Here is a 115,343-nt window from a genome sequence, read left to right on the forward strand (position 1 = left end):
AAGTGAAGTATTTTCATTTTTCCGCTAAACGATATGAGATTAAACCCAGTACTCGGTTGCATGTTATTTTTTCCTTGTAACGATTATTGTTTTAAATAGTACATACTACTTTGGTAGCATTTATACTGTGCGAATTGTTAAATTAACATTAACCATAGTCAGCAATTACTAAGCCAACAATTAATAAATAACAAATTCAGTAAGTTACAATTTTCGCTATTGATAATAATTTCGCTTTGCACTATTTAAGTAGCAGCGATGGGCGTTAACAGTGCAAAGATTTTTAAAGCTTTACTTGCTCTAGGTTTTAACTACTTGGTATTGTTACAAAAAAATTTGAGCGCACATTTATGCAAAAACCGCCATTAACGTATCAACAGCAATTACGTTATTCTCGCCACATTATGCTTGTACAACTTGATATAGATAGACAAGAAAAACTATGGCAATCTCATGCGCTTATAGTAGGTTTAGGTGGCTTAGGCTGCCCGGTTGCACAGTACTTAGCTGCCTCAGGTGTGGGAACATTAACGCTTGTAGATAACGATCTGGTCGATGCTACAAACTTGCAAAGGCAGGTGCTTTACAAACAAACAGATGTGGGAAGCTTAAAAACACACGCCGCTAAAGCGCAGTTAACTAGCTTAAATGATGAAATAGATATTCATACAATCGATGCATTTTTAGATGAGCAGTCAAAGCTTGACGAGCTATTAAGTAATATTGATATAGTCATTGATTGCTCTGATAACTTGCCTACACGTAATTTACTCAATAGCGCCTGTTATAAGGCTAAAATACCGCTAGTTTCAGGCTCTGCAATTAGAATGGAAGGCCAAGTTGCCTGCTTTACCATGAAACAACATAGCCATTGCTACGAGTGCTTATCACAGTTTTTTAATGAACAAACACAAAGCTGCTCTGAATCTGGCGTGCTCTCCCCTATTGTTGGGCTAATTGGCAGTATTCAGGCAACTGAGGCACTAAAAATACTTGCGGGTTTACCAAGCGGCTTAAGTGAACATTTATTGCTGGTGGATGGGCTCAGCATGGAGTTTAACCGCTTTAAAATTCCTAAAAATAGCCAGTGTCCCACCTGTAGTAAGTAACTCGTGTTTTAATTTTTTACTCTAGGTTATGAATAGCGGCGTAAAGTGTATCGCCCTCTTTGTAATTACTTTGATCCCATACTCTTGCTGAAAGTAAGCAATACAATGTTTGCCCATCAACATTAAGTGTAAGCTGCCAATTGCTATCAATCATTTCAGCATTAATAAGTATACAAACCAATATGTTACTATGCTCTGTGAGTATTGGTTTTATAGCACTAATTGATATTTGTTCGCTTTCAATAATTAGCTTGCCGCCCTGCTCAACTGCGCTTGGGGATACAAATAACTGCTGCTCACTTTGTTTTATTAGAAGGTGATAAACAGCGTATTTTTCATCAAATTTAATAATGCCATAATTAAGTAAGCTCAGTGGTGTTTGCTTATTATTAGCATAAATAGCCTTGGCAACTAACGCACTTGTTCCTTGGTTTATCACCTTACCTTTTTCAAGCTGAATTAGGGTATCGCAGCAAAACAGTAGCTCCTTTAATGAGTGGCTCACTATTATAAATTTAATATTAAATTTAGCTGCTAACTCACTTAATGTTGTTAGTGTTTTAAAACGAAGTGGCCAGTCGAGCGCACTAAACGGCTCATCTAAAATTATAAGTTTTTGACCTGCTAACATTGTGCGTGCAAACACCACTCGTTGACGCTCCCCGCCCGATAAACTTTGTACGTTGCGTTTAAGGAGTGGTTGTAACTCAAGAGCTGTAATCACTTCTTGCTCAGATATGTTAGTTTCCCTATTAGCGCAGTGCTTTTGAGTAAAAGCTAAATTGCCGGCAACATCTAAATGAGGAAATAACGGACAAGATTGCACTTGCAGTGTTACCCCGCGTTTATCACTAGGTAAATGATGCACAGGTTGATTATTAATATAAATACTTTGCTTGCCTTCAAGACCACTAATACAACGCAGCAATGTAGACTTACCTGATCCGGACGGACCAAAAACACCTGCAATATTAAACGACTCTAATTGCAAGTTTATATCTAAATCAAAGTTATTAAGTGCTTTAAATAGGGTTAATTTAATCATGTTATTGTTTAACCCCAACTATGCTTTTATTAAACTTAAATAACAGCACCAAACACGCAAATGAAATAGCCAATAAAATAAGAGAGAGCTGATGCGCAGCCGCATAATTTAACGATTCAACATGGTCGTACAAAGCAATTGAAACAACTTGTGTTTGCCCTTGAATATTACCGCCAATCATTAATACCAAACCAAATTCACCGAGTGTATGAGCAAACCCCAAGGCAAACGCACTACCAATACTAGGCTTTAGTAATGGTAAAATTAAATACACAAAACGCTTAAAATGACTAAGCCCAAGCGCTATTGCAGCCTCGTTATAGGTTTGATTTATTTGTTTAAAACCTGCAACCAAAGACTGCATTACAAACGGCAATGAATAAAAAAGAGAACCAATAACCACACCTTGAAAACTAAACGCAAGCTGGGTACCCGTTAACCAAAACCAAAACTGCCCAAAAGCATGCGTTGGCGAAAAAAGAACCAATAAGTAAAAACCTAATAAAGTGGGCGGTAATACTAAAGGCATAGCAATTAATGCCTCTAAAAAAGGTTTAAATTTACCTTTGTAGCCTGCTAATTTATAAGCAACCGGAATGCAGAAAACGAGTAGTAATATAGCGGTTATAAAGGCCAGTTTTATTGTTAACCACAGCGCAGTTAAATCACTTTGAAGCATTGCTGTCCTTTGATCTGTATCCTAATTTAATAAGCTTAAGTTGAGTGCTACTTGTCATTAAAAACTCCATAAGCTTTTTTGCACTCGCCATTTTTTTTGTCGATTTTATAATAACGCCTTGTTGGATAATATCGGGGTATTCACTCGCCTCTAGCACTTTATAATCTAAATACTTGGGGTTTTGTGTATTGCTATACGCAGCTTTTAACGTAGACACCGCCACCAGCCCAATTGACACATTGCCACTTTGAACAAACTGAAAGGCCTGCGTAATGTTATTACCGTATACGTAACTTATTGGCTTTTTAAAGTTAGCATTAGCATAAAACTGCGATGCCCGACCATAAGGTGAAAAACGAGGGTTAGCAATGGCTACTTTATCATTTACTTTATTAGCATTGGGCTGCCACAATGCAAGCTCACCTAATGCGTAGGTAACTAAGCTACTTTGACTAGCAAACCCTTGTTTTACTAATGCTTGCGGGCGGAGATCATCAGCTGATAAAAACACATCAAACGGCGCACCATGTACAATCTGAGAATATAAAATCCCGCTTGAAGCCGCTGATATTTTTACTTGTACGCCGGGTAAAGGAGATTCTTGCAGTAAAGTTTGTAAGACAGTTTTAAAGTTACTTGCTACTGCGACATGCAATGTTTCTTTTGCACTTAACGTGCTTGAGAACACGCAAAATACAAACAAAAAATAACCCAGCCATGTATTGTAAAGCTTTGACATTATAAGTATTGTTTTAAAAATAAAATGATTTAAGTAAGCAATATATATGAACGATGTTTGCAATGCACCCGGTTTATTACCAATAGAAACGGCAATTCAAAACATACTAAGCTCTATCAATGCAATTTCGCACAATGAAACCATCTCCATAATGCAAAGTGTTGGCCGGGTTTTAGCCAATGATGTTAAATCTAATATTAATGTGCCTGCTCACAATAACTCTGCTATGGATGGCTATGCTGTTTGTATTTCAGATAAAAGCTTAACCTATACTCAAGTAGGGAGCGTATTTGCAGGGCAAACATTTGAAGGCACACTCACTCCCGGACAGTGCGTAAGAATAATGACGGGAGCAGCCATTGCACCGGGTGCTAATGGCGTTGTAATGCAAGAAAACGCATCGGTTAATGGTGATCAAATCACATTTACTGCGCAGCCTGCCGTTGATGAAAATATTCGTTTTGCCGGTGAAGACATTGCAATAAATGACGTTATTTTAAATGCAGGCGATAAACTTAAAGCCGTTGATGTAGGCTTACTCGCCTCTTTAGGTATTGCCGACATAAATGTCACTCGCAAATTAAAAGTCGCCGTGTTTTCTACAGGTGATGAGCTAATTGAGCCTGGACAGCCCCTTAAAAAAGGCGCTATTTATGAAAGTAACCGTGCCGTAATAATTAGTGCATTACAGCAACAAAACGTAGATGTGCTTGATTTAGGTATCATCAGCGATGATAAAGCGCTCATTACTCAAGCTTTTTTAAGTGCAGATGAAAAAGCAGATGCTGTAATAAGTTCAGGTGGTGTATCGGTTGGTGAAGCTGACTTTACTAAAGAAGTATTAAATGAAATTGGTAATATCCATTTTTGGAAAATAGCCATGAAGCCAGGTAAACCCTTTGCTTTTGGTAAGTTACCCAACAGTTACTTTTTTGGCTTACCAGGTAACCCCGTATCAGCCGCAGTAACGTTTAATCAACTAGTAGAACCTGCACTACAAAAGCTCTCTGGACTTGGGCAAGTAGCCCCTAAAATGCGTTTTAATGCTATTACAACATCAGTTGTTAAAAAACGCCCTGGCAGAGCCGACTTTCAACGCGCTACAGCTTCAACAAATGAGCAAGGTGACTTGCTTGTAACGCCATTTAATAAACAAGGCTCAGGCGTACTTTCGTCACTCAGTAGAGCAAATTACTTAATTGTAGTACCCGCACAAAGCGGTAGCATTGCAAAAGGTGAAACGGTAAGTATTGAGTTTTTGTAAAAACACCTTTTCAATAAACGAAAAGCCCAACTAGTGTTGGGCTTTATGTTTATAAGTTATCTCTAAAAACTATTTAAAATAATGATTCGAAATCACCGTTAGAAAATAATACACCTGGGATGCCTCTCACAGCAGTAACTTCAGCAATTTTAGTATCACCAAAATATAGACCTCCACTGTAGTTACGACCTTTTTGTTTTACATCTAACCAGCGACCATTTTCACCTTTAGCAATAAGATTAAGGTTGCCACTTACATCTCTTATACGAAGATCTAAAGCTCTATTTTGTACACTCACAAAAATATCTGTTGAAGTAAGCTCTGATAAGTTTGCGGCTTCACCTACATAAGCAAATTTAAAATCACTTGCACCACTTAAAGGAAAATCTAGCTCGAAGGTAAATGCTAAATCGTCATTTTCTTCACCTATAAACGGTGAAGCTTCTACAGCCGTAATATGAAAATCTGTATTTTGAATACTGCTTTGGTAATTACCAACAAAATCAAACGTTGATAATGTGTTTGATACTTCACCAAATGAGTTTACAAAGCGCTCTAAACTTAGCGATAAATCACCATCAAGCTGACCCGCAGCTTTAGTTATAATGACATTAGAAGTTAACTGAGCAATTCCTGTCTCGGCATCTGGGTTTAACTCGTTAACTTCGTCAATTCCATCAAACTGTATCAGTAACTCGCTAACGTCAACGCTAAGTACCGTTGCACCATTTGTAATTGAAGCAGTCATTACGCCTTCAATTTTATCACCTAGTACGCCGCTCACACGAAATGTCGGAATAGATAAATCTATAGAAATAGGTAAATCATCATATGTACCGGTTATAGCCCAAGTATAAGGCGATTTACTATAGTCTATATCTAGATCTCGAAGTTTATATTGCCCTGCTGGTGTCGAATCGTCTGCTAATGGCGAATAATTAGTAATAACTTCGTTTAGTGAATTAATCAGTGCATCAAGCGTTTGTTGAGTATCTTCATCAAAAGCGCCCTCAAGCTCTTCAAATTTAGAATCAAGCTCATCTGAGTAACTTTTTTCTTGAAGCCTTGCAACACCTATAATATTACGAGTATCAACAAGTAATTCTCTTGAATCTAAACTTTGCGTAACTTGTGTTCGTACTTGCCAATTAGAGTAGGTAGTTACACTTGCTATCGTTTGTTTCACTTCACCGGCAACGTTTTGTAATAACGCATTACCTTGATCACTAAATAAATTATCAGTAACGTATTGCGCTGCCAACTCGCTATAATCCTGCCATGCTTGCTGATCTTCTTGCTTGGTAGCAAAGTCAGTAAATGCATTATCAACACTAAAGCTTGCATCTGTAGCACCCGCAATTATTGCAGCGTAAGTAAATGCATTAGTTACCATTTCAGCTTCAACACTTGCACTTAAATTACTGTGTGTTAGATGATAAAAAGGAGTTGCTGCTAAACTTGCTGCAACAGCACTATAGCCTTGATCAGAAATCACTTTACTAAGCGGCGATAAATAAACTGTATTTTGACCCGGTGCACTAAAAGCGCTCGCTTTGTAGTTTAAAGTGACAGCTGTTGGCTCTTGATAATCAATCAAACGGTTTTCGTTTAAATCGTTAATATCTCCACGAACCGTTCTACCACAACCTGTAAAACGAGGGCATGTTAAAGTGCTATCATCAGGAATAAATTCAAAGCTGTTAAAGGTAAGTGGATCTACACTAACGCTTGCGGTATTAATATTGTCTACAGCAATCGACTCTTGAACAACACCATCACTATTTATAACATTTAAAGTGCCTTGAGAAGGCTGCCAATTTGCAACATAAAAATTTACAGTGGAAGATGTTGAAGCAACAGTAACGGCAACACTTTGAGTATCTTCACTATCAGATGAAGACCCACCACAACCGGCTAATGCGATAGCAACCCCTAAAGGTAAAATTTGTTTTAGCATCTTCATTCCTTAAAACTTAATGTTCATATACCAATTCACATTTGCATAATAGGCTTTATCTAAATCTAAACTATCAGTTTGTAAATTAAGACCAAAATACTCGTTTTCTATACCAACCAAAAAAGCCTCACTTTTTGTTTCGTAACCAGCTTGGACTTTCCAATGGTCCCAAAAGTGAATACGCCCTTTTAATTGATTAAATGTGTCTTGATCGTAGCGTTTAATTGTTAGCTGAGTTGAAAAGCGCTCATTAATTCTATAATCAGCAAATGCTTGTAAACGCATTTCCATCTCTAAGTCATGTGATTGAGTGTTTCCATAAGCAGACGTTTGTAATGAAACCGTTGGTTGAGTAACAATATCGCCATTATCATCTTCTCTAAAAGGGATCTCTGTTGTTTGCCCTTTTACTGAACCACTATCGTCGTAATCTGTTTTATAAAGTAAATCTTTTACGCTAAACCCTACTTGAAGCTCATCGTTTACTTGCCAATCAGCAAAAATATCCAAACTGTAGCCTAAACCTTCTGGTTTTTGTGAGGGAGTAAATTCTTTAAATAAAATGTCTTTTGAAAAGTTGTAGTCTACGGTTACGGTCCCTTCAACTTCATCACTGTAAATTTGACCATTTACAGTTGCATCTTGAAAGTGAGAACTGGCAAAAATAGATAGTTTAGGTGTAATCGTTAATGCATTTTTGTCTAAAAATTTAAAGTCATACGATACAAAAACACCGTTAGAGGTTGCTTGTTTAGCATCTAAATAATAAGTGTAAAACCTATCTTCAAAAGCTAAATCGTTTTTTTCTGTATGAGTATATAGCGCAGTATCAGGATCAAAATTAAGTACGTAATCGTAACGACTTTGTAGGCCAACTTTAAAATTTCCGTAACCAACACCGACTTCAAATATATTGTAGGTAAATGCACTATCACCTGATTTAAGTGGCGCGTCAAAATCATCAACAAAAGATTGTACTGGTTGTGCTTCGGTATAAATTTCTGCGTCAAAGTGGGTAAAAATTTGAAATTGATTATCTGCGGATGCAAGAGGAGAAATAAGAGCTGTCGAAAATCCTAACAAGAGAATTTTTTTTTTCATAATAAAATCGCTTTCTATAAAAAAAGGGAAAAGCGCACAGCTTTTCCCTTTTATAGTTTTAAGTTACTTACTTGCGTCGATTAAATCAACATCTGTGTAAGGCACTACATCACCATCAATGTAAGTGATTGATACACCGTTAGTAACTTTAGTCGCAGTACCAAATGACATCATTTCGCCATTGTACATTGCCTTCACATCACCTGTGTAGCCTTCAGACTCCATACCAGTTAGAGATAAAGTGTAACCCATTGCTGTATCACCTTTAACCATAACATCTAATGTACTTTCGTCTTCATCACCACTGCTATCAACCATGCCCATAACTTTAAAGTCTAGGTCGCCAGACATACCTTCAAGGGTAACTGTACCCATGTCAGTCGCGTCATTAGCAGTTATATTTAACATACCCGCAAAACCAGACTCACCGTCCATAATTTCCACGTGGTTCCAGGTTTCAGTATTAACGATTTCCGCATCATCAACAGTGTCAGCATCTACTTCACCATCAAAAGTAAATATTAAACAAGAATCAATTTGAGTCTCGTCAATAGTACCGGCTGCAAAATCAACACAATCTGTAAGTGCGTTTGCTTGTGAATCTGCAGTCATTAACTCAACCGTAGCATCACCACCAACTAACGTAGCACCCCAAGCAACAACTAACTGCTCGCCTTGGTAAGATGCGGCAGCGCTGATCATTTCATCAGTTGTGTCATTTGTAAGAACTAGCGTTAAATCATCTAAACTATAATTGTAATCCCACTCAGGTTGGCGAGTAGAAGTGCCTTCACCTGAGTTACCCATATCAGCTAGCTCATCAATAACGTCTGCTAAAACATCAGCGGCATCAATAACTGCTTGACCACCAGTGTTAGTAAGTACAGTCATTGTTGAAAGCGACTCAGAAGTAGCTTTAACTGAAGTAAGTACTGCAAATTTAGCAACCGCTTCTTCAGCAGTAATTTGTAAATTATAAGCTGTTACAAATTGCTCATTTGCTAATTCGCCTTGAGCCTCAGCAGCTGTTTGCATTGCTACTAATGCATCTACCATTGCTTGAGCACCTTCGCCTTCAAGTTCTAAGTAGTCATTTGCAGCAGCAAGTGCTTGTGCAATAGCAATTTCTAGTGCATCAACCGCTGCCGCAAATTCTGAAGCAGCTTCAACAGCATTCATTGCAAGCTCTTGAGCTTCGGCTGCATTTTCAGCTGTATCTACCATTGCATCTTCAGCTGTAGCAAGTGCGCTTGTAGAAGTAGCTTCAGCCATATCTGCAGCAGTCTTTTTAACGTCAGCTACATCAGCAGTGTCTTCTGCTACTAACTTAGCAGCAGCAAGTTCAATATCAAAATCTTCAATTGCGGCATCAGCTTCAACAACTAATGCAGCAAGTGCAACATCATAGGCCACTGCATCAGTAACAGCTGTTAGCGCATCAGTATTTAGTGATGTTGCAGAGTCAAGAACTTGTTGATAATCAGAACTCTCTGCAACTAAAGCATTTGCTGCAGTTACATAACCTTGAGATTTAACATAAATAGAACCAGCTTTAACAGATAAGCCAGCTGTATCTGCTTCGTTTTTAAGAAGCGTAACGGCACTTACAAATGCTGCTGCGTTATCTGCAGTAAGCGCGTCGCCACCCATTGCTTGTACATCTTCAAGTGAGCTTTCAGCGCTATCAATATCCATTTCAAGAGCTGTAAGTGAAGTTTGAGAAGCTGTTATCTCTGCTGTTAAAGCAGCAGCTAAAGCAACGTAAAAATCTTCATCTACAGTACAACCTGAATCAGTACAGCCTATTACTTCTAATGCTTTTTTAACTTTTTCTGCAGCAACGGCAAGTCCAGCGTCTGTTGCTGCACCATTTTTAACTGCTTTATCTTTAGCTTCTTTTGCTTTTTTAGCAATATCAGCTGAGTTTGCGGCAAATGCAACAATTTCACCTGCGCTAGGCGCTGGAATTTTTGCAGCGTAAGCGGCTTCTAATGCAGCTTTAATATCGTCTTCACTACCTGTAGCAATCGCAACAAAAACATTTGAAGTGCTTGTCACAGCACTTTGTAACATTGTAGCAATTGCAGCAATACCTTCATCAGTGTTATTTTTGAACTGACCTGATTGAATGCCAGCTTTAATGCTGCTCATTACATCTGCAATTGAAGGCAAGCCTTGGATTGAAGATGAGAGCTGCGCAATAGCTAAAATACCTTCGCTTAGCTCTTCTTCACCGTCTACTTCACTTAAATCAACTGCGCCACCGTTAGATAAATCACCAATAATAGATGATAATAATAGTGCTGCATCAGGACCTAGTACTTGTATAACAGTATCAAGGCTTGCAGATGCAATTGCACTTTCATCAATAGAAGCACCAGATTCAATAAGAATACTTGCTACTAGTGTTGTTAAGAAAGTTGCATTAGCTTTATAAGAGCTATCAACATTTTCTTCACCAGCTATGCCACTTGCGCCCGATGTATCAGCTTCTACCGCAGGGATGTATTTTACTACAGATAGTTCTAAGTCTGTTTTGTACCATTCACCAAATTCAATTTTAGTGTCACCGTCGTTTACGTCATCAGCTTCTGGAGCTTCATCGTAATCACCACAACCTACATAAGCATCACAGCGTAAAAAGCTATCATCGCCTTCAGCAGATGTTTTTACTGTAATATATACAGGACCAGTAAAGTCACTTTCTAAATAAATGCTGTAACGACCGCTTTCATCGGTAACTACGTCAGGGTTTGAAGCTTGCTTACTTGCTTCTACAGCTGCATCAGCAGCATCTTGAGATAAGCCTTCTTCTGAAAATGTTTCAGCTTCTGCTGAAGCCGCAGAGCGAAAAGCAACAGGAACACTTTGGCCTGAGTCATCTAAAGTAGTAACTGAAACAACTGCACCTTTCATTGCGCCTTTAACTGCTTTACCGGTAACTTCAACACTAAATTGAGCTTCTCCAGTTGCTGAGAAAGATTCAACAGGTGGCACATAGGTGTTTCTATCGTTATCAGTACCACATGCTGTTAAGCCTAAAGTAAGTGCAACTGAAGCTGCAATAGGTGTAAATTTGATCATACGCTTTGCCATTTATTTCTCCTTGATAGCCTGGAATGAGTATCAAAATTAGTTTAGTTGATAATGATATGCATACGCTTTATGTTTACAAAAACAATAAACAAACACACATTCATAACCTTTGTTACTAGAACTTTAAAAATACCATTAAGCTATGTGGTTTTGCTACATATTTATACATTTTAAGTAAGTATTTTTGATTTAACTGGTACATAACTTCTTTGTCAGCACCTTTAGGATTCAAATACCTATGGGAACTCATAAAGAACCTACGTCCACTTAAACAATATATTCATATTATTAAACGAATATTACATTTAATTTAGTTTGTTAATAATATTCTTCAAGTAAATGCGGCAGATACACGAAAAAAAATGACACTTTAGCTTTTATTAGTAATAAAGGATTGGTTTTAGAAGATTTATGGATGGTGAAATATAAACAGTGCGTTTATATTTAGTATAATTACGGCTAAACAAGGCGCTTTATAATTGTACTTATATCTAACGATTTAGCTGCTAGATATAAGTAACCTAAGTTTAAAATGCAGTTACCCGGGAACTCTTACAACCCCTTCCATAAGTACACGAGCACTTCGGCTCATACTAGCTTTGGTAACTTGCCAATCTCCAGCTATTTTTTTAGCTTCTGCGCCTACTTTTAACGTGCCCGAGGGGTGACCAAAGTTAACTTCATTTAATGCACCGCCTCCAGCAGCTATATTTACAAGCGTACCTTCTATGGCAGCTGCCGTACCAATAGCAACTGCGGCTGTCCCCATCATGGCGTGGTGAAGCTTACCCATTGACATAGCGCGTACTAACAAATTAACACTGTTTGCCCTAATATACTTATTACTCGACGATGTATAGTCTGCGGGACCTGCAACAAATGCTACTTTAGGTGTATGTTGGCGCGCTTGTGCTTCGTTAATATTAGTAATTAACCCCATTTTTACTGCGCCATAGGCACGAATAGTTTCGAGCTTTTCAAGTGCTGCTGTATCGTTATTTATGTCACCTTGTAGCTCAGTGCCGGTATAGCCAATATCGCAAGCATTAATAAATACAGTAGGAATACCTGCGTTGATCATGGTGGCTTTTAAAGTACCAACACCCGGTACTTCTAAGTCATCCACTACATTGCCTGTTGGAAATAACGCGCCATCACCGTCGGCAGGGTCTAAAAACTCAAGCTTTACCTCGGCGGCAGCAAAGGTAACACCGTCGAGCTCAAAATCACCGGTTTCTTGTACTTCACCATTGGTCATAGGCACATGAACTAAAATACTTTTTTTAATATTAGCTTGCCACACACGTACAATAGCAACGCCGTTGTCGGGCACTGTATTTTTATCAACTAAGCCATTCGTTATTGCAAATGCGCCTACAGCCGAAGTTAAATTACCGCAGTTACCGCTCCAATCTACAAACGGCTTATCAATGGCAACTTGCCCGAATAAATAATCAACATCGTGGTTAGGTTGCTCACTTTTACTTAAAATAACTGTTTTACTTGTGCTTGATGTAGCACCGCCCATTCCATCGGTTTGTTTGCCGTATGGGTCAGGGCTACCTATAACACGTAGTAATAAATTATCGCGCGCCTCACCTGCCACTTGGGCAGGTTTTGGTAAATCGGTTAATTTAAAAAACACGCCTTTACTGGTGCCGCCACGCATGTAAGTTGCTGGTACTTTAATTTGTGGTTTAAACATAATGCACGCCCCTTATGCTGATTGCGTTGCTTCTAAAAAGTCTTGTGCAAAACGCTGTAATACACCGCCAGCAGCATAAATAGAAAGCTCCTCTTGCGTATCCAATCTGCATTTCATAGGTACCGTTAGTACCTCACCATTTTTACGCGTAATCACCAAATCAATGGTAGCGCCAGGTGTTGGCTCGCCTTTTACATCAAAGCTTTCGCTGCCATCAATGTTAAGCGTTTTGCGGGTAGTGCCTGGTTTAAATTCAAGCGGTAAAACACCCATACCAATTAAGTTAGTACGGTGTATGCGCTCAAAGCCTTCTGCGGCTATAACTTCAACGCCTGCAAGCCTTACACCTTTTGCAGCCCAATCGCGAGATGAGCCTTGGCCATAATCGGCACCCGCTACAATTATTAGCGGCTGTTTACGCTGCATATAAGCTTCAATTGCTTCCCACATACGGGTATTAGTACCTTGAGGCTCTAAACGCGCGTATGAACCTTGTTTAACTTCGCCGTTTTCATCAAGCACCATTTCGTTTAACAATTTAGGGTTTGCAAACGTGGCACGCTGCGCTGTTAAGTGATCGCCTCGGTGCGTTGCGTACGAGTTAAAGTCCTCTTCTGGGACATTCATTTTAGTTAAGTATTCACCTGCGGCACTGCTTGCCATAATTGCGTTTGATGGCGATAAATGATCCGTTGTAATATTATCGCCAAGTACAGCAAGAGCACGCATGCCGGTCATGGTTCGCTCACCTGCAAGGGCGCCTTCCCAGTATGGCGGGCGGCGAATATAAGTACTTTGCTCGCGCCACTCATAAAGTGGGTCGTTGTCTTCACCGTAATCTACGGTTAAATCAAACATAGGCTCGTATACTTTTTTAAATTGCTCTGGCTTTACACTTTGTTTTATTACTTCATCTATTTCTTCATCGCTTGGCCATAAGTCTTTTAGCGTTATATCATTGCCGTTTTGATCTTGCCCTAAACTATCTTTTTCAATATCAAAACGAATAGTGCCAGCAATAGCATAAGCCACAACTAATGGCGGTGACGCTAAAAACGCTTGCTTAGCATATGGGTGAATACGCCCATCAAAGTTACGATTGCCCGAAAGTACCGCTGTTGCGTATAAGTCACGATCTATCACTTCTTGTTGAATTACAGGGTCAAGCGCGCCGCTCATGCCGTTACAGGTAGTACATGCAAAACCCACAATACCAAAGCCAAGTTTTTCAAGTTCAGGGAGTAATTTTGCTTCTTCTAGGTATGATTGCACCGCTTTTGAACCCGGTGCTAATGACGTTTTAACCCAGGGTTTGCGCATTAAATCTTTTGCATTTGCGTTACGCGCAAGTAAGCCGGCAGCAATTACGTTGCGCGGATTACTGGTGTTAGTACAACTGGTAATAGCAGCAATAATACAGGCGCCATCTGGCATTAAGCCTTCCTCGTTTTCAACCTTGCCTGATATACCTTCTTTTGCTAAATCGCTCGTTGATACACGGCGATGGGGATTTGAAGGCCCAGCAATATTACGTCCAACGCTAGATAAATCAAAGGTCAAAACACGCTCATACTTTGCGATTTTTAAACTATCGCTCCAAAGGCCTGCCGTTTTAGCATAGTTTTCTACAAGCGCTATTTGCTCTTCATCACGCCCTGTTAAACGTAAATAATCTATTGTTTTATCGTCTATATAAAACATTGCCGCAGTTGCACCAAATTCTGGCGTCATGTTTGAAATAGTTGCTCTATCGCCAAGGGTTAGTGCATCGGCGCCTTCACCGTAAAATTCTAAATAGGTCGAAACCACACGCTGAGCGCGTAAAAATTCAGTAATGGCCAATACTATATCGGTTGCAGTAATGCCAGGCTGACGAGTGCCTGTAAGCTCAACACCTACTATATCAGGCAGGCGCATGTACGAGGCACGGCCAAGCATTACGCTCTCAGCTTCAAGCCCACCTACGCCCACTGCAATTACGCCAAGTGCATCCACATGCGGGGTGTGGCTGTCGGTACCTACTAAGGTATCGGGGAATGCAATGCCATCGCGGTTTTGAATAACAGGCGACATTTTTTCAAGGTTAATCTGATGCATAATGCCGTTACCAGGCGGAATAACATCAATATTTTTAAAGGCGGTTTTAGTCCAGTTTATAAAATGAAAACGGTCATCGTTGCGTCTATCTTCTATTGCACGGTTTTTTTCAAATGCTTCAGGATCAAAGCCTGCGTGCTCAACCGCTAATGAGTGATCAACAATTAGCTGTGTTGGCACAACCGGATTTACTTTTGCAGGATCCCCACCTTTTGCAGCAATGGCATCGCGCAGGCCTGCTAAATCAACTAATGCAGTTTGGCCTAAAATATCGTGGCACACCACGCGCGCCGGATACCACGGAAAATCTAAATCTTGCTTACGCTCAATAAGCTGATTAAGCGCATCGGTTAGCATATCTGGCTCACAGCGGCGCACTAAGTTTTCGGCAAGTACACGCGATGTGTAAGGCAATGTGGCATAAGCACCAGGCTTTATTGCATCAACGGCTTCTTGCGTGTCGTAGTAATCCACATTTGAGCCGGGCAATGGTTTTCGGTATTGGGTGTTATTAATTATGGTCATAATATCTGTTCGCTAATAGGTGACGGGAAATAAAAGGCAAGAAGTGAGCGTATTGCTCACCCTATACCAATCCGCTTAATTAAGTATTATTACGGATTGGTATTATGTGTAACTAATTAGCCTCTTGATTCAATTGGCGTGTAGCTACGTGCCTCTGGCCCTGTGTAATCAGCACTTGGGCGAATAATACGGTTATTAGCGCGCTGCTCTTTAACATGTGCAGTCCAGCCTGTAACACGGCTCATAACAAATATTGGCGTAAACAATTTGGTTGGAATATCCATAAAGTGATACGCCGATGCATGGAAAAAATCGGCATTACAAAACAGTTTTTTCTCGCGCCACATAACCTCTTCACAACGAACCGAAACCGGGTAAAGCACATCATCGCCCACCTCAGCCGCTAGTTTTTCAGAGAATTTTTTAATAATTACGTTACGCGGATCTGACTCGCGATAAATAGCGTGGCCAAAGCCCATTATTTTATCTTTACGCTCTAACATGCCCATAACTTCTTGCTCGGCGTGCTCTGCACTTGTAAAACCCTGAATCATATCCATAGCGGCTTCGTTTGCACCACCATGAAGTGGCCCACGTAGCGTGCCAATAGCGCCCGTTACACACGAATGAATATCAGAAAGCGTTGATGCACACACTCTCCCAGTAAATGTAGAGGCATTAAATTCATGCTCTGCGTATAAAATTAGCGACACATTCATTACTTGCGCAAAAAGCTCGCTCGGTGCTTTGTCGTGTAATAGGGTTAAAAAGTGCGCGCCCACTGAGCCGTCATCAGTTTGTGTTTCAATGCGTACGCCATCGTGTGTAAAGCGGTACCAGTAACAAATAATACTTGGGAAGAGCGCAACCATGCGGTCAATCGCATCGTTTGCTTGGCTAAAATCAAGTTCCATTTCTAGGTTACCCAGCATTGAGCAACCGGTACGCATAACATCCATTGGATGCGCGTCTTTAGGAATATTTTCAAGCACGGTTTTTAGTGCATCTGGCAGGCCGCGTAAGCTTTTTAATTTAGCTTTATACTCGGCTAGTTCATTGGCTGTTGGTAGTTCGCCGCGTGAAAGTAAAAAAGACACTTCTTCAAACTGTGCTTTTTCGGCAAGTTCGCTAATATCGTACCCACAATACGTTAAACCTGAGCCTGTTTGTCCTACTGTACATAATGCTGTTTGCCCTGCAACTTGCCCGCGTAAACCTGCTCCGCCTAATGCTTTATCTACCATGATCTTCTCCTATCTAAATTTGTGTGTGTTATCTATTTTAATAGTTATTATTTGTCAGATTTTGATGAAAAAAGGTTATCGAGTGTGTTTTCGTATGTGTGGTAATCTAAAAATTCGTAAAGCTCGGCGCGTGTTTGCATGTTCTCAATTTCGCTTTGCTGAGAGCCTTCATTTAAAATCGCAGAGTACACATTAAGCGCAGCTTTATTCATTGCTCTAAAGGCGCTAAGTGGATAAAGCACCATTTCTACACCTACTTCACTTAACTGCTCTTTGGTGTAAATAGGCGTTTGGCCAAACTCTGTAATATTAGCTAAAATTGGTACATTAATCGCCTTTGCAAATGCTTGGTAATCGGCAAGGTCGTGCACGGCTTCTGCAAAAATAGCATCAGCGCCCGCTTCAACACACGCAGCTGCGCGGTCAATCGCGGCGCTTAAACCCTCTTTTTGAAACGCATCGGTACGCGCCATAATGTAAAAATCACTATCGGTTTTTGCATCAACTGCGGCTTTAATGCGGTCAACCATTTCACCTTGGCTTACAATTTCTTTATTAGGGCGATGACCGCAACGCTTTTGTGCCACTTGGTCTTCAATATGAAAACCCGCTGCGCCTGCTTTGGTCATTTCTTTAACGGTACGAGCAATGTTAAACGCGCCGCCCCACCCTGTATCAGCATCTACAAGTAGTGGTAAATCGCTTGCACCGGTTATACGGCGAATATCTTCAAGTACATTATCAAGGCTGGTCATGCCTAAATCGGGCATACCGTAAGAGGCATTTGCCACACCTGCACCAGAGAGGTAAATTGCTTGGTGGCCCATTTTTTCAGCCATCATGGCTGTATAGGCATTAATAGTACCCACTACTTGTAATGGGCGGTTATTCGCAATGGCCTGTTTAAATTTTAATCCTGCTGACATTATTTTCTCCTCACTTTGAACGGTTGCTACATGGAGTAACTTATATTTTTAATCTTAAATTGTGACTGTTTTACTGCTCTGCTAACTTTCTCTTTAGCTTTTAGAAGTTTCTTTTTATGACTAAATCCAATCTGTATGTGTATGAGGTATATTTAACGCTAAGAAAATCGTTCTGTAACTAGGCAATAATTTTTATGTTTAGTGGTTCTAAATAAAAAATTCTTAACGACGTTATAGAGCGATTTATTCAGTTATATTGTTCGAATACTCATATTGATTGGCATACATTAAATTTGGTTTGAATATTGGCTTGCGATGCACTTATGTGTCGCTTCATCAACATTTCGGCGAGTTCACCATCATGGTTTTCTATCGCGTTAATAATGGCTAAATGCTCGTCAAACGCTTTAGATACACGCGGCCCCACCATACCCATTTGCACACGGTACATACGAATTAATTGATAAAGTTCGTTACATAACAAATGAATTAAATGAGCGTTTTTACTACCTTTGATGATGCGATAGTGAAAGTCTAAATCGCCTGCTTCTTGATAGTACGACTCGCCTTCTTTTACACGCTGAGTTTGCAAATGCTGATTAAGTAATTGCTTTAAGCCTTTAACTTCCTCGGGCTCCATATTGTCGGCAGCAAGCCTACAAGCCAACCCTTCAAGGGAGCTACGAACCTGATACACTTCAATTAAACGTTCTGCTGTAAGCGCCACTACACGGCAGCCTACATTGGCTTTACGCTCAACTAAATAACAGCTTTCTAAACGATTTAATGCTTCTCTTAGCGTGGCACGGCTTACGCCGTAACGCTTTGCAAGCTCCGGCTCTGATATTTTGCTGCCTTGCTCTATGCTGCCCTCTACTATTTCGCGGCGCATATCTACAAACACTTGATCAGATGCTGTAGTAATAGGTGTATCGTTTAAAAAAGTTTGCGTCATGGCTTCACAAATAAATTGTCGACAATTGATGGGTTAACTATGTGCTTAATAAAAAAACATGTCAACCCTTAGCTCTACCTAAATGAGTAAAAAACACACTTATTGTCGACACTGTTAATCTAAAGCCCTTTATAACTGCACTAAAAATGAACTAAAATCACAAAGTGTCGACATAGCATCAACAAACAAATTCAATATTTAACTCTGAAAAAACACTTTAAAAGTGCTAATATCACGCTTTATTTTTAATGTACGAGCCACCAGTGAACGCCAACACTTATATTCCTGAGCACTTTATTGACGACGTAAAAACCTATTTACCTGCGCACCTCAATTTAGACGACTCTATAAACGCGTGCCGTCGCCCTCTCAGAAAATCTATTCGTGTAAATACATTAAAAATTAGTGTTGCTGAATTTAAACACCGTGCAGAGCAAAAAAACTGGCAACTTACACCCATACCTTGGTGTAGTGAGGGTTTTTGGCTAGAACGCCCAAGCGATGAAGAGCAAAACCTAGCATTAGGCAATACCGACTTACATTTAAGCGGCGCTATGTACGTGCAAGAGGCAAGCTCAATGCTGCCGCCTATGGCACTAAAACAAAGTATTGAAAACTTAGATTTACAAGATGGTTACGTACTTGATATGGCATCAGCGCCTGGCTCTAAAACTTCGCAACTTGCCGCAATAATGAATAACCAAGGGGTACTTGTTGCCAACGAGCTTTCGTCATCACGCTTAAAAGTACTTAGCGCTACGCTTAAACGTATGGGGGTGGGTAACTGCGCGCTCTCACATTTTGATGGCGTCATATTTGGTAATTATATGTTTGAATGCTTTGATAGCATTTTACTTGATGCACCCTGCTCTGGCGAAGGTACCGTACGTAAAGACGCCGATGCCCTTAAAAACTGGTCTATTGAATCAAATATAGAAATTGCTCAAGTACAAAAAGACTTAATAAAAAGCGCATTTTACGCATTAAAGCCAGGCGGAACGCTTGTGTACTCAACCTGTACGCTCACCCCGCTTGAAAACCAAAATGTATGCAATTATTTGCTTAGCGAATTTGGCGACTACATTGAGCCGCAATCGCTAAGTGATTTATTTAAAGGGGCAGAAAAAGCCACAACCGCCGAGGGCTATTTACATGTGTGGCCGCAAACATTCGACAGTGAAGGTTTTTTATCGCTAAGTTTAAAAAACTTGCAAGCTGCAATAACCCAACCCAAAGCGTTAAAAAAGGTGCGTTTCCGTTTAACGAGTTTGATAAAAAACAAACCACTTCTTTTATGAGCGAGCTTAAAAAACAGTTTGGCTTAAAAGCGCTGCCAGGTAAGTTAATGCAGCGCGATAAAGAACTGTGGTTATTCCCTGACGGGTTTGAAGCCGTGCAAAATAAAATAAAATACGCACGCTTAGGCATACAAATAGGCATAATTCATAAAAATGGTGTAAGGCTGACTCACGAGTTTGCTACCGTGTTTGGTAATGAATGCAAAAGCAATACATATGCTTTAACAAACAAGCAAGCAAATGACTACTTTAATGGTAAAGATATACGGCTAGAAGACGTTACAAAAGCCAGCGGCGAAGTAGTACTAACCTTATGTGGCTGCCCGATAGGACTGGGTAAATGGCAAAAAAATAAGATTAAAAACTCTTTGCCACGCGACCTTGTGCAAAATACTCAGTTAATAAGCTGGGTATAAACAAAAGTATAAAGATGCGCATAATTAATCTAATGATTTGTTATCAAATGTAACCAAATGGCAAGATTAGTTATGCAATTCTGAGTGGCTTGACTAAACTTTTAAGTACTTTCTTCTTCTCCCTAGGAATTACGAAAGTGTATTTAGTTAGCGCAAGGCTCAACTAAGAGCCATTTGTAGCCCAGAGCTTATACAATGGCTCTGGGCGTTTTTCTATAGTACTTTCTATAAAACCTAGCGCTTACAATAATATAAATATCCATTGAACAGTTATTATTTAAGCTGAACTCCAGAAATAGACTTATCCTACCTTTATTTATTAACACCAAAATTTAAACTGGTAATAGAAACTTCAATATATTAGAAAGTACACTTTGATTTTACATAGCGACCAATTGGATATAGTATTATAACAGAGTAAAAAATTTAAAATTACAGTAAAGGATTAGTAATTACCTTGGCACTATTGTTTTAATAATCAAAGGACTAACTTTTGAATAGAAGATTTGAAGCACTTGATGCATTTAGAGGGATTTGTGCGATCTCTGTAGTGATTTTTCATATGCATTTTGTTAACTCAATAACCGAATTAGATTTTTTTAGAGGTAGCGCAGTATTCGTAGAGTTCTTTTTTATTTTAAGTGGTTTTGTATTAGCACATGGTTACGGCGATAAAAAAGATTTAAATTTTAGAAGTTTTATGAAAGCCCGATTCTTCCGTATCTACCCGTTACATATATTTATGCTAACAGTATTTATAATTTTAGAGCTAGGAAAATTATTTGCTTATAAGTTCGGAGATATTTCATTTAACAATCCACCTTTTACAAACGATACATCAATTAATGAAATTGTTCCTAACCTACTACTGATACATTCATGGACTTCTTTTACAGACCCTCTCAGTTTCAATTACCCTTCGTGGAGTATAAGTATTGAGTTTTACATTTATGCATTACTTTTTACTACTATAGCCTTTTTTAAAACTAGTAAAACTATTGTTTGGTTTTGCATCTCTGCTATCGCTTTTAGCTTAATATTTTTAAAATCAGACCTATTAGTAGAAAGTGTACTAAAAGGTTTATCTTGTTTTTTTGGTGGCACAGTAATTTATCTACTATTTAAAAAAATATCGTATTTTAGATTTCCTCTTACATTAGCCACTCTAATAGAGGTATTACTAATAATTCTGATAATTTTCGTTGTAAGCGTTAACTTTAAATACAAGTCATTAATTGCGCCTTTTTTGTTTCTTTTAACTGTATTATTTTTTGCATTTGAAGCTGGTTTAATATCAAAGTTATTAAAAATAAAAATATTTCAAACCACTGGTAAGTTATCTTATTCAATATATATGACTCATGCTGCAATATTGTTTATCTTTAACTCTATTGGAATAGTTTTACAAAAAATTACTGGTGAAAGCATAGCACCAATAATAAACTCACAACGCTCCCTTGATTTTGGTGGGCAGCTCATAAATAACACTCTGATATTAATTACGCTTTCAATAATCATCTACACATCAAAAATAACTTATAATAAGATTGAATTAAAAGGTCTTGCTTTAAACAAAAAACCAGAAAAACCATTTATCAAATTAACAGGTAGCACTTTGCGTTAATGAAAACAACAAGCCTTATAAATTTGGCAATTGTTGTTGACTAGCTATACGTAACCTACATTAAAAATGATAAACAATTATTATAAGATTGAGTGGTTTGATAGCATCAGTTAATACTTGCATAGGCGCTAATTTATATAAAACTCATTAACTTAAAATATAAACTCAACTTCTAGTTTACAATGTAAAAGTTTTAAAACTTTATAAAAACACAAATATACTCCACAAATGCTATAAAGCCCTATCCTATTCAATGACTTTAACATAAGTAACAGCTAGCTATGTGTTTGAGTAATTTATAAGTGGGAGCCGAGTGTGTAATTATATTAATTATTAAATAACGAACTGGTTAAACGTTTTGGGTTACCATAAAATAATTCAAGTGCTTTATCTTCGCCCAGTAATTCAGACACTATTTTTTTTGCTTTACTTAAAATTGGAGGTCTTCGTTTAACTGAGTGTGCGTCAGAGGCAACGTAACTCACTAAATTTTTCTGCAACATATCAAAGCTAATTGTTTTTGCACTCTCCCCCCATCCCCCTTCCAAGCTTGATGCTGTTAACTGAAACTCACACCCTAATTGATTTAATCGCTCAATATAAAAAGGGTTTGCTTGTATATCTCGGTTACGCTCTGGGTGAGGTATTATTACTTTTATATTTTGCTTTGCAAGCCAGTTAATAAATTTATCATAGCCCTGTGGAACATGTGAATGTGGTAGCTCCAATAATATACAATTAAATGAATCAATTTTGCCGATGAACGGGAGCTTATTTGATAAAACTAATGTCATTAGCTCAATATCAAGCCTTACTTCTGCAGCAACAGCAAGATTTATAGTAATACCATTTGCCAAAGCTTGCGCTTTTAAGTTCTCTAAATCGTTGTACAAATGGGTGGTAGAGTTATCAAAGCGTCCAATATGTATATGAGGAGTAGCTACCATATGAGTTATTCCATCAGCTTGAGCCATTTTTAAAAGAGCTAATGACTCTTTTATATCTTTAGCGCCATCATCTAGATTGGGCAAAATGTGTGAATGAATATCAAACATAAATTATTACCTACTAAGAATTTGATTGCTCTGGCTTTTGCGAATAATCATGATAATCGTAATAGCCATGACTGTGTTCATCTTTACGCTTATTCATGTCGACTTGATTAAGTACAATACCTGCAACATGCGCTTTAGATTCAAATAAACGTTCAACACCAGCTTTAATAAGTTTAATACGTGTAACATCTGATTTAACAACATAAATGACCGAATCAGCATTTTGTGCAACAACTAAAGCATCACTTACAGCTTGTGTAGGTGGAGTATCAATAACTATGTGGTCATATTTTTCTTTCAAAATATCAAGTACCTCACTAAATTGAGTACTCGATAAAAGCTCTAATGGATTTCCTGGAATTTGACCACTTGGCATAACAGCAACTCCCGATTGACCATCAATATGAACGCATTCCGGTAGTTGTTCAGTACCTACTATTAAATTACTTAGTCCAGGATGAAATACCGGAATATCAAATCGTTTTGCAATACTTGGTTTACGCAGATCAGCGTCAATTAACAAAACTTTGCCCATTTGCGCTAATGACATTGCTAAATTAGCAGAAGTAGTTGTCTTACCCTCACCAGGGGAGCTGGAAGTAATCGCAATTACTTTATGTTCACGATCGAGTTGAGTTAACAACAAACTTGTACGAAAAGTTCGCACTGACTCAGCAAACCTTCTAAAGTTATCATCAAGGTATGCATGAATAGGAAAATGGCTTTTCCTTGGTATTTTTACATATGGTAATAATCCAAGCATACGCTGAGCAAGCTTACTCTCAACGTCACTTTTAGTTTTAACGGTATCATTTAATGCATCAAAAACGAAACTCATTACTGCTGCAAACCCAAAGCTAACGACAAAGGCCAGAATAATAATAAGTTTCTTGTTAGGCTTTGAAGGACTATTAGGCGCATAAGCTTGATCGGTAAATCGTGCAGCGGCAGAACTAAAATCACTAGTTACTTCTGTTTCTTTAGAGCGAGACAAAAACGTGTTAAAGATATTTCTATTTGTTTCAACTTCACGTTTAAGCTGATTATATTGGGTTTCTTTGCGGGTAATCTCCTGATACTCAGCACGAATCTTAACTAAATCTCGCTCAAGCGCGCTAACAGTTCGCGTTATTCTATTAAGCTCTTTTTCAATACCTGTGATAAGACCTTTGATTTGCTTATTTAAGTTATCTTTCACCGTTTTAAGTTCAGCCTTTGCTGAAATTATTTTAGGGTGCTTCGGTCCATACACTTCACCTAATTCACTTAATTTTCTCTCAACTACAATAACGTCACGTTTAACGTTTTGTATAACCTGGTGAGAAGTGATTTCAGGCATACTGCCTAACAATTCTAAGTTATTATTCCCGTACTCACTTATTACACGATTGATACTTTGCAAATTATTTTGTTCATTACGTGCAACAATTAATTGCTGCGATATTTGCTCAAGCTCTTGTGTAGCAAGACCTGCAATACCTTCAATATCTACCAATTTTTGTTGCTCTCGATATGCTTGCAGGCGTACTTCAGAATCATCTAATTGGATGCGTAACTGAGACAATCGAGTATTCAGCCAACTACTAGCCTGTTGAGTGATGCCCATTTTAGCGCGCATTTGACTTTCTATGTAAACTTGTCCAACAGTGTTAGCCACGAGTGCTGCCAATTTAGGATCACTCGATTGAAAGCTTATTCTTACTAATTGCGTATTCCTAATTGGGGTTACATAAAGGCGAGATTTGAAAGCGCCTAATAAATTAAGCATTTCACGTTCAGATTGATCTTCTGGTGAATAAACAATGATTTCTTTTTTATTAAGAGAAGGTATATGTTCTTTCAGTTTATTTTTAACCATTGACTTTAACTGATTTAAAACAGAGGGCTTTCCTATAAAGTCGGGATGCGTTTTTAAGTCAAGTTTAGTAATTACTTCACGCGCAATACTGTCGGACTTCATTACCTCAAACTGTGTTAAATAATATTCTTTCTTGTTTGAATCTAAACCATATATTTCTTCAAAGCTCACAGCTTTGGCCTGCTCAGCCTCTATAAGTAAAGTTGCTGTAGCGATATATTTAGGTACTAACGTAAATGTCGCCATAATAGCAAGTAATGTAACTACGATAGAAAAAGCAAGAATTCGCCATTTAGCTCGCTTAATTACATTAAAATAGACGCCTAAATCAATAATATCTTCACTGTTTATTTTTTCATTTGTATGGTGCATTTACTACTGCCTTGTAAACTGCTTTAAAACAAGCGTTGTTCTATTTTTATGGTGTCGCCCGCTGCAATTTGGCTTTTTAAACTACCTTTATTTTGCTGCTGTTTAGTTTGTTCTTTAAAAATATAAATTTTGTCTATAGACGCACGTTCAGTTAACCCACCAGCAAGTGCAATAGCCTGATTTACCGTCATAGCAGGTTGATAAGGGTATGCACCTGGGTTTTTAACCTCTCCATGTATATAAAAAGGACGATATTCAATTACTTGAACATAAACATTAGGGTTGACTAAATAATCAGGGCGTAAACCATTAGCAATTACTTGCTCAACCTCTGAGGTGTTTAGACCTGAAAGTTTAACTTTACCCAAAAATGGATAGTTAACCTCTCCACTGTTACCTAACAATGCAGTGACCTCCAAGTCAGGTTGGCCAAATACTTTAATTTCTACTTTATCACCTGCACCTAAAACGTAGCTTTGCTCTGATTGAGCAAAACAAACACTACTAATTACTAATAGTGTAAATATAAAAATAAGCCTCATTAACTAGCCTTTAAAGCAAATGTAAAGTTAATACCAACAACTGTGCGATCAAACTCGATTTCATTTTGAGTAGAGTTTTTATCAATAAAGTCTACATAAGTAGAAACCATACCGAAACTATTTGTTACATAATTGAGACCTAAACGTAAACTTTTAGTTTTATCTTTACGACCAAAATCACCCGTGTATTTTTCATCAGTATAATTAAGGCTGGCGAGCGAACTCAGATAATCATTCCAATTATGAGTCCAATTAACACCATATAAACTTTCTTTGATGTAATCGCCTTGAACCACAGGATCTTTTGCTGCTCGACTCGTTAAAACTTGTAAAGTAGAGTAGCTTAATGGCTTCCAATTAACTTTAGCCTCCCAGCTTAAACCACTAAAGCTTTTACGCGCTGGGTTATCAAAGTCTTTATTTTGATAACCCAGCTTAAAAGAACCTGAAGTTAGTGCCGTAGCTTCCCACTGCATACCTGCTAACATTTTTATGTCATCAGAGTCACGAGATACTCCGCTAATTTCTAGCACGTCATAACGATAGTACTCTTGTTGAATTTCAATAAATACACGTGATAAAGCTTGTGTATTATAATAACCAGTAATGCCGATTGACGATTTATCGTAGTCACGATATTGAGATACTTCTCTAAAATTTAAATATTTTTTATTTAAATAAACAGCATCAAGAGCTATTTGAGCTTTTGAGCTTTGAGCTCCATACTCATAGCGAGCTGTAAAATTTTGTAATTTATATTTAACAAGTTCATCAACGGTATCTCCCAACCCTTCAGTTAAGCCGCGACCTCTAGATTCGTATAGCCAATCAGCATCTCCAGTTACATCTAAACGATGCTGGCTCGTAAACTCTCTATGAATAGCAGTACCAATATTTACTTGAGTATAATTATCGACTGTATCTTTATTATGTAAGGCACTACTCGTACCTAAGTCTAATTCGTAGCTATTAGGTCCATCTTCAATTAATGCTTTGACATTTGGTGTAATAGCCCAAACTAATCGTGACCCCTCTTCATCGGGAGTGCTGAAAAAATTACTATTACTACTGAGACCGGTTTTTAAGGTTGGAGTGATTTCTACTCCACTTTTTGTTATAAAACTACCTGCACTTAAATTACTTGCTGCGGCAGGGGCTACTATAGCTATACTAAGAAACGCACCTAATGAAGTAATTATTTTAGTATGCATTTGCATTTTTGAACCCTTTAAAAATTGTCATGAAAATGATTTGTACATCAAACCAAAGTGACCAATGTTTAATATAATGTAAATCAAATTCTACGCGTTTTTCCATCTTGTTCAAAGTATCAGTTTCACCGCGCCAACCATTTATTTGTGCCCATCCAGTTATCCCTGGCTTTGCTTTATGGCGTAACATATAGAACTCTACCTTTTTACGGTACTCTTCATTATGTGCTACTGCATGTGGCCGAGGCCCAACTATAGACATATCACCCTTTAATACATTAATAAACTGAGGCAACTCATCAAGACTTGTTCGACGTAAGAAACCACCTAAAGGAGTAATTCGTGAGTCATTTTTTGTAGCTTGAGTTACTACTGAACTATTTTCAGTAACGCTCATTGAGCGAAATTTCCATACTTTAATTTTACGACCATCAAGGCCATAGCGGTCTTGCTTGAAAATCACCGGACCTTTTGAAGTAAATTTTACTGCAAATGCAATAGCAATAAGGATTGGGGAAATCAACGCCAAAATAATTGAGGAGACAACTATATCCTCCGTGCGCTTAATAAACTCGCGAGCTCCGATAAAAGGCGATTCAAAGACGCTCAATGTATCAAGCTCACCAACATGTTCGATACGTGCATGTATCAGACTTGACACTAAAAAATCGGGAATTATATGGACATCAACGGTTGTATCGCCAAGTTGCAGCAAAATATCTGCTATGCGTTTGTCTGCTTTCATTGGTAATGCTATATATAGAACACCAATATTACCATTTCGAGCGGCAGTAACTGCATCTTGTATCCTACCGGCTACATCATGTTTGACTGAATTTTCGAATAATCGCTCTGGTTTTCGGTCGTCATAGAAGCCTAAAAATTTAAAACCTAGTTCATCATTTTTATTGATTTCGTTGTATAAATGAACAGCGGACTCAGTTGCACCTACAATCGCAACATTTCGTAAATTAATACCTAACCGTCTTCTATTTCTTTTGAATAGATACGTGGCAAGACGCCAGCCGTACATATATGCAACGCTGAGCAAAAACCACAACCCTAAACCAATACGAGAAAGCGAATCAGAAAATTTAAAAACAAAAGATATCAAAAGTAAAAAGGCAAATGAAATAAACAAAGCACCCCAAGCACACATGACCATTGTTCTAAATTTACCGGCCCGCCAAGATCTATAAGCAGATAATATTTCAGCACAATATAAAAAGCTTAATGCAACACTGAGAACTGCCACCATATAAATAGGAGTAAGCTCTAAGCTATAAAATAAAGCTGAACATTGAAAAGCCGTAAATAATGCAAAAATATCGAATAATCGGTAAAAGTTCGCATCAGAAGAACCTGTTGGTTTAAATGTCCTTGAAGATGTCATACTATTAATCCCTATAGTTATCTTACAGTGAAACACGCTTACTAAAAGCAATTTTAATAATATATTAATGTACAGGAAGGTTCAATAATATAATCCTTTATACCTTAAATATTAAGAATGAAAAATAAAACCTATAAATAAATATTGAAAACAAATAAATTTAAACAAAAATAAACAAGCTAAACCAATATAAACTCTTTAAATTAAAAACCCAACCTGACACTCAGCCTAAAAAACATATTAACTCCAGTAAAAATAGAATTAAAATAGCACTAAGCAGATGGAAAAGTTAAAAATATGGCTCCCTGCATGGATAATAAACTTTATATAAATAGACTATGTTATACGAATAAAAACCTAAACCCACGCATGCTTATCATTACTAGAAGTTAGTATCTCCCCGTTACAAAGCATTAGCTTTTATAGGAAAAATATAACCCCATTAAGATTCAGTTTTTTGATTTAATAAAATAATTTAAAAATCTAAATGGTAATAGAATTAAGGTACGTGGGCTTACTTTATAAATTCTATTTAACAAAACCTTATCTAAACCTTTACCAGTAATAAAGTGCTTTACCATTAAATAAGAAAATTGCTCCTCTAGCCTCGAGTAATTTGATTTAACTTTATTTTTTTCAATTGAATTTAATTCAAAAAAAGAATAAATTTTTCTATAAAATAAAGTTTCATAACCAATTCGCGTTGATGAAGCTAGTTTCCCCCAATCGAAAGAGTCGAAGAATATATTTACACCTCTCCCGCAATAAACCCCTTTATTAAAAGAAAAAACCACTTTACTAGAACTATGTGCAAGTTCGAGCCAAAGAAAATAGTCTTCCCCAGCACTTACTAAAGACTCATCAAAACGATGGTTTTTAAGCTTATCAAAGTTATAAACAACACTAGAGGTTTGGCTTATGTAATAGTTTAAAAATAGACTGAAGCAACTCTTCCCGGTTAACATTGCAAAATCATCTTCCAAATGAATATTATATTTACAGACAGCCTTATCTAGATCTTTAAAACAGCCTGTTTCGTTAAATAAGGAATGTTCAGAATCGAAACGACTATGATCAGAAAAATAAAAATCTACATCTTGAATAGATAGAGCTTTCATAGCATTTGAAATATGAAAGTCCATCCAACAATCGTCGGAGTCTAAAAAAGCTAAAAACTCTATATCCTGTCCATAAAGATAATCTAACGCTTTGTTTCTAGCAGCAGCTGGCCCCTGATTTTTTTGTAAAATTAATTTCAAAGTACAATTTTTAGGTAACTTTATCTCACTAATCTCAGACTTAGCGGAAATAGGAGATCCATCATCGACTATAGTTATTAGAAAATTTATCCCCTGAGCACTCTGTTTAAAAATTGAAGCAAGTGCATTCAATAAGAGCCCGCTCTTCTTTTGATAAAAAGGAATAACAACTCCGACATTAATGCTTTTCATAAAATATTCCGTTATAAATAAACTACATTATTAATTTATATGGCTCAGATTAAACTTTTAAATCGCAATATTCTGACAACTTACTAAGTGCCATATCTGCTTTTAAATTAAAAATTTTATCTTCACTTAATTGACCGCCATTTTTAGCTAGCTTCAACAGTTTTTCACCCGCATTCTCAATATAGTATTTATCAGTAAAACTTAGCATCTTTGCGAATTGTCGACTACGTTTGCCAGTACCTAATTTACCAGTAACTTGAGACCATGAGTCTTTAATTGAAGAGCTTGGCATTTGACTAAATTCCAAATCAATATTTAGTGATTCAGCCCAATCAAACCACTTATTATGGTGTATCGGTAATATTGGCTTTAGCGATACCCAAGGTACTCTCAAAGTATCAGCCAAAATTGTGCCATGCATTGCTTCTGTGATTAATAGTTCTGTCTTTTTTAACTCAGTTAAAGACTCTAAAACATCTGGATTAGTGGGATCTATAAAATTGATACCCGCGAGTTTACAAACCAACTCCCAATTACCACGCGGAATACTTTCATAATGGGGCATAAAGCTGATTTTATGTTGTTTTTCTTGGTTAGGTAGCTTCATAAAATGAGTTAAGATAGCAGCATCTGTTATTGCTAGGCTTGGATCTAAGTTTAATGCGGCTGCAGTTCTAGGACCTCTAACAAATGCTATATCCCAGCTATCATCATGCACATCAGGTTTCGGTGTATAACCACCATAGCCTGAGCCCATAACTATTTTTTTGGGTTTCTTTGGTAAGTAATCCCATAAAATAGAGCCAATACCTAAAAATAGTTTTGATTCGTCTTCGTCAAAAAAGCCAGGAGAAACTAATGAATCCCACATATATTTATTTAGCTCATCACCGAAGTTAGGCACGTGTCCCGAAAAATAGGTTAATTTCACTTTAAATTTCCTTATAATTTTGTTTATTTGCTAATTTTATAATAATTTTGTTTTTTGGAAAAATACTTAAGGCGCTTGAGGTCAATTTCCCTCCATCAAAGAGGTACATTAATATGAAATAAATAATTATAAAAAATAACCCAGCAAAGACTACGTTTAAAATTATTAGCTCAAAATAAAAGATGTTACCTAAGCTTAGTGTTAGTAATATACTTATGACGGCACAGATAACAGGTGATATAAAACTTGAAAGATATTCACTAATAGTTATATTTAATAATTTACATGAACGCATCATAGAGGCAGTGCAATAAGTTAGCTTTGCAAGTATGAGGGCAGCTAAAAAACTTTCAACTCCCCAATATACACACAACGTTGTTATTGGCACTATAATAATTGATAACTTTAATTGTAAATGAAACCACCATTTCGCATTATTAGTTAGAAGAATAATATTTTTTTGTGGAATGCCTAATATTACTATCATATATGCAATGCAGAAAGCTTTAAATATTAGAACTGACTCTAGCCACTTTTCTGTAAATAAAATAATAAATATATCTGATGAGTACGCGAATAAAAAAATAAAAATTGGATATAGTAGAACAACTGAAAAGTATACAGAGTTTAAAAATCCCACTTTTAGATTGCCATTTTCTGCCTGAGTTTTAGCTAATATAGGAAAGCTAACCTCAGATACTGTACCAATAAAGACCTCATTAATTATAGTAGATAACCTTTTAGCGACACTATAAAAACCTAACTGCCTATTCCCTAAAACACTCCCTATAATAAGAGATTCATAATTACTTAAGGCAAAAGTAAGGCCATTAGTTAACGTTGTATATATTGAAAATGAGTTTAGCTTTACTATATGTTCAAATTTAAAAACAAAAGAAACTCTATCTCTTGTGGGTATGTATACAACTAAAAAATTGAAAATAGAAAGCACTACCTGAGACCAAATTAGCGCCCATATACCATAATCTAATGTGAGTAGTAATATTATTATAAAAGCAGAGATAATACCTGAAAAAAAAGTCCTCAAAGCTAAGTTTGCATACCTTTGTTCCTTTAAAAGCAGTATATTTAAAGTAGAGTACAATCCATCAAAAATTAATTTAGAGCAAAATACCGCCAATGCATAATTAAATGTTTCAGTTTGAAAATCGAAAGGTGATATCAAGCAAAATACTAGTATTGAAAATACGAGTAAAATTGAAACAAAAAAATTGAGCCAAAAAATACTACTAATCGTGGGAGTATCGCTAATTTGATATTTTATTATAGCTTCTCGCCAACCTACTGGCATTAAGCTACTCGATATATAAATTATTGACAAAGCGAATGCTATCAAACCAAAATCTTCTGGTGCTAAAATTCTAGCCGAATACGTAAATACAGCAAAGTTAATGATTGGTGGGAAAAATTTACTTATAAAAAGCCAGACTATCCCTTTAGATTTACTGTCATTCACTTGTTTAATCTTCTTCTAACGACGCGAATAAAAAATTGTGTCTTTAAATTTTTTAAAATAAAGATAAAAGCAGAAAGAGAATTTGTAATAGATTTTATAGTTGTTTTATAATTTTTATTTTTTATTGAAGAGTAAAAACATATCCATTGCACTTTAATATTAATGCTTTGTGCGTGTCTTAGTAATAACTTTCTTTCATGAGAAGTTAAACTTTCTATCTTAGCTAACTCATAGTCGCAATCTCTCAATTTAATCAGATCTTTTTTACTATGATTACCTGATAGTGAGTTTTGACGAACAACAGCTACATACCCAGAAGCTTCTATTAATTTTAATTTAGCTCCAAATATTAAACACCGACAATAGAGTTCATAATCTTCACCCAATCGCATATTTTCTTGATAAGTTAGGTTATTCTCTAATAAAAAATGACGTTTAATTATAGGTTTAATAAACCCAAGTTCTTTTCTAAACTCGCCTTTTTTAGTAATGTTCGACTCAATAAAATCTGATAAAGATATTAGCGTTGGAAATTTTTGTCTTTTTCCAAGCATTGCTGTTTTTCTGCTAGTTGTATCATTCTCATTTATACGAAATTTGTCATCTGCAATTAGCTCTATGCCTTCACTATGTGCTAATAACTTCTTAAAGCGACCTCTTTCAATATAGTCATCTGAATCAAGTACTGTTACCCATTTAGCTGTACACTTTGTGAGAGCAATATTTCTAGCTTTCGCTGGCCCACTGTTTATATCAGTAGAAAATACAGAGACTTTTGTGAATTGCTTTTGTAAGCCTGCCAACATTTGCATAGTACTATCGGAAGAGCAATCATCTACTACAATCACTTGACTAACAAACTCGTCATCTACTACAGACTCGACTGCTCTTACGATTGTTTTTTCTGCATTATAAGCAGCTATAATAACTGCTATAGTATTATTATTGAACAAAATATATCCCTATCATTAGTCGTAACAAAGTTACGTTTCTCAACGTGTAGTCACCTAGTCGAATCAGCTTTTTTCCAAGTCACAGTTTTCTTGCCTGAAATGGACTGTAGAATACCAATACCAGCAGCAATATTAGCCATAGTAAAATATTCAGCTATTACCGCTAATTTTGAAACTACAGGTACTTTTGGGAATTTATTTAACCAAGATAAAATAGCCATTACATAAAAAATAACATGTAATATCAGAATTGAAGTGAAAAAATAGCCGCTTTCAAAAATAGCTAGATAAAAATTAGACACTAAAGCAGATATCATAAAAAATAGACTATACCAGCGTAATACTTTATGTGAGTAGAGTTTCCATAAATTAAACAGAGACAGCTTATTTAAACATTCAGCCCGCAAATGTTTATAACTATTATATGAGCGGTTACTGATCCTGACTTTTCTAGGAAACTCTTCGGCAGTGGTCTCTGCACCTTTTTCATAGGCTGTAATTGAATCATCAAATTTCAGTTTATAGCCTTGATTTACCACCCCCATTGAAGAACAAAAATCATCCAGAACATGTACAGGTAATTCTCTTAACAGAGATCTTCTTATTGAAAAAATAGACCCATCGGCCCCCATCATCGAACCTGACAACGACTCCGACTTTTTAATCATTTCTTCATATTTCCAATACAACCCATTACTTTGCGTTGCCCCCTCAACATCATCATTGGTATAAATTAACTGCCCTGCTACACCACCAACGTCTTTATCTTCATAACATTTTGCAATTTGTAATAAAGCATCACTTTTTAAATAAACATTAGCGTCAGAAAAAACCAATATATCGCATTCAATATCAACTAAAGCCTTATTAATTGCATTAGTTTTGCCTAGACCATCACTCACTTCAAATAGCTCAACTCTACCAGGGTGTTTATCTATATATTGTTTAGTTATTTCTACTGTTTTATCTGAGGAAGTATCAGATATTACAAGAATTTTATAATTACTTGTGTCGTAATCTAAGGCGAGGTGATTTTCAATTTTTTTACTTATTACAGCTTCTTCGTTATGTGCTGGTACTACAATAACGATAGTTCTATCTGTATTTGAAAAATTAGCTTTAACATTATCTTTTTTAACTAAACCGCACATGTATATACTTAAAGGAAACAAAAAATATATATAAACCAAAAAAAATATTGAAATAAAAAATATTGTCATTACTAACCACCATCCATTGCTATGCCTTATCTAAGGACTTTAAAAATATTAGATTTTCACCAGCATTATAGTTACTGATAAACCCTTACATAATCTATTAAAAACTGCTGTGGGAATATGGCGTCATCAATTCCATGTTTTCCTCCCCAAGAACCACCAATTGCTAAATTAATAATTAAATACATTGGCTCATCAAAAGGCCAATAATCTGCACTGTCGCCTTCTTTTTCATAGCTAAAAACTAACTTATCGTCTATGTAGAACTTAATTATATTGGGATGCTTTTCAACAGCATATGTGTGGTAATCTGTTAATAAATTATCTAATTTAAATTCTTTATTTATACCTTTTTTATTTTGATGATTTCTCTTTGTTGTATGCAAAGCTACATGCACTTTATTTTTTTTGTAGCCAACATACTCCATGAGATCAATCTCTCCTTTAGCAGGCCACCCTTTCCCGCCTTTATCTGCACCGAGCAGCCAAATAGCGGGCCAAACACCTACACCTTTAGGCAATTTAGCACGCACTTCAATTCTAGCATGTGTCCATGAGTTTAAGTTGCGTGTCGTTAGGCTCGCAGAAGTATAAGGTTGCTTCTTTGCTTCAAATAACTCTTGCCATAAACCTGAATCATTTCCAGCATCTTTTCGAGCCTCTATTATAAGGTTTCCATTTTTTACTCTAGAATTTTCTAGATTAGATACATTATAAAATTGCTTTTCTCCGTTACGAACATATCCTTTTTCGTATCCCCATTTACTTTTATCTGGAAGGCCTTCGTAATTAAATTCATCACTCCAAATTAGTTTTTTAAACTCTTGTGCATATAATGAATGTGAAAATATAAAAAAGAATAAAGCGAAAAAAAATTTTCCCTTCATGCGTAGCTCCTTACTTTACCGCCAGATAAAATTCCATAAAAAAAACCAAAACCATGAGACAAATCACATAAGCTGTCTAAATGTGTACGTTTAGGACTAATCAAGAATGGTAAAAATGATAGTAAGCCCTTAACTATATATGCAGTACCTTTAAAGGCGCATGTACTCAATACCTTAAAAAAAGACTTATTGCAGCTTTCAATTTTAAAGCCTGTAGCTCCCATCCTAAAACAACGTCGTAATGCCCACTTAGTAGTTAAGCGTTCTTGTACTATGTGCTCTTGAACTATCGCACTTTGCACCCAGCTAATTTTACCACCGGATGCTGTAAGTCTTAAGAAAAGCTCTTTATCTTCACCACCGTGGATTAGTGACTCATTAAATTTAAGATTAAATTTTTGCATTGTGTTGACGTCAATTAAAATATTATTAGTTGCCGCCCATTTAACAACTACACCTTCATTTACCTTACGCTCATGATATAAACTTGCTAAATTGAAATATTTAGCTGTATTAGCTGGAAAGATAGCTTTTTGAGGTCCCGCGACAACGTCAAAACCATTCATTTTAGAGCAAAGTGATTGAAGCCAGTTTTGCTGCGCGAAAGCATCGTCATCAATAAAAGCTAGATAATCGTAGCTTTTATTTGTAGCAAACGTTAGAGCATTATTCCGTGCATACGGTATACCTTTTTTTGTTTCGAGAGCATGGATGATCTTTACTTCACTTTCATTTGAAAACTTACTTAAACTATCACCAACTAGCTGATTATGTTTTAGATTATTTTCAACAACCAATATACTCAATTCGATATTATTATTGATCTTTTGCTCAATAATACTCAATAAGCACTGCTCAAAGGTCGTACTTCTACTTCCTGTTGTTAACACGGCAACTAGTACTTTCAAAGAAATCTCCATATTAATTTAATAGTCTTTTTCTAATTGGGAGCCATAACAAACTGCACGCTCTTGGGTTCGCTATTACTATACAGAGTGACTTTAAGACTTTTTTATTTTTAATTGACTCAACAAGTGAAATATAGCTTTTAGTTTTAGATAAGTTTCTACTTCTGAGTTTAAAAGCTTTATATTCCAAAGGTTGAAAAGGGTACATGTCTGCAAACTTTTTATCTCCCCATTGAAACTTATCGATATGCTCCTGATTAAGCTTCCCTGAAATAGAGTCCCCTCGGATGTTATATACATAACCACAAACTTCTACCACCTTAGCTTTCGCTTTCGCTGCTAAACAAGATGCTAAGAAATAGTAGTCTTCACCAATGCGAACCTCAGGCCAATATCGCACCTTATTAGTTATTAAAAAAGACTTTAAAAAAATAGGTTTTACATAACCGGTGGTTTTTTTACCCATAAAATCTGAATTGCCAGCAATAAACTCAGCAAGTGATAAATTGCCCTTTTTGAGTTCATTATTAGTATAAAATGGCTTAAGCTCGTTAGGATCCCCTAAACACATGTAAAAATCATCGATTAAAATATCAGCGGTTCCATCATCTGAATTAATCATTGTATTTAATCTGTTAGGTAAAAAGTAATCATCCGAATCTAAAACAGCTATCCACTTCCCTTTTGCAGCTGAAAACCCAATATTTCGAGCAGCTCCTGGACCACCATTTTTACTAGAACGAATTAACCTGACACGTTCATCTTTATAGTTTTCAACTACGCTACAAGTGTTATCATTTGAAAAGTCATCTACCACTATTACCTCAAGGTTTATATCTTGCTGCAAAGCCGAGTCTATCGCCTTACTGATAAACTTCTCAGAATTCCATGCTGCGATAATAACTGAAACTTCTAATTCAACTTTCATATGATTCCTTGTTGATAGAATCGACTAAACCCTCGATCATTTTAAAGTCCTTAGTACTGAGTTATCTCGTTTTTACCTAAAAGCTTTGCAAGTACTCCAAAATGTAGAGTCCCTCTTAGTAACCATTTATATTTTTTATCACTACCAAGTATTGATATAAGGCACATAAATAAGCAGAACGTAAACTTACAGATTGCTAAAGCACTATATTTTATTTTATTTTTAAAACTAAACTTATGTTTGAGTACCCGGGCACCACATGTTTGTCCAAATCTAAATTTTCGTTTTAATAGCCACATTAAATTTGCTCTCTCTAACGGCACAGCTTCTGTTACTAATGCATCCGACGCAAAAGTGATATTGCCGCCATTAGAATAAACCGATGAAAAATAACTACTATCCTCCCCCCCCGATTTACCCAAAGAAAGGTCAAAACGCAGCTTAGCACAGGCAGGGTGCTTTAAATGAATTAGTGCGTTTGCCGTTGATGTAGTTTGTATTACACCTTTTACATACACTGGATGTTGGGAATGAAAATCACATTCTTTCATCCAAGCTGGTGCATTTTCCTGATAAATAGCTTTAACTGGTCCGCAAACAACAGCAGCTTTTTCTAATTGTGCTTTTTTGTATAAATTTGAAAGCCAGTAAACTGAAGCTATTTCATCATCATCAATTGATGCCATCCAATCGCAATCCACATTATCTAAGCATGCATTCCTTGCAATTGAGATATTTTGAGAAGGTGCATGTACATACCTTAAATTCAAACCAAATTCTTCAGCCCAAACTTCAATTGTATCTTTTGCTTTATTTGTTTTATCGTTGTCAGCAACTAATACCTTTAACGTTATATCCTCTGATAAAGACTGTTTTGCTAAAGACTCTAGTGTATCCCTGAGGCTACTTCGCTGGTATGTACATATTGCAACACAAATTTCCATGTAGTAACCCTATCTAATTAAACTTTCCATTTGTGGCAGATGACCATTTGTTTAATGCAACCTCAACTCCGCCATCAAACTTTTTACCTTTTGATACTAACCAGCCTGGGTAAACATCAGTAGATTTCACTAATTTCATTACTCTATCGGGATGGATCCCAATATTGAACGCATTAAACAAGCGCAAAGTTTTTGCCACTCCAAGAACAAAAGCTTTTGGTAACATGACCGTTTTCACATTTTCAAAATGATTAGACTGAAAAGTTATTATGATATCTTCTAGAGTGTAGCCTTGGTGGTATGCACCATTAAACGTAATCAGTGTTTGGTTTTGTTCTTCAGCAAAATTAATAGCCTCAAGTAGATCATCTACGTATATGCACGCTTTAATGGTGTTCTTTCTTCCTGGATAAATAAATATGCCTTTACTAAGTAATGTTGCCAACCTAGTAAAGTTACCACCTTCGCCAGGCCCAAATACAACTGCTGGTCTTACTATTACTAAACGTTTATTTTTTAAATCTTTATTAAGCCATTCTTTATGGATTTTCTCTGCAATCATCTTAGAATAGCCATAAGAGGACTCTGGTTGTAATACGGTTTCTTCAGTTTTTTGCTCTTCGCTGGGCCCATAGACTGAAATCGAACTAGTAAAAACTATATGCTCAATACCTGCTCTTTCTGCATATTTACATACTTCAATTGCACCACATACATTTGTTTCATAATACTCATGGTGTTCATGCCCTGGAGTAGTATGAATAGCTGCAAAATTATAAATTTTTTCAACACCATCAAACTTCTCTAAAGAAGATAGATCCCTTACATCTGCTAAGATGTAATTTACACTTTCTCGTTTAACCTTAGGCTTTTTAATATCCACTGAAATAATTTTTTTACATCCTTGAGTTATAAGCTTGTCAATAAGGTGGGAACCTATAAAACCTGAGCCGCCAAAAATAACTACACCTTTAAGTACTTCATCACTCATAACTTTCATCTTCCTTTAAATAAACCCAAGATATACACATAAAAAAGTGGATAATCGTAAACTGTTCAAACCAAACAGCTTCTAAAAACGTTTGTAAAAACATGTAACTCAAAATCAATATTGCAAAGAAATGAGAACTACCTAAGTGAATGTGTTCTAAATCGAATATCCTACTTATAAATATTACAATTAAATATAAATATAGAAACAAACCTAATAAACCTAGCTCAACTGCCACATCTACGTACATGTTATGAAAATTAAACCCAGCTCCTGACGGGACGTGGTGCAAAGCCCAAATATCCTCAGCTATATTATTCCCAACGTAAAATAGACTTTGGAAGCCGACTCCTAAAATAGGGCTCTCTTTTATCAGAGATACACCTCTCTCCCATAAGTGGGTTCGACCAGTCAATGTAGGGTCTTTACCTACGCTATACATTAACTCATTAAAACTTCCGTTTATAAGTGAATAAACCAATAAGAACATGCAAAATATAAATACAAAAGTTATAAGCCAATTAAACTTTCCCCTAGTAAATTTATCTAGAGATAAGTTCTGATAAAAAATAATAACTAAACTTATAAATACACTACCTATGACAAAAATAATCGCGCCCAATGACTTTGCTTTAACTAACACTAAAGTTGACGTAAGTAGTAATACAGCCCCTAATAATCGACTAAAAATATCAATTTTATTATTCATCGTTAGTGTAAGTGCTAATGCAATACACATAGATGTATTTGCAGCTAGATAATTTTTACTACCAAAAATACCAATTAAACTTATTTCGCCTGTCATCCCATTTAAAGCAGTTCTGGATGAAAACAAGCTCATCACCATTGCAATTAACATAATAAAAGCTGAGGCTCTTAAAAATAAATTAAGTGGTAAACGGCTAGCGATAACAACAGCATAAATAGTAGTCAGCAATAATTGTATATTTGCTCTTAATGCTGTAGCGGGAATATCAGACCAAACCACCGAAGCTAAACACAAACCCGGTATTAAAAATAATTCCCAGTTTATTCTGCACACTTTTAATGTATAGGTAATTCCAGATGCAGCATAAACTGTACCAGCTATTAAAAATGTTAAAGCAGCGAGAGCCCCAAACATCGTATTAAACAGTAATGAACCAACAGCTAATGATGCCCAAATTGAAGCGTATAAATAATCTTTTTTTATAAGCATTATAACCTTAGCTACAGCCATTCCATTTAAAAAATAACAATATTAAACAGTGAGTTAGATTAGTTTTCTTATTTGTTCTGTAAATTCTTTACCAAGGTGACTTGATTGCATAGCATATTCAACATTTGCAAGCATATAACCAAGTTTAGATCCGCAATCATGTGATTTGCCTTTTAAATGATATGCCTCTAGCGTTTCTAAATGACGAAGCTGCAGTAATGCATCAGTTAACTGAATCTCTCCACCAGCTCCGGGTGGGGTGTATTCTAATAAATCCCAAATTGCAGTTGAAACAACATAGCGCCCTGTAATCGCTAAATTGCTTGGTGCTTCATCATTATTTGGTTTTTCAACCATATTTTTAATAGCAGCACTTTCGCCTGCTTTAATTTTTTTACCCGCAAGGTCTACAACACCATATTGATGAACTTGCTCATGTGGTACAGCTTCGACCATTACTTGGTTGTGACCTGTTTTATCAAAGCGATCAATCATTTGACTTAAGTTGTCTTTTTTAGCGTCTGATTGGTATTTGTCGATAATTACATCTGGTAGCATAACTGCAAATGGATTTTCGCCAACTATAGGGCGAGCAGCTAATACAGCATGTCCAAGCCCTAAGGGAGCTGACTGCCTTACTGAAATCACAGTTACATCTTTCGGTACTATAGAACGCACTTCTTCTAAAAGACTACGTTTTACTCGTGCCTCAAGCGTAGCCTCTAGCTCGAAGCTAGTATCAAAATGGTTTTCAATCGAGTTTTTGGATGCATGTGTTACAAGTACAATTTCTTTTATTCCTGCAGCTACGGCTTCATTTACTACATATTGAATCAGCGGCTTGTCTACAAGAGGGAGCATTTCTTTAGGGATGGCTTTTGTCGCGGGCAGCATGCGTGTTCCAAGGCCTGCGACTGGCAATACTGCTTTTAATACTTTCACTTTAATTCCTTTTATTTTGCTTTATGAAAGCACAAAAAAGGAATTAAAAAATTTAAAATCCTTATATATGTACTTCACTTACCATGTGAATTTTTATTATACACACCACAACAATCTACTCAATAAAAAAAAGCATCCTTTTTGATGTTTTTATGTTAATTTTTTGTTGCACCACATTGGATTTTTTATGCACTGTATTAGTGCGATAAAGCTTGTACTTTAAAAGTTTATTTTACTGTACTAAAAACACTCATAATATCCGTAAAAATAACTTAAGAAGGATACACGGTAAAATTTTTTAATCTGTAACTTTAAAGAAACAGCTCTTACAGTTACAAGGGAAGCTCTTTAGAACAAACTACTGCTCTTCTAAATCAAACTCAGTTAAATGGCCGTCGCCGTGGATTAGTTGGTAGCGGGCTAAATTTCCTTGCTCTAATGTAATTAAGCTAATGGCGGAGTCGCTTACTAGGTACTTTTGGCCTTCACCTTTGGTTTGGTGTTTATCTACTTCCATGTGCCAGCGTTTGGTAAAAAAGTTAAGCGGGCTTTTGGGGCTGTATAATATTGAATCGAGCTTATCAAGTACGTTAATTAGCTTACGCGGGAATTCGTTTTTGATACCGCTAGCGGTGAGTTGCCATATTCTGTTGGGATGGTCACCAAAACGCTTTTGCACTGAAAAGCAAAATGAATAATGCACATCGCCCGATAAAATAAGAGTTTCGTTTGGGGTATCGGTTCGTCTAAAGGTATCGAGTAGTTTTTTAGCTGAGCCCTCGTGAGCCATCCAGTTTTCTACATCAACCATAAGCGGTTGGCCGCACATATTAAACGCGGCTTGTATTGCCTCTATTGATTTAACACCAAAAACAGGGGCTGGTGATACGATAATCACTTTATCATGGCTTAGTAAGCTCTCTTCAAGCTCTGTGAGTCTTTCCCAGTCGAGCAACCCTGAAGGCTCATTAAAGTTACTCTCATTACGCCATCGGTGTGTGCGGGTATCTAGCACAACAACTTTAGGTATTGTTGTTAACTCGTAATGCCAATAATTAAAATTGTTTAAAGGTTTATCAAACGCTTGTAGCTGCCAAACATTATTAGCGGATTTACTTTGCTTAAAAGGCGTTAATAGCTCACCTGTTTTTATTAGTGCGTCATTCCCCATTCCTTGAAATAGCCAATAGCTAATTAAGCCATTATTAATAATTCGCTTACTGCACGGGTTTTGATTTATAGCTTGCTCCCACCCTGCAGTAAGGTTCCAATCGTCGGTTACATCATGATCGTCAAATATCATTAAAGTAGATACATTCGCAAATAAACGCTCTACTTCGTTTAGACCTTTCGCATAGTCAATCAGCGCTGTTTTTTCGGCATTAAAAATGGTCTGATTTTTTGAACTTTCACCTAAGTAACTCGCTTCTTTAATATTTACACATTGCCAAGCTAATGCACTAAAATTTAGTAAATATAGAGCAATGTACTCTTCAAAGTGAATTAGGTGGTTGTAGGCTTTTACACTAGAGAAATGCGGCTCGTCTTTTTTAAGCCAATAGCCAACACCTAGTTTAGGACGCTTTTGCCAAGGTGTTTTTGGTAAATATAAATGGCGATTATAAAGCTGATCGTTAATATCATCTGGCAGATCAAGCGCTAAGGTTTGCTCTTTATAAATACCCAAAGCTTCAATTAATTGGTGAATAACTAATAACATAGGGCCCGCTACGTCATCAGCATAAACCTGATCACCGCTTAATAATAAAAGTTGAGCGCCTTGGTTATTATTTTCGCGCCTTGTATTTTGCCACTCGCTTGCAGACACCAAACTATCTTTTGCTGGGTGGTGCGCATTACGGCACGAGCCATGTAGTATATTTGTAAGTTTATTAGGTATTACAAACGCAGGCGCAGATTGGCTTGAATAACACCAAGGGGATAAATCAACTAAGCTGCCATCTATAATAAGTTCATAGCTTAATAAGCTATCAAGCGGGAATATAGTACTTACCGGTTTTATAATTACAAAGTGTAAATATAAGTGCTGACCTAAGGCTACCGTTTGTTGATCGCTATAGCTTTCGAGTTCGAGGAGGTTTATTTGGCAGCTAGCGGGTTTAGAGGTGGCAAACTGAATACACACACCCGTTTGCTCTGCACGGCGCACCATTGGCCCCATTAGTAAAATAGGAAGTAGCGCCGTATCAGTAATCATGTAGTTAGCCTTTAGCTGCTAATTTAAATAAAGAATAGAAGTTATCGGTAGTTGCTTTAGCAAGCTCGTTAAAGTTAATGCCTTTAAGCTCGCTAATGTAATAGGCTACATCTTCAACATAGGCTGGCTGATTTGTTTTGCCTCGGTACGGGACTGGCGCTAAATACGGCGAATCGGTTTCGATAAGTAATCTATCAAGTGGGATTTGTTTTACTACTTCTTTCAGTTCAACTGCATTTTTAAAAGTAACAATACCCGATATTGAAATATAAAAGCCCATATCAATTGCTTTTTTTGCCATATCCCAATCTTCTGTAAAGCAATGCAGTACGCCACCGCAATTTTCTGCTTTGTGTTCTCGCATTAAATTAATTGTATCTTCTCGCGCATCGCGAGTATGGATTATTAAAGGCTTTTGTAATTCGTTTGCTACTTCTATGTGGCCAACAAAACTTGCTTGTTGAACTGCATGCGTATCTTTTGAGTAGTAATAATCAAGCCCCGTTTCGCCAATAGCGACCACTTTTTGGTGCGAAGCTAAATCGATTAATTGCTGTTTGTTAAGCGCGTCTTTTTGATCAAGCGGGTGTACACCACATGAAGCTGAAACATCATCGTAGTGTTTTATTTTATCAAGCATGCTTGGGAATTGGTCAAGCGTTACACTCACGCATAAGAAGTGTTCAACTTGCTTTGCACGTGCTTTATCAAGTACTTGGTCAAGGTTTAAATCTAGTTTATCAAAATCAAGACGATCTAAATGGCAATGAGAATCTACAATCACTATATGGCCTGTATTGTTTTATGGTTTTAAGTTACTAATTAAAGAGCACTAATAGCTCAATAAAGTTGAAATGGCATAAACTTATATATGCTTAAAACTACATGGTATACGTAGGATTACCGGAGTTTAACATAGTCCCTAATAGCTTTTCGATTTTAGCATTTAAGTTTGTTTTATCATCTAAGAAACTAATGCCTATGCCTGGTGGATTAGAGCTCTGTGCACCTTGCGGGGTGATCCACGCGACCTTACCCGTTACTACATCGTCCTCTAGGGCATCGGGTAAAGTGACGCGAAGCGCCAAAGAATGCCCTACTTCGTAACGCATGTTAGTACGTACAAATAGGCCGCCTTTTTTTAAATAAGGCATGTAACAACTATACAACTCATCTAAATCATCTATATCTACTAAAAGCTCTTGCATAATAAATCCTATTGATTGCGTAACGTGTATGCTAATCGCGATACAGCAAGCGGTAAATTAAGGCCCAGTACTTGAATATTATTTTGTAAAAATTCAGCTAATGCATGCTGTGCATTTTGGTAAGAGTCAAAGCTCATACCCTGTAAAAGCTGCTGCTTTAATTGCTCACTTAAAAACAACGTAAATATACGTACTAGCTCTGGCTGCTTATTTATTATATCGACTAACGCATTGAAATTATGGCTTTGTTTAAAGTCAGTTGCAAACTTATAAAGTGTATCAATATTATTTAGTTGTTCTTGCTCTTGCCACTTTTTTATTTGCAGTGGTTGGTTATAAAAAAGAGTGAGCCAACTAAAATGTTGGATTTCTAACGTTTGTAGCCATTGCTCTGCAAGTGCGGTATTTGTTACTTTTACCTCACTTTTAGCGCAGCGGCTTAAAATAGTGGCTGGAAGCTGTGCAGGCTGACTTGTTGTTAAGATTAAAAAGCGGCTATTGGTTGGTTCTTCAAGCGTTTTTAATAATGCATTAGCCGCAGCAACGGTCATTTTTTCACAGTTTTCTATAATGGCGACTTTGTTACCATTTTGCGCAGCTGAATGATTCATAAAATCACTGATACCGCGTATATCATCTACGCCAATACTTTGCCCATCAACTTGCGTTAACCGCTTATCAGGGTGATTACCCGCAAGCGTTAGTGAGCAGCTTTTACAGTGCCCGCAAGGCTTGAGTAAACCATTATCAGACGTTATTTCCTCATTAATATTTTGACATAAAAGTGCATTGGCAAGCTCATCACTAAGTGCGAATTTACCCACGCCTACAGGCCCACAAAATAATTGCGCATGATGAAATCGATTTGCACGAAAGCTTTGTACTAAGCGAACTTGAGTATCATGTAGCCATGGCAATGCCATATTATTTTAAGCCTTCAAAAAACGTGTGTAGTACGTTAGTTATATCGCGATGTACTTTATCAATACTTTGGTTTGCATCGACTGTTTTTATTGTATTATCGTCATTTGCAAGCTCAACATAACGCATACGCGTACGCTGAAAAAATTCAATGGCTTCTTGCTCTATTCTATCAAGCTCGCCACGGCCTTTTGCTCGCTCAAGGCCAATAACTGGGTCTATATCAAGATAAATAGTTAAATCGGGTTTTAACCCTTTTAATACCATAGACGAAAGTGAGGCCAATGTATTAGAGCTAATACCACGCCCTCCACCTTGATATGCCTGAGACGATAAATCGTGGCGATCTGCAAGTACCCATTGGCCTTTATCAAGCGCTGGATTAATTACGTTATGCATTAACTGAGAGCGCGCCGCGTACATAATAAGTAGCTCGGTTTCAAAAGCGATTTCTTCTTCGTGTTCAGCTTTTACAAGCGTTCGTAATGATTCAGCTAAAGGCGTACCACCTGGTTCGCGGACATTGATAAAGTCTATTTTTTGCTTGTTTAAAAAGTCTTGGCATAGCGAAATCGCTGTGGATTTACCTGCGCCTTCAAGGCCTTCTATTACTATAAATTTTGGTTTCATACAAAAGTTAGTTCTTTTTATTTAAAATATAAGTGTTAACTGCCACATTGTGCTGCTTTAATGTGGTTGAAAATTGATGACTACCATCGCCTTTTGAAACAAAGTATACATAGTCACTTTGCGGCGGGTTAACGGCGGCTAAAATAGCAGCTTTAGATGGCATTGCTATCGGTGTTGGTGGCAAGCCATTAATACGATATGTGTTGTATGGTGTGTAATCGCGTAAATCTTTACTTTTAATATCACCATCAAAATCTGCGCCTATTCCGTATATGACGGTAGGATCGGTTTGCAACCGCATATTCGTATTTAATCTATTTACAAAAGCTGAGGCTATTAACGGGCGCTCGCTAGCAAGGCCGGTTTCTTTTTCTATTATTGAAGCCATTATCAACGCTTTATAAGCTGTATCATAAGGTAAATCGTCACTGCGCTCGTGCCATGCATCTTCCAGCACTTGCTGCATTTTAACCGCTGCACGTTTTAATACACTGCTTGCTGTGTCGTTATTATGATAGTGATAAGTATCTGGGAATAACCAGCCTTCTAAGTACATATCGCTGTTGAGAATTTGCATACTTAGCGCATCGTCTTTTAAATCGTTTTGTAAGTTATTTGCTTTTTTTATAGCCTCAAGTACTTCACGTAAGTTTTGTCCTTCAATAATGGTAAAACTAAAACTTACTTGATCCCCTTTATTAATTTTTTTTATATTGGTGATCACACTATCTGAAGTGAGTTCATAAAGCCCTGCTTTTAAATCGGTAAGGGTGGGATCTAACTTTGCAACTACTTGATAGCGCCAACAGTTTTCTAGCCAGCCTTTAGCTTGCCATTGTTTACATAACTGGTTAAAACCTGTGCCTTTTTTTACTTCAAAATGAGTGTTCGTCGAGACTAACAAAGGGCTTGTTATAGTGGCTTGTAACTGCTGATATCCTACAATCGTGGTAATAATCGCTAGTAGTAATACCGATAAAGTAACTTTTAACACTTAGCCTCCTTGGCTAATAATTCTTTTAATAGCAACTGACTTTTTGATACATCAAATATACACGACCCAATGCTTTTAACCGGTATGGCCGCCATTAGGCTATTACATACAAAAACAGCGTCTGCTTGTATTAAATCCTCAACGCTAACCACTTTAAATTCAATAGCTAATTTATCACATAACGATTGCAGATAAACCCCTTTGATCCCGCACTCCTCAAGTTTTGGAGTAAAAACACGGCCCCCTTTAATCGCAAATATATTAGCCGCAGAGGCTTCAATAACATTATTGTTGTAATCAAGTACTATAACGTCATCGCAGCTTTCATTCTGCATAGCTTTTTTTATTAAAACTTGCTCTAAACGATTAAGGGTTTTAAGGCCGGCAAGTAAAGGCTGAGCCGCTAATTTAATAGGGCTTATTGCTAGGCTTACACCATCTTGATGTAGGCTCAAATAATTTTGAGGATAGGCAGCAACATTGAGTAGAATCGTTAAATTACACTCAGTAGGTAAGCTATAACCCCGTCCGCCTTCTCCGCGAGTAACAACAATCTTAAGCACATTTAGTTTGTATGATTGAATACAATTGCCTATGCGCTCTTCTAGCTCAGTAAAATTAATATTTGGAAAGCCAAGCCTTTGCGCGCATTCGGTTAAACGTGCTTTATGATATGGCCAATACTGCACTTTTCCATCAACAACTTTAGCTGTAGTAAAAAAGCCATCACCATAATTTAAGCCTCTATCTTGGGTACTTAAAGTGCTATTTTGATCTGTCGTTATTATTGTTTGCATTTAATTTGGCATATAAAAAAAGCCCAGTTAAACAACTGAGCTTTTATAATTTCGTTCGTTGTTAAAAAGATTATACCTTTTTAAATAGCAACGAGCCATTAGTACCACCAAAACCAAACGAGTTACATAAAGCAAAGTCCAACTTTGCGTCACGTGCAGTATGAGCAATGTAATCTAAATCACAGCCTTCATCTGGGTTATCAAGGTTAATGGTTGGCGACACTTTTTGATCAGTTAACGATAAAATAGAAATAATCGATTCAACCGAGCCTGCTGCCCCTAGCAAGTGACCCATCATTGATTTAGATGAGCCTACCATTACATCTTTTGCGGCATTGCCAAAAATAGATTTAACAGCTGCAGTTTCTGCTTTATCGCCAGCATTGGTAGATGTACCGTGCGCGTTAATATAACCAACTTGCTCTGCATTTACTTGAGCATCGTTTAATGCATTTTGCATAGCAAGCGCAGCCCCTGCACCATCTTCTGGTGGTGAAGTCATATGGTATGCGTCGCCGCTCATACCAAAGCCAACCAGCTCAGCATAAATTTTAGCGCCACGCGCTTTAGCGTGTTCGTACTCTTCAACTACAACAACACCTGCGCCGTCTGAAAGCACAAAACCATCTCGGTCTTTGTCCCACGGGCGAGAAGCTGCTTGTGGGTCGTCATTACGTGTAGATAACGCACGAGCTGCATTAAAGCCGCCCATACCAATTGGTGTACACGCTTTTTCTGCACCACCGGCAACCATTGCATCGGCATCACCGTATGCAATCATGCGCGCTGCATGGCCTATGTTATGCAACCCCGTAGTACAAGCAGTAACAATAGAGATGTTAGGACCACGAAGCCCATGCATCATTGATAAATGACCCGAAATCATATTTATTATGGTAGAAGGCACATAAAATGGAGAAAGCTTTCGAGGGCCACTATTAAGTAGCTTAATGTGGTTCTCTTCAATGAGTGTAAGACCACCAATACCTGAGCCAACTGCTACACCAATACGTGTTGCGTTTTGTTCAGTGATTTCAAGGCCTGAATCTTTAAAGGCTTGAACACCCGCCGCAATACCGTACTGAATAAACAAGTCCATTTTTTTAGTATCTTTCGCTGACATGTATGCAGTTGCATCAAAGTCATTAATTAAACCAGCGAATTTAGTACCAAATTTTGATGTATCAAAGTGTGTTATTGTTTGAATACCACTTTTACCATCTAATAAGCCTTGCCAGGTTGATTGAACATCATTACCTAGCGGCGTCAACATTCCTAAGCCAGTTACGACGACTCGACGTTTAGCCACGGTTTGCCTCCAATAAGGGATATTTTCACCAATTGATTAAAATATTATTATTTTAGTAAGCTTATTAACTTACTAAGTTTAAATCGAATTGGTATTACAAAGGGAATTCATACCCAAGCGACCTCAAAGTGCGAGTCTCAAACTCTACTAAATACGTGCTTTAAAAAACACATGCATTAACGATAAACAAGGGTGAGTTTGAATCATGAACTTTGAGGTGGTTTGGATATAAAAATTAAAGGCAGCGAATGCTGCCTTTAACTTGCGATTAATTACTCAGCGTGAGCTGTAACGTAATCGATAGCAGTTTGTACTGTAGTGATCTTCTCAGCTTCTTCATCTGGGATCTCAGTGTCAAACTCTTCTTCAAGAGCCATAACTAGTTCAACAGTATCAAGAGAATCTGCACCTAGGTCATCTACGAAAGAAGATTCGTTTTTAACTTCTTCTTCTTTAACACCTAGTTGTTCAATGATAATTTTCTTTACGCGTTCTTGGATATCGCTCATTCTTCTTTCCTTTATTAAAAACGCCAATGCGTTATTTTCAGATTGCGGCGTAGTTTACGCCGCATAATTCTCTGATTCAATGATTTGACCATAAATAATTGTCTGGTCAAACCTCTGAGTGTCTATTTTGTCTTTTATCGCTTATTTTCACAGCGATTTCAAGTATGTTTAAAGCAAGATCACAAAAAATTCAATCTTTTTGAGGTAACTTACTTAACTTAATTTAGTGGCAATATAGGTACAATGGTTATTAAACCATGTACATCGCGCCATTTACGTGCAAAGTTTCGCCTGATACGTACGCAGCTGCGTCAGATGCTAAATAACACACAGCAGCTGCAATCTCATCTGGCTGACCTAAACGACCCGCAGGTACATTAGCAAGCGTAGCTGCTTTTTGATCGTCAGTTAAATCATCTGTCATATCGGTTTGAATAAAGCCAGGCGCAACCACATTTACTGTAATTCCGCGTGATGCAACTTCACGTGCAAGTGACTTAGAAAAACCAATTACGCCAGCCTTTGCCGCAGCGTAATTAGCTTGCCCAGCATTACCCATAGTGCCCACAACTGAGCCTATGTTAATGATACGGCCATTTTTCTTCTTCATCATTGGACGTAAAACTGCTTTTGACAAACGAAAGATAGAGCTTAAGTTAGTATCGATAATATCGTCCCACTCGTTCTCTTTCATACGCATTAATAAATTATCGCGAGTAATACCCGCGTTATTTACTAGTACATCAACATCACCAAAATCGGCCTTAATCGCGGCAAGTGTAGCCTCAATCGAAGCAGGTTCAGTTACGTTTAGCGCATAGCCTTTACCGTTATCAGCTAAATATTCACTAATTTTAGCTGCGCCTGATTCACTCGTCGCAGTACCCGCTACTTTTGCACCTTGCGCTACGAGTGTATTAGCTATTGCTTTACCAATACCACGGCTAGCACCTGTAATAAGGACAACTTTGCCCTCTAAAGAAAATAAATTAGTCATTATATATACTCTTATTTAGCAGCATCGATTGATGCGGCATCATTTACTGAGCCACAAACCATTGCCTTATCAATTCGTTTTGCAAGACCAGTTAACACTTTACCTGGGCCAAATTCGTAGCTTTGCGTTATACCTTGTGCAACCAAAGCTTGTACTGTTTCAGTCCAGCGCACTGGGCTATATAATTGACGTACTAATGCATCTTTAATTGCATCCGCTGTACTTTCTGCTTTTACATCAACATTATTAATTACATCACACTTAGGTGTATTAAATGTTAAAGCAGCGAGATCATTAGCCAGTTTTTCTGCTGCTGGTTTCATTAGCTCACAATGCGACGGTACACTTACGCTCAGTGGTAATGCACGTTTTGCACCCGCGTCTTTACATGCTTGCGATGCTCTATCTACAGCCGCTTTGTGCCCTGCAATAACAACTTGACCTGGTGAGTTATAATTTACCGGAGAAACAACTTCGCCCTGCGCTGATTGGTCACATGCAGCTTTAATTTCGTCATCGCCCAAACCTATAATAGCGGCCATAGAGCCTACGCCCGCAGGTACTGCTTCTTGCATGTACAAACCACGGTTTTCAACAAGCTTTACCGCTTCGCTCAAGCTTACAACGTCGCTACATACTAAAGCTGAATATTCACCCAAGCTGTGCCCTGCCATTACAATTTCTGCATGTGGATTTTCTGCTAACCAATGACGGTAAATAGCCACACTTGCAGTTAATAATGCAGGTTGAGTACGGTGAGTTTGGTTAAGGCTTTCTTCTGGGCCATTAAGCACAAGTGCAGCAAGGTCATAACCTAATGCGTTCGACGCCTCTGCAAATGTTGCTTTTACAATATCTGAGCTTTCTAACAGCTCGCTCAACATGCCAACGCTTTGAGAGCCTTGACCTGGAAATAGAAGTGCAATTTTTTGTGCCATACTTTGCTCTTTTTAATTAAACAAAAAATAATATGTAATTAATACGGCACCTGAAATTTAATTGGCCGCCGTATCATTAGAATGTGTTTTTTCGAAAATTGCGGCTATTTTATCTGGAAGTTGGCGTTCAACTTCTTTTACCGCTTCGTCGATTGCTGCTTGAAATGCTTTAGCTGATGCATTTCCATGGCTTTTAACCACAATACCGCGCAATCCTACCAGAGAAGCACCGTTATACTGGTCGGGGTTCACCCTATTATAGAGTTTTTTTATAACGGGCTTAAGAATAAAGGCCATGCATTTGTAAACTAAGTGCTTTTCAAGGGCTTTTGTAAACTTATTCATTATAAGTTTAGCAATACCTTCACAGGTTTTTAATGCGACGTTGCCAACAAACCCTTCACATACTATTACATCAGCCTTGCCTGAAAAAATATCACTGCCTTCACTATAGCCAGTGTAATTTATATAAGGGCTTTGCTGCATAAGTTGCGCGGCTTGTTTAATACCTTCATGGCCTTTTATGTCTTCTGCACCAATGTTTAGTAAACTTACTTTGGGATTTTCGCAGCCAATAGCTTGCCCAGCAACCACTGAGCCCATAATGCCAAACTGATATAATACTTCAGCATCGCAGTGTACATTTGCGCCTAAATCGAGTAAATAAACAGGGTTTTCACGTTCGGTAGGCACCGCAGATATTAATGCAGGACGCTTAACGCCTGGCAGCATTTTTAGTACGTAATGTGCCATAAAAAATAATGCACCGGTATTACCCGAGCTAACACACGCTTGAGCCTCACCTGATTTAACTAAATCAAGGGCAACACGCATAGAAGAGTCTTTTTTTGAACGCACGGCAATTGCTGGTTCGCAGGCATTAGTAACTATTTCACTACAATGGCGAATAATAAGTCTTGGATGAGATAAAGAATCGAGGGATTCGAGTTCATTTTGTATTACTTGCTCGTTACCACACAATATAAGCGTTAAATTGGCATGAGCATTTACTGCGCAAACGGCAGCGGGGATAGATGAACGGGGGCCATAATCGCCCCCCATCATATCTAACGCTATGGTTAGATTAGTCAGCATAAAAGCAATCTCTTAGTTAGAAATTACTTGAACGCCTTTGTAGTAACCATCTGCAGTCACATGGTGACGACGATGAGTCTCACCAGATGTTTGGTCTACAGTTAAAGTTGGACCACTGATCGCATCGTGTGAACGGCGCATGCCGCGTCTTGCACGAGACTTTTTGCTTTTTTGTACAGCCATAGTCTTCTCCTAAGAATCTTTCTTAAGTTGTTTCAAAATATCAAATGGATTAGGTTTATCATCTTCCGCCTTTAACACACCAAAGCTGGCAGGCTTTGCTGAATAACTGCATGAAGCTTCGTTGTGAGTGGCAACTAATGGAATTGCTAAAATCAGTTCGTCTTCAATTAAATCAAAAACGTTAATTTCACCATTTTCATCAAGCGCTACTTCATCGTAGTCTTCTGGAAAAATATCTAAATCTGTATCTTCACCTACTGGCGAACAAACAAAATCTTGAACCAAATCCAACCCTAAATCACCATTACAACGTTGACAAGTGACAGTTACGTGTGTGGACAAATTGCCGCGAATCACAACTAAACCTTGGTCGTCGTTTTTGCAATGAATTTTTACCGCTATTTCACCTACTTCTTCCTGCACAACTTTCTCTAAACGAGTAAGTTTTTCAAGCGGTACAATTCCGTCATACGATAAACGGTGCTGCGCTGCTTTGCCTGGATGAAGAGTGATGGGAATTTTCACCTTTTGCATAGGGGCTGCATCATATAGATAGTTAGTTGGTTAGTCAAAGTAAAAAACCATTTTCAGGTAGTTTTTCACGTGTTTTACTTACGGATCTGATTTATCCTAACTCAAACTGATTTTCATTAGGAAAATAATCCATGAAGTACCCACTTATATTAGCGTCAAGCTCGCCTTTTAGGCAGTCTTTATTACAAAAATTTAATCTGCCATTTGAATCATTTTCGCCAGAGATTGACGAGTCACCACAAGCAAACGAAACACCTGAGCAGCTAGTAAAACGCTTGAGTGAGTTGAAAGCGCGTGCTGCAACACAACACTTTAGCACAGGCCTTGCTATCGGCTCTGATCAGGTTGCTGTATTTAACAATCAAATTTTAGGTAAACCACATAATAAACAAAATGCTATTAAGCAGTTATCTTTATTTAGTGCCAATACTGTAACATTTTTAACTGGCCTTTGTGTTTACGATATTACCAGTAATAAAACAAAAACCTTAATAGAACCATTCGAAGTTGTTTTTAAAGCACTTACCCGTGAACAAATTGAAGCATACTGCGATGCTGAGCAACCATATAACTGTGCGGGGAGTTTTAAAAGTGAAGGGTTAGGTATTTGTTTATTTGAAAAATTAAACGGGGACGATCCTAATAGCCTAATAGGCTTACCGCTAATTAAACTCAGCCAATTATTAGCTGAGTTTGGTATTGATGTATTAGCGGCTCAAACACCTCAAGCAAGTTAAATTACTAACCGAGTAATACTTGTTGCAACTGCTGGTAATTATCAACAGTTGCAACAGGTGTTAATTCACTTAACTGCTGGGCATTATGTACACCCATAGTAACCCCTATACGGTCCATATTTGCGGCTTTGCCCATTGCCATATCAATTTTTGTATCACCTATCATTACAGCATCATCGGCGCTTACGCCAATTTCTTGCAATAACTGATAAAGCATATCTGGCGATGGCTTAGACAGTGCGTCATCACTTGTACGCGTTGCACTAAAAAATTGCCTAAGCTGGCTTTGATCAAGTAAGCGCTCTAGTCCATCACGCCCTTTACCTGTAGCAACAGCTAACATTATACCTTGCTCTTGTAAGACGCTAAGTACACTTGCAACATCATCAAAAACGGGGGTTGGCGTCATATCAACACTGTATTGATGTTTATAACCTGCAATTAAAGCCTTTTGATGTTTTACCTGCTCAGGAAATAAAACGTCAATAGCACGCTCAAGTGACAAACCAATTATATTCTTAATTGCATCATCACTTGGCGGCGTTAAATTAAGCGACAAAGCACTTTGTCGAATACAGTTAACTATTTTGCCGACTGAATCCATTACAGTGCCATCCCAATCAAAAATAACCAGCTTATACTTTTTAATTGGCGCTGCTTTTATCACTGTTTTGCATCTCGTAATTTTAATAACGTATTTTTAAGTGTTTTATCCAGTGGGGCTTCTATACGCATGGTAGTTTCGTTTTTAGGGTGGTAAAAACTTAAATCGTGTGCGTGTAAAAATAAACGATTTAAGCCAACTTTACGCATAGATTCGTCAAACCCTTGGTCGCCATACTTATCATCACACGCTATAGGGTGACCTTTACATTGAGTATGCACACGAATTTGATGCGTTCTACCTGTAACTGGCGATGCCTGTACAAGTGAGCAATCGTTAAAACGCTCAAGCACTTTAAAGCGAGTATGCGAAGGTTTACCCTCAACATTATTTACTCGCACTACTCGCTCGCCCGATTTAAGCGTATTTTTACGCAAACCCTCTGTCACGTTTTTCGTTTTAGAATCCCACTGACCTTCTACAAGCGCCCAGTAGTTTTTTTCCATTGTTTTTTCGCGTAGCTGCTCATGTAATGCAGTTAATACAGAACGGCGTTTAGCAATTAGTAAACAACCTGATGTATCACGGTCTAGCCTGTGTACAAGCTCTAGACTACGCTCATCAGGGCGAAGTGCGCGTAACGCTTCTATTAAGCCATAACTTAAACCACTGCCACCATGCACAGCCATGCCCGAAGGTTTGTTGATCACAATAAGGTATTTATCTTCAAATAAAATATCGTCCTCAAGGCGAGTAACTTTATCTAGTTTTGATGGTACAAACTCTTCTCGCTCAGACACTCTAATAGGTGGTATACGCACTACATCGTCTAGTTGTAACTTATAAACAGGTTTAATACGTTTTTTGTTTACACGTACCTCACCTTTACGAAGAATTTTATAAACTGCGCTTTTAGGCACCCCTTTTAAATGGGTAATAAGAAAGTTATCAATTCGTTGACCTAAATGGTCTTCGTTGATTGTGACAAAAGATACTTGTAAGCCGGTTTTTTCTGACATTGCCTAATCACTGATTTAAGTAAAATAATTTAGTTGCTAACACGGTAATAATAGTGGGATAATCAGCAGCGCAAATATTTAGTATTTGCAAATAACAACGGTGCTTTTTAACACATTAAAAGATTCGTGATGCACATTCTGGGTAGCCGATCATACAGATCCGAGTTAAGTTTTCCAAAGCTTTTATGCCTCCTCAGTTAACACGTGCGATCAATTAACAGCAATGCGCGTAATATATTGCTGCTTAAGCTTGAACATGAAGTAACTTTTAACGTACTAGAAAAAGCAATGAACAGATAATTTGTCTGATAGTGACGGCGTAAAAACGCGTCGTTCAGCACTGGCTCAATTATTGTAGTACCGTACAGCAGCTTATTTAGAACTAAAAAAATCTAATAAATAAGCGTTCATTAACATTGGCAGCGACTCTTGCTCGTAAACTGGCTATTAGCTAAGCATCAAATATGTTTAGCTCACCAAACTTATGAGCCCTACGCGCCTAATATGAATGACATTTAGTAAGATTGATATGACAGGCCGACTTCTGGGTAAAACGTGTAACGTAGCTGAAAAGCCGACAGTTTTAGCACCATAAAGAATTTAATAGTGTGATTACACGCTATTGTTTGCCAGCATTTAAAAATACTGCATACGAAATACAGAGCAGTTCCGTTAAAGACCCAGTCGTGAGGCTGTATATTCTAAAAATAGGAACAACTGAACAGGCGATAAAACATCGTCATGTCAGCGACAAAAATTAAGTAGAGTAACAATATGAAACGTATGCTAATCAATGCAACGCAGCAAGAAGAAATGCGCGTAGCACTGGTTGATGGCCAACGCCTTTATGATTTAGATATCGAAAGCCCAGGTCACGAACAGAAAAAAGCCAATATTTACAAAGGCAAAATCACTCGCATTGAACCATCTCTTGAAGCGGCATTTGTTGACTACGGTGCTGACCGCCATGGTTTCCTCCCTTTAAAAGAAATTGCCCGTACATACTTCCCACAAGGTTATACTTTCCATGGTCGTCCGAACATTCGTGACGTGATCAAAGAAGGTCAAGAAGTAATAGTACAAGTTGATAAAGAAGAACGCGGCCAAAAAGGCGCAGCGCTAACTACTTTTATCAGTGTTGCAGGTAGCTATTTAGTCCTTATGCCAAATAACCCTCGTGCTGGCGGTATTTCTCGTCGTATTGAAGGTGATGAGCGTACTGAACTAAAAGAAGCACTTAGCCGCCTAGAACTTCCTAAAGGTATGGGCTTAATAGTTCGTACAGCGGGTGTTGGCAAATCATTTGAAGAACTTAACTACGATTTAAAAGCATTATTAGTGCATTGGGATGCAATTAAACAAGCAGCCGATAGTGCTAAAGCGCCGTTTTTAATTCACCAAGAAAGTAATGTAATTTTCCGTGCAATACGTGATTATTTACGTCGTGATATTGGCGAAATATTAATTGATAAACCACGTGTTTTTGAAGAAGCTAAAGCGCACATTGAGCGTTTTCGCCCTGACTTTATGAGCCGTGTTAAGCTTTATCAAGGTGACACGCCGTTATTTACGCATTACCAAATTGAAAGCCAAATTGAGTCTGCGTTCCAACGAGAAGTTCGTCTACCGTCTGGTGGTTCAATTGTAATTGACCCAACTGAAGCACTTACTTCAATCGATATCAACTCGTCTAAAGCAACAAAAGGCGGCGATATTGAAGAAACAGCACTAAATACCAACCTAGAAGCAGCAGACGAAATTGCACGCCAATTACGCTTACGTGATTTAGGTGGCTTAATCGTTATCGACTTCATTGATATGACACCTCCACGTCATCAACGCGAAGTTGAAAACCGATTAAAAGATGCTGCTCGACCAGATCGTGCTCGCGTACAAATAGGCAAAATCTCTCGCTTTGGTTTACTAGAAATGTCGCGCCAGCGTTTGCGTCCTTCATTAGGTGAAGCAAGCCAGGGCCCGTGTCCACGTTGTAGCGGCCAAGGTACTATTCGTTCTAACGAATCAATTGCACTTTCTATTCTTCGCTTAATTGAAGAAGAAGCAATTAAAGACAACACAGCACAAGTAAATGCACAAGTGCCTGTTGCTGTTGCTGCTTATTTGTTAAATGAGCAACGTCGAAGCGTTCACCGTATTGAAAAGCACCACAAATGTGATGTTGTGATTATTCCTAATCAACACATGGAAACACCACACTACGAAGTAATGCGTTTACGTAAAGACGAAACACTTGAAACAGTAAGTTACGAGCAAGTTGTTGCACCAGAGCCTGAAGCATTCGAAATGTCTAAGTCTCCTTCTGCACCAGTACGTGAAGAGCCTATGTTAAAAGGCGTTGTAATGCCTTCAACTCCGGCTCCACAAGCTGCGCCTGCAAAGGCAGTAGCACCTGCTGCGCCAGTACAAACTAAAACTGAAGGTGGCTTATTGGCTGCTATCGGTAATTGGTTTAAGTCTTTATTTGCAAGTGAATCTGAAGAAGAGAAAAAAGCAGCAGTTGAAAAACAGCAGCAAGAAACTCGCAATAATAACAACCGTCGTGGTAACGATAATCGCCGCCGTAATAACAATCAGCGTCGTCGTAATAACCCACGTTCAAAACCTCGCAACGAGCGCCAAAGTGCTGAAGAAGAAGTTAAAACAGACTCAACAGCAACTAATGAGACTCCAGAAAGAAACGAAAATCGCAACAAGCGACGTCGTAACCCTAACTCTCGTAAGCGCCCTGAGCATAAAAACGCAGATCAAGCAAAAGCAGATACAACTGCAAAAGCTGATACTGATTCTAAGCCTGTACAAGCTGCAGAACCTAAAGAGCAAAAGCCGAAAGTTCGTCGCCAACGTCGTAACGTACGTAAAAAAGTACGTGTACAAGATGAAAGCGTAGAGCAAGCAACTACAACAACAGAGCAAACATCTGAGCAGTCTGTAGTAGCTGATAAGCCGCAAACTAAGGAGCAAACGCCAGTAGTTGAAAAACAAACTCAAGCGCCTGCTGAAACAGTTGAAGCTAAACCAGCTAAGGTTGAAGAGGCACCTGTTAAAGAAGAAAAAGTAGCAACTGTAGAATCTACTGATGAAGCTGTAAATGCTGATGATGAGCAAGGCCAAACACGTACACGTTCACGCCGTTCTCCTCGTCACCTTCGTGCATCGGGTCAACGCCGTCGTCGTCCTGAAGGCGAAGCAGAAGTTAAATCTGATGATGCGCCTGCATTTGTACCCGTTGCTGATCAAGCGGCTGCTGAGTATGAAGCAGAACTAAAAGCTAAATCAGAAGAAACCCCTGTTGATGCTTCACAGCAAGTTGAACAAGCTATTGCAGCTGAAGACTTAGCAAAGGTTGAGGCAGTACAAGATGAACAACCAGCTCAAGCTGAAGAGCCAGAAGTAACTGAGCAACCAGCTAAAGCTGAAGAGCCTGTAGCAACTGAGCAACCAGCTAAAGTTGAAGAGCCTGTAGCAACTGAGCAACCAGCTAAAGTTGAAGAGCCTGTAGCGACTGAGCAACCAGCTAAAGTTGAAGAGCCTGTAGCAACTGAGCAACCAGCTAAAGTTGAAGAACCAGAAGTAACTGAGCAACCAGCTAAAGTTGAAGAGCCAGTAGTAACTGAGCAACCAGCTAAAGTTGAAGAGCCAGTAGCAACTGAGCAACCAGCTAAAGTTGAAGAGCCAGTAGCAACTGAGCAACCAACTAAAGTTGAAGAGCCTGTAGTATCTGAGAAACCAGCTAAAGTTGAAGAACCAGTAGCAACTGAGAAACCAGCTAAAGTTGAAGCCGTGGCTAACGCTAAAACAGTAATAGTTAAAGGTGCTGCAAGTGCACCGATGGCTCAACCTACTCCGGTTGCTGATAGCGAAGTTAAACACACATCTGTTGCAATGGCTCACGATAAACGTGACCTAGTGCCAGACAGTGGCTTACGTGCAGGGTCAGTTAAGCCTGCAGGTCGTGCGAGTTCTGCAATGACTAAAACAATGAGTGCTGATTAATAACTAACACTCATTAAAAAAGCCCCGCTATATACAAATAGCGGGGCTTTTTTGTTTACAGGCTTTAAATAATTATTAAAGTTTGTTCACGCCGGTAATAAGCGATCTATTCACAAAGAGGTTAAGAGGCGCTGCGTTTTTAGAGGGGGTAATAAAGCTAAATCTAGTTACCTTGAAAAGCTCCGCTTAAAATCATGGCTTGTGTTTTCTCATATACTCCTCTTTCACTTCTCTATGTGAAATAAGATCTTTAAGTGGTTTTAAATTAAATAACAGAAGCGTTGCTTCTCGCGTGAGCAGGCTTCACGCCTTCAACCAAAATTAAATATCCAGTACAATTACCTCAAGACGCACAACTTATTGGCGCAACGCTTTTAGAACGAGAATAAAACTAATTTATGCAGCCAATAAAAAAGCGCGATGTAAATATCGCGCTCTTAAATCGGCTTTTAACTAGATAAAATAAGTTTACCCGCTTTCATTTTCCATAAAGCGTTGTAACTGATCTTTTAAGTTCGGCGGAATGCCTTTTATAACCAGTGTATCTGTTGCTTCGTTATAAGTTACGCGCTCTCCTAAATGTTTACGCTCAAAGCTTACGCTTACCCCGCCGCCTAAGCCTGAAAACTTAACCATACTGGTAACTGTTTTTTTATCGACAGGAAATGACTCTTCTAAATCATAACTTTGCTCTTTGCAAAAACTATCAAATGGGCTGTCATCGCCTTTCGTAAGTGTAGCCGAAAGCTCGCTCACGTTTGCATCTTCACCGGTAGTTACACAGTCGTTACAGTAATCAAATACTTGTTTACGTAAATCATCTTTTTCTGATTTCTCGAATTGTTGCTCAGATAAATAATCTTCAACAGCGTTCAACATAACTTGGCTTTGCTGCTTAGGATCAATACCTTCTTCACAACCTAAAAAATCTAAAAAGAAATCTGCAACTTTGCGCCCAGCACGGCCTTTAATAAAGGAAATATAGCGATTATCTTCTGCTTGGGTATCCCAGGCTGTTAAATCAATTCGCGCAGCTAATTGCATACGCGATATATCTAAATGGCGAGATGCGGCTAAATCAAGCTCAGAAGTCATTGAGTAATGCTCTTTGATGTTGATCATCGCAATAAGCATGTAATCGGTAGCTACATATTGGTAATGACAAAATACTAAGTAACCTGTTTCACTAAACGCATACTTATCTAACTCTTCTTTTAAAACAGTAGAAGCTTGCTCCGTCATGTGCCAAAAACCTAGTTCATCATTGCGGTAGCTTTGCATTGCAGATGCTACAACACTGTTTTTTTCGCCACTAAAGGCGCAGTAACCTTTACCGGGTTTACCATTGTACGCATGATGTAATTGTTCGATAAAAACGGCTACTTTATCGTTAACAACCATCTCATCATTTCTAAGGTGAATTTGCGTATCGTCGTCTTTTTTGTCTACATAATGAACGACTAGTTTTTTAACGTCTGTTGTCATCTTTGTTTTTCACGCCTCTGGTGTTAAAATACGAGAATATAACTCTTTTATTGAACCAACTGATGCCAATCTTATCAAAATACTCTAATGAAGAAGTAGAACAAATCGTCGATCAGCTCATTGATGTGCTAACTAAACACAATGCGCCGGTTGATTTAAGTCTTATGTGTTTAGGAAATTCTATCACGCATATCTTAAAAGAGCATGTACCAACAGGGAAAAGACAAGCCGTTACCGAGAACTTTGCAAAAGCACTCGCGCAGTCGGTTAAATAAAATCTATGAATTTATCGCAGCACAATCAGTTTTCATCAAAAGCAAGTCAGTTATTAAGTTGGGGGCATTGGTTTACTTTTGCCAACATCGGCTTAGCGCTACTTATTAGCTTAAGCTACTTATTTGCAGACTCGCCACCATCAAGCTTTATAGGCATTACATATATGCTAGTGACATGGCTAAGCCATACTAGCTTTATCGCCTTTTTAGCGTTTGTGCTGACGGTATTTCCGCTTAGTTTAATATTCCCCTACCCTAAACATATACGCGGAATGGCAGCAGTTATAGCAACTGTTGGCGCATCGTTGCTTACTTTAGATGCCTATGTTTATGTTAATTTGGGCTATCATTTAAGTGGCTCCGCTTTACCCGAAATTATTTCTTTACTATGGCACCGCTTAACTAGCTCTCCAGCTTTAACTACCATTTTAGCCGGTGGCATTGTACTACTTATTTTAGGTTTTCAACTTGTAGTAAGTAATTATACGTGGCACCACCTAGCACGTTTAAAACAATATAAATTTGCGCGTTATGCCATATCTTCTTTAATCGTTTGTTTTGCACTTAGTCATAGTATTCATATTTGGGCTGATGCAAATTTAAAATTTGACGTTACAAAACAAGACAATGTGTTGCCTCTTTCTTATCCAACCACGGCTAAAAGTTTACTCGCTAAAAACGACTTACTCGATATAGAAAGCTATAAACAAGCACATAATGTTAAAATAAATAATCAAAATATTAGCTATCAAATGCCAGCCCCTCTGGAAAAATGCGAAGACTTTACGCAAGCCAATGTTGATATTTTTGTATTTGACACTAAAAAAGAATTAGCTGCATTTGTTGCTAACAATAACAACTTGCATAAAACAGAGCAGTTTTTACAACCAACAAATCACGACGACACTTTATTTAGCTTAGTGTATGGTTTACCCGCTTTTTATAAAGCGGCAATACTCAATGAGCAAACATTACCAGCATGGCAAAGCCAGCGCCGCAGTGTACAAGTTGAGGGCGTTAAAGAACTCAATTTTATTAATGATCAAGCTCACAGCACAAGCGCAATACGAATTATAAAAAGTAGCGATGTTAGTACTATAAAAGATGCCAACACCCATGTTTTTGCATTTAGTCTTGCTAATGAAAAAGCAGAGGTAGTTACCACCTCAGCGTTATACAGCTCTGACAAGCGTATTTCTAAAGTTGATGGGCTTATTCAACCCAGTGATTTAATTGCGACAAGTGTTGGTCAATATTTAAATTGTAAAGCAATCGCTAAACAAACAATGCTTGGCGTAAACCTATATAAGAAAAAAGACGATATGGGCGTAAATTACTCACAAGGTGTAGTTATCGCGTATAAAAAAGATAGAATTACTTTAATAGATTCAGACGGTAACTTTAAAAATATATCCGCTGCTGAAGGCTTTTCTATTGAGCAAGGGCTAGATATCCCATTTTTAGTGCAAAGCATTAAAAAGCTTAAAACCTTTACTCAATAACTTTAGTGCGACTGCTCTTACCTAGCTTGCTATAACAGTAAGCTAGGTTATAGTTTTATATTATTTAATTAACGTATAAAACTATCAGGGATTATCGCAATGCTTCGATTAATATATTGCTCTTTATTATTTACTAGCTTTTGCACCCTAGGCAATACAACCTACTATAAATGCGTAACCAAAAATGGAACTACGTTTTCTCAATTCCCCTGCGATGATAAAGCCACTACCTACAAAGTAAGTACTACCGGTAATCAATACTCTGGACCCAAGGTTAATTATACTAAGCAATTAAATGAGCTAGAACGCGAGAGGCTCCTAACAGGTTTAGAAGCCGAGGTAAGAAGTAATAACCATAAATTAGCAATACTTGATAGAGAAAAGCAGCGTGCTGAGTATAAACAACAAGAACGACTTAACCATATTTTAGCTGATGATGATAAAAAGCGAATTACTAAAGATATAACCAAAAAGCTAAAAGTGATCAATCAAAGCTATAAAAAAGACGTTGCAACGATTACAAAACATATAAAAAAGCTCGAAAAAAAGATAGCTCAATACCAATAAAGCGCGTAAACCGTTTGGGGGAATTTTCTATCTCAAGCAGCTATTTTCAATGCTGCCTAAAGAAGAAAAAGTTCAACACGTTCTGGTGTTTAATTTATTAAATACCATTTTACTAGAATGCCGCTTAGGTATAATTTATCTTGGTTTTAAACTTAAAATAACATACCCTTAACACAATAGAGTATAAGCTCTACGATGTATTAAGGAGTTGTTATGCAACCACGAGATATTGCTGAACTGATTTTAACGGGCTTTAAAAAGCATTATCAGCTATTTCAAAAAATAACAGCTAAAGCACCGATGGCTTTTGCTCAACAAGATTGGCAAGCAATTAACGATATCGGCCGTTTACGTATAAGCTATTATGATGATCGTGTTAACGAAACCACACACACATTAAAACAGCAAAATCCAACCGAACAACTCGATGAAACACTTTGGCTAGAAGTAAAAAAAACATATCAGCAATTTTTATGTTTTCATCCACAGGCAGAATTAGCCGAAACATTTTATAACTCTGTATTTTGCAGGCTGTACCATAGGCGCTACTTTCATAATGACTTTATTTTTGTTGAGGCCTCATTAAAGGATGCGCCATCAGTGCCTGTTGAAGCCGAATATAGGACTTATTTCCCAGTTGTTGACGGTTTAAAACCAACAATAAAACACATTATTAATCACTTTGATTTTAAAGCTCCATTTGTAAATTTAGAGCGTGATATACGTTTGCTCGTAAAAGCATTTTATAAACAAGCACCCGATACTCACCACCAACCTTGGCAAATGCGTTTTGATATATTACACACGCCTTTTTATCGTAATAAAGCGGCTTATATAGTTGGCCGTATGGTGTCACAAAGTGGTGTTCAGCCTTTTATTATTGCCGTATTACATGATGAAGATAACGGTCTTTATTTAGATGCACTTTTAACTAAATCATCTCAAATGCGAGTTGTTTTTGGCTTTGCCCGTGCTTATTTTATGGTAGAAACACATGCGCCTTCTGCATTGGTGCGATTTTTAAATCAGCTTATGCCTAATAAAACATTAGCCGAGCTTTACAACGCAATAGGCTTTCATAAACAAGGAAAAACTGAGTTTTATCGCGAATTTTTAAGTCACTTGTCACACTCAAATGACGAGTTTACTATTGCGCCCGGTACACCCGGCATGGTGATGATGGTATTTACCCTCCCCTCCTTTGGTTATGTATTTAAAGTAATAAAAGATAAATTTGGCGAGAGTAAACCTTTTGGTCGTGATACTGTTCTAAAGCGTTATCAGCTCGTAAAGAGTCATGACCGTGTGGGCAGAATGGCCGACACAATAGAGTATTCTAACGTCGTATTTCCTTTAGCACGTTTTGATAGTAATTTACTTGCGCAGTTACACAAAACAATAGGCTCATCTATGGTCATCGAAGGCGATTGGTTGATCATCAAGCACCTTTATATAGAAAGACGCATGACACCCCTTAATTTGTTTTTAGAAAGTGCCAGCGAAGAAAGTGCGGCCGATGCAATAGAAGAATACGGCCAAGCGTTAAAAGAAATGATTGCCGTAAATATTTTTCCAGGTGATATGCTTTTAAAAAACTTTGGCGTTAGTAAGCACAAACGCATTATTTTTTATGATTACGATGAAGTTCAGTACCTAACAGATATGAACTTTAGAGCCCTACCAAAGGCCAAGAGCTACGACGATTACTTAACCGATGAGCAAAGCTATTCTGTTGCTCCGCAAGATGTATTTCCTGAGCAACTTTGTACATTTGTAATGCCAAACCCTATGTATAAAAAGTTTTTACTCAGCACTCACCCAGAACTAATAGATGTTAGTTATTGGAAGCAAGCACAACAAAATATAAAAAATGGGCAGGTAAGTCATATTTACCCCTACCCGACAGCACAGCGCTTTATTCACCACTGGTAAGCGCTAAAGGACACACACAATGAATATAAGTAAAATAGATTTAAATTTACTGGTTTACCTCGACACATTACTACGAGAATGCAACGTAACGCGTGCTGCAAATCAGCTAAGCATAACGCAACCCGCAATGAGTAATGGGCTTAAACGTCTGCGTAACTTATTTAACGACCCCATTTTAGTACGTACCAGCGATGGTATGGTACCCACTGAACGCGCTATTGAGCTTCAACCGGTTATTCGTGGCATATTAATGACCCTTGAAGAAACCCTCGCGCCTAATCGCGAGTTTGAAGCAATTCAAAGTAAGCGTGTATTTAGAATAATGGCCAGCGACTATGCAGCAAGCACCCTAGCCCCTAAACTGTTAAGTAAATTACATGAAGAAGCACCCGATACAACATTAGATATACTTACACCCAGTGACGTAACATTTCATGATGTTGAAAACGGTAAAGTGGATATGGCTATTAACCGCTTTGAAAATTTACCTCAATCTTTTCACCATAAACGTATATGGAAAGACAGCTTTTGTTGCCTGGTAAAAGCAGATAACCCAATTATTGAACACTTTAGTCTCGACAGCTATTTAAAAGCTCGCCATATATGGGTAAGTAAAACAGGTTTTGGCGTAGGTGTCGGTATGGACCCCAAAGATGTGCAAAAACTTGGCTGGGTTGATGAAGCACTGGCTCACTTTGGAAAACATCGCAACATTGCTACCTTTACACGTAATTACCATGTAGCTATTCACCTAGCGAAAGAGAAAAACTTAATTGCAACCTTACCTTCAAAAGCTGCCAATATTTATTTAGATGATCCGGGCCTTAAAATATTAGAGCCGCCGTTTCCTATTCCACCTTTTGAGCTGGATATGATCTGGAGCCCACTTTTACATCGTGACGCAAGCCATATTTGGCTACGCCAAAAAGTAGCCGAAGTAGCTGAAGAACTTAAATAACCTTATTACACTATATGATGTAAAAATTGCTAGGTTTAATATATCCGCACAAACCTAGCAAACTCAAAAATACATTTAAATCACTATTTATCAATAAGTTAAAATAAAAAACAAACATTGGAACGTGCTTTGCTTTTATTAAATCGAACTATACATTCATTTAATAAAAGAGGTCATTATGAACACCCATCAAGGAACAGAAGTAAATCATATTACTGACATCATTCAAGTTATGAACAGCGGCATCGATTTTTATCAAAAAGCACAAGAGAAAGTTGAAGACCCTGCAATTGGTGCACTTTTTCAACGTATGATAGATGCCCGAAAAGTGAGTGTAGAACGCTTACAACCTTATGCTATTAACGAAAAAGGTGAACGAGAAGACGGCTCATCTTTTGCTGTTGAAGCGAGACGTGCTTACACAGCGCTGCTTACTACATTTAGCTCAAATAACGATAGCACATACGTAAAAGAGCTTGAGGAAGTTGAGGATAAAACCCTTGAAGAAATTAAAGCCGCAATGGATAAGCCACAACCTGCTGACTGTGAAGCAGCTCTCGCTAAAACATTACTAACTATGCAAAGCTGTCATGCTGAAATGAGCCGCATGCAAAAGCACTAAAAGTAATAGCTTATACTACAACCCAGCTTTTTAGCTGGGTTTTTTATTGCCGATACAGATATAAGTAATGGCGTGAGCAGAACATTAACCCTCGCTCGATTTCTACTTATTATGATCATATAGAAGCAACTATTAGCCCACTCCCCCTAATAAACACGTATTACCAATACAAATTATTAACTTTAATAGAGCATTTATTTAACCACACACTATTTTTACTGTGCTAGCTTTAGTAATAGGTACCTAATTCCTTGCTGCGGCGCCGCAGCATTTAATTAACGTTAAGGTCCAACATGAAAAATAAAACAGCTCAAAATAATGCTGATGTAGATATGACACCAATGTTAGATATTGTATTCATTTTATTGATATTTTTTATTGTAACTACTTCATTTGTTAAACCTGTGGCTATTGAATTAAACCGCCCGCTCGACAGTCCTCAAATAGATAAACCAGTAAAAAATGCTTTATTCAAAATTGATGAAAGTAACGCAGTGTACTTTGCTGATAGATTGATTGACTTAGAGCAAGTGTCGACTAACTTAGCAATGTTTGCGGCTAAATATGAAATAAGTTCGGTGCTTATAACTGCTCACGAAAACAGTAAACATAATACATTAATGAGAGTAATGGATAATATTAAAGAGTATGAAGATTACACTATTAGCTTAGTATCTAAATAACGTAGTTATACATTGATGGTAAACCAAAAAAAGGGCCTTGCGGCCCTTTGAGTTAAATAACGAAAGGGAGTGTTATTAATTAAAAGCGGTATTCTGCGCCTACATAGTAGTACGCACCGTTAAAACCAAATGGCGCTGAGCGACGTGAGTATTCAAATACACCTGAGCTGCTCACTATTGTGTTGCCGTTTGCATCTACAATAGTGCCTGAGCGAGAGTTACCAATTTCGTTTTTATCTGGGTATACGTCAAACAAGTTGTTTGCACCTATATTTACCGATAAATCTTCAGTAACAAAGTAATTAACTTTAACATCAGTTAATATTTCTGCGCTATAAGTTTGGCGACCACCGTCTTCTACTGTGTACTCACCAAAGCGATTGAGTGATAAGTTTACTGTCCAATCATCACGTTGATAAAGCGCACTTAAATTAATACGGCCTTCTGGTTGCCACTCTTCAATAATCGAAATTTCTTGATCAGAGAATACGTCTTCTACTGGCACTGTTTCAAGGCCTGAGCCAGATGGCGTAAATAACGATACAACATCAGTTTCAGTAAAGTTAGCAGCTAGCGTAAAATCAAGCGTGCCACCAAAACCTTCGGTGTTCCATGTTGCAACAAAATCGATACCCGATGTTTCTGTATCTGCCCCATTTAAGAAAAATTGGCCCGCACCCGCACCTGAGCTAAGTAGTGCAGCGTCTAAGCTTGAAGAAAGCCCTTTGCCTAAACGGTTACTAATTACAATACGGTCATCAATATCAATTGAGTAGTAATCTACAGTCACATTAATATTATCAGTTACGTTATAAACAATACCTAAACTGCGGTTTTGCGATTTTTCTTCTTTTAGTTTTGGAATACCTAAACTTTGTGCAAGTGTAGAGTCATTTCTAAATGTACCTACTTCCTCAGCAACTAAAGAACCATCTTCTGCAACTACAAACTGTGTACTGATATTATTAAAGTATAATTGCTGCATTGAAGGGGCTCTAAAACCGGAGCTTAATGCACCACGTAACGAAATATCGTCAGTAACAGCCCAATTACCTGCAAGTTTAAAGTTTACAGTGTCACCAAAGCCTTTGTAGTTATCGTAGCGAAGTGCACCCGATAAAATAACATCTTCGATTATGTAAGTTTCTGCATCTAGGTAAAACGAAATCACATCACGCGACTCATCAACTGACGATGCAGGAGAAGAACCACCAAATCCTTGGGTACCGCCAGATGCATCTTCAGAGCCCACACCACCACTTAAGCCGCTGTAAATACTTACACCATTACTGGTGTCGTAATCGCGATACGCATATTCGCTGCCTTCTAAAATTCGATACTCATCAGTACGAATTTCAGCACCCATAGCGAGTGAGTAATCATCAAAGTTTTTAGTGAAATCAATATTGATTGTTTGTAGTGATAATTCCATGCCATAAGCGTACGCTTCGCGAGGAATAGTGGTACGGATATCTGCAGCGCTTAAGCCTTGGTCATAACGTAAAAAGTTAGCGTAAGAGGCGTTAATTGTGTCGCTTGTTGTGTAGTCAATGCTATTTTCACCGTATGTGTACGATAAATCTAAACTAGCATCGTTATCAAATTCGGTTTTGTAACCAAAGTTGTATGACACATCATCAATCGTTGTATTAATTTTAGGTAAAAAGCCTAGCGGAATAGTTGCATCACCGTCTTGCAATACTGGGTTACCGCCAGCATTTGCATTATGACGGAAAAATGCAGCTGATTCGTTATCACGAGTTGAGTATGTGATAAAACCATAAAGCTCGCCATCACCTAATTCATAACCCGTATTAACGGTTAAGCCAAATTGCTGAGAGTCGGCATCACCAATTCTAAACGTGTCTCTATCAACCGTTAGTTCGCGCGGATCACCGGCAAGTAAAGTGCCATCACTTAACTCAGTACATCCGTAAAACTGACATGAGCCATGCAAACCTGCACGGTTTGTTGGCGAACGGTCGCGATAATTAATTGTTGTGTTTAAATAACCATCATCGCCTAATGCAAAGCCTTTGTTGAAATCAATATTAATTGTTTCGCCATCACCCTCTGAATATTCACCATAATTAATCGCTGCTTTACCGCCTTCGCTCGCATCTTTAAGTACAATATTAATAACACCCGCAATAGCATCAGAGCCATATTGTGCTGCAGCGCCATCACGAAGTACTTCAATACGTTTAATAGCCGATGCTGGAATAGCGTTCATATCAGTACCCGCAGTACCACGCCCTACCGATGTATTAATATGAATGATACTTGCTTGATGGCGACGTTTACCGTTGATCAATACGAGAGTTTGATCAGGACCTAAACCACGTAATGTTGCAGGTCTTAATGCATCGGTACCGTCACTGATTGACGAACTTGAAAAGTTAAATGAAGGTGCAATAGATTGCAGCATACGGCCAACTTCTGTTTGACCTGTATTTTCAAGTGCTTCGGCACTTAAAATATCTACTGGAACAGGTAAATCCTCTACTGAACGGCCCGCTACGCGGCTACCAACAATAGCAATTTTTTCGATCTTTTCTTGAGCAACTTCTTCTGCTGCATTTACACCTTGCGAATTTGCTGCAAGTAAAGCTGGTAATACTGCTGCACTGACCGCTGAAAGCTTCATCATGTTGTTATCATTCCTGTTGATTTGTTTGAGTTTTATACTCAGTAAACCATTTTGATCAACAACCGCATCGAGCTCTGTCCCACCTAGTAATGCTTCGAGTGCATCTAGCTGAGTGTAAAATCCATAAACCGAATTTGCATTATGTTGCTTCGCCAACTCAAAAGAGAAAACCACGGTTTGCTCTGTTTGTTTTGCGTATTCAATTAAGGCTTTGTCTGCTCGCTGCGCTTTTATATCAAATTGCACCATTTGCCCAGTAGTTTGAGTTGCAGCTTGTACACTTAAGCTAAAAATAGCCGGTGCAAGTACACTAAAGCCACTCAATAGATGCGTTTGGTTACTGCGCAATTTATATAAACAGCTGACAAACAAAAATCCTCTATTACTTTGCTTCTTTTTTTTAATCTTTTTTTTACTTATCGTATTTATAGATGCAACTTTAGCTAACATTAATTTAATGTGCATAACGTCTACTTATGATTCTGTGTGGTGTTTTAGCGTTACTACATGCTCACCTAAACGCTCATGTTCAATCGAAAAGTTAGTGTGTAAACTTTCTAATAAACCTTCCACATCACCGGCTTTAAACACGCCAGCTACTTTTATACTCGCCAGTGCATCGGACGACAATTCAAAACGAGTCGATGTGTATCTACTTACTTCATTTAGTGCATCACTTAGCTGTTCACCATTAAAAATAAGCATGCCGTTTTGCCAAGCTAAATCACGTTGTACATCGCCCATTGAAAGCTGAGTGATAGGTTTAGTAACACTTTGCTCTATAACTGCTTTTTCGCCAGAGATAACAATATTGGCGTTAATTTTACGAATTTTTTGCGTGCTATTATCTGCAAGCTGATAATCTTTAAAGTCGTTAGCATCAACGGCTACGCTCGGATCAGTGATCATCACTTTACCTTCAGTCACTACAAGCTCTAAGTCTGATGACGTATTGCGCTGCACATTGAATACCGTGCCAAGGGCTGTAAAACTTTTATCACCTGCCATAACACTAAACGGACGTGTTGCGTCTTTTGCTACATTAAAACGCCCCTCCCCTCTGCTGAGTAACAACTGCCTGCGCCCTTTACTGTATGCAACCTCTAATAAACTATTGGTATTAAGCTGCACAATAGTGCCATCTGGCAGAACGTAAGTGGATTGTTCACCTACTTTTGTTTTGTAAATTTTAGTGTAATTAACTTTCGCAAGCTCTTGGTTATAGCCGTTTTCTAAATTAATTAATAAGTAGCTGCATACCATTAACGCAGCAAATAAACTCGCTGCAATTGAATAAGAAAACATCCACTTCTTTTTAGATTCTTTTGCACTATTGTGCTGTGGAAATAAATTACTTAACTCATTTAATACAGATAACTCATCCCATAATTGGGCTAGTTCATAAATAGCGTCTTGATGAGCCGTACTTTGCATCATCCATAATTTAAATTGCTCTTTTTCATCATCGGTCAAACCCCGATCGATGGCACTTATCCAGTCACATGATTTCTCTAAAATGAGATCTTTTGAATTAAATTGATGAACGTTACTCATTCTGCAACCCTCCCTACTGAAATAGGGTGAGCCTGTGCTTTTGGGTGTACTTCATTGCCTTGTTCATACTCACGCATATAAAGCATGGTTTGTAATAACCCTTTTGCAATGTGTTTTTCAACAGTACTTTGACTTAACTGCATTTGTTCTGCTATCTCTTTTTGGCTCATACCGTATACTTTTTTTAATATAAAGCATTTACGAATAGACGAGCTTAGTTGCTCGGTAGCTCTACAAAAAAGTAAAAAGCGCTCTTTAGATGTGTATTCATCTTCAAGCTGCATTGATTTGAGTAATACGGGTAATTCGTTATCATGCTCTAACGAATCATTAAATTTGTTATCCCATTTAGCAATATGGTTAAGTGCTAAGTGCTTTGCTGTTTTGAGCATATAACTGCGGGTAAACTGAATGTCTTGTTTTAAATCAGCTTCATAGCTTTTTATAAACGTTTCTTGCACAATGTCTTCTACATCGTCGGGCTGAACTATACGCGATACAAAGCGCTTTAGTTGCTTCGAAATATCAACAAATGTTGACGTGATTTTTACTTTTTTCGTCATCCTTAACACGCACCTGTTGTTATTTTTATTACCAACAGGTTACGAGTTTTTGGCATAAAAACAAGATTAAATGTTAATTTAGCGTTATTTAAATGGATAAGAACATAAATGAGTAAATTTTTAGATTATATTCGACTTAGTTTTTTTGCTTGTGGGTTGCTGCTAGGGGTACAAATTCCGGCCTATGTAAGTGATTTTGGTCAAGCGCTCAATGCACAATTAATTGAAGCAAATAACGCAATTTCACCTTTTAAAAATGACGCTGCCACATACTTTAATAACGATTTAAATAAACTAATAAAACACTATAAAAATTTAGGCGATAAAATTGTAGGCAAAGGCGCTGAACATATTCATACCCTTAATATGCGTCAGCAATCGCTCCAGTTAGCGGTTGAGCAATTTAAGCAATCGCCTTATGTTTTTACTCTAACGAGCAACCTAAGCGATATTAAGCAACAGGTATGGCAGCGCTTTGAAGGCCAAATAGTGCTAAAAAAAGACTCTATAATAGCAGCAATTATTAGCGCCATTATAATTGCAGTGCTTGCTGAACTGCTTGGTTTTTTACTTATATCAGGGTTAAAACGCGGCTACAATAGATTATTTACAGCTCAAAAATAATGATTTCATAAATTCATAAAACACATCTGTTTTACGCGTTGTTAAACTGTTTTGCGGGCGTAAAAACCACACCGGAGCATCACTTTGCGCCATAACATGCGGCATAACTTCAACAAGCGCACCGCTTTTTAGCTCTTCGCTGATCGCTATTTTAGATTTGATAGCAATACCGTGCCCTGCAATAGCAGCCTGTGTCATGTTATCTGAGTTAGAAATAGTAAAACGCGTTTTTGCATTAAATGTATTTATACCACCGTGCTCATCAAATAACTTAAGTTGCCTTTGCCAAGGTAAGCATACCCAATAATGCTCTTCTAATTGAGCTAGTGTTGCAGGCATACCATGCTTTTTTATATAACTAGGCGCAGCACAAAGTAAACGGCTGTTATTAACTATCTTGCGAGAAAGCAGCCCTGAGTCTGTTAATGTGCCCACTCGTATCGCTACATCTTGCGCGTCATCCACTACATTCACAAAATGGTCAGTTATTAAAAAATCGAGCTTAAGCTGTGGATACTTACTCTCAAACTCAGTCAGTTTTGGCATTACATATTTTGAAAAAATCCAAGGCGGCATAGTAACGCGCAACAAACCACTTACCGATGAGCTACGTGCACCTATACTATGTTCGGCGTCATGTAGTGCTTCAATTATGGCACCGACACGGCTGTAAAATAATTCACCAGCAGGCGATAACCTTACTCTTCTGCTATCTCTAAAAACTAAAACAGTGGCTAGTTCTCGTTCTAGTTTACTAAGCCTGTGACTTACAGTTGCGGGTGATAGTCGCTGCTCACGCGCTGCAGCCAATACCCCCTTGTTTTCGACCACCGCAATAAAGGTTTCTAAATCACTTAAATTGTACATTGGCTAGCTTAGATGTGTTTTCAATGTTTAATATTTTCGAATGAAGCTTTCAGTTTTGCAATGTTTATTTAAATAACTAGAACACACATAATCGCAATATGTTTTAATTTGAGATTTAGTAATGAGTTTAAAAGCACAAATAGATGCATACAATGTGCAAAAAGAAGCAAAATTACCTGCTGATGTACTCGCATTAATGGACACAACAAATGAAGAGCTTATAGCTCAGCACATTAAAGGTAACGCCTTACAAATTGGTGCAAAGGTAGAAAACTTTAGCTTAGTAAATCATAACGGTGAAAGTATCGAGCTTAATGATTTATTAAATAAAGGCCCAGTAATAGTTAGCTTTTACCGTGGTAGTTGGTGTCCTTATTGTAATTTAGAGTTAAAAGCACTGAACGATTACTTAGCGCAATTTAAAACGCAAAGTGCCCAGTTAATTGCTATTTCACCACAGTTACCTGATGAAACACTCTCAACTAAACAAAAAAATGAACTAGATTTCGATGTACTGTCAGATGTGTGTAATAAAGTAGCAGAGCAGTTTGGCTTATTGTTTACACTCGATGAGCGCATTCAAGCACTTTATACACAGTTTGGAATTGATTTTGAGCACTACTACGGTGATAAAAGCTTTAAATTACCACTACCCGCAACATACGTAATTAACCAAGAAGGCGTTATTACTTACGCATTCTTAAACGAAGACTACACCCTACGTGCAGAGCCTATTGATATTATGGCAGCACTTGAATCGGAGCAAAATTAATGTCTATTTTAAAATCGTTAAAAAACCTTACTCTTTCACTACTTGTCGGCTCAAGCTTAGTTTCTGGCTATGCGATGGCTGATGAAATGAAAACTCAAGAAAAACCTAAAGTACTTATTTTCGATGTTAACGAAACACTCCTTGATTTAACATCAATGCGTACCTCAATTGGTAAAGCGCTAGGTGGTCGAGAAGATTTACTACCTTTATGGTTCTCTACAATGTTGCACCACTCATTAGTAGATACAGTAAGCGGTAGTTACCACGATTTTGGACAAATTGGTGTGGCATCGCTAATGATGGTGGCACAAAATAACAATATAGACATAACAAGTGAACAAGCAAAAACAGCCATTGTCACCCCGCTTTTAACACTCCCACCACATAATGATGTTAAAGAAGGACTGGCAAAACTTAAAGCACAAGGCTATAAGTTAGTAAGCCTTACTAATTCTTCAAACAAAGGTGTTAAGGCACAGTTTGAAAGCGCTGGTTTAATGTCTTACTTTGATGCGCGTTACAGCATTGAAGATATTAAAATATACAAACCAGATTTACGTGCTTACGAGTGGGTACTCAAAAAGTTAAATGTAGCGCCAAATGAAGCAATGATGGTAGCAGCACATGGTTGGGATGTAGCAGGCGCTAAAGAAGCCGGATTACAAACTACATTTATTGCACGCCCAGGTAAAGCGCTTTACCCACTTGCAAAAAAACCAGATCACGTTGTGAAAGATTTACATGAATTAGTCGCTCTACTTAAGTAAGCACGTTTATACGCTAATTAATCAATACCCAAGCGGCCGATGTTAGGATGACATTGGCCGCTTTTTTATGTTTGATAAATGCTTAATGGATATGGATAACGCCCAAGAACAGAACGCGAATGCTTTGCTCAGTTTTACTTATTTTATATGGGTGTAAGGCCGACAGATTAATAGACCTAGTAATTTCTCCCTTACAACGCTACTATTTAGCTAAACTAAACTTTGGTTGAAAAGTTACTAACATATTGAACTGTAATGATATTTAAATACACTTTCTCGATTCAGTAGGTTTTAGTAAAAACAAAGCAAATTTACCTGTAAATAGTAGCCGTAAATTCTATGTAGATAGCGCCGTAAATAGCTGCTTTGTATGGGTTTACTCGAGTTAGCTAATGCGTAGTGGAGATAGTTATGAAAAGCCAAAGATTAAGCGAATTTGAAGAGTATTTTCAAATAAATGAAAGTATAAGAGTGAATTTATTCGCGGTATCTGACAACCAAGTTCCTAAATCGCAACTTGAACTTGAAGACGACATCCCTCCCCTATTTAGGTTAGCTAATGAGGTCAGTGAGCTTGAGCAAAGTTCTTTACGCCCGCTTAGAAATTTAGGTGATGTTGCGCAAGAACTAGCCGCCTTTTTACAGGCGCAGTCTCGTAAAATTGATTTAATCATGAGCCATATTTTAGCCTCTGAGCAAGCACAAGATAGCGCCATTCAATGTGACAGCTATGGCGGTGGCGGTATTCGCTTTACCTCCCCAGACGTTTATTCAATTGGCCAAGCATTCAGAACGAAGCTATTTTTGCATCACGAAGCTTCTGCAGTGTATTGTTATACCGAAGTAGTTGCTGTTGAGAAAAAAGATAATGAACATTATCAATACACTATGCTGTTTACATCAATCAGAACTACCGACCAAGAGCTTGTAGTAAGAGCAAGCTTACACGCCCAAACACGCCAACTAAAAAAACGCCAAGAACTTGAACAAGTTAATGCTGAACCTAACAGTGATAATTAGCTGACATATTTACGTAAAATGCTAAACTAGCGGCACCTTAATTTGTATCAAAATTTCATGAACTTTAGACTTTTACCAGAATGGGCTGAGCAAGATGCTGTAATGCTAACTTGGCCGCATATAGACACCGACTGGGCTGATAATTTAGCGCGTGTAGAACCCGTTTATGTTGAGCTTGCAAAGCAAATAACACACAAGCAACAGCTTGTAATAGTAGCCCACAGTGAAGCATTAAAAATTAGTATAACAGCGCTGCTTAAAAACGCCGCTATTGATTTAAGCCGAGTTCATTTTCTAGTTACCCCTACAAACGATACATGGGCACGCGATCATGGCCCTTTAACGTGTGCATCAATAAACAATCCGCTTGAGCTAAATGTGGTTGATTTTACATTTAATGGTTGGGGCAATAAATTTGAAAGCGCGCTTGATAATCAAATTAATAAAAGCTTGGTAAAAGCGCTTGGCGATACAAATAACCAGTATCAAGAAATTGATATGGTGCTTGAAGGCGGTGGTATTGAAATAAACGAACACGGCGTTTTACTTACAACTAGCGAATGTTTACTCAATAAAAACCGTAACCCTGATTTATCAGCTGACGAAATAGAGAGCCTCTTAAAAAGCCATTTAGGCGCTACCGATTTTTTATGGCTAGAGCATGGCTATTTAGCGGGTGACGACACCGACAGCCACATTGATACCTTAGTGCGTTTTGCGCCTAATAATACACTGGTGTATGTAAAGTGTGATGATGAAAATGATGAACATTTTAGCGCCTTAAGCGCGATGGAAAAACAGCTAAAGAGCTTTAAAACAGCAAATAACACCCCATATACTTTAATTGCATTGCCTTGGCCAAAAGCAGCATACGACAATGAGAATACGCGTTTACCTGCAACCTACGCTAACTATTTAATTATAAATAACGCGGTTTTAGTACCTACTTATAACGATATAAATGACGAACTTGCCCTTTCGCAAATTCAAAAAGCGTATCCAACGCATGAAATTATCGGCATTAATTGCCAACCTATTATTGAACAATTTGGCAGTTTGCACTGTATTACCATGCAACTACCTCGTGGATTTTTAGCTGGAGCAGCACAATGACAAGCCCTGCAAAATTAAATGTAGCCTTAGTACAACAATCTAATAGCAATAACGCAGAGCAAAATATGGCAAAATCAATTGCCGGAATTCGCGATGCAGCCAAGCAAGGCGCACAGCTAGTTGTTTTACAGGAGCTGCACCGCAGCCTTTACTTTTGCCAAACTGAAGACGTAGACGTATTTGATTTAGCTGAAACAATTCCGGGCCCAAGTAGTAATACCTTAGGCGAGCTTGCCAAAGAGCTCGGAATAGTCATTGTTGCCTCTTTATTTGAAAAACGCGCGACAGGCTTATACCACAATACCGCTATAGTCCTTGAAAAAGACGGCAGCATTGCCGGTAAATACCGAAAAATGCATATTCCTGATGACCCTGGTTTTTACGAGAAATTTTATTTTACCCCAGGTGATTTAGGTTTTGAGCCGATTCAAACCTCTGTAGGTAAATTAGGCGTATTAGTTTGTTGGGATCAATGGTTCCCAGAAGCAGCGCGCTTAATGGCAATGGCTGGTGCTGAAATATTAATTTACCCAACTGCAATTGGCTGGGATCCACGTGATGATAACGATGAACAAGCCCGTCAAAAAGATGCATGGGTTATTGTTCAGCGTGCCCACGCTGTTGCCAATGGCGTGCCTGTGATTAGCTGTAACCGAGTAGGCCATGAGAGCGATCCAAGTGCGCAAAGCGAAGGTATTGCATTTTGGGGCAACTCATTTATTGCAGGCCCACAAGGTGAGATATTGGCAGAGGCCAATAACACTGATGAGCAAATTTTAGTGGTAGAACTTGATCAAAAAGCGTCTGAAAACGTAAGACGTATATGGCCGTATTTACGCGACCGTAGAATTGATCATTACCAAGACCTAACAAAAATTTACCGAGACTAAATAATATTATGGCGCTTGCACACAAGCGCCACATTGTAAATGGAGTAATAAATGGCGTTTGAGCAATGGGCAGCCTTGCCTTGGGTAAAATCTCAAAAAGATAAAATTCAATGGGGGCAGCTTAGTGGCAGTGGTTTAAGTATTGCCATTGCTGAGGGCGTAAAACAACAAGATGACTTGGTTTTAATTGTAACGCCTGATACGCCAAGTGCTTTACGCCTTGAAACCGAGCTTGAATACCTGTTACCCGATAATCCGGTAATGGTTTTTCCTGATTGGGAAACTCTGCCCTACGATCACTTCTCCCCTCATCAAGATATAATTTCAGCGCGTTTAGCCACACTTAACACCCTTAAAAACGAAAAACAAAGCGTTTTAATTGTGCCTGTATCTACATTAATGCTCCGTACTGCGCCTGCTTCATTTATTTACGGATCTACACTTAATTTTAAAGTAGACGATAAGCTCGATACTCATAACTTACGTAGCAACTTAGAGCAAGCTGGTTATTTACACGTGCAACAAGTTATGGAGCACGGCGAGTATGCTATTCGCGGCTCTATAGTTGATTTATATCCTATGGGTAGCCCACACCCATTTAGGCTCGACTTTTTTGATGACGAGCTTGATACCATTCGCTTATTTGATGTAGAAACCCAGCGTTCTGACGAAAAAGTAGATAAAATTGAATTACTTCCTGCTCACGAGTTTCCTACAAACGAAGCTGACGTTGAACGCTTTAGAATAAATTACCGAGAAAAGTTTGGCGCAAGCTCAGAGCAAGACTCTGTTTACATGCAAGTTAGTAAAGGCACTTGGCCGGCAGGTATTGAATACTACATGCCTTTGTTTTTTGAAAAACTCGCCACTATTTTTGATTACTTACCAGATACAACCACAGTAATGCAACTAGGCGATTTAGAGCATGCTGCAGATAACTTTTGGCACGACGTAAATGTACGCTACGAAAACCGCCGAGTAGATCCACTACGCCCATTATTAGAGCCAACAGAGTTATATCAGCCAATTAATGAGCTATTTTCTAACTTAGGTGAATTTTCTCGTATTCGCTTATCACTTGCCAAGCTTGGCACTAAAGCAGGCAATAAAAATCTAAGCGTTAGTGAATTACCAGCCATTCGTATAGATCATAAGCAACATGAACCATATGGTGCATTTATAAATTACGTTGCCCAGCAAAAAAAGAACAAAGGCCGTATTTTACTAAGCGTTGAATCAGACGGACGCCGAGAATCGCTATTAAGTGTATTAAAACCAAGTGGCATTAAATTTAAAGAGTTTGACACGCTAGAGCAATTTACAAAAAGCGACAGCGACGTAGGTTTAATTGTAAGCCCGCTTGAGCAAAGTGTGGTCCTTGGCACTAAGCCAAGCCTTGCTATTATTACCGAGCAAGAATTATTAGGTATTAAAGTATCGCAGCGTAGGCGTCGTAAACACAAATACGAAGCAAGCCAAGATGCACTTATACGAAACTTAGCCGAGCTTAAAGAGGGTCAACCTATTGTTCACCTAGATCATGGTGTTGGCCGCTACCAAGGGCTGCAAACAATAGATGCCGCAGGTGTTATTACCGAGTTTGTAACTATCACCTACGCCAGTGAAGCTAAACTCTATGTACCAGTATCAGCGCTGCATATGCTTAGCCGATACTCTGGTGGTGAAGAGGCCAGTGCCCCACTACATAAATTAGGATCAGACGCGTGGGAAAAAGCTAAAAAACGTGCGGCTGAAAAAGTGCGAGACGTAGCTGCAGAGCTTCTTGATATTTATGCTCAGCGACAAGCCAAACCAGGCAACAAATTTACGCTTGATGGACAAACATATCGTCAATTTAGCGACAGTTTCCCTTTTGAAGAAACCGACGATCAGCGTAACGCAATAGAAGCCGTACTTGGCGATATGCAATCAAAACAAGCCATGGACCGATTAGTATGTGGTGATGTAGGGTTTGGTAAAACAGAGGTAGCCATGCGCGCTGCTTTTGTAGCGGTTAACGATAATAAACAAGTTGCTGTATTAGTGCCTACCACCTTGCTAGCTCAACAGCACTATGAAAACTTTAAAGACCGTTTTGCTGACTTTCCAATTGAAGTGGGTGTGCTTTCACGCTTTAACTCAAGCAAGCAGCAAAAAGACACTCTTGAAAAAATGGCTGATGGTAAGTTAGATATAGTTATTGGTACCCATAAACTCATCCAGCAAGACATTAATTTTAGCGACTTAGGTTTACTAATTGTAGATGAAGAGCATCGCTTTGGTGTTCGCCAAAAAGAAAAAATTAAAGCACTACGTGCTGATGTAGATATACTCACACTAACTGCAACGCCAATACCACGTACTTTGAATATGGCTATGAGTGGTATGCGTGATTTATCTATTATTGCGACCCCGCCAGCTAAGCGTTTAGCTGTTAAAACGTTTGTACGCCAACGAGATAGTGATTTAATTCGCGAGGCAGTACTTCGTGAAATTAAACGCGGTGGCCAAGTATACTTTTTACACAACAACGTAGAAACCATTGAACGTGTATCTCAAGAAATTAGTGAATGGGTGCCAGAAGCAAGTGTGACCTCAGCTCACGGGCAAATGCGCGAGCAAGAACTTGAGCAAATAATGGCTGATTTTTATCACCAAAAATACAACGTACTGGTGTGTACCACTATTATCGAAACCGGAATAGATGTACCCACTGCAAACACTATTATTATGGACAGAGCCGATAAGCTTGGTCTTGCTCAGTTACACCAATTACGAGGACGTGTAGGACGAAGCCATCACCAAGCGTATGCTTATTTGTTAACTGGCGATCCTAAATCTTTATCTAAAGATGCATCAAAACGCTTGCAAGCCATAGAGTCACTCGAAGATTTAGGCGCAGGCTTTGCTCTTGCAACTCACGATTTAGAAATACGCGGTGCCGGTGAGTTATTAGGTGACGATCAATCAGGGCAAATGCAAACAATTGGTTTTAGTTTGTACATGGAAATGCTTGAACAAGCCGTAAATGCGTTACGTGAAGGCAAAGAGCCAACCCTTGAAAACCTATTACAAAAACAAACAGAAGTAGATTTAAAACTCCCTGCATTACTACCTGATGACTACATTCACGATGTTAATGCGCGTCTTGGCATGTACAAGCGCGTAGCAAGTTGTGCTAGTCTTGCTGATATGGATGAATTACAAGTAGAGCTAATAGACCGCTTTGGCTTACTGCCTGACGCTGCTAAAAATCTATTTAGTTTGCAACAGCTTAAAATGCAAGCGAGTAATTTAGGTATAACAAAAATTGAAGCAAACCCTAAAGGGGGCTACTTTGAGTTTAGTCAAAACACGAAGGTTAACCCTAGCTTCATCATTGGCTTGATACAAAGTGCACCTAAGGTGTACAAAATGGATGGCGCAAATAAACTGCGCTTCGCAATTAGTGAAGCTAACGCTCGCGAACGCTTAAAAATGGTCACTGCAATGATTGCAGATTTCGAAAAAAAGGTTAGCCATTAATGTTGCTAAAAAAATCGCTTATTGTTTTATGTTGCTTATTTAGCAGCACTGCATTTGCAGAACGTTGGTTTGAAGTTGAAGTACTGGTATTTAAGCAGCGCCCTGCTCCATACTTACAAGAAGACTTTACGCTTAAACACGACACTATTGAAGATAAAAACAGCCTAGATTTAATGACACCTATTTATACAGAGCAAGCAATGCAAGCTTGTATAGATGGCGACGCGCGTTTTAAAAAGCACTCTTTTACTGATTCATTAGTTAACTCAAACCCGCAATCTGGTGTATGCGACGACAGCACTGATTACATGCAAAGCTACGATGAATTACCTGTAACGCCACAAGTAGCAGCACAGGATCATATGCAGCAAACCTATTTGTTAGCACCTGAACAACTACAGTTTAAAACTCAATTGCGTCAGCTCGACAGAAAAGGGTTAACACCTATTTTGCATACCGGATGGCGCTTTGAAGGCGCCAGTAAGTCACGAGCACCGAGCATGCATTTAATAGCTGGAAAACATATTAAAAGTGATAATAATGTTATTCCAAGCTATTCAAATCCTGACTTTGTAAGCTTATTAAATACGCAACCTGAGCTTTTCGACGACCCTGACAAGGCAAATGTTGAATGGGAGCTAGATGGTTTATTTAAAATACATTTACGACATTATTTATACATTACAGCTAATTTTGATATTAGCCAAAAGCTAGAAAACGGCAATATAGAATCAGCCCGCTTTTCGCAGTTTAGACGTGTAATAAGTGGCGAAGTACATTACTTTGATCACCCTCGAATGGGCATGATTGTCCAAATTAGAAAATTTAAACATTAATATTTAGCAGGATATAACAATGAAAAAATTCCTTATCATCGCAGCTACCTTAAGCCTTGCAGCGTGTTCTAAAGTAAATCTAGAAAGCTATGAAAAAATTAAAGTAGGCATGGACAAAACTGAAGTAGAAGCCATTTTAGGCAGTGCTGATAACTGTGTTGAAAAAACACTGCACACAAACTGTGTTTGGGGCGACGAATCTAAAAATATCGAAATTACACTTGTTTCAGACAAAGTGACGTTATATAGCAAACATGGTTTAGCTAACTAAGTAACGTTTAAATAATTAAAAAAGGGGGATAGATTTCATCTATCCCCCTTTTTTAATGTATGGCTATAAACCTACTTTTTAGAGTAAATAAGTTCTATATTTATGATTTTACTGCGGTTTAGCGTTATTTTATAGCGCTGGTAAAGCTTTTTATCTTCCTCAGTTAATACAAGTACCATATTTAACTGATAACGCCGCTCTACCCCTTGTTTAGATATTTTATTACTATCTAAATGGTATAACTTACCTTCACCACGTTTTAAATAACGCGCAAATGGCGCTAAATTAAACTGCAATGTTTGCTGTAGCGTATCGTACCCTGGTAAAAACTCTTTTGCGCTTACTCGTGTTTCGCTTGCAAAGTGCAGCCACTGCGCCGCTTGCTTATTTTGCTGGCGACGCTTTGAAAATATTGATTTAACTTCTTGCGGAATTTTTTTAAATCGAACATATTCTAGCCAAATAAATTGGCTGGCTATTTTATCTTTGCTAATACTGTTTTTAAAACTAAAACGCCATTTAGGCCGACCGCGAACAATAGCCCGCCAAATTACCCGTGTTATATCTTCTTTAAATATTTCACGTAGCCCGTAAATAACCCCTAAAATTAATATTAGCGTGGCAGTTACCTCCGTAAAGGTTGAGCGGGCGTTTAGTATTACCACCATTACAAATGCCATAATAACCGCAGTCACTGTGCCTTTAACTAAACGTTTAAGGTAGCTATTAAGAAACCGTGTTTGCCGCTGTAAAATAACGCCATGCTCTATTAGACGTTGTAGCAGACGCATTTTATTGGTTATACGGTTTGCGTCTTGTAATGTGGTTTCGGAGTTATAGTTTTTTTCTCCGCGGTAACTATTCTCGTTTTTACAAAATTGCAGTAGATCATTACGTTCTTTTGCAAAATCGCTACTACGTGGACCTTCATCTAATAGCTTTAAAAATGACTGCTCAACATGCCAGCTTAAATAGTTATCAGCATTAGTAAAAAATGGGATTAGTTTTTCATCATCAGGTGTGTAACGCCTAAGCTTTTTAAGTAATCCTTCACTTTGGCCAAATAACTCGATAGCTCGCTGGAAAAAATCTTCAACATCTTCAATTTTAAGTGCGTCTCGTATATCAGCATCAAGCGCTAGACGAACCTGATAGCAAAACAAATTAAGGTTTTGGCGGTAATCTTGTTGCTCACCTTTGTTTTTACTAACAAAACGGCTTCTTACTAAGGGTAAGTGAATGTTGTTAGCGTTATACGCTAAGTGCGATTTAAAGTGGTTATTAAAGTAAGATTCTTCAGTGAGAGTTTGTGGGTTAATACCCATTTCATTGGGTATAGAAAAATACAGATCAATACGCTGCTCAGCACGCGGGTTGAGCTCTGGTTCAATGACAAAAGATAAGTTTTCGTCTTGCTTTAACAATCAGTTCTCCTTCTAATAATGGTATTAAGTGTACTTGTCTCCTTTGTTTTGTTCAATAAAAAAGGCCCAGTAAAAACTGAGCCTTAATACGATTAATGTGCTAATTAAAACTTAACGTTTACACCAGCAAATACACGACGACCAAGTACATCGTATGTGTACGGGTCAGTGTTAGAATCGTTGTTACCTGAGTAGTATGGTGGTTGCTTATCAAATAAGTTATTTACACCAGCGGTTAACGATACCATTTCACTGATAAAGTAAGAACCACTTACATCATGGTAAACAACAGATGGTGTTGTTGGTGCATAACATGTAGATTCTTTACCTAGACAGCTGTAGCTATCCATTCCAGCAATGTAACGTGCTTTGTAATTCGCAGACCAAACATCACCTTTAACATCTAACTCAAAGTTTGCTTTAACGTCAGCATAACCACCAATACCAGAAGTGATTAAACCAGCGTAATCAATGCTTGATTCAATAACATCAACAGTGTATTCGTCAAGGTAAGTAACATCTAATGACGTGTTCCAAGCAAGACCAGCTAAATCAAATTTGTAATTTAAGTTTAAGTCATAACCTTTTGTTTGCTCATAACCTACGTTTTGTAGTTGGTTATTAAACGAGATACGACCAGTGCTTTGGTTAAAATCAATATTTGCTGAACTACAAAGTGCTGTTGATTGATTAGCTAAAGAGCCATCTGATGCAAGACATGAGTCAACAATGTATTGGTTATTTACTGTAGCAATAGCGTTTTCAATTTCAATGTCGTAGTAATCTAACGTCATTGAGAAGCCATCAAACCACTCTGGTTCGTAAACTACACCAACAGTAACTGTATCAGCTAACTCAGGTGTTAATTGGTCATTACCGCCCACTGTAACTTCAGCTTGATCTTGTGCACCTGTAAAGCTAACTTGCTCGTAAGATGGAGAATCACCTGAGTATAACTCAGCAACTGTAGGAGCACGGAAAGCTGTAGAGCGAACACCACGAAGCATTAGTTCGTCGTTTACGCGCCAAGTTAAACCAAGTTTCCACGTTTCATCAGAACCAAATGTGCTGTAGTCAAAAGCACGGATCGCAGCGCTTAATTCTACATTCTGTGCTAGGTAAGCATCAGCAACTAAAGGAATAGCAAGTTCAAGGTATGCTTCGTTTACATCAAAACGACCGCTTGTTGCATCAACACGTGGGTCATTCGCAAGACCTTGTGAAGTGATAGAATCTGGTGTGTACCATGCTTTTTCTTCACGACGCTCAAGACCTGCTGCAAAACCTACAAAGCCCGCTGGTACTTCCATTAACTCACCAGAAAGCGCAGCTGTAATCATAAACAATTGACTACCACCTGAGTTTTGCTCGGTGTAAACATAGTCACTAAAGCTGCTGCTTGACCATGAAGCTTGTGAAAGAGGGTTAAAGTTACCAGCTTCAATTTCGCTTTGAATTGAACCCATGTTGTGAAGGTTGCTTAAGCGATCCACTGAGTCATTACGACCAAAAATAACTGATGTATCCCACTCTAAGCCATTATCTAAATAACCTGCAGCACCGATAACAGAACGAACTGTATCAACTACTTGAGATGAATCACGTGTACCAGTGTCTACCATACGGCGGCCGTAAGAAACTTCATCACCGTAGTTAATGTTTTGGTCGATTAAAGAATCACCCATCCATTCAGCGTAGTCAAAGTCGAACCATACTGGTTGAGGCGCTAATTGCTGCTCTGACCAACGTTTTGAGTATGTAAACTCAGAGTATAAACGCGTGTCATCAGTTAAATCAAAGCTACCAATACCTGTAAGGTTTAAACGACGCATTGGCGTATATAAGTAGCTAGATTGCGAATAGTTGTAAGCGTCACTAGTACCAAAGTCGTGCCAGCCATCATCAGCTTGACCTTGCAAAGATTCATCACCTGACCAAACATGGCCATTAGGCGTATAAGAAGAACCAGAACAGTATGGAGCACTGCCATCGCCATCTTCAGTTAATGGACAATCAGAAAAACTACGATCTGCCTGAGAAGCATCGCCACGGTCTGTATACTGTAAACCGATTACAACATTACCACGACCGAAGTTACCACCCATAGTGATATCAAAAGACGTTTCATCTGCATCACCTTCAGTAGTGATTGCTGATTTAACGTTAAGGTCTAAGCCTTCAAAGTCATCTTTTAAGATAATATTTACAACACCTGCAACAGCATCCGTACCATAAACAGCAGATGCGCCATCTTTAAGTACTTCAATGTGCTTGATCATAGATACCGGAATAGTATTCAAATCAACGGTAGAAGCAGCACCTGTACCTGAGTTGATCATACGACGGCCGTTTACAAGTACTAAAGTACGTTGTGAACCTAAACCACGTAAATCAATTGATGCATTACCACCAGACCCATTATTAATACCTGGGTTAGTCATTGCGCCGCCTGTAGCGGTCATTTTTTGTAGTACAGAGTCTACTGATACAGCGCCTGAAGCAGTGATATCGTCAGCACCGATAATAGTAACTGGGCTAGCGGTTTCCATATCTGCGCGCTTAATGCGAGAACCCGTTACTTGAATTTTTTCGATTGCTTGTGCTGAGTCTTCAGCAGCTAGAACTTGCACACTTGAGAACATTGGGAATGCTGCAATTACAGCTAAACCAAGAGTTGACTTTTTCATGAATAAACCCTACTTGTTGGAAATTTACCTTAATTGGTAATGCTCACTTTTTATTAGAATAGTGAGTCAGGTGGGCAACTTAGGCGCTTTTAACTGAACGAAAACTTAACAGCAGTTCGTTTTATATCACACAACAAAATAGAATAACCATTTTAGGTACATAGGTTACATTATGTTTCAGTGTTAATTAATAAATACATATTGAAAACAATACTATAAATAAATATAGAAACATTATAAACACAGCTGAAACCAAAGTGATTCACTTTGTAATCAAATGTAATTACTTGAGTTTTGTACCAAAAATAGACAAATTAACAACTTGATCACAGCACATTATTAAAAGCGTAAAACTAAATGTTAATTACTAACCATATTTATGCATAGTTACCGGCTAAATAGTCTTAATTAGTTACTTACAAAGGAATTTTGGATTTGTTTTTTGTTCAGCGGCAATTAAAAATTGAACTTTTTAAGGTTACTTTTACAGCGAGTGAGAATTGTAGAGGTTTTATCAGGCACTGAGCTTTAATGATCTGAATAGAATAAAGCACGTACAGTATAGTGAAGATTAAATTTAGTAAGTTACATAAAAATAATAGTTGAGAGTATCAATTTGTGATGTGGTGGAGTTTTTTACTATTAGCTCTAAATCCCATAGCATGTTTTTTTCTGAGCAAATACCAACCATCGTATTACTTTGCCATAAGTCATTATGCTTTTTAAAAAATTGCGGAATATAACCCATATACATAGTGATCCCTTTTAGCTTGGCATCTTCAATTTGTATGTTTGCAGGTAAGTCGCTAAAAATAGTAAATGGAGTTTCTGGTGAAAGGTTTTTCTCGCTTAACCATACTTTAACACCGTTTGAAAAAGTACATGGTAAATTAGCTTCACATTTGGCGTTTTTAAGTAATTTGACGTCTGAATTTTTAGAAAAATCACACGCTGTTAATAAAAAAATCAACGCAGTAAATAAACTTAACCTATATATAAGCATAACAATGTCGCAGCAAAGAAAAGCAAATACTAATAATCACGACTATAAATAACAAGTGTGAGTGTTATTATTAGAGCAAATTAGGCACAAACTGTATCAAAAAATAAACAACAAGCTCACAAAGTTTGATTGATGTCATAATTTTATGTAATTGACCTATCTTTTTTAGGCCAAAAAATTTATCATTTCACCCGCAAAAAATAAGGGTTTCTCGAGTTTGTTTTCTGAAGCATTCAGGCTTTGAACGTTTTAGGTAACACGCTTGAGAAAAATAGTAGGCCCCACTTTTTTAAAGTGGGTAATTCATTTCTAAACGCATTTATTGCAGCGGAAGCCAGAAAATGAGCCAAACAGTAGCATCACAAACTGAGTATAACTATAAGGTTGTACGCCAATTCGCTATTATGACAGTGATTTGGGGCATCGTTGGCATGAGTATTGGGGTTCTGATTGCTGCCCAATTAGCTTGGCCAGCACTTAACTTTGATACACCATGGTTAACTTACTCTCGACTACGTCCGTTACACACGAACGCAGTAATTTTCGCATTTGGTACCAGTGCACTTTTTGCGACGTCTTATTACGTCGTTCAACGTACTTGTCAAACGCGTCTTTTCTCAGACAAACTCGCCGCCTTTTCATTTTGGGGATGGCAGCTCGTTATTGTACTAGCAGTGATTACATTACCACTTGGTATTACTAGCTCAAAAGAATACGCAGAACTTGAATGGCCAATCGATATTTTAATCGCTGTGGTTTGGATTGTTTACGCAATAGTATTTTTTGGTACTTTAATCAAGCGTAAAGTGTCGCACATCTACGTTGCTAACTGGTTCTACGCTGGCTTTATTATTACTGTTGCAGTGCTACACATTGTAAACAGCATGGCAGTACCAGTATCGTTAACTAAATCATATTCTATCTACGCAGGTGCTGTAGATGCAATGGTTCAGTGGTGGTACGGTCACAACGCTGTAGGTTTCCTACTAACTGCTGGTTTCTTAGGTATGATGTATTACTTTGTACCAAAACAAGCAGGCCGCCCAGTTTACTCATATCGCTTATCGGTAGTTCACTTTTGGGCACTTATCTCATTATACATTTGGGCAGGTCCTCACCACCTTCACTACACTGCACTTCCTGATTGGACGCAAAGTTTGGGTATGGTTATGTCTATTATCTTATTCGTTCCATCTTGGGGTGGTATGATTAACGGCATCATGACCCTGTCTGGCGCTTGGCATAAGCTTCGCACCGACCCAGTATTGCGTTTCTTAGTTGTTTCATTGTCTTTCTACGGTATGTCTACCTTTGAAGGCCCAATGATGGCAATTAAATCTGTAAATGCGTTATCTCACTACACAGATTGGACAATCGGCCACGTACACTCAGGTGCACTAGGTTGGGTTGCTATGATCTCAATTGGTGCTATTTACCACCTTATCCCTGCGTTATTCGCACAAGGTCGTATGTACAGCGTTAAATTGGTTAACACCCATTTCTGGTTACACACGGTAGGTGTTGTACTTTACATTGTTGCAATGTGGATTTCAGGTGTTATGCAAGGTCTAATGTGGCGTGCAGTTAACTCTGACGGTACATTAATGTACAGCTTCGTTCAGTCTTTAGAAGCGTCGCATCCTTTCTACATTATGCGCTTTGTAGGCGGTGTATTCATCGTAACAGGTATGTTAGTTATGGCTTATAACGTTTTCCGTACAATTTCAGCTGAAAAAGAATCACTGAAGTTAGACGCGCAAGCACAATTAGCATAACGGAGTGAGATGATGAGCAATAAAAATTCACAAAACAAACATGAAATAGTAGAAAAGAACGTTGGCCTAATGGCTATTCTGACTGTTTTTGCTATTAGTTTTGGTGCATTAGTTGAAATTACTCCGCTAATGTTCCAAGACGATACGACTAAACCTGTTGAAGGCCTGCGCCCACTTAACGCGCTTGAAATGGAAGGCCGAGACATTTATGTACGTGAAGGTTGTTACAACTGTCACTCACAAATGATCCGCCCTTTTCGCGATGAAGTTGAGCGTTATGGCCACTACTCTGTAGCTGGCGAGTCAGTATGGGATCACCCTTTCCAATGGGGTTCTAAACGTACTGGCCCTGACCTTGCTCGTGTAGGTAAACGTTACTCGGACGATTGGCATTATGCTCACTTAGTTGACCCACGTGCCGTGGTTCCTGAGTCGAACATGCCAGGTTTTCCTTGGTTAGCAGAGACAACGGTTGATACAAGCCTAACTCTGAAAAAACTACAAATTTTCCGTGATACTTTTGCTATCAACCCTGAAAACCCAAAACACCCGGGTTTAGGTTATGGCAGCGACGAAGAGCTTCAAGCAGATGTTGAAAAAGTTAACGCTATGAATAACGGCGAAGGCGCAACAGAAATGCAAGCCTTGATCGCGTATTTACAGCAACTTGGCACCCACTTGAAGTAAAAAATTATGGATTACGGAACATACAGAGGCATTTTGACTCTGGTAATTTTAGTATTGTTTATTGTGATTGTTGTATGGGCATACAGCAAACGTAGCAAAAATCGTTTTGATAACGCTGCTAATGCCATTTTTGAAGATGAAAAAAAACATAACAACACACTCTCTAACGAGGAAAAGGAGTCTGAAAAATGACTAGCTTTTGGAGTATTTGGGTTATTGTTTTAACCCTAGCCTGTTTAATTATCATCTTTAGCTTATTAGTTTGGAACCTTAAAAACTATGCCGGCGTTAAAGAAGGTGAAGATTGTGGGCATGAATATGACGGTATTACAGAGCTAAACAATCCACTACCAAAATGGTGGACGTACATGTTCTTTGCAACATTTGTTTGGTCTGTATATTACCTTGCAGCTTACCCAGGTTTAGGTAACTGGGAAGGTTTAGGTAAATGGACTAGCTCTAATCAGGGTATTACGTCTTTAGCTGAATCTAAAAAAGCAGTTGCGGATGCTAAAGAAGAAGGCCGTTTTGTTAAACTTGATAAAGAGTACGAAGCTGCAGAAGAGCGTTTTGGTCCAATTTTCAACAAACTTGCACAAGTACCCGTTTTAGATTTAGTTAATTCTAAATTTGAAGGTGATGCAGCGCAGCAAGTTGCTCTTGAAAATGGTGATAAACACGAGCAAACAGATGGTCAATTAGCACTTGAGATTGGTCAGCGTTTATTTTCGCAAAACTGTGCTCAGTGTCATGGCTCTGATGCCCGTGGTGGAACTGGCTTCCCTAACCTAACTGATAAAGATTGGTTATACGGTGGTTCACCTGACAAAATTAAAGAAACACTTCTTTATGGTCGTATAGCTGCAATGCCTTCTTGGGGTGCTGCACTTGGTGAGCAAGGCGTAAAAGAAATGACGGCTCATGTTCTTAGCTTATCTGGTCGTACTGTTAACCAAAAAGATGCAGCCGCTGGCGCCGCTAAGTTTGCCATGTGTGCAGCGTGTCACGGTGCTGATGGTAAAGGGTCTGTTGCACATAACTTACCGTTTGGTGCACCTAACCTAACAGATAACATTTGGTTATATGGTGGCTCTCAACGCGCTGTTGAAGAAACGCTTAATCATGGCCGCGCCGGTGTTATGCCAGCATGGAAAGACATTTTAGGTGAAGATAAAATTCACTTGTTAACTGCGTATGTTTACAGCTTATCGCAAGATAAATAAACATCGAGTTAACCAATAATTAATCTTTTTATTTCAATAGATTAATCCAGATCAAAAAAGCCTCCAGTCGGAGGCTTTTTTTTAGTCTTTTACAAATATTTGCTATAAAATAACCCCACCTAAACTAATTTTAGAGCAACTATGCAACCTACTCCGTGGTATAAAAATTTTTGGCCTTGGTTTTTAATCTTTTTTCCTCTCGCGGCCATTATTGGGTGCATAACGTTAATTATTACTGCTGTGGGCAATGGCCCAGACATGGTGGTAGATGATTACTACAAAAAAGGTAAAGCTATTAATTTAGAGCTTACTAAGTTTGAAAAAGCCAAAGCACTCTTTTTACACGGCGAGCTTAATGTTACTGATGAACGCGTTAGTTTTAAATTTACTAAAGGCGATTATAGTAATGTACCTGCATTAAAATTATCATTTTATCATCGCACCATCAAAGCCCATGACTTTGCCGCCACATTAACTTCAAATGCTAATAAAGAATTTACAGCCCTACTCGAAAACTATACACCGGGCGCCTACTCTGTGTTTATAGAGCCTATAGATGGCAGCTGGAAGTTAAAAGAAAACATCACACTTCCAACAGAGCAGCCTCTGTTAGTTGCGCCTAATTATAAGTAGTAGTAAATATGAGTACTTCTTGCTTTCATTGTCTTGAGAGTGTGCCTAAAGGGTTTAGTGCAACTGTTATTATAGATAACACATCGCAGCCAATGTGTTGTATTGGCTGCCAAGCGGTTGCGCAAAACATTGTTGATCAAGGCATGACCGACTACTACAAATACCGTACTGTTCGAGCCGGTAAAGTAGAGCAATTAGTACCAGAGCAACTCGCGTTTATAAAAAGCTACGACAATGAAGACATACAAGATGAGTTTATAGCCACAAACGACAACATCTCTGAAGTATTATTAAGTGTTGAAGGCATTACCTGTGCCGCGTGTGCCTGGCTTATCGAAAAGCAACTACTAAGCTTAAAAACAGTTAAGCGCGTTGACGTAAACACCTCAACTAACCGCGCTATGATCCAGTGGGATAAAACAAACACACCACTGAGTGAAATCATTACCGCTTTGGCTAAAATTGGCTACAAAGCCTACCCGTTCCAAGCTGATACAGAAGCCCAACAAAAGCAGCAAACAGCTAAAGCTTATATACGTCGTTTAGGTGTTGCTGGGCTGATGACCATGCAAGTAATGATGTTCGCATTTGCCATGTACTTTGGCATGTTCTCAGGAATGGATAGCAACTTTGAGCAATATTTTAGGTGGATAAGCTTAGTGCTTGCCTCGCCGGTTATTTTGTACAGCGCCCTGCCCTTTTTAACTAATGCCGTTAATGGTTTGAAAGCCAAGCAACTCAACATGGATTTACCCGTATCGCTTGCTATTTTTGGGGCTTATGGTGCTAGTTGCTATGCTACGTTTATGCAAGTGGGCGAAGTTTATTTTGAATCAGTTTGTATGTTTACCTTTTTGCTATTGCTAGGTAAATACTTAGAATTTAGAGCCCGATTAAAAGCCAGTGAATTTACAGCTAACTTACAAAAACTACTCCCTCTTACTGCCCGCACACTCGATGAAAACGGCAATGAGCACATTATTGCTGCAAAAAAACTAAAACTAAACGATATAGTACTCATAAAAGCTGGCGAAACTATTCCAGCCGACGGTGAGTTAGTTAAAGGTAAAACAACAGTCGATGAGTCAATGATGACCGGCGAGCATCAACCTGTTACTAAATTTATTGGTCACAATGTTTACGCCGGCTGCGTTAATCACGATGGCGTAATAGAAATAAAAATTAATAAAATTGGCCAAAACACGCTTTTAAACCAAATTATTCGCTTGCAACACAATGCATTAACCAAGCGCCCTAAATTAGTGGAGATAACCGATAAAGTAGCTCAGTGGTTTATTGCATCTTTACTTATATTTGCCTCTATAACTGCTATTGGTTGGTATCAAATAGATCCTGAGCACGCCTTTTGGATCACTATTTCGGTACTGGTTGCCACTTGCCCATGTGCTTTGAGTTTAGCTATTCCAACCGCACTTACGTGCGCCGTTGCAACACTTACTCGAAAAGGCATATTGATAAAGCAAGCGCATGTACTTGAAACGCTCTCACAACTGACATTATTTGCTTTTGATAAAACAGGCACGCTTACCCAAGGAAAATTTACACTCGACGCGGTAGATATATTTGATGAAAACTACAGCAAAGCTGACGTTTTAGAAATAGCGGCTCAGCTTGAGCGTTATTCTGAGCACCCTATAGCAAGTGCATTTAACGGATACCCCCCTGCTAAACATGATTTAAATAATATAGAGGTGCACCCTGGCCTCGGTATTAGCGCACAAAATGCAGCTAACCATTATGCTATTGGTAAAAGCGGCTGGTTTGAGAGTAAAAAAACCAACGCTCAAGCCAGTTTGTATATAAACAAACAAGTAGTTGCGCGTTTTTATTTTGTTGATAAAGTAAAAAGTGATGCTACAAAACTTATTAGCTCTTTGCAGTCGCAAAATTTAAGCTGCCATATGCTAACGGGTGACGCTTCCGATGCAGGGCAAAAAATTGCTAAGCAGCTAAAACTTGAAAGTGTGCAAACAGGCCTCTCACCTAAAGATAAACAAACTGCTGTAGAGCAATGGTCATCGCAAAATGAGGTGGTTGCAATGGTGGGTGATGGCATTAACGACAGCCCCGTATTTGCCAGTGCTCATTTATCTATTGCAATGGAAACCGGCGCTGATATTTCTAAAAATAGCGCTGATGTAGTGCTATTAAATAGTGATTTAGCGTCAATTGATCACCTATTAAATGTGGCTAAGCAAACTAGGCGTATTATTAAGCAAAACCTTGCCCTGTCTTTATTGTATAATGCCTCTATCTTGCCGCTCGCAGCCCTTGGTCTTGTTGCTCCATGGATGGCCGTTATTGGAATGTCTGCCAGCTCAATTATTGTTATTAGCAATTCACTAAGGCTTTTAAAGTTATGAGCATAATTTATATTTTGATCCCGATTGCTATATTGTTCGTCATTATTGCCATTGGTGTATTTTTTTGGGCTGTTAAAAGCGAACAATTTTCTGATTTAAACAAACAAGGTCACAGTATTTTGTTTGAAGATGATAAAGAGCAACACAACAAAAGTAATGATTGACCCTCTTTATATTAGCGCTTTTTTTATGGGCCTAATTGGTAGCGGCCACTGCCTTGCTATGTGCGGAGGTATTGCAAGCTCTTTACAATTAGCCAGCGACAAGCGTAAAACACTTACCTACTCATTCGCTTATAATATTGGGCGAGCATTAAGCTACATGGTTGCTGGCTCACTTGTTGCGGGTATAAGTAGCCAATTTGCTAAACAAAATACATCATTTTCTATAACGCTTTCATTTATTGCAGCAATATTTATGCTTTTGGTAGGCGTTTATATAATGCGTTTAGGTCCTACATTGCAATGGTTAGAGAAAATAGGCAAAACGCTTATTTGGCAGCATATTGTTAAGCTTAATAAATATTTAATGCCCGTTGACTCAACAGTTAAAGCATTGGGTTATGGCGCGTTATGGGGCTGGCTTCCGTGTGGTTTGGTTTATTCAGCATTAACGTGGGCAATGACGAGCCCTACAGCCTTTGATGGCGCTATTGTAATGTTATGCTTTGCACTAGGTACATTTCCAGCCATGATCACACTTGGCTTAGCGGCGCAAAAACTTAATAGCATAATAAACCATCCTTGGACCCGTATTGTATTAGGTAGTGTTATAATTTGGTATGGTATCTACTTATTGATTATTGCAACCGACAAGTTAGTACATTAATGTTTATGGTGTATTAACCTTTCGAGGTTTATTTGCCCCAGTATATAAAAACTAAAACGGATTAAATTATGGATTTCTCTCAAAGTCGCGCTAAAAGTAATTGTGCTATTAGCTGTAATAACTGCAGTATAAGCCAATTGTGTTTGCCGTTTTCGTTAAATGGCCAAGAAATGGATAAACTTGACGAAATTATTGAGCGAAAAAAACCACTGCATAAAGGCGACTATTTATTTGAGTCCGGCGCACCTTTGCTGGCTATTTACGCTGTACGCTCTGGCTCATTTAAGTCTTATACACTCTCAGAGCAAGGTGATGAGCAAATTACAGGCTTTCATTTAGCCGGCGATTTAGTCGGGTTTGATGCTATTAGCAAAATGGCCCACCAAAGCTTTTCTCAAGCACTTGAAACCTCTATGGTATGCGAAATTCCATTTGATGCCCTTGACGAACTAGCCGGTAAATTACCTAAGCTTCGCCAGCAAATAATGCGTTTAATGAGCAGCGAAATTACCTACGATCAAGAAATGTTGTTACTACTTAATAAAAAATCAGCAGAAGAGCGCTTAGCCAGCTTTATTTATAACCTTTCAGAGCGTTTTGGTGAACGTGGTTTCTCGCGTAAAGAGTTTAGATTTACCATGACCCGTGGAGAAATCGGTAATTACTTAGGTTTAACCGTTGAAACCATTAGCCGTTTATTAAGTCGTTTTCAAAAAGCCGATTTAATCAAAGTTGAAGGTAAATTTATTACTATTTTAGATAACAGTGCGCTGGCAAAAACTGCGGCAATAGTTAAGCCTTGCTAAGCCAGTACTCCCTGTAACTTTGATTTAGAACAACAATTTGTGTGCTACCCCTTTAACTGTTTTGTATTTACGTTACACTAAATATAGAACTTCAACTAAGGAGTAGCTCATGAACACCATAAAACGCATTTTAGCGGTTATCGATCCTACCAAAGACGACCAGCATGGCTTATCACGCTCAATTGAGCTTGCCAAAAAATCTGGCGCAAGTATTACCGCCTTTATGACGGTTTACGACTTCTCTTACGAAATGACTACCATGCTCTCTGGCGAAGAACGAGAAGCCATGCGAAGCGCTGTTATAAAAGACCGTGAACTTTGGCTAACCGACTTGGTCTCTGTGTATAACGATATCAATATAGAAACGCAAGTGGTTTGGCATAACCGTCCTTACGAAGCCATTATTAATACCGTTATGGAGCACAACTTCGACTTAGTCATTAAAGGCACACATCAGCACGGCGCGCTTAAATCAGTTATATTCACCCCTACCGATTGGCATTTAGTACGAAAGTGCCCTGCCCCGGTGTTGTTTGTAAAAGAAATGGCGTGGCCAGCTAATGGTAATATTTTAGCTGCTATTAACGCAGTAAGCGAAAACGATGAACACGTTGCACTTAACAAACGCATTATTAAAGATGTACAGTTTTTATGTGAACTGGCAAACGCAAAACTCAACTTAGTTAATGCATACCCAGCCACACCTGTAAATATTGCTATCGAAATTCCAGAGTTTAACCCAGGTGTGTATAACGAATCAGTAAAAAAACACCACATTGAATCTACAACACAGCTTGCTAACGACTTTAATTTAACGACAGAGCAATGTTTTATTGAAGAAGGCTTACCTGAGGATGTGATCCCCGATGTAGCTAAACGTTTAAATAGTGAATTAGTGGTTATTGGCACTGTTGGACGTACTGGTTTAAGCGCGGCTTTAGTGGGTAACACCGCAGAGCATGTAATTGATAGTTTAGATTGCGATGTACTTGCATTAAAACCAGACGGTTATGTCAGCCCTCTTGCCAAAAGTTAAACAAAGCCTTAACTAGCGCTTTAATACCCATAGTACTTGGGTATATAATACGCCCCTTTATTTTTAGCAATTAACTTTGCGTATGTTTATCAAGGGGGCGTAATTGTCACATTCAGATCAAGCTAAAGCTCAATTTAATTTAAATAAGCTTCAAAAGCGTTTACGCCGCCAAACTGGTCAAGCCGTTATGGACTTCAATATGATTGAAGAGGGCGACCGCATTATGGTGTGCTTATCAGGAGGCAAAGATAGCTACACTATGCTTGAAATGCTTCAGCATCTTAAACGTGTTGCGCCAATTAAGTTTGACTTGTTCGTGGTCAACCTCGATCAAAAGCAACCAGGCTTCCCAGAGCATGTATTACCAGAGTATCTTGATAAACTTGATATCGAATACAAAATTGTTGAAGAAGACACCTACAGTATTGTTACCGATATAATCCCTGAAGGTAAAACAACGTGCTCACTTTGCTCTCGTTTGCGTCGCGGTATTTTATATCGTACGGCAAAAGAACTTGGCGCGACTAAAATAGCACTTGGCCATCACCGCGACGACATGATCGAAACACTCTTTTTAAATATGTTTTACGGTGGCAAGCTTAAAAGTATGCCGGCTAAATTAATGAGCGATAATGGCGAGCATATGGTTATTCGTCCATTGGCGTATTGCAAAGAGGCCGACATAAGCCAATATGCTTTTGTACAGGGTTATCCTATCATTCCGTGTAACTTATGTGGCTCACAAGAAAACTTACAGCGTAAGCACACCAAAAACATGCTTGCTAAGTGGAATGAAGAACACCCTGGCCGTATAGAAAGTATTTTTACAGCGATGCAAAATGTAGTGCCTTCTCATTTAGCTGATGCTGAATTATTTGATTTTGAAAACCTAAAAACCGGTGAAGTAATAGATGGTGGTGATATTGCGCTAGATAAGCCAGATATTCCAAAAGTGCCTGTAAATACAGACGACGAGCAACCAGCTCAAGCTGATGTAGTTACTATAAATTTAAGCTAAATTACACATTTAAGGGCTTATATTAAGCTCTTTTTAGCCCTTCGCTAACCCCTGTAAAAACTCTAAACTTAGCTTTTCTTGATTATTTGCCTGATACGGTAGTTGTTGTAAGCTATCGTATGCAAAATCGGTGATCTCAAAAATACTAACTTCACTATTACCAAAACTATTGAGCTCACCAGGACTTGGTGACATCCTCTCAATCACAAAGTCACTTAAATGCATATCAGTAATACCTTGGGGTAACACCGACCAATGCGCTTTTAAGGTAACGCTTTGACTCCCTTTTGACAAACGCTCTTTAGCCACTAAATGTGCAAGAGGTGTATTACCACTGTATAAATTAGCCCTTACACGGTAAAGGCCACTCTTTTTTACAGTTAAATTTGCAGGCACAAGCATATTTTCATTTTGGGGGTAAGCATTTTCAAACCCAGTTAACGTGGCACTAGGCGCCATGTATTGAATCTGCGCGACTACTGGTACTTTTTTCCCTGCTATATCGGCATCAACAAATATTTGTAAATTACGTGGGTAGTCTTCTTTAGCTTTAAAAGTAACAATAGCCTCACCTTGTCGCGCTGAGCCATTGTGAGTATTTAGCACTTCTTTGGTATCTGTATTTGATAACTCAACACTTACTTTTGTTAAGTTAGTTGCACTTACACTCAACTCAATTTCTTCTGGGTAAACATATCTATATTGCTTTAAGCTCAAAGTAAGCGCTTCAGTGCCCGATTCATCAATTGGGCTTATTACAGGATAAAATTGGTTTGGTTTTAAACGGTCTTCATCTTGTGGGTTTAAAGGTTGAGAGTAAGGTGGATATTTAAGTGCACTTTCATATTGCATAACCACTTGCTCTGCCGCTTTTGTTAAATCTTCATTAAAGGCAACTTGTTTTTTTGACTCTATTTTTTTATTTTTTGGTAAATCAATGGCTATCACTTTACTAGGAACAGGTGCAGTAGCCATAGTTGATTGATAAACCAACTCTTTTTTTTGCTCATCGATTGGAGCTTCATCACTTTGGTTAACAAACCATAAAGTATATAAAGCTATACTGATAAGTAACGCTACTGCGTAAAATTTCTTCATAAGTATTAAATATTCCTTTAAAGCGTGCAGATCACTGCACGCTATTTATTTTTATGGGATCACATTATAAATAAGTGCTGACGCACTTTTACTATTTGAGTCTTTTATATAACGGTACTGCTTTTTCCAAAACCAAGTTCCTGTTGTTTCATCAAAAGTAGTAAAACCAACATTTTGATCATCAACGCCTATATTATTCATTGCAATAGTCACATTACCTTTGCGCTGCGCGTTATGGATTTCATTATGGCTGTAACTGTCGCTCATCATCATTGGGTAATGGTTTGGCATAAAGCTATTTACAGCATCACCTTGCGACTTTAAACGTCCATCTGTATCAATACTTTGGCTGCAACTGCCAAAAGATTTTGCAGAGCTTGCGCCACATGACGAATGCGATGCCACTACCGAATCATCATTACCTTTTAAAAAACCACCTGTTATACCTAAATATGCATTTCCATCGGCTACAAAACGTAAACGAGGGGTACGTGCATCAGGAAGCGGCGAAATTTTACGCGCATTATTTACTTTTAAGTCGTGTAAAACGCCTACGGCTTCTGTTACATCACTTCCTAGCCACCATTTGAGTGCGGCATCCACTGCAAAGTTCCATGCAGCGCCAGTTAATGCACTTACTGCAACATCTGCAAGCTCGCTACCACCACCTGCCCCCGCTAAATCAAAGGTAGCCACAATATTAAGTGGCTCAAATCCTGCATTTTCTAGCCAATTTTCCTGATTATCAATAATATGACGTGCAATTAAATCACCAGTTGAATGCGTTACTAATACACAACCCTGATCGCATAGATTCGAGCGAGAAATTTGTTTTAATTTAGGCCATACCCAATCAGTTGCAATTTTACCTTCTACTCGCTCGTATGCAGGCCAATCAATACGTTCGTCAGCTCTGTTGTTCCAGTACGACTGCCAATAGGTTTCGCCATCATTAACAACGTCACTACCCGACTTGTTTGTTATTTGTGAGACCTGCAAACCATGAATTAATATAATTTTGTAGTCTTTACTTGTTGCAGAAAAGCTCATTAACATAGCAAGGCCTGCACCAAGTAAATAACTTAGCTTTTGTGTGCGTTTTTTGTTGTTCATATAATTCCTTAATGGTGTGTGTTCAATGTGTTTTTGATCATTAAAGGTATTCATGTGGTGTTTTGCGCTGCGCGATACACAGCACAGGCATCAGTATTAGGAACAACGCTCAAAAATGCAACAAGTTATTATCATTTACTTAATTTAAATTTTTACTCAAATTAAATCAATTAATTAATGACCTATCATTGTAAAAAATGAAATTGTTTATAGGTATTATACCAATTAGCTTTATTAAGTGATTTATTTTGAGGCTGGAAAAACATGTTGATAGCTAGGCAAAAAATTGGCTATTTAGTTGTTCTCGCAATTGCTCCTGCATTGCTCTACCTTCTGCATCCATGCAGTCGTAAATGAGAATTTTGTAACGCAGGTAGCGAGACCTTTAGCCCTGCTAAAATGATTAAATATTATTGCGGATTGGCATTACTAGGGCGTGTAGATCTTTTAAGGTTTAATTTTCAGCAGTCTGTTTAGTATTTAGTTAAGCCTTAGGAACTTATATTTTAAATTGAGGGCGGTTTAGGTGATATTAATTTTTAGTTAGGTATTGATTAGATGGAGTAATTTTAAAAATTACGCATTAATTTAAATACTTGGCTCTATTAATTAAAGCCAAGTATTTTACAGGTAGATTAGCTGTTCGCTTTTAGCTCGCTAGTAAACTGGCCTATCGCATTTACTACTTCTTGCGCACCGTTTTGTATTTCGCTCATAACATCACCAGATTCTTTAGATAATGCTAAACCGCGTTCGGCTTTTTCCTGACCTTGCTCTATAACCGAAACCGTATTTTGAGTTTGCGAGCGGTTTCGTTGCACTACTTCTACAATTTCTTCGGTTGCTTTTGATGTACGCGACGCTAAAAGTCTAACCTCATCGGCTACCACAGCAAATCCTCGCCCTTGCTCTCCAGCGCGTGCGGCTTCTATTGCAGCATTTAAAGCAAGTAAATTTGTTTGCTCAGCTATGCTACTAATACTTTGTACAATACTTGCTATTTGCTGCGACTGCTGATCAAGCGCCGATATTTCGCTGGCTGCTTGCTCCATATTTATTGCAAGTTCAGTCATTACTGCAACAGTGTCTTTAATTACTCCAGCGCCTTGCTCTGCTTTTTTATCTGTTTGAGTAGACGTGTTGTATGCAATTTCCGCGGCTTGCGATATAGCTATTTCTTGATTAACTTGATCAGTAATAACCGTTGCAAACTTCATAACTTTATAAAGTTCATTAGCATCATTAGAAATTGGATTGTAAGAGGCTTCAAGCCACACAATATTTCCGTATTTATCAACGCGTTTAAAACGCTCAGCTATAAACTGCCCTTCACGTAGTTTCTTCCAAAACTGTTGATATTCTTGTGAGTTAGCTTCTGCTGGCTCACAAAATGTTCGGTGGTGTTTACCAATTAATTCTTTTTCTTGGTAACCCATTGCTGCTAAAAATTGATCATTTGCTTTTAATACATGACCTTCTAAATCAAATTCAATCACCGCCATAGAGCGATAAATTGCCTTAATTGTGTCGCTTTGCTCACGAGATGCAGTAATAGTTTTGGTTAAATCACTGCCAAATATAGAAAAATAAAGAAGCTGATCTTGCTCACCTTTCACTGGGTGTACTATTAAACGTAACCATTCTGCTTTGCCATCAAAGCGGGTAATTTGTAATGTGCCACCCCAGTGGCCTTCTGTTTTAATTGCTTGTTGTAAGCTTGCAAAATCTTTAGATTGACGCGACTGCTCAGTAATAAAATCATTAAAAGGATTATTCGTTAACGTATCTTCGTCATAACCAAGCTTCTGCAAAAATAAATCATTGGCATGAGAAATACGCCCATCATAAAGAATATTAACAACTAACATCTCACGATAAAGGCCTTCCCATACTTGTTGCAGAGGATAAAGCTCAGCTTTTAAAGAGGCGATTTCATTTTGTTTATTTTTAGAAAAAAACATTAATATCCTTACTAAGGCGAGTTGATCTTTGTTAATTGAAATTTGTTCAATCTAAAGCGATTTAATCTCGGTACAACATTTGTAACCTAGTGGGCTAGGTAACTGATCCTGCGTTACACTACTGGCTTAAGGCAACAAAAAATAATAATCCTAGAAAGAACCCTTTGAACAGCGCATGTTTGGTATTTATATTGTGTTATCGCCTATGAGTAGGAAATAACCACACTACATCAGCTCAGCCTTGCCTAAAAACCACATAGGTTGCTTGTAGTTCAACCACTAAAAACAACACGCCCTTATACAATTAATATAAGTTAATTTCAGTATAGAAGGTAATTACAATAACGCGATAAATAATAAGCAGTTAAAACTAAATTAACTATTTAATCTTTCATATAAGCCAGATGCTCGGGATACACTTTTATTCATTGCTAGTTGCAACACTTTTTTATCTGCCACCAGCTCAAACTTATTTTTAGCACGCGTTATACCGGTATACACTAATTGCCTGTTTATACCCATACGAGCTTGCTTAAGCGCAGGCAGCACCATTGCTGTATAGTTAAATTCAGAGCCTTGAGATTTATGTATAGTCATAACATATACTTTGTCGTGAGCGGGTAAGCGCGCGGGTGAAAATGCACGTTCATTACCTTGCTCGTCTATAAATATTGCTTTGAGTTGATTACTTTCATCGTGCATTAAAATACCAATATCACCATTAAAAAGTTTAAGCTGGTAATCGTTTTGGCTCACCATAATAGGCATACCACTATAATGACGCTGATTAGGGCTAACAGTTATTAAACCTTGCTGTTGTAGGGCTCTTTCAATACGCAAATTTAAACTATTTACACCGTAATCACCTTCGCGCACTGCAGCAAGTAATTGGTAATTAGCAAATGCACTGTGTATTTGTGCAACGCTTGCACCTTGAGCAATAAGCTCTAAGTAATTTTTATAATGGCCCGCAGCACTTTTTACGAGCTTTTCGATGGGTTTTGCTACAAAGTCGTAATCTAAAATCACATCGTTAAAGCGCCCTTCAGTACTTTCTTGCTCAACGTAATTTAAAATACCGGTGTTATTAATGTTTACCGCAAGTGCTAGTTGACCAATGCCACTTTGTGCATCAAATCGATAACTGTGCTGTAAAAATGCAATACAGTCAGCAAGTTTAAATTCACTATGTGTTTGAGTCGCTAATTTATTATTTCCATTAAAACATAACTGATTAAGCTCATCGCACCGCGCTTTTGAGTAATTAGGCGTATGTCCAAGTTCTAATCCTTGGCATAAATCACTCATTACACTGCCGGTATCAACTGAGGCTAGTTGATCTTTATCGCCTAGTAATATTAAGCGTGCATGCGCAGGCAGTGCCTCTATTAATTTGGCCATTAGCGATAAATCGACCATGCTCGCTTCGTCAATAATTAATACATCTAAGTGCAGTGGATTAGCTTTATTATGCCTAAATTTATTAGTAAACGGTTTCACGCCTAATAAACGATGAATAGTTTGAGCACTTTGAGGTATCAGCGTTTTAATATCATCTGGAATCGTTGTAAGCTTATTTTTAGCCCCTAAAATAGACTCACTTAAACGTGCTGCCGCCTTACCTGTTGGTGCCACCAGCTTAATGCTTAGGGGTGCTGTTTTATAAAGTGACTGTAAAATAGCGAGTAACTTAGTCACCGTAGTGGTTTTACCGGTGCCAGGCCCTCCGGTGATCACACTAAACCCTTTGGTTGCAGCAATAGCACACGCTACTTTTTGCCAATCAGTTTCAATTGCTGGGTTTGTCGGAAAATAAGTATTTAAAAGCGCAGCTAACACCTCGTTATTTATATTGAGCTTTCGCTCGCTCATACTTAATAGCCTTGTGGCTAATGTTTGCTCATAACCTGCTAGGCGCGCAAAATAAAGGCGCTCATTAAATAATTGCAGTGGTTTACTCTCGCCAACGCTTTGATGATTTTGTAAGTAGTTATACGCGGTTTGAGCATTAAAGCCCTCTGCAAAGGGAGTTAATGTGTCGGGTATATTTCCTTCAAGTTTATTAAAACCACTTTGGCGCAAATTAAACGGGTTACTCCAATCAACATCGTTTAATGTTAAGCAGCTATGCTGACTTTGCTGCGATAAACACAGTAATAAAATAATATAAAATAATTCATTATCCGATTGTTCAAACTCATTACCGCATAGCAATTGTGCAAGCTTTATATCAACCATACGAACACGGTTTTGCGCTGTTAAATATTCAAGTAACGAAACAGTACTCACATTATTGGCTAACTGTGGCTGTGGTATTAGCTCTGCCGGATCATGTGTAAACGGCTCGTCGATGTGTGCCTCGTCAATATCATCAAACAAACCCGGTTGCTGGCTTAAATCGCTCATAGCATAGCTCCTTGGCTAAACAAGCCATCTAAAATAGTTACTTGCTCTTGCGTTAATTTTTTAAAATACACGCCTTGTCCTGCAGGCATCCCACGTAAAAAGGTGTAATAAACACCACCTAAATGGGTCTCTATTGAGTAATCACTAATGCGTTGTTTTAACAACCGGTGCAAAGCAACGGTATATATTAAATACTGTAAATGATACTGATGGCTACTCATCGCTTGCTCTAGTAAGTCACTCTTATAATCAGCAGGGGTATTACCTAAGTAATTAGACTTATAATCTAAAATGTAATACTTACCTTGATAGCAAAAAATTAAATCTATAAAGCCTTTTAAGAGCCCTTTTACATTAGCAAATTCGAGTTTGCTCTGAGTAAAGCCAAAATGTTTAATAAGGATTTCGTTTAATTTGGGTGCACTTAAACTGCTCAGAGGTAAATTAAATTCCATTTCTACAAGGCAATCACTTGGCGCTAATTTACTCAAGCTTAAATCATTACTGCTGTTAGCATTTAATGGGCATTGCAACGAATCGAGTATCCACTGCTCAGTAACATATTGCCAGCTTTCGCTAATGTGGTATTTTTCAAGCGCACGCTTTACAACCTCATCTAGGTTTTGCTCTTTATTTGTAGGGTGCTCAAGTGGGCTTGTAAAATCAATTTGCTCAAATATTTCGTGCAAACAACTACCCGGTTTTGCACCTTTAGGAAAACTGTAAGGGGAAGGTAGCTCGTCTTCTTGTGCTGCAAACTCATCCTTTTCATGATCTTCATCACTGCGCCCAGGCTCTATATGGTCGGTGTGCTTTTTAAAGCTCAGCGCACTAAAGCTAGTTGCTCGCCAGTCACGTTCAATAGTTGCCGTTACACTATTAATGCTAAGCGCTTGGGATGAGTTTTCACTTTGTGCAAAACGTAATGTGCCCTGCTCTAACAACGTTTGTGAGGTAAATTGCTGATAACTCATCGCTTTATTAGTATCGCAAAATTCACTTAAATGTGTACGCCATACTTGGCTGCTTGAAAGCTTAAGTCCTGAAAATAAAACATGCCCAAGTGCACTACTTTGAATAGCCAAGCGGCTGCTTTGCCCTTGCCCAATGTTATAAACGCCTAGCGAGCAAAAATGTACTGCGCGGGTAAGCGCTACATATAATAGCCGTAAGTCTTCAGCTAGGCGCTCTTGCTCTGCTTTTTGCAGTGCATCTTCGTTTTTACTTAAATCGTAAACCAATTTACCTTTATCATGATAAAGCGCTTCCTTGGTTTCGCGATAGCCACTAGCAAAAGGCATAAATACCAGTGGGTATTCAAGCCCTTTTGATGCGTGCATTGTTACAATTTTAACTAAGTTAGCATCGCTTTCTAGGCGTACTTGTACGGTTTCACCATCTTGTTGACTTACCTTTTGTGCAAACCAGCGCAGTAAACGTAAGGTGCCCTCAAGCTCAATTTGTTTTTGCTGGAGTATTTCACCTAAGTGCCTAAAGTCGGTTAGCCATCGTTCTACGTTATACCCTAAACCTTGCCATTTAGCGCTTAGCTGATTGTGGCTCATTAAGCGCTCAAGCATGGCCATAGCGCCTTGTTTGTTCCAAATATGACCAAGTTGTGCAAAAAAGTTTAAGTGCTCTTGCCATTTATTTTCATCATCAGCGAGTGCAAATATATCGTTATAACTTAAACAAAATAATGGGCCGGCAAGCACACCACGCAGTAATGACTCGTCGTACTGACCGTGTAAAGCCGTTAAAAAGTTAAGTAAATGATGGCTAAGCTCTTGGCTAAATACACTCTCTCGCGATAAGTAAACGCTAGAAATTTTGGCATCACCCAGCGCTTTTTTCATTATTTGTGCTTCTACACGGTCGCGTACTAATATACAAATGTCGGCAGCGCTTACGGGCTTATTGCCTATGCATGCTGTGCCTTGTTTTGCTTTTTCAAGCAAGGTAACAATTTTATTAGCAAAGTGAGTGGCTAAATGTGCTTGCCCCACTCCTTTGTTTGTTGGTTTGTTTTTTTCATCCGCAGCTTCATCAACAAATACGTTAAATTCAAAGGCCGTGGCTGGTTTACCATCTACTATAAATGTTTCGTCAGCTTTTTTACCTTTAGCAGCCACCGCGTTAAACGGTATAGCGTCGTTATAAATAAAGCTATTAGCATGTTTACCAAATAAGCTATTAACGCTATTTACTATATCAGTGCTTGAGCGAAAGTTTGTACCTAGAGTAAATTGTTGCTCTGTTTGAACCGCTTCTTTTGCACCAATATAGGTAAAAATATCAGCGCCCCTAAAGCCATAAATAGCCTGCTTTGGGTCACCTATCATAGCAAGCGTAGTATTTTCTTGGCCGTATATTTTACTAAAAATACCATACTGAATCGGGTCGGTATCTTGGAACTCATCTATCATGGCAACCGGAAACAACTGCGCTATTTTTTGCGCCAGTGCATCGCCTTGCTCACCATTCAATGCGCTGTGTAAATTGGTGAGTAAATCATCTGGGGTGATCACGCTTTGTTCTTGCTTGCGTTTTACTATGGCGGCTTTAACCCAGCGTGAAGCGTACTGCACTATCGCTATTTTTAAACCTTGATTTATCGTGTTATTAAGCGCAGCGAGTTCGTCAAACTGACTCAGTAATGGATGCGTAAATAATGGCTGATTTTTTTTATAATTTGCTGCATCACTTAAATTTTCGCTGCTCCATACCTCGAACGAATATTTGCTAGTGCCAAACTCAAAAAACAAATCCTCACTTGCACAAAAGGCTTCAAGCGCAGCCAAGCTTCCCTTACGAGCAGGTGTTTTAGAACCACTTAAGCCTGAGCCTTTAATCGCAGCAATAAATTCTTGATCTATTACCGCCCTTTTAAATGCAGGTACTCTATTAATGTATTCATCACGGGCTTGCCATACATCGTCTAAATTTATTTGCGGTGTAATGTGCGCATTAGCTTTATTAAACACGCTACTTACTTGGCTAAATAACGACTCTGGGGCTGCAAATACATCTAAAATGGCATCGGTGCGTTCTTTATTGAGCGGGTATACAAACGCGCGCCAAAAATCTTTAATAGTTTCGAGCAGTATGTCGCGCTCGTCTAAAATAAACTCAAGGTTAAACGCCACACCCGATTCAAATGCATGCTGTTTTAACATTCGCTGACAAAAACCATGAATGGTAAATATGGCTGCTTCGTCCATCGATTTAGCCGCTGCATCAAGTAAATCAAATGCACGGTGTTTATCATCAACTGCGGCTATTACACCTTCAATTAACTCATCTTTTGGGTCCTGTCCAAGTAGTGCATCGCGCGCAGCAATAATGCGGCTGCGTACCCGGTCTTTAATTTCTTGCGTAGCGGCATCGGTAAATGTCACCACCAATATTTGCTCAACACTGAGTGGCGTATTTAGCTCACCTTCTATTTGCATCCCTAATAAATAGCGCAAATAAAGGCCTGTTATAGTATAGGTTTTACCAGTACCGGCGCTGGCTTCTATTAAGCTTTGCCCTATTAGCGGCATAGTTAGTGGGTTAAGCGCTTGCATGGTCACTCTCCTTTGCGTGTTCAAACAATGGTGCAAGTAACTTATCGCTCCACTTTATAAATTCTTCTTGGCAGTCATTGAGAGATTGCACTGTTAAGCGAATATAGGGGTTTTCGCCCTCGCCTCGCCCTATGTACTGCGGGCTAAACTTACCCATAGCTTTGCCTATATCACCACCGCTTTTTACATACTCGTAGCCACTAACCGGAAAAAACGGTATTGGCTCTTTGCGAAGCGCTTTATATAGCTCAAACCAATCACTTAACAAGGCATCTGCATCGGCTTTGCTAATTGGCGCATAACTAATTTGCTTATCAAGCCCAAGCAGTAAAGTTTCTACATTTTGATCCATACTTTGCGCAGCTAAGTGGTATATAAAGCCTTTAATTAAATCTTTCGCTTTAATGCTGGCGCTTCGATAAAACACTTGTTTTTGCAGATAAATATGATTTAGCCAGCCTTCTATTTTGGTATTTTCTATTTGAAGAGCAACTTCAATGGGCTCACTTTTCCCGCCTTTAATTTGCTCTTTAACTTGCCCTGCAAGTGCATCTACACGATGCTCCATCCCTTCAAAAATTAAACTACCTACATTAGCCTGTGGCAGCTCACCGCGCTGTAATATTTGCTCAGTGCTCAGTGGTTGCTCGTTAATATTAGCGTCGAGTATTTCATCAAGATAAAAGTAACGGCGAAGCGCATCTAGGCTAAAGGGTTCCTCGTCTTTTGCGACTTCGTTAAATTGTGGCAGGCGTAAACCTAACGTTTGCTGATAAAAGCTCTCTTGTGCATTGCATACGCTTCTGATAAAGCTGTCTAGATCGAGTATTTCAGGAGGTGTAACGTCAAGTGCACTAACAGGTTGTACCATAATAGACTCACTCGGCAGCCAAATAGGGTTATAACTGTGATTATTTAGCTCACTACTTAGCTCATTACTTTTTAAATAATAAGCACTATTAAAGGGCTGTAAATGTTGCTGGTTAATCAAACAATTTGGTAATCTAAATTCTAACTTGCCAGGAATTACCGGCCCCGTATTATTCAAGATAAAGCTACGGCCAATGTATTCTAAAAGCTCACTTACTAAGGTTGATGGCATACGGGGTTGATTATCAAAACATGAGCGCCCAATATAGCTCATGTATAAATTTTCGCGGGCACTAAGTAGCGCCTCTAAAAATAAGTAACGGTCGTCTAATTTACGTGAACGGTCACCTTTTTGTTTTTTAGAGTACGGCACTAAGTCAAAACCAATAGGTTGTACGTTACGCGGGTAATCAGCGTCGTTTAAACCTAGCATACACACCACTTTAAACGGTACTGCGCGCATTGGCATTAAGGTACAAAAGTTTACCTGGCCGACTAAAAACCGCTGCCCTACGCCTTTTTCTTGAATGCCTTGTTTGATTAAGTAACTTACAATGCGCTGCGACACAGTTTGGCTGTAATCGCCGTTATCGTGATGCTTTTGTAACTCTTCAAGTACTTTTTGTAGTACTAATAAATCCCAACTATCGTCACTTTCACTTTCGTATATAGCGTTTAATAACTCGCTTAAAATAAGCGCTTTATTAGTCAGAGTGTCGTCAGGTGTTAGTTGCTCTTTAAAGTTTTGCAGCACATCAATAAAATCCACCAGCTTATTAAGCGTATCAAGTGCCATGCCTTCTACTTCATCGGCGCTATAAATACCATTAAACGGGCATTGTTCGTCGCGCTGCGCTATGCCAAGCAATAAGCGGTTAAGCCCGTGCTGCCAAGTATTTAAATCGATTGCCGGTAAGTCAAAGCTACTTTTATGCTCAGCATTTATACCCCATTTTACGCCCACTCGCTCAAGCCAGTATTGAATTTGCTCGTACTCGTGCGCTTCAAGGCCAAATTTTTCGGCAATTTGCGTTACTTGCAGTAAATCAAGAATATCCGACACGCCAAAGCGCGAAAACGGTAAGTTAGCTAAGCTAGCAAACGAGCTAAGCACGGGTTTTTCTTGCTCTATGGCTAAATCAGCCAAGGCATACGGGATATATCGGCTGCCTTGTGCGCCACCAAAAACGGCCTCAATATAGGGGCTGTATGTGCCAACATCGGGCATCATTACAATAATGTCTTTTGGAGTAAGCGCCGGGTTTTGATTAAACAAATTAAGTAAGTAGTCGTGCAGACGCTCAACTTCTCTAAGGGGGGTATGGCAATCGCTAAGGGTAATACTGGTATCGTTTGCGCTTATTGGTAGTTTGCCTTCATCATTTATAAACCACTCTTTGTTATCGGTAAGAGACTCCCCCTTAAACGCAAGTTGGTAAATTTCACTTTGAACTTGCCCAAGTAACGTGTCGTCAAATACGTCTATAAAGCCATCTATCCATCGGGCATCCAGTTGTACTAGTTGCTCAAAGTAATCACGCCCTAACTTACCCCACGACGATAAAAGCGGGTTACCTATAAAGTAGTATTCTTCGTCAGGGTTAGTTTGTTTTTTTTGCTGAGCTTCTATAAGCGGCATTTTAGCGTACTTTGCTGCTATCTTTGCAGCGGTTTTTTCATCTATTATATCGCCCCAATAATGCTCACTAGGGTTAAAAAAGAATAAAAACACGTCTGTTTTTTTACTCAGCGCTTCAAATACTTCAAGCTGAGAACTGGCAATCGCCGATATACCAAATAAGCTAATGCGCTTAGGTAATAAGCTATCATCCATAGTCTCAAGTGCTGCAAGTAACTGCCCTTGCATATTAGCGCGGTGAAATTGGCTTTGCCCAAGCTCTTTGCTTAGTTTTACAATGCGTCGCCATAAGTCGCTCTGCCATGGCGCAATGTTTACATCTACATCCTCAAGTTCATCTTTGCCGCTATCCCAGGTGGCAATCCAATGTGGGCGGTACATTAAATATTGATCGTACACATCGGCAATTTTTTCGCACAGCGCAAACGTTTTTTGCCCGTCTATATCGCCCTCTAAATAGGTTTTTAGCGGCAAATAAAGTGGCTCATCAATACAGTTAGGTAGTATTGCAAATAATTTCCAAGCAAGGTTAGGCTTATTAAATGCAGACTCTTTGGGTACATTTGGCAGTAATTGTTGATACAACTGCCAAATAAAACTCGATGGCAGCGGAAAATCAACCTGCGCAGCTATCCCCAAATGTTCACTTAAACCAATTTTTAACCACTGCGACATACCCGGCGATTGCACCAGCACCACTTCTTTATCGAAAGGGCTTTGCAATGGGCTTACTTTTAACAGCTTATGAAACTGCGCTTGCAGCGCTTCCATACGGTTTGATTGGATAATATTGAGCATACGCGACTTACCTTACTTGAGATAAAACCAGTGTAAGATATTTTCAATTATAGGGGTAGCGCAATCAGTAAATTGGCACTAATAAATCAGCGAGTTAGCAATCAGTTTAAACGCACAGTATTAGTTTTAAACACTGTGCGTTTGTTATTTGTATAGTGCTTTTATTTATAAGGGCTAATGCTTGATAAGCTAAATTCATTTTGCATTATAACTTTGCCATCTATCCCTTTAAGTTTAAGTGAAATAGCAGGGTCGGCTTGTTGCCAGTCTATGCTTAAATCGCCGTAATTTACATTATGGGTAAAATTACCCACCCGGTGTTTATTTGGGCTTACGTCTTTCCATTTTTCAGTTAAGCCTGAGCTGGTCATTTCTATTAATGGGTAATCAAGATTTTGCTGATACTTTGATATTTCACCCCAGTGCGTATCGCCACTGATGATAACGACGCCATTTACTTTATGCTTTTTAATTAGTGCAAATAAACGGTTGCGATCATCTGGAAAGTTAGCCCACGACTCCCACCCTGTAAAATCAGGTAGTAACTGTAAGCTTGAGGCAATAAGCTTTATAGTCGCTGGCTTTTTTAGCTCTTGCTCAAGCCATTGCCACTGCGCCTCGCCAAGCATTGATGCGCCTTTAACCTCTGTTGGGCTATATGGGCCTTGGTTATTCAATTTACGTTTTGTGTAATATTCAAGCTCGCTTACAGGGTTAAGCGCATCACGGTTCCAGCGTAAGTCAGGCATAATAACATGCAACGTTTGCCTGCCTTCGCCATACATGTAAGAGGTGTAAATACCATCAGCGCGTGTCCGGCGCTCAGAATTAGCAGGCTCTTCCCAAAAATTAAGCATGATTTGGCGAGATTGCTCTTTATGCGGGTATTCTTTACCTGCGTCGTTTTGACCAAAATCGTGATCATCCCACATAGCAATTATGGGCGTTTGTTCTTTAAGCGCTTTAAAACCAGGCTTTGCGCCTAACTTTTGATATTTATTGGCAAGCACTGTCATGTCGTTGGTGTCGCCGTAAATGTTGTCACCCAAAAATATAAATAAATCACCCTGCTCTTTATTAATGGTATTAAATATCGGAATGTCTTTATCTTGATGCCCACACGAGCCAAATAAAATTTTAGACGGTGCAGCCATACATTAGTTTTAACCTATGGCTATTAATAAAAAAGCCCATCAATGATGGGCTTAAAACGGGTTTATTGATTTAAAACGTTGCAGTTAACGTAACCGCTGCTGTACGTGGCGCACCAATAAAGTAAGTAGTGCCATTGCCCGTACCGCCCGCTAAGTAACTTTTATCAGTAATGTTATAAACCACAAAAGCAATATCCACAGCTTTAAATGGCCCTGCATTTACATCAGCTGAGTAACCGGCATTTAAATCAACCACAGTGTAGCCATCAACATCTGCGCGCTCACCAGTGTATTTCGCCGATAGCCCAAAACGAAAATCACCGCTAAAGTAATCGGTTGATAGCACAAATAAGTCATCTACTGAGTCTATTACTTTTTCACCAGCTTCAAACCCGGGTGCATCGCCTTTGTACTCTGAGTCATTATTCGTGTACGAGCTGTATACGCTCCACTGCGCGTTAAGCATATAACTTGCCGCTAGCTCTAAACCTTGCGATTCAATGCCGCCTACATTTAAGTAAGAGCCATTAGTCCCTATGGTGTAATCAATACCGCCAGTATCGCTACCCGGTGCTATAAAAGTTATGCGGTTATCAAATTCTATTGAGTACGCTGTTGCCGTGAGTTTTAGCGCGTCGTTTTGATAGCGTACACCTAGGTCAATGTTTTCAGCGGTTTCTGGCTCAATCGCTGATAAATCGGAGCTATCGCGCTCAAGTACACCGTCTTTTATGGCAGCAAAGTTTTCACTGTAACTGGCAAATAACTCGGTTGAATTATTTAATTGATACAAAATACCGCCACTAAATAACACGTCAGAGTCGCTATTAACTTTAGCTGTTGTCGCATTTTGATAATGGTCATACTTTTCAATATCAACAAGGTACTTTTTAACACCTAAGTTAAGCGTAAAATCGCCAAGCAACATTGAATCTTGCGCGTACCATTTTAGCGTGTCGGTCTCAAACGTGTTTTTATACTGTGTCCAATATGGCGTGCTGTCAAAATGGTGGTAAATGCTAGCATTAATCACTTTATGCCAATCGCGTGATTCATCACGGTCGCTTTGCTCATACCAAAAGCCAGCTTCTATATCGTGCATGCCAAAGGTAGCTTGGTAGTTGGCTGTTACACCTAGGCGGTCTTTTTTGTAATGTGTATGGCGGTACGACATAACAGGAGTCGCGGTATTATCGTAACACGCCGGGTTTAAACCAGGGCCAGACTCCCATGGCCAACTTAAGCTAGCAGTACAGCCCTCATTTGGCGCAAGTGCATTGCCATCGCTGTCTACAAAACCATAAGAGCCTGCATTAGTGCCGCCCTCAGTAGTTGGGTTGCCGTTTTCATCTACTGGGGTCGTTAAATAAGGGGGGATCCAATCGCCTCGTCCAGAATTTTTATGATAATAAGGACTCACAGTAATAAGCGATGTTGGCGAAAGCGCATATTCAAACTTTAAATACGCTAATGTATTTTCACGAAGTGTACCCCAGCCCTCGGCAAACATTTGGTCGTAATGCGGTACGCCTGTCCAGTTCCACGTTAGCTGATCCCACTCTGGTGTTTGTTCAAATTGCTCAAGGCTTACGCTGTTGTAGTTGGTCTCGCTTACATCATCGTAAGATAAACGCCCTGTAATGGTTAAATCTGTAAGCGTTGTTACAAATTTAAGCTCCGCGTGTTGGTTGTCTTTCCCTCCATTACTACCCGAGCCAATCCAGCGGCTGGTATCAGTTTGCGAGTAACTTACATACGCTTGTGTATTGTCAAAAATAGTGCCGGTTTCGTGCTTAACATAATAACGGGTGGCATCATGGCTGCCTGAGGTATAAGCAAATGTAGTGCTTTTATCAAGGCTTGGCGCTTTACTTACAAAGTTAAATGTACCGCCTAGCGCTTCAAGCGAGGCCGACTTAATATCAGAAGTGCCTTGCCCTACTTCTACGGTAGCTAAGTTTTCGGTTTCTAGGTAGCGGTTAGCTTTAGCACCCCCGCCGTAATTTGAGC

Annotated in this window: 93 protein-coding genes and 1 pseudogene (2 of these 94 running past the window's edge); 33 read left to right on the forward strand and 61 right to left on the reverse strand. The window is 38.5% G+C overall.

Features of this window, described 5'->3' with window-relative positions; all coding sequences use genetic code 11:
* A protein-coding gene (locus tag ALFOR1_RS09450) for a NarK family nitrate/nitrite MFS transporter (RefSeq protein ID WP_104642812.1) crosses the window boundary here: on the reverse strand, positions 1 to 62 show its 5' portion. The gene continues 1,408 nt to the left of window position 1, outside the view; 62 of the gene's 1,470 nt are visible here — the first part of the coding sequence; it begins with the start codon at positions 60 to 62; its stop codon lies off the left edge, out of view.
* 288 nt (positions 63 to 350) lie between these two features.
* Here ALFOR1_RS09450 and ALFOR1_RS09455 point away from each other — a divergent pair, with 288 nt between their 5' ends.
* Positions 351 to 1,109: a HesA/MoeB/ThiF family protein gene (locus ALFOR1_RS09455; RefSeq protein WP_104642813.1), complete on the forward strand. Its 759-nt coding sequence runs from the start codon at positions 351 to 353 to the stop codon at positions 1,107 to 1,109.
* A 16-nt stretch (positions 1,110 to 1,125) separates the two neighbouring features.
* Here ALFOR1_RS09455 and ALFOR1_RS09460 read toward each other — a convergent pair whose 3' ends face one another.
* Genes ALFOR1_RS09460 through modA form a run of 3 tightly spaced genes read right to left on the reverse strand, consistent with a single transcriptional unit; the run spans position 1,126 to position 3,572 of the window.
* A complete protein-coding gene (locus tag ALFOR1_RS09460) occupies positions 1,126 to 2,154 on the reverse strand; it encodes an ATP-binding cassette domain-containing protein (RefSeq protein ID WP_104642814.1) in 1,029 nt (342 codons plus the stop codon).
* A 1-nt stretch (position 2,155) separates the two neighbouring features.
* Positions 2,156 to 2,833 (reverse strand): molybdate ABC transporter permease subunit, encoded by a 678-nt coding sequence (gene modB / locus ALFOR1_RS09465; protein ID WP_104642815.1) that lies wholly within the window; start codon positions 2,831 to 2,833, stop codon positions 2,156 to 2,158.
* On the reverse strand, positions 2,820 to 3,572 hold the full coding sequence (gene modA, locus ALFOR1_RS09470; protein ID WP_104643652.1) for a molybdate ABC transporter substrate-binding protein: 753 nt from the start codon (positions 3,570 to 3,572) through the stop codon (positions 2,820 to 2,822). Before modA ends, modB begins: the two co-directional genes overlap by 14 nt.
* A gap of 46 nt (positions 3,573 to 3,618) precedes the next feature.
* On the opposite strand from modA, the gene moeA reads away from it, so the two are divergent.
* Positions 3,619 to 4,836: a molybdopterin molybdotransferase MoeA gene (gene moeA / locus ALFOR1_RS09475; RefSeq protein WP_104642816.1), complete on the forward strand. Its 1,218-nt coding sequence runs from the start codon at positions 3,619 to 3,621 to the stop codon at positions 4,834 to 4,836.
* 73 nt (positions 4,837 to 4,909) lie between these two features.
* Here the strand turns inward: moeA and ALFOR1_RS09480 are convergent, their stop codons facing one another.
* The 8 genes from ALFOR1_RS09480 to ALFOR1_RS09515 all read right to left on the reverse strand — a co-directional run bounded on the left by ALFOR1_RS09480 (position 4,910) and on the right by ALFOR1_RS09515 (position 18,442).
* On the reverse strand, positions 4,910 to 6,793 hold the full coding sequence (locus ALFOR1_RS09480) for a hypothetical protein (protein WP_104642817.1): 1,884 nt from the start codon (positions 6,791 to 6,793) through the stop codon (positions 4,910 to 4,912).
* Positions 6,794 to 6,802: 9 nt separating this feature from the next.
* Positions 6,803 to 7,894 (reverse strand): hypothetical protein, encoded by a 1,092-nt coding sequence (locus tag ALFOR1_RS09485; RefSeq protein WP_104642818.1) that lies wholly within the window; start codon positions 7,892 to 7,894, stop codon positions 6,803 to 6,805.
* A 63-nt stretch (positions 7,895 to 7,957) separates the two neighbouring features.
* A complete protein-coding gene (locus ALFOR1_RS09490) occupies positions 7,958 to 10,990 on the reverse strand; it encodes a hypothetical protein (RefSeq protein WP_104642819.1) in 3,033 nt (1,010 codons plus the stop codon).
* 538 nt (positions 10,991 to 11,528) lie between these two features.
* The gene (gene prpF, locus ALFOR1_RS09495; RefSeq protein ID WP_104642820.1) at positions 11,529 to 12,695 is read right to left on the reverse strand and encodes a 2-methylaconitate cis-trans isomerase PrpF; all 1,167 of its coding nucleotides are present in this window, start codon (positions 12,693 to 12,695) and stop codon (positions 11,529 to 11,531) included.
* Between the two features lie 12 nt (positions 12,696 to 12,707).
* A complete protein-coding gene (gene acnD, locus ALFOR1_RS09500) occupies positions 12,708 to 15,317 on the reverse strand; it encodes a Fe/S-dependent 2-methylisocitrate dehydratase AcnD (RefSeq protein ID WP_104642821.1) in 2,610 nt (869 codons plus the stop codon).
* Positions 15,318 to 15,433: 116 nt separating this feature from the next.
* On the reverse strand, positions 15,434 to 16,561 hold the full coding sequence (gene prpC, locus ALFOR1_RS09505; protein ID WP_104642822.1) for a bifunctional 2-methylcitrate synthase/citrate synthase: 1,128 nt from the start codon (positions 16,559 to 16,561) through the stop codon (positions 15,434 to 15,436).
* A gap of 47 nt (positions 16,562 to 16,608) precedes the next feature.
* Entirely contained in the window at positions 16,609 to 17,487 is an 879-nt protein-coding gene (gene prpB / locus ALFOR1_RS09510; RefSeq protein WP_055253209.1) for a methylisocitrate lyase, read from the reverse strand.
* A gap of 268 nt (positions 17,488 to 17,755) precedes the next feature.
* Positions 17,756 to 18,442: a GntR family transcriptional regulator gene (locus ALFOR1_RS09515; protein WP_104642823.1), complete on the reverse strand. Its 687-nt coding sequence runs from the start codon at positions 18,440 to 18,442 to the stop codon at positions 17,756 to 17,758.
* A 263-nt stretch (positions 18,443 to 18,705) separates the two neighbouring features.
* Between ALFOR1_RS09515 and rsmF the strand changes: the two are divergent.
* Together rsmF and ALFOR1_RS09525 are read left to right on the forward strand one after the other, a co-directional pair.
* Positions 18,706 to 20,156 (forward strand): annotated as a pseudogene (gene rsmF / locus ALFOR1_RS09520) (16S rRNA (cytosine(1407)-C(5))-methyltransferase RsmF).
* Positions 20,157 to 20,649: 493 nt separating this feature from the next.
* Positions 20,650 to 21,780 carry an acyltransferase family protein gene (locus tag ALFOR1_RS09525; RefSeq protein ID WP_104642824.1) on the forward strand — a complete coding sequence of 377 codons (1,131 nt, stop codon included), beginning with the start codon at positions 20,650 to 20,652 and terminating at the stop codon, positions 21,778 to 21,780.
* A 326-nt stretch (positions 21,781 to 22,106) separates the two neighbouring features.
* Here the strand turns inward: ALFOR1_RS09525 and ALFOR1_RS09530 are convergent, their stop codons facing one another.
* The 31 genes from ALFOR1_RS09530 to yceD all read right to left on the reverse strand — a co-directional run bounded on the left by ALFOR1_RS09530 (position 22,107) and on the right by yceD (position 53,371).
* Positions 22,107 to 22,835 carry a tyrosine-protein phosphatase gene (locus ALFOR1_RS09530; RefSeq protein ID WP_104642825.1) on the reverse strand — a complete coding sequence of 243 codons (729 nt, stop codon included), beginning with the start codon at positions 22,833 to 22,835 and terminating at the stop codon, positions 22,107 to 22,109.
* Between the two features lie 13 nt (positions 22,836 to 22,848).
* Positions 22,849 to 25,065 carry a GumC family protein gene (locus tag ALFOR1_RS09535; protein ID WP_058549733.1) on the reverse strand — a complete coding sequence of 739 codons (2,217 nt, stop codon included), beginning with the start codon at positions 25,063 to 25,065 and terminating at the stop codon, positions 22,849 to 22,851.
* A 23-nt stretch (positions 25,066 to 25,088) separates the two neighbouring features.
* Positions 25,089 to 25,607, reverse strand: a complete 519-nt coding sequence (locus ALFOR1_RS09540) for a polysaccharide biosynthesis/export family protein (RefSeq protein WP_104642826.1) — start codon at positions 25,605 to 25,607, stop codon at positions 25,089 to 25,091.
* Entirely contained in the window at positions 25,607 to 26,824 is a 1,218-nt protein-coding gene (locus ALFOR1_RS09545; protein WP_104642827.1) for an outer membrane beta-barrel protein, read from the reverse strand. Before ALFOR1_RS09545 ends, ALFOR1_RS09540 begins: the two co-directional genes overlap by 1 nt.
* Positions 26,808 to 28,211: an undecaprenyl-phosphate glucose phosphotransferase gene (locus tag ALFOR1_RS09550; RefSeq protein ID WP_058549730.1), complete on the reverse strand. Its 1,404-nt coding sequence runs from the start codon at positions 28,209 to 28,211 to the stop codon at positions 26,808 to 26,810. The genes ALFOR1_RS09545 and ALFOR1_RS09550 overlap by 17 nt, the downstream gene beginning before the upstream one ends.
* 449 nt (positions 28,212 to 28,660) lie before the next feature.
* Positions 28,661 to 29,662: a glycosyltransferase family A protein gene (locus tag ALFOR1_RS09555; protein WP_058549729.1), complete on the reverse strand. Its 1,002-nt coding sequence runs from the start codon at positions 29,660 to 29,662 to the stop codon at positions 28,661 to 28,663.
* A 49-nt stretch (positions 29,663 to 29,711) separates the two neighbouring features.
* Entirely contained in the window at positions 29,712 to 30,593 is an 882-nt protein-coding gene (locus tag ALFOR1_RS09560) for a polysaccharide pyruvyl transferase family protein (RefSeq protein ID WP_058549728.1), read from the reverse strand.
* 1 nt (position 30,594) lies between these two features.
* Positions 30,595 to 32,070 (reverse strand): oligosaccharide flippase family protein, encoded by a 1,476-nt coding sequence (locus ALFOR1_RS09565; RefSeq protein ID WP_158657437.1) that lies wholly within the window; start codon positions 32,068 to 32,070, stop codon positions 30,595 to 30,597.
* Positions 32,067 to 33,023, reverse strand: coding sequence for a glycosyltransferase family 2 protein (locus ALFOR1_RS09570; protein WP_158657438.1), 957 nt, complete (start codon positions 33,021 to 33,023; stop codon positions 32,067 to 32,069). Before ALFOR1_RS09570 ends, ALFOR1_RS09565 begins: the two co-directional genes overlap by 4 nt.
* 50 nt (positions 33,024 to 33,073) lie before the next feature.
* On the reverse strand, positions 33,074 to 34,243 hold the full coding sequence (locus tag ALFOR1_RS09575; protein WP_104642830.1) for a glycosyltransferase: 1,170 nt from the start codon (positions 34,241 to 34,243) through the stop codon (positions 33,074 to 33,076).
* A 71-nt stretch (positions 34,244 to 34,314) separates the two neighbouring features.
* Positions 34,315 to 35,127, reverse strand: coding sequence for a glycoside hydrolase family 16 protein (locus ALFOR1_RS09580; protein WP_058549724.1), 813 nt, complete (start codon positions 35,125 to 35,127; stop codon positions 34,315 to 34,317).
* Positions 35,124 to 36,035 (reverse strand): glycosyltransferase family 2 protein, encoded by a 912-nt coding sequence (locus ALFOR1_RS09585; protein WP_197709261.1) that lies wholly within the window; start codon positions 36,033 to 36,035, stop codon positions 35,124 to 35,126. Before ALFOR1_RS09585 ends, ALFOR1_RS09580 begins: the two co-directional genes overlap by 4 nt.
* Positions 36,036 to 36,048: 13 nt before the next feature.
* Positions 36,049 to 36,963 (reverse strand): glycosyltransferase family 2 protein, encoded by a 915-nt coding sequence (locus ALFOR1_RS09590; RefSeq protein WP_058549722.1) that lies wholly within the window; start codon positions 36,961 to 36,963, stop codon positions 36,049 to 36,051.
* A gap of 50 nt (positions 36,964 to 37,013) precedes the next feature.
* The gene (locus ALFOR1_RS09595; protein ID WP_104642831.1) at positions 37,014 to 37,907 is read right to left on the reverse strand and encodes a glycosyltransferase family 2 protein; all 894 of its coding nucleotides are present in this window, start codon (positions 37,905 to 37,907) and stop codon (positions 37,014 to 37,016) included.
* A 13-nt stretch (positions 37,908 to 37,920) separates the two neighbouring features.
* Positions 37,921 to 38,898 carry an NAD-dependent epimerase/dehydratase family protein gene (locus tag ALFOR1_RS09600; RefSeq protein WP_104643653.1) on the reverse strand — a complete coding sequence of 326 codons (978 nt, stop codon included), beginning with the start codon at positions 38,896 to 38,898 and terminating at the stop codon, positions 37,921 to 37,923.
* Positions 38,891 to 40,096: an O-antigen ligase family protein gene (locus tag ALFOR1_RS09605; protein WP_158657439.1), complete on the reverse strand. Its 1,206-nt coding sequence runs from the start codon at positions 40,094 to 40,096 to the stop codon at positions 38,891 to 38,893. Before ALFOR1_RS09605 ends, ALFOR1_RS09600 begins: the two co-directional genes overlap by 8 nt.
* Before the next feature lie 54 nt (positions 40,097 to 40,150).
* Positions 40,151 to 41,038, reverse strand: coding sequence for a UTP--glucose-1-phosphate uridylyltransferase GalU (gene galU / locus ALFOR1_RS09610; protein ID WP_058549719.1), 888 nt, complete (start codon positions 41,036 to 41,038; stop codon positions 40,151 to 40,153).
* A 358-nt stretch (positions 41,039 to 41,396) separates the two neighbouring features.
* A complete protein-coding gene (locus ALFOR1_RS09615) occupies positions 41,397 to 43,256 on the reverse strand; it encodes an alkaline phosphatase D family protein (RefSeq protein ID WP_104642833.1) in 1,860 nt (619 codons plus the stop codon).
* Positions 43,257 to 43,260: 4 nt separating this feature from the next.
* Positions 43,261 to 44,040: a TatD family hydrolase gene (locus tag ALFOR1_RS09620; RefSeq protein ID WP_058549717.1), complete on the reverse strand. Its 780-nt coding sequence runs from the start codon at positions 44,038 to 44,040 to the stop codon at positions 43,261 to 43,263.
* A gap of 97 nt (positions 44,041 to 44,137) precedes the next feature.
* Complete coding sequence (locus ALFOR1_RS09625; protein ID WP_058549716.1) at positions 44,138 to 44,464, reverse strand: PilZ domain-containing protein; 327 nt, start codon at positions 44,462 to 44,464, stop codon at positions 44,138 to 44,140.
* A gap of 8 nt (positions 44,465 to 44,472) precedes the next feature.
* Positions 44,473 to 45,387, reverse strand: a complete 915-nt coding sequence (locus tag ALFOR1_RS09630; RefSeq protein ID WP_104642834.1) for a DNA polymerase III subunit — start codon at positions 45,385 to 45,387, stop codon at positions 44,473 to 44,475.
* Position 45,388: 1 nt separating this feature from the next.
* Positions 45,389 to 46,015 carry a dTMP kinase gene (gene tmk, locus ALFOR1_RS09635; protein WP_058549714.1) on the reverse strand — a complete coding sequence of 209 codons (627 nt, stop codon included), beginning with the start codon at positions 46,013 to 46,015 and terminating at the stop codon, positions 45,389 to 45,391.
* A gap of 7 nt (positions 46,016 to 46,022) precedes the next feature.
* Positions 46,023 to 47,009 (reverse strand): endolytic transglycosylase MltG, encoded by a 987-nt coding sequence (gene mltG, locus ALFOR1_RS09640; protein WP_104642835.1) that lies wholly within the window; start codon positions 47,007 to 47,009, stop codon positions 46,023 to 46,025.
* The gene (gene pabC / locus ALFOR1_RS09645; RefSeq protein ID WP_104642836.1) at positions 47,003 to 47,806 is read right to left on the reverse strand and encodes an aminodeoxychorismate lyase; all 804 of its coding nucleotides are present in this window, start codon (positions 47,804 to 47,806) and stop codon (positions 47,003 to 47,005) included. Before pabC ends, mltG begins: the two co-directional genes overlap by 7 nt.
* Positions 47,807 to 47,876: 70 nt before the next feature.
* Positions 47,877 to 49,115 (reverse strand): beta-ketoacyl-ACP synthase II, encoded by a 1,239-nt coding sequence (gene fabF / locus ALFOR1_RS09650; RefSeq protein ID WP_104642837.1) that lies wholly within the window; start codon positions 49,113 to 49,115, stop codon positions 47,877 to 47,879.
* A 272-nt stretch (positions 49,116 to 49,387) separates the two neighbouring features.
* Positions 49,388 to 49,624, reverse strand: coding sequence for an acyl carrier protein (gene acpP / locus ALFOR1_RS09655; protein ID WP_002962377.1), 237 nt, complete (start codon positions 49,622 to 49,624; stop codon positions 49,388 to 49,390).
* A gap of 250 nt (positions 49,625 to 49,874) precedes the next feature.
* A complete protein-coding gene (fabG, locus tag ALFOR1_RS09660) occupies positions 49,875 to 50,621 on the reverse strand; it encodes a 3-oxoacyl-ACP reductase FabG (RefSeq protein WP_104642838.1) in 747 nt (248 codons plus the stop codon).
* An 11-nt stretch (positions 50,622 to 50,632) separates the two neighbouring features.
* Positions 50,633 to 51,559, reverse strand: a complete 927-nt coding sequence (gene fabD / locus ALFOR1_RS09665) for an ACP S-malonyltransferase (protein WP_104642839.1) — start codon at positions 51,557 to 51,559, stop codon at positions 50,633 to 50,635.
* Between the two features lie 57 nt (positions 51,560 to 51,616).
* Entirely contained in the window at positions 51,617 to 52,654 is a 1,038-nt protein-coding gene (gene plsX, locus ALFOR1_RS09670; RefSeq protein WP_058549708.1) for a phosphate acyltransferase PlsX, read from the reverse strand.
* A 12-nt stretch (positions 52,655 to 52,666) separates the two neighbouring features.
* Positions 52,667 to 52,837 (reverse strand): 50S ribosomal protein L32, encoded by a 171-nt coding sequence (rpmF, locus tag ALFOR1_RS09675; RefSeq protein ID WP_008109865.1) that lies wholly within the window; start codon positions 52,835 to 52,837, stop codon positions 52,667 to 52,669.
* A gap of 9 nt (positions 52,838 to 52,846) precedes the next feature.
* Positions 52,847 to 53,371 carry a 23S rRNA accumulation protein YceD gene (yceD, locus tag ALFOR1_RS09680; RefSeq protein WP_058549707.1) on the reverse strand — a complete coding sequence of 175 codons (525 nt, stop codon included), beginning with the start codon at positions 53,369 to 53,371 and terminating at the stop codon, positions 52,847 to 52,849.
* 131 nt (positions 53,372 to 53,502) lie between these two features.
* Between yceD and ALFOR1_RS09685 the strand changes: the two genes are divergently transcribed.
* Positions 53,503 to 54,108 carry a Maf family protein gene (locus tag ALFOR1_RS09685; RefSeq protein WP_104642840.1) on the forward strand — a complete coding sequence of 202 codons (606 nt, stop codon included), beginning with the start codon at positions 53,503 to 53,505 and terminating at the stop codon, positions 54,106 to 54,108.
* Positions 54,109 to 54,112: 4 nt separating this feature from the next.
* On the opposite strand, the gene ALFOR1_RS09690 is transcribed toward ALFOR1_RS09685, so the two are convergent.
* Positions 54,113 to 54,775, reverse strand: coding sequence for an HAD-IA family hydrolase (locus ALFOR1_RS09690; protein WP_227006901.1), 663 nt, complete (start codon positions 54,773 to 54,775; stop codon positions 54,113 to 54,115).
* Entirely contained in the window at positions 54,772 to 55,731 is a 960-nt protein-coding gene (gene rluC, locus ALFOR1_RS09695; RefSeq protein ID WP_104642841.1) for a 23S rRNA pseudouridine(955/2504/2580) synthase RluC, read from the reverse strand. The genes ALFOR1_RS09690 and rluC overlap by 4 nt, the downstream gene beginning before the upstream one ends.
* A gap of 774 nt (positions 55,732 to 56,505) precedes the next feature.
* Between rluC and rne the strand changes: the two genes are divergently transcribed.
* Positions 56,506 to 59,745 (forward strand): ribonuclease E, encoded by a 3,240-nt coding sequence (rne, locus tag ALFOR1_RS09700; RefSeq protein WP_104642842.1) that lies wholly within the window; start codon positions 56,506 to 56,508, stop codon positions 59,743 to 59,745.
* Between the two features lie 468 nt (positions 59,746 to 60,213).
* Here rne and yejK read toward each other — a convergent pair whose 3' ends face one another.
* The gene (yejK, locus tag ALFOR1_RS09705; protein ID WP_104642843.1) at positions 60,214 to 61,230 is read right to left on the reverse strand and encodes a nucleoid-associated protein YejK; all 1,017 of its coding nucleotides are present in this window, start codon (positions 61,228 to 61,230) and stop codon (positions 60,214 to 60,216) included.
* 62 nt (positions 61,231 to 61,292) lie between these two features.
* Here yejK and ALFOR1_RS09710 point away from each other — a divergent pair, with 62 nt between their 5' ends.
* From ALFOR1_RS09710 to ALFOR1_RS09740, 7 genes are all read left to right on the forward strand, one after another.
* Entirely contained in the window at positions 61,293 to 61,505 is a 213-nt protein-coding gene (locus ALFOR1_RS09710) for a YejL family protein (protein WP_002961475.1), read from the forward strand.
* Positions 61,506 to 61,510: 5 nt separating this feature from the next.
* Positions 61,511 to 63,007, forward strand: coding sequence for a DUF3413 domain-containing protein (locus ALFOR1_RS09715; RefSeq protein WP_104642844.1), 1,497 nt, complete (start codon positions 61,511 to 61,513; stop codon positions 63,005 to 63,007).
* Positions 63,008 to 63,106: 99 nt separating this feature from the next.
* Positions 63,107 to 63,574 (forward strand): DUF4124 domain-containing protein, encoded by a 468-nt coding sequence (locus ALFOR1_RS09720; protein ID WP_058549701.1) that lies wholly within the window; start codon positions 63,107 to 63,109, stop codon positions 63,572 to 63,574.
* Between the two features lie 213 nt (positions 63,575 to 63,787).
* Positions 63,788 to 65,506 (forward strand): bifunctional isocitrate dehydrogenase kinase/phosphatase, encoded by a 1,719-nt coding sequence (gene aceK, locus ALFOR1_RS09725; RefSeq protein ID WP_104642845.1) that lies wholly within the window; start codon positions 63,788 to 63,790, stop codon positions 65,504 to 65,506.
* Positions 65,507 to 65,525: 19 nt separating this feature from the next.
* Positions 65,526 to 66,464, forward strand: a complete 939-nt coding sequence (locus ALFOR1_RS09730; protein ID WP_058549699.1) for a LysR family transcriptional regulator — start codon at positions 65,526 to 65,528, stop codon at positions 66,462 to 66,464.
* Positions 66,465 to 66,642: 178 nt separating this feature from the next.
* A complete protein-coding gene (locus ALFOR1_RS09735) occupies positions 66,643 to 67,086 on the forward strand; it encodes a ferritin-like domain-containing protein (RefSeq protein WP_058549698.1) in 444 nt (147 codons plus the stop codon).
* Between the two features lie 293 nt (positions 67,087 to 67,379).
* Positions 67,380 to 67,769, forward strand: coding sequence for an ExbD/TolR family protein (locus tag ALFOR1_RS09740; RefSeq protein ID WP_104642846.1), 390 nt, complete (start codon positions 67,380 to 67,382; stop codon positions 67,767 to 67,769).
* 79 nt (positions 67,770 to 67,848) lie between these two features.
* Here the strand turns inward: ALFOR1_RS09740 and ALFOR1_RS09745 are convergent, their stop codons facing one another.
* From ALFOR1_RS09745 to ALFOR1_RS09755, 3 genes are read right to left on the reverse strand one after another with little or no spacing between them, the layout of a single operon-like run.
* Positions 67,849 to 70,884: a TonB-dependent receptor plug domain-containing protein gene (locus ALFOR1_RS09745; protein WP_104642847.1), complete on the reverse strand. Its 3,036-nt coding sequence runs from the start codon at positions 70,882 to 70,884 to the stop codon at positions 67,849 to 67,851.
* Positions 70,885 to 70,893: 9 nt separating this feature from the next.
* Entirely contained in the window at positions 70,894 to 71,973 is a 1,080-nt protein-coding gene (locus ALFOR1_RS09750; protein ID WP_104642848.1) for a FecR family protein, read from the reverse strand.
* Positions 71,970 to 72,536 (reverse strand): RNA polymerase sigma factor, encoded by a 567-nt coding sequence (locus tag ALFOR1_RS09755; protein WP_058549694.1) that lies wholly within the window; start codon positions 72,534 to 72,536, stop codon positions 71,970 to 71,972. Before ALFOR1_RS09755 ends, ALFOR1_RS09750 begins: the two co-directional genes overlap by 4 nt.
* Positions 72,537 to 72,644: 108 nt before the next feature.
* Between ALFOR1_RS09755 and ALFOR1_RS09760 the strand changes: the two genes are divergently transcribed.
* Positions 72,645 to 73,160, forward strand: a complete 516-nt coding sequence (locus ALFOR1_RS09760) for a DUF2937 family protein (RefSeq protein WP_104642849.1) — start codon at positions 72,645 to 72,647, stop codon at positions 73,158 to 73,160.
* On the opposite strand, the gene ALFOR1_RS09765 is transcribed toward ALFOR1_RS09760, so the two are convergent.
* A complete protein-coding gene (locus tag ALFOR1_RS09765) occupies positions 73,140 to 74,027 on the reverse strand; it encodes a LysR family transcriptional regulator (RefSeq protein ID WP_104642850.1) in 888 nt (295 codons plus the stop codon). The genes ALFOR1_RS09760 and ALFOR1_RS09765 overlap by 21 nt on opposite strands.
* A gap of 121 nt (positions 74,028 to 74,148) precedes the next feature.
* Between ALFOR1_RS09765 and ALFOR1_RS09770 the strand changes: the two genes are divergently transcribed.
* The 8 genes from ALFOR1_RS09770 (at position 74,149) to ALFOR1_RS09805 (ending at position 83,221) form a co-directional block, all read left to right on the forward strand.
* A complete protein-coding gene (locus ALFOR1_RS09770; protein ID WP_104642851.1) occupies positions 74,149 to 74,799 on the forward strand; it encodes a peroxiredoxin-like family protein in 651 nt (216 codons plus the stop codon).
* Positions 74,799 to 75,566 carry a haloacid dehalogenase type II gene (locus ALFOR1_RS09775; RefSeq protein WP_058549690.1) on the forward strand — a complete coding sequence of 256 codons (768 nt, stop codon included), beginning with the start codon at positions 74,799 to 74,801 and terminating at the stop codon, positions 75,564 to 75,566. The genes ALFOR1_RS09770 and ALFOR1_RS09775 overlap by 1 nt, the downstream gene beginning before the upstream one ends.
* Positions 75,567 to 75,977: 411 nt before the next feature.
* A complete protein-coding gene (locus tag ALFOR1_RS09780) occupies positions 75,978 to 76,586 on the forward strand; it encodes a PilZ domain-containing protein (protein ID WP_058549689.1) in 609 nt (202 codons plus the stop codon).
* Between the two features lie 57 nt (positions 76,587 to 76,643).
* Positions 76,644 to 77,699, forward strand: a complete 1,056-nt coding sequence (locus ALFOR1_RS09785) for an agmatine deiminase family protein (RefSeq protein WP_104642852.1) — start codon at positions 76,644 to 76,646, stop codon at positions 77,697 to 77,699.
* Positions 77,696 to 78,589, forward strand: a complete 894-nt coding sequence (locus ALFOR1_RS09790) for a carbon-nitrogen hydrolase (protein WP_058549687.1) — start codon at positions 77,696 to 77,698, stop codon at positions 78,587 to 78,589. Before ALFOR1_RS09785 ends, ALFOR1_RS09790 begins: the two co-directional genes overlap by 4 nt.
* Positions 78,590 to 78,640: 51 nt before the next feature.
* Positions 78,641 to 82,114: a transcription-repair coupling factor gene (gene mfd, locus ALFOR1_RS09795; RefSeq protein ID WP_104642853.1), complete on the forward strand. Its 3,474-nt coding sequence runs from the start codon at positions 78,641 to 78,643 to the stop codon at positions 82,112 to 82,114.
* Entirely contained in the window at positions 82,114 to 82,950 is an 837-nt protein-coding gene (locus tag ALFOR1_RS09800; RefSeq protein WP_104642854.1) for a peptidoglycan binding protein CsiV, read from the forward strand. Before mfd ends, ALFOR1_RS09800 begins: the two co-directional genes overlap by 1 nt.
* Positions 82,951 to 82,969: 19 nt before the next feature.
* Positions 82,970 to 83,221, forward strand: a complete 252-nt coding sequence (locus ALFOR1_RS09805) for a hypothetical protein (RefSeq protein ID WP_058549684.1) — start codon at positions 82,970 to 82,972, stop codon at positions 83,219 to 83,221.
* Positions 83,222 to 83,292: 71 nt separating this feature from the next.
* Here the strand turns inward: ALFOR1_RS09805 and ALFOR1_RS09810 are convergent, their stop codons facing one another.
* From ALFOR1_RS09810 to ALFOR1_RS09820, 3 genes are all read right to left on the reverse strand, one after another.
* Positions 83,293 to 84,645 (reverse strand): hypothetical protein, encoded by a 1,353-nt coding sequence (locus ALFOR1_RS09810; protein ID WP_058549683.1) that lies wholly within the window; start codon positions 84,643 to 84,645, stop codon positions 83,293 to 83,295.
* Positions 84,646 to 84,749: 104 nt separating this feature from the next.
* Positions 84,750 to 87,332 carry a TonB-dependent receptor gene (locus tag ALFOR1_RS09815; RefSeq protein ID WP_058549682.1) on the reverse strand — a complete coding sequence of 861 codons (2,583 nt, stop codon included), beginning with the start codon at positions 87,330 to 87,332 and terminating at the stop codon, positions 84,750 to 84,752.
* Between the two features lie 577 nt (positions 87,333 to 87,909).
* A complete protein-coding gene (locus ALFOR1_RS09820) occupies positions 87,910 to 88,335 on the reverse strand; it encodes a hypothetical protein (RefSeq protein WP_104642855.1) in 426 nt (141 codons plus the stop codon).
* Between the two features lie 341 nt (positions 88,336 to 88,676).
* Here ALFOR1_RS09820 and ccoN point away from each other — a divergent pair, with 341 nt between their 5' ends.
* From ccoN to ttcA, 11 genes are all read left to right on the forward strand, one after another.
* Positions 88,677 to 90,110: a cytochrome-c oxidase, cbb3-type subunit I gene (gene ccoN, locus ALFOR1_RS09825; protein ID WP_058549680.1), complete on the forward strand. Its 1,434-nt coding sequence runs from the start codon at positions 88,677 to 88,679 to the stop codon at positions 90,108 to 90,110.
* A 12-nt stretch (positions 90,111 to 90,122) separates the two neighbouring features.
* Positions 90,123 to 90,797, forward strand: coding sequence for a cytochrome-c oxidase, cbb3-type subunit II (gene ccoO / locus ALFOR1_RS09830; RefSeq protein WP_058549800.1), 675 nt, complete (start codon positions 90,123 to 90,125; stop codon positions 90,795 to 90,797).
* 6 nt (positions 90,798 to 90,803) lie between these two features.
* Entirely contained in the window at positions 90,804 to 90,989 is a 186-nt protein-coding gene (locus ALFOR1_RS09835; protein ID WP_058549679.1) for a CcoQ/FixQ family Cbb3-type cytochrome c oxidase assembly chaperone, read from the forward strand.
* Entirely contained in the window at positions 90,986 to 92,020 is a 1,035-nt protein-coding gene (gene ccoP / locus ALFOR1_RS09840; RefSeq protein ID WP_104642856.1) for a cytochrome-c oxidase, cbb3-type subunit III, read from the forward strand. Before ALFOR1_RS09835 ends, ccoP begins: the two co-directional genes overlap by 4 nt.
* Before the next feature lie 141 nt (positions 92,021 to 92,161).
* The gene (locus tag ALFOR1_RS09845; RefSeq protein WP_104642857.1) at positions 92,162 to 92,653 is read left to right on the forward strand and encodes a FixH family protein; all 492 of its coding nucleotides are present in this window, start codon (positions 92,162 to 92,164) and stop codon (positions 92,651 to 92,653) included.
* An 8-nt stretch (positions 92,654 to 92,661) separates the two neighbouring features.
* Positions 92,662 to 95,037, forward strand: coding sequence for a heavy metal translocating P-type ATPase (locus tag ALFOR1_RS09850; RefSeq protein WP_104642858.1), 2,376 nt, complete (start codon positions 92,662 to 92,664; stop codon positions 95,035 to 95,037).
* Positions 95,034 to 95,201, forward strand: coding sequence for a cbb3-type cytochrome oxidase assembly protein CcoS (ccoS, locus tag ALFOR1_RS09855; protein ID WP_002963071.1), 168 nt, complete (start codon positions 95,034 to 95,036; stop codon positions 95,199 to 95,201). The genes ALFOR1_RS09850 and ccoS overlap by 4 nt, the downstream gene beginning before the upstream one ends.
* Entirely contained in the window at positions 95,194 to 95,865 is a 672-nt protein-coding gene (locus ALFOR1_RS09860) for a sulfite exporter TauE/SafE family protein (RefSeq protein ID WP_104642859.1), read from the forward strand. Before ccoS ends, ALFOR1_RS09860 begins: the two co-directional genes overlap by 8 nt.
* A gap of 68 nt (positions 95,866 to 95,933) precedes the next feature.
* Entirely contained in the window at positions 95,934 to 96,671 is a 738-nt protein-coding gene (locus ALFOR1_RS09865) for an FNR family transcription factor (protein ID WP_104642860.1), read from the forward strand.
* A 109-nt stretch (positions 96,672 to 96,780) separates the two neighbouring features.
* Positions 96,781 to 97,707: a universal stress protein UspE gene (uspE, locus tag ALFOR1_RS09870; protein WP_104642861.1), complete on the forward strand. Its 927-nt coding sequence runs from the start codon at positions 96,781 to 96,783 to the stop codon at positions 97,705 to 97,707.
* Positions 97,708 to 97,810: 103 nt separating this feature from the next.
* Positions 97,811 to 98,725, forward strand: a complete 915-nt coding sequence (gene ttcA, locus ALFOR1_RS09875; protein WP_058549672.1) for a tRNA 2-thiocytidine(32) synthetase TtcA — start codon at positions 97,811 to 97,813, stop codon at positions 98,723 to 98,725.
* Between the two features lie 33 nt (positions 98,726 to 98,758).
* Here the strand turns inward: ttcA and ALFOR1_RS09880 are convergent, their stop codons facing one another.
* The 8 genes from ALFOR1_RS09880 to ALFOR1_RS09915 form a co-directional block, all read right to left on the reverse strand.
* A complete protein-coding gene (locus ALFOR1_RS09880) occupies positions 98,759 to 99,823 on the reverse strand; it encodes a hypothetical protein (protein WP_104642862.1) in 1,065 nt (354 codons plus the stop codon).
* A 51-nt stretch (positions 99,824 to 99,874) separates the two neighbouring features.
* The gene (locus ALFOR1_RS09885) at positions 99,875 to 100,936 is read right to left on the reverse strand and encodes a hypothetical protein (RefSeq protein ID WP_104642863.1); all 1,062 of its coding nucleotides are present in this window, start codon (positions 100,934 to 100,936) and stop codon (positions 99,875 to 99,877) included.
* A gap of 635 nt (positions 100,937 to 101,571) precedes the next feature.
* Positions 101,572 to 102,897, reverse strand: a complete 1,326-nt coding sequence (locus ALFOR1_RS09890) for a methyl-accepting chemotaxis protein (RefSeq protein WP_104642864.1) — start codon at positions 102,895 to 102,897, stop codon at positions 101,572 to 101,574.
* A 375-nt stretch (positions 102,898 to 103,272) separates the two neighbouring features.
* Complete coding sequence (gene recD, locus ALFOR1_RS09895) at positions 103,273 to 105,303, reverse strand: exodeoxyribonuclease V subunit alpha (RefSeq protein WP_104642865.1); 2,031 nt, start codon at positions 105,301 to 105,303, stop codon at positions 103,273 to 103,275.
* Positions 105,300 to 108,872 (reverse strand): exodeoxyribonuclease V subunit beta, encoded by a 3,573-nt coding sequence (recB, locus tag ALFOR1_RS09900; RefSeq protein ID WP_104642866.1) that lies wholly within the window; start codon positions 108,870 to 108,872, stop codon positions 105,300 to 105,302. The genes recD and recB overlap by 4 nt, the downstream gene beginning before the upstream one ends.
* Positions 108,859 to 112,179, reverse strand: a complete 3,321-nt coding sequence (gene recC, locus ALFOR1_RS09905; RefSeq protein ID WP_104642867.1) for an exodeoxyribonuclease V subunit gamma — start codon at positions 112,177 to 112,179, stop codon at positions 108,859 to 108,861. Before recC ends, recB begins: the two co-directional genes overlap by 14 nt.
* Positions 112,180 to 112,340: 161 nt before the next feature.
* Entirely contained in the window at positions 112,341 to 113,333 is a 993-nt protein-coding gene (locus ALFOR1_RS09910) for an alkaline phosphatase D family protein (protein WP_104642868.1), read from the reverse strand.
* 70 nt (positions 113,334 to 113,403) lie between these two features.
* Positions 113,404 to 115,343, reverse strand: the 3' portion of a protein-coding gene (locus ALFOR1_RS09915; protein ID WP_104642869.1) for a TonB-dependent receptor domain-containing protein. 334 nt of this gene lie beyond the right edge of the window; 1,940 of the gene's 2,274 nt are visible here — the last part of the coding sequence; its start codon lies off the right edge, out of view; its stop codon occupies positions 113,404 to 113,406.

Source organism: Pseudoalteromonas carrageenovora IAM 12662 (assembly GCF_900239935.1).
GTDB classification, from domain to species: domain Bacteria; phylum Pseudomonadota; class Gammaproteobacteria; order Enterobacterales; family Alteromonadaceae; genus Pseudoalteromonas; species Pseudoalteromonas carrageenovora.

Excerpts from the sequence above, each read along its gene's own strand:
- ALFOR1_RS09455 (WP_104642813.1), top strand. The coding sequence starts at position 351 with ATGCAAAAACCGCCATTAACGTATCAACAGCAATTACGTTATTCTCGC.
- ALFOR1_RS09460 (WP_104642814.1), bottom strand. The coding sequence starts at position 2,154 with ATGATTAAATTAACCCTATTTAAAGCACTTAATAACTTTGATTTAGAT.
- modB (WP_104642815.1), bottom strand. The coding sequence starts at position 2,833 with ATGCTTCAAAGTGATTTAACTGCGCTGTGGTTAACAATAAAACTGGCC.
- modA (WP_104643652.1), bottom strand. The coding sequence starts at position 3,572 with ATGTCAAAGCTTTACAATACATGGCTGGGTTATTTTTTGTTTGTATTT.
- moeA (WP_104642816.1), top strand. The coding sequence starts at position 3,619 with ATGAACGATGTTTGCAATGCACCCGGTTTATTACCAATAGAAACGGCA.
- ALFOR1_RS09480 (WP_104642817.1), bottom strand. The coding sequence starts at position 6,793 with ATGCTAAAACAAATTTTACCTTTAGGGGTTGCTATCGCATTAGCCGGT.
- ALFOR1_RS09485 (WP_104642818.1), bottom strand. The coding sequence starts at position 7,894 with ATGAAAAAAAAAATTCTCTTGTTAGGATTTTCGACAGCTCTTATTTCT.
- ALFOR1_RS09490 (WP_104642819.1), bottom strand. The coding sequence starts at position 10,990 with ATGGCAAAGCGTATGATCAAATTTACACCTATTGCAGCTTCAGTTGCA.
- prpF (WP_104642820.1), bottom strand. The coding sequence starts at position 12,695 with ATGTTTAAACCACAAATTAAAGTACCAGCAACTTACATGCGTGGCGGC.
- acnD (WP_104642821.1), bottom strand. The coding sequence starts at position 15,317 with ATGACCATAATTAATAACACCCAATACCGAAAACCATTGCCCGGCTCA.
- prpC (WP_104642822.1), bottom strand. The coding sequence starts at position 16,561 with ATGGTAGATAAAGCATTAGGCGGAGCAGGTTTACGCGGGCAAGTTGCA.
- prpB (WP_055253209.1), bottom strand. The coding sequence starts at position 17,487 with ATGTCAGCAGGATTAAAATTTAAACAGGCCATTGCGAATAACCGCCCA.
- ALFOR1_RS09515 (WP_104642823.1), bottom strand. The coding sequence starts at position 18,442 with ATGACGCAAACTTTTTTAAACGATACACCTATTACTACAGCATCTGAT.
- ALFOR1_RS09530 (WP_104642825.1), bottom strand. The coding sequence starts at position 22,835 with ATGTTTGATATTCATTCACACATTTTGCCCAATCTAGATGATGGCGCT.
- ALFOR1_RS09535 (WP_058549733.1), bottom strand. The coding sequence starts at position 25,065 with ATGCACCATACAAATGAAAAAATAAACAGTGAAGATATTATTGATTTA.
- ALFOR1_RS09540 (WP_104642826.1), bottom strand. The coding sequence starts at position 25,607 with ATGAGGCTTATTTTTATATTTACACTATTAGTAATTAGTAGTGTTTGT.
- ALFOR1_RS09545 (WP_104642827.1), bottom strand. The coding sequence starts at position 26,824 with ATGCAAATGCATACTAAAATAATTACTTCATTAGGTGCGTTTCTTAGT.
- ALFOR1_RS09550 (WP_058549730.1), bottom strand. The coding sequence starts at position 28,211 with ATGACATCTTCAAGGACATTTAAACCAACAGGTTCTTCTGATGCGAAC.
- ALFOR1_RS09555 (WP_058549729.1), bottom strand. The coding sequence starts at position 29,662 with ATGAAAAGCATTAATGTCGGAGTTGTTATTCCTTTTTATCAAAAGAAG.
- ALFOR1_RS09575 (WP_104642830.1), bottom strand. The coding sequence starts at position 34,243 with ATGACAATATTTTTTATTTCAATATTTTTTTTGGTTTATATATATTTT.
- ALFOR1_RS09580 (WP_058549724.1), bottom strand. The coding sequence starts at position 35,127 with ATGAAGGGAAAATTTTTTTTCGCTTTATTCTTTTTTATATTTTCACAT.
- ALFOR1_RS09590 (WP_058549722.1), bottom strand. The coding sequence starts at position 36,963 with ATGAAAGTTGAATTAGAAGTTTCAGTTATTATCGCAGCATGGAATTCT.
- ALFOR1_RS09595 (WP_104642831.1), bottom strand. The coding sequence starts at position 37,907 with ATGGAAATTTGTGTTGCAATATGTACATACCAGCGAAGTAGCCTCAGG.
- ALFOR1_RS09600 (WP_104643653.1), bottom strand. The coding sequence starts at position 38,898 with ATGAGTGATGAAGTACTTAAAGGTGTAGTTATTTTTGGCGGCTCAGGT.
- ALFOR1_RS09605 (WP_158657439.1), bottom strand. The coding sequence starts at position 40,096 with ATGCTTATAAAAAAAGATTATTTATACGCTTCAATTTGGGCATCATTA.
- ALFOR1_RS09615 (WP_104642833.1), bottom strand. The coding sequence starts at position 43,256 with ATGATTACTGATACGGCGCTACTTCCTATTTTACTAATGGGGCCAATG.
- ALFOR1_RS09625 (WP_058549716.1), bottom strand. The coding sequence starts at position 44,464 with ATGCAAGAGCTTTTAGTAGATATAGATGATTTAGATGAGTTGTATAGT.
- ALFOR1_RS09630 (WP_104642834.1), bottom strand. The coding sequence starts at position 45,387 with ATGGCATTGCCATGGCTACATGATACTCAAGTTCGCTTAGTACAAAGC.
- tmk (WP_058549714.1), bottom strand. The coding sequence starts at position 46,015 with ATGAAACCAAAATTTATAGTAATAGAAGGCCTTGAAGGCGCAGGTAAA.
- pabC (WP_104642836.1), bottom strand. The coding sequence starts at position 47,806 with ATGCAAACAATAATAACGACAGATCAAAATAGCACTTTAAGTACCCAA.
- acpP (WP_002962377.1), bottom strand. The coding sequence starts at position 49,624 with ATGAGCGATATCCAAGAACGCGTAAAGAAAATTATCATTGAACAACTA.
- fabG (WP_104642838.1), bottom strand. The coding sequence starts at position 50,621 with ATGACTAATTTATTTTCTTTAGAGGGCAAAGTTGTCCTTATTACAGGT.
- fabD (WP_104642839.1), bottom strand. The coding sequence starts at position 51,559 with ATGGCACAAAAAATTGCACTTCTATTTCCAGGTCAAGGCTCTCAAAGC.
- plsX (WP_058549708.1), bottom strand. The coding sequence starts at position 52,654 with ATGCTGACTAATCTAACCATAGCGTTAGATATGATGGGGGGCGATTAT.
- rpmF (WP_008109865.1), bottom strand. The coding sequence starts at position 52,837 with ATGGCTGTACAAAAAAGCAAAAAGTCTCGTGCAAGACGCGGCATGCGC.
- yceD (WP_058549707.1), bottom strand. The coding sequence starts at position 53,371 with ATGCAAAAGGTGAAAATTCCCATCACTCTTCATCCAGGCAAAGCAGCG.
- ALFOR1_RS09685 (WP_104642840.1), top strand. The coding sequence starts at position 53,503 with ATGAAGTACCCACTTATATTAGCGTCAAGCTCGCCTTTTAGGCAGTCT.
- rluC (WP_104642841.1), bottom strand. The coding sequence starts at position 55,731 with ATGTCAGAAAAAACCGGCTTACAAGTATCTTTTGTCACAATCAACGAA.
- rne (WP_104642842.1), top strand. The coding sequence starts at position 56,506 with ATGAAACGTATGCTAATCAATGCAACGCAGCAAGAAGAAATGCGCGTA.
- yejK (WP_104642843.1), bottom strand. The coding sequence starts at position 61,230 with ATGACAACAGACGTTAAAAAACTAGTCGTTCATTATGTAGACAAAAAA.
- ALFOR1_RS09710 (WP_002961475.1), top strand. The coding sequence starts at position 61,293 with ATGCCAATCTTATCAAAATACTCTAATGAAGAAGTAGAACAAATCGTC.
- ALFOR1_RS09715 (WP_104642844.1), top strand. The coding sequence starts at position 61,511 with ATGAATTTATCGCAGCACAATCAGTTTTCATCAAAAGCAAGTCAGTTA.
- ALFOR1_RS09720 (WP_058549701.1), top strand. The coding sequence starts at position 63,107 with ATGCTTCGATTAATATATTGCTCTTTATTATTTACTAGCTTTTGCACC.
- aceK (WP_104642845.1), top strand. The coding sequence starts at position 63,788 with ATGCAACCACGAGATATTGCTGAACTGATTTTAACGGGCTTTAAAAAG.
- ALFOR1_RS09730 (WP_058549699.1), top strand. The coding sequence starts at position 65,526 with ATGAATATAAGTAAAATAGATTTAAATTTACTGGTTTACCTCGACACA.
- ALFOR1_RS09735 (WP_058549698.1), top strand. The coding sequence starts at position 66,643 with ATGAACACCCATCAAGGAACAGAAGTAAATCATATTACTGACATCATT.
- ALFOR1_RS09740 (WP_104642846.1), top strand. The coding sequence starts at position 67,380 with ATGAAAAATAAAACAGCTCAAAATAATGCTGATGTAGATATGACACCA.
- ALFOR1_RS09745 (WP_104642847.1), bottom strand. The coding sequence starts at position 70,884 with ATGCACATTAAATTAATGTTAGCTAAAGTTGCATCTATAAATACGATA.
- ALFOR1_RS09750 (WP_104642848.1), bottom strand. The coding sequence starts at position 71,973 with ATGAGTAACGTTCATCAATTTAATTCAAAAGATCTCATTTTAGAGAAA.
- ALFOR1_RS09755 (WP_058549694.1), bottom strand. The coding sequence starts at position 72,536 with ATGACGAAAAAAGTAAAAATCACGTCAACATTTGTTGATATTTCGAAG.
- ALFOR1_RS09760 (WP_104642849.1), top strand. The coding sequence starts at position 72,645 with ATGAGTAAATTTTTAGATTATATTCGACTTAGTTTTTTTGCTTGTGGG.
- ALFOR1_RS09765 (WP_104642850.1), bottom strand. The coding sequence starts at position 74,027 with ATGTACAATTTAAGTGATTTAGAAACCTTTATTGCGGTGGTCGAAAAC.
- ALFOR1_RS09770 (WP_104642851.1), top strand. The coding sequence starts at position 74,149 with ATGAGTTTAAAAGCACAAATAGATGCATACAATGTGCAAAAAGAAGCA.
- ALFOR1_RS09775 (WP_058549690.1), top strand. The coding sequence starts at position 74,799 with ATGTCTATTTTAAAATCGTTAAAAAACCTTACTCTTTCACTACTTGTC.
- ALFOR1_RS09780 (WP_058549689.1), top strand. The coding sequence starts at position 75,978 with ATGAAAAGCCAAAGATTAAGCGAATTTGAAGAGTATTTTCAAATAAAT.
- ALFOR1_RS09785 (WP_104642852.1), top strand. The coding sequence starts at position 76,644 with ATGAACTTTAGACTTTTACCAGAATGGGCTGAGCAAGATGCTGTAATG.
- ALFOR1_RS09790 (WP_058549687.1), top strand. The coding sequence starts at position 77,696 with ATGACAAGCCCTGCAAAATTAAATGTAGCCTTAGTACAACAATCTAAT.
- mfd (WP_104642853.1), top strand. The coding sequence starts at position 78,641 with ATGGCGTTTGAGCAATGGGCAGCCTTGCCTTGGGTAAAATCTCAAAAA.
- ALFOR1_RS09800 (WP_104642854.1), top strand. The coding sequence starts at position 82,114 with ATGTTGCTAAAAAAATCGCTTATTGTTTTATGTTGCTTATTTAGCAGC.
- ALFOR1_RS09805 (WP_058549684.1), top strand. The coding sequence starts at position 82,970 with ATGAAAAAATTCCTTATCATCGCAGCTACCTTAAGCCTTGCAGCGTGT.
- ALFOR1_RS09815 (WP_058549682.1), bottom strand. The coding sequence starts at position 87,332 with ATGAAAAAGTCAACTCTTGGTTTAGCTGTAATTGCAGCATTCCCAATG.
- ALFOR1_RS09820 (WP_104642855.1), bottom strand. The coding sequence starts at position 88,335 with ATGCTTATATATAGGTTAAGTTTATTTACTGCGTTGATTTTTTTATTA.
- ccoN (WP_058549680.1), top strand. The coding sequence starts at position 88,677 with ATGAGCCAAACAGTAGCATCACAAACTGAGTATAACTATAAGGTTGTA.
- ccoO (WP_058549800.1), top strand. The coding sequence starts at position 90,123 with ATGAGCAATAAAAATTCACAAAACAAACATGAAATAGTAGAAAAGAAC.
- ALFOR1_RS09835 (WP_058549679.1), top strand. The coding sequence starts at position 90,804 with ATGGATTACGGAACATACAGAGGCATTTTGACTCTGGTAATTTTAGTA.
- ccoP (WP_104642856.1), top strand. The coding sequence starts at position 90,986 with ATGACTAGCTTTTGGAGTATTTGGGTTATTGTTTTAACCCTAGCCTGT.
- ALFOR1_RS09845 (WP_104642857.1), top strand. The coding sequence starts at position 92,162 with ATGCAACCTACTCCGTGGTATAAAAATTTTTGGCCTTGGTTTTTAATC.
- ALFOR1_RS09850 (WP_104642858.1), top strand. The coding sequence starts at position 92,662 with ATGAGTACTTCTTGCTTTCATTGTCTTGAGAGTGTGCCTAAAGGGTTT.
- ccoS (WP_002963071.1), top strand. The coding sequence starts at position 95,034 with ATGAGCATAATTTATATTTTGATCCCGATTGCTATATTGTTCGTCATT.
- ALFOR1_RS09860 (WP_104642859.1), top strand. The coding sequence starts at position 95,194 with ATGATTGACCCTCTTTATATTAGCGCTTTTTTTATGGGCCTAATTGGT.
- ALFOR1_RS09865 (WP_104642860.1), top strand. The coding sequence starts at position 95,934 with ATGGATTTCTCTCAAAGTCGCGCTAAAAGTAATTGTGCTATTAGCTGT.
- uspE (WP_104642861.1), top strand. The coding sequence starts at position 96,781 with ATGAACACCATAAAACGCATTTTAGCGGTTATCGATCCTACCAAAGAC.
- ALFOR1_RS09880 (WP_104642862.1), bottom strand. The coding sequence starts at position 99,823 with ATGAAGAAATTTTACGCAGTAGCGTTACTTATCAGTATAGCTTTATAT.
- ALFOR1_RS09885 (WP_104642863.1), bottom strand. The coding sequence starts at position 100,936 with ATGAACAACAAAAAACGCACACAAAAGCTAAGTTATTTACTTGGTGCA.
- ALFOR1_RS09890 (WP_104642864.1), bottom strand. The coding sequence starts at position 102,897 with ATGTTTTTTTCTAAAAATAAACAAAATGAAATCGCCTCTTTAAAAGCT.
- recD (WP_104642865.1), bottom strand. The coding sequence starts at position 105,303 with ATGAGCGATTTAAGCCAGCAACCGGGTTTGTTTGATGATATTGACGAG.
- recB (WP_104642866.1), bottom strand. The coding sequence starts at position 108,872 with ATGCAAGCGCTTAACCCACTAACTATGCCGCTAATAGGGCAAAGCTTA.
- recC (WP_104642867.1), bottom strand. The coding sequence starts at position 112,179 with ATGCTCAATATTATCCAATCAAACCGTATGGAAGCGCTGCAAGCGCAG.
- ALFOR1_RS09910 (WP_104642868.1), bottom strand. The coding sequence starts at position 113,333 with ATGGCTGCACCGTCTAAAATTTTATTTGGCTCGTGTGGGCATCAAGAT.